At 42.8% G+C, this 115,343-nt stretch carries 103 protein-coding genes and 4 tRNA genes (2 of these 107 cut by a window edge); 63 read left to right on the forward strand and 44 right to left on the reverse strand.

The window, feature by feature from the left end; translation table 11 throughout:
- A protein-coding gene (locus CKK33_RS03860; protein WP_095702843.1) for a glycosyltransferase family 92 protein crosses the window boundary here: on the reverse strand, positions 1–671 show its 5' portion. It extends 172 nt beyond the left edge of the window; only the first 671 of its 843 coding nucleotides appear in the window; it begins with the start codon at positions 669–671; its stop codon lies off the left edge, out of view.
- 172 nt (positions 672–843) lie between these two features.
- Between CKK33_RS03860 and msrA the strand changes: the two genes are divergently transcribed.
- Positions 844–1,332, forward strand: a complete 489-nt coding sequence (msrA, locus tag CKK33_RS03865) for a peptide-methionine (S)-S-oxide reductase MsrA (RefSeq protein ID WP_095702844.1) — start codon at positions 844–846, stop codon at positions 1,330–1,332.
- A gap of 312 nt (positions 1,333–1,644) precedes the next feature.
- Here the strand turns inward: msrA and CKK33_RS19455 are convergent.
- Positions 1,645–1,756: transfer RNA gene (locus CKK33_RS19455), tRNA-Asp, on the reverse strand.
- A 152-nt stretch (positions 1,757–1,908) separates the two neighbouring features.
- Between CKK33_RS19455 and CKK33_RS03870 the strand changes: the two genes are divergently transcribed.
- Positions 1,909–2,385, forward strand: a complete 477-nt coding sequence (locus CKK33_RS03870; RefSeq protein WP_095702845.1) for an Lrp/AsnC ligand binding domain-containing protein — start codon at positions 1,909–1,911, stop codon at positions 2,383–2,385.
- A 71-nt stretch (positions 2,386–2,456) separates the two neighbouring features.
- On the opposite strand, the gene CKK33_RS03875 is transcribed toward CKK33_RS03870, so the two are convergent.
- Positions 2,457–3,113, reverse strand: a complete 657-nt coding sequence (locus tag CKK33_RS03875; RefSeq protein ID WP_095702846.1) for a metal-dependent transcriptional regulator — start codon at positions 3,111–3,113, stop codon at positions 2,457–2,459.
- Positions 3,114–3,231: 118 nt separating this feature from the next.
- On the opposite strand from CKK33_RS03875, the gene CKK33_RS03880 reads away from it, so the two are divergent.
- Positions 3,232–5,694, forward strand: coding sequence for a TonB-dependent receptor (locus CKK33_RS03880; protein WP_095702847.1), 2,463 nt, complete (start codon positions 3,232–3,234; stop codon positions 5,692–5,694).
- Between the two features lie 2 nt (positions 5,695–5,696).
- On the opposite strand, the gene CKK33_RS19880 is transcribed toward CKK33_RS03880, so the two are convergent.
- The 4 genes from CKK33_RS19880 to CKK33_RS03900 form a co-directional block, all read right to left on the reverse strand.
- Positions 5,697–5,858, reverse strand: coding sequence for a PLDc N-terminal domain-containing protein (locus tag CKK33_RS19880; protein WP_095702848.1), 162 nt, complete (start codon positions 5,856–5,858; stop codon positions 5,697–5,699).
- 102 nt (positions 5,859–5,960) lie between these two features.
- Positions 5,961–6,758, reverse strand: coding sequence for an ABC transporter permease (locus CKK33_RS03890; RefSeq protein ID WP_095702849.1), 798 nt, complete (start codon positions 6,756–6,758; stop codon positions 5,961–5,963).
- Between the two features lie 4 nt (positions 6,759–6,762).
- Positions 6,763–7,659 (reverse strand): ABC transporter ATP-binding protein, encoded by an 897-nt coding sequence (locus tag CKK33_RS03895; protein WP_095702850.1) that lies wholly within the window; start codon positions 7,657–7,659, stop codon positions 6,763–6,765.
- Positions 7,653–7,859 (reverse strand): hypothetical protein, encoded by a 207-nt coding sequence (locus CKK33_RS03900; protein WP_095702851.1) that lies wholly within the window; start codon positions 7,857–7,859, stop codon positions 7,653–7,655. Before CKK33_RS03900 ends, CKK33_RS03895 begins: the two co-directional genes overlap by 7 nt.
- A 209-nt stretch (positions 7,860–8,068) precedes the next feature.
- Between CKK33_RS03900 and CKK33_RS03905 the strand changes: the two genes are divergently transcribed.
- From CKK33_RS03905 to CKK33_RS03915, 3 genes are read left to right on the forward strand one after another with little or no spacing between them, the layout of a single operon-like run.
- The gene (locus CKK33_RS03905) at positions 8,069–9,082 is read left to right on the forward strand and encodes a sensor histidine kinase (RefSeq protein WP_233138142.1); all 1,014 of its coding nucleotides are present in this window, start codon (positions 8,069–8,071) and stop codon (positions 9,080–9,082) included.
- 2 nt (positions 9,083–9,084) lie between these two features.
- A complete protein-coding gene (locus tag CKK33_RS03910) occupies positions 9,085–9,810 on the forward strand; it encodes a LytTR family DNA-binding domain-containing protein (RefSeq protein ID WP_095702853.1) in 726 nt (241 codons plus the stop codon).
- Between the two features lie 38 nt (positions 9,811–9,848).
- Entirely contained in the window at positions 9,849–10,691 is an 843-nt protein-coding gene (locus CKK33_RS03915; RefSeq protein WP_095702854.1) for an N-acetylmuramoyl-L-alanine amidase, read from the forward strand.
- Here the strand turns inward: CKK33_RS03915 and hisS are convergent.
- The 17 genes from hisS to CKK33_RS04000 form a co-directional block, all read right to left on the reverse strand.
- Positions 10,688–12,070, reverse strand: a complete 1,383-nt coding sequence (gene hisS, locus CKK33_RS03920) for a histidine--tRNA ligase (RefSeq protein WP_095702855.1) — start codon at positions 12,068–12,070, stop codon at positions 10,688–10,690. The genes CKK33_RS03915 and hisS overlap by 4 nt on opposite strands.
- A gap of 108 nt (positions 12,071–12,178) precedes the next feature.
- Complete coding sequence (locus tag CKK33_RS03925; RefSeq protein ID WP_095702856.1) at positions 12,179–12,862, reverse strand: OmpA family protein; 684 nt, start codon at positions 12,860–12,862, stop codon at positions 12,179–12,181.
- Positions 12,863–13,065: 203 nt separating this feature from the next.
- Complete coding sequence (locus tag CKK33_RS03930) at positions 13,066–14,403, reverse strand: cell wall metabolism sensor histidine kinase WalK (protein WP_095702857.1); 1,338 nt, start codon at positions 14,401–14,403, stop codon at positions 13,066–13,068.
- Between the two features lie 6 nt (positions 14,404–14,409).
- The gene (locus tag CKK33_RS03935) at positions 14,410–15,093 is read right to left on the reverse strand and encodes a response regulator transcription factor (protein ID WP_095702858.1); all 684 of its coding nucleotides are present in this window, start codon (positions 15,091–15,093) and stop codon (positions 14,410–14,412) included.
- Entirely contained in the window at positions 15,094–15,978 is an 885-nt protein-coding gene (locus tag CKK33_RS03940) for a hypothetical protein (protein WP_095702859.1), read from the reverse strand.
- A gap of 13 nt (positions 15,979–15,991) precedes the next feature.
- Positions 15,992–16,330 carry a hypothetical protein gene (locus tag CKK33_RS03945; RefSeq protein WP_095702860.1) on the reverse strand — a complete coding sequence of 113 codons (339 nt, stop codon included), beginning with the start codon at positions 16,328–16,330 and terminating at the stop codon, positions 15,992–15,994.
- A 161-nt stretch (positions 16,331–16,491) separates the two neighbouring features.
- On the reverse strand, positions 16,492–17,415 hold the full coding sequence (locus CKK33_RS03950; RefSeq protein ID WP_095702861.1) for an FAD:protein FMN transferase: 924 nt from the start codon (positions 17,413–17,415) through the stop codon (positions 16,492–16,494).
- 178 nt (positions 17,416–17,593) lie between these two features.
- Positions 17,594–18,667 carry a peptide chain release factor 1 gene (gene prfA / locus CKK33_RS03955; protein WP_095702862.1) on the reverse strand — a complete coding sequence of 358 codons (1,074 nt, stop codon included), beginning with the start codon at positions 18,665–18,667 and terminating at the stop codon, positions 17,594–17,596.
- Between the two features lie 116 nt (positions 18,668–18,783).
- Complete coding sequence (locus CKK33_RS03960) at positions 18,784–19,539, reverse strand: UDP-2,3-diacylglucosamine diphosphatase (RefSeq protein WP_095702863.1); 756 nt, start codon at positions 19,537–19,539, stop codon at positions 18,784–18,786.
- Positions 19,540–19,579: 40 nt separating this feature from the next.
- On the reverse strand, positions 19,580–20,137 hold the full coding sequence (locus tag CKK33_RS03965) for a DUF922 domain-containing protein (RefSeq protein ID WP_095702864.1): 558 nt from the start codon (positions 20,135–20,137) through the stop codon (positions 19,580–19,582).
- A gap of 24 nt (positions 20,138–20,161) precedes the next feature.
- Positions 20,162–21,103, reverse strand: coding sequence for an SPFH domain-containing protein (locus tag CKK33_RS03970; protein WP_095702865.1), 942 nt, complete (start codon positions 21,101–21,103; stop codon positions 20,162–20,164).
- A gap of 157 nt (positions 21,104–21,260) precedes the next feature.
- Positions 21,261–22,250, reverse strand: coding sequence for an L-histidine N(alpha)-methyltransferase (locus CKK33_RS03975; RefSeq protein ID WP_095702866.1), 990 nt, complete (start codon positions 22,248–22,250; stop codon positions 21,261–21,263).
- Positions 22,251–22,275: 25 nt separating this feature from the next.
- Positions 22,276–23,427 carry an ergothioneine biosynthesis protein EgtB gene (egtB, locus tag CKK33_RS03980; protein ID WP_095702867.1) on the reverse strand — a complete coding sequence of 384 codons (1,152 nt, stop codon included), beginning with the start codon at positions 23,425–23,427 and terminating at the stop codon, positions 22,276–22,278.
- A 5-nt stretch (positions 23,428–23,432) separates the two neighbouring features.
- A complete protein-coding gene (locus tag CKK33_RS03985; protein ID WP_095702868.1) occupies positions 23,433–25,004 on the reverse strand; it encodes an ABC transporter permease/substrate-binding protein in 1,572 nt (523 codons plus the stop codon).
- A complete protein-coding gene (locus tag CKK33_RS03990) occupies positions 24,997–25,962 on the reverse strand; it encodes an ABC transporter ATP-binding protein (RefSeq protein WP_095702869.1) in 966 nt (321 codons plus the stop codon). The genes CKK33_RS03985 and CKK33_RS03990 overlap by 8 nt, the downstream gene beginning before the upstream one ends.
- A 9-nt stretch (positions 25,963–25,971) precedes the next feature.
- Positions 25,972–27,360, reverse strand: coding sequence for a dihydrolipoyl dehydrogenase (gene lpdA, locus CKK33_RS03995; protein WP_095702870.1), 1,389 nt, complete (start codon positions 27,358–27,360; stop codon positions 25,972–25,974).
- A 1-nt stretch (position 27,361) separates the two neighbouring features.
- Entirely contained in the window at positions 27,362–27,643 is a 282-nt protein-coding gene (locus CKK33_RS04000; RefSeq protein ID WP_095702871.1) for a DUF427 domain-containing protein, read from the reverse strand.
- Positions 27,644–27,851: 208 nt separating this feature from the next.
- Here CKK33_RS04000 and CKK33_RS04005 point away from each other — a divergent pair.
- The 4 genes from CKK33_RS04005 (at position 27,852) to CKK33_RS04020 (ending at position 30,404) form a co-directional block, all read left to right on the forward strand.
- Positions 27,852–27,923: transfer RNA gene (locus tag CKK33_RS04005), tRNA-Glu, on the forward strand.
- Between the two features lie 250 nt (positions 27,924–28,173).
- Positions 28,174–29,394, forward strand: a complete 1,221-nt coding sequence (locus tag CKK33_RS04010) for a site-specific integrase (RefSeq protein WP_369803530.1) — start codon at positions 28,174–28,176, stop codon at positions 29,392–29,394.
- A 60-nt stretch (positions 29,395–29,454) separates the two neighbouring features.
- Complete coding sequence (locus CKK33_RS04015) at positions 29,455–29,724, forward strand: hypothetical protein (RefSeq protein WP_143822895.1); 270 nt, start codon at positions 29,455–29,457, stop codon at positions 29,722–29,724.
- Between the two features lie 2 nt (positions 29,725–29,726).
- Positions 29,727–30,404, forward strand: coding sequence for a zeta toxin family protein (locus tag CKK33_RS04020; RefSeq protein WP_095702873.1), 678 nt, complete (start codon positions 29,727–29,729; stop codon positions 30,402–30,404).
- Positions 30,405–30,706: 302 nt separating this feature from the next.
- Here CKK33_RS04020 and CKK33_RS04025 read toward each other — a convergent pair whose 3' ends face one another.
- The gene (locus CKK33_RS04025; protein WP_095702874.1) at positions 30,707–31,408 is read right to left on the reverse strand and encodes a hypothetical protein; all 702 of its coding nucleotides are present in this window, start codon (positions 31,406–31,408) and stop codon (positions 30,707–30,709) included.
- A 304-nt stretch (positions 31,409–31,712) separates the two neighbouring features.
- Here CKK33_RS04025 and CKK33_RS04035 point away from each other — a divergent pair, with 304 nt between their 5' ends.
- From CKK33_RS04035 to CKK33_RS04175, 28 genes are all read left to right on the forward strand, one after another.
- Positions 31,713–31,976 carry a helix-turn-helix domain-containing protein gene (locus CKK33_RS04035; RefSeq protein WP_095702876.1) on the forward strand — a complete coding sequence of 88 codons (264 nt, stop codon included), beginning with the start codon at positions 31,713–31,715 and terminating at the stop codon, positions 31,974–31,976.
- Positions 31,976–32,281: a hypothetical protein gene (locus CKK33_RS04040; RefSeq protein WP_095702877.1), complete on the forward strand. Its 306-nt coding sequence runs from the start codon at positions 31,976–31,978 to the stop codon at positions 32,279–32,281. The genes CKK33_RS04035 and CKK33_RS04040 overlap by 1 nt, the downstream gene beginning before the upstream one ends.
- 409 nt (positions 32,282–32,690) lie before the next feature.
- Positions 32,691–33,242 (forward strand): BfmA/BtgA family mobilization protein, encoded by a 552-nt coding sequence (locus CKK33_RS04050; protein ID WP_095702879.1) that lies wholly within the window; start codon positions 32,691–32,693, stop codon positions 33,240–33,242.
- 14 nt (positions 33,243–33,256) lie between these two features.
- On the forward strand, positions 33,257–34,171 hold the full coding sequence (locus CKK33_RS04055) for a DUF5712 family protein (protein ID WP_095702880.1): 915 nt from the start codon (positions 33,257–33,259) through the stop codon (positions 34,169–34,171).
- Between the two features lie 146 nt (positions 34,172–34,317).
- Complete coding sequence (locus CKK33_RS04060) at positions 34,318–35,139, forward strand: DUF2249 domain-containing protein (protein WP_095702881.1); 822 nt, start codon at positions 34,318–34,320, stop codon at positions 35,137–35,139.
- Positions 35,136–36,422 carry a cytochrome C oxidase subunit I gene (locus CKK33_RS04065; protein ID WP_095702882.1) on the forward strand — a complete coding sequence of 429 codons (1,287 nt, stop codon included), beginning with the start codon at positions 35,136–35,138 and terminating at the stop codon, positions 36,420–36,422. Before CKK33_RS04060 ends, CKK33_RS04065 begins: the two co-directional genes overlap by 4 nt.
- 37 nt (positions 36,423–36,459) lie before the next feature.
- Positions 36,460–36,741 (forward strand): metal-sulfur cluster assembly factor, encoded by a 282-nt coding sequence (locus CKK33_RS04070; RefSeq protein WP_158223391.1) that lies wholly within the window; start codon positions 36,460–36,462, stop codon positions 36,739–36,741.
- Complete coding sequence (locus CKK33_RS04075; protein ID WP_095702884.1) at positions 36,741–37,928, forward strand: hypothetical protein; 1,188 nt, start codon at positions 36,741–36,743, stop codon at positions 37,926–37,928. Before CKK33_RS04070 ends, CKK33_RS04075 begins: the two co-directional genes overlap by 1 nt.
- 76 nt (positions 37,929–38,004) lie before the next feature.
- Positions 38,005–38,958, forward strand: a complete 954-nt coding sequence (gene ric, locus CKK33_RS04080) for an iron-sulfur cluster repair di-iron protein (RefSeq protein WP_095702885.1) — start codon at positions 38,005–38,007, stop codon at positions 38,956–38,958.
- A gap of 44 nt (positions 38,959–39,002) precedes the next feature.
- Positions 39,003–39,431: an Rrf2 family transcriptional regulator gene (locus CKK33_RS04085; RefSeq protein WP_095702886.1), complete on the forward strand. Its 429-nt coding sequence runs from the start codon at positions 39,003–39,005 to the stop codon at positions 39,429–39,431.
- A 181-nt stretch (positions 39,432–39,612) separates the two neighbouring features.
- Complete coding sequence (locus CKK33_RS04090; RefSeq protein WP_095702887.1) at positions 39,613–40,113, forward strand: cytochrome c family protein; 501 nt, start codon at positions 39,613–39,615, stop codon at positions 40,111–40,113.
- Positions 40,114–40,133: 20 nt separating this feature from the next.
- Complete coding sequence (gene nosZ, locus CKK33_RS04095; RefSeq protein ID WP_095702888.1) at positions 40,134–42,116, forward strand: Sec-dependent nitrous-oxide reductase; 1,983 nt, start codon at positions 40,134–40,136, stop codon at positions 42,114–42,116.
- A 58-nt stretch (positions 42,117–42,174) separates the two neighbouring features.
- Positions 42,175–42,750 (forward strand): hypothetical protein, encoded by a 576-nt coding sequence (locus tag CKK33_RS04100; protein ID WP_095705741.1) that lies wholly within the window; start codon positions 42,175–42,177, stop codon positions 42,748–42,750.
- Complete coding sequence (locus CKK33_RS04105; protein WP_095702889.1) at positions 42,747–43,187, forward strand: nitrous oxide reductase accessory protein NosL; 441 nt, start codon at positions 42,747–42,749, stop codon at positions 43,185–43,187. The genes CKK33_RS04100 and CKK33_RS04105 overlap by 4 nt, the downstream gene beginning before the upstream one ends.
- A complete protein-coding gene (locus CKK33_RS04110; protein WP_095702890.1) occupies positions 43,187–44,422 on the forward strand; it encodes a nitrous oxide reductase family maturation protein NosD in 1,236 nt (411 codons plus the stop codon). Before CKK33_RS04105 ends, CKK33_RS04110 begins: the two co-directional genes overlap by 1 nt.
- Entirely contained in the window at positions 44,410–45,126 is a 717-nt protein-coding gene (locus tag CKK33_RS04115; RefSeq protein WP_095702891.1) for an ABC transporter ATP-binding protein, read from the forward strand. Before CKK33_RS04110 ends, CKK33_RS04115 begins: the two co-directional genes overlap by 13 nt.
- Complete coding sequence (locus tag CKK33_RS04120; protein ID WP_095702892.1) at positions 45,120–45,887, forward strand: ABC transporter permease subunit; 768 nt, start codon at positions 45,120–45,122, stop codon at positions 45,885–45,887. Before CKK33_RS04115 ends, CKK33_RS04120 begins: the two co-directional genes overlap by 7 nt.
- Complete coding sequence (locus tag CKK33_RS04125; RefSeq protein ID WP_095702893.1) at positions 45,887–46,306, forward strand: hypothetical protein; 420 nt, start codon at positions 45,887–45,889, stop codon at positions 46,304–46,306. The genes CKK33_RS04120 and CKK33_RS04125 overlap by 1 nt, the downstream gene beginning before the upstream one ends.
- 2 nt (positions 46,307–46,308) lie before the next feature.
- Positions 46,309–46,689, forward strand: a complete 381-nt coding sequence (locus tag CKK33_RS04130) for a hypothetical protein (protein WP_095702894.1) — start codon at positions 46,309–46,311, stop codon at positions 46,687–46,689.
- Between the two features lie 162 nt (positions 46,690–46,851).
- Positions 46,852–49,104: a TonB-dependent receptor domain-containing protein gene (locus tag CKK33_RS04135; protein ID WP_095702895.1), complete on the forward strand. Its 2,253-nt coding sequence runs from the start codon at positions 46,852–46,854 to the stop codon at positions 49,102–49,104.
- Positions 49,105–49,205: 101 nt separating this feature from the next.
- Entirely contained in the window at positions 49,206–49,838 is a 633-nt protein-coding gene (locus CKK33_RS04140) for a Crp/Fnr family transcriptional regulator (RefSeq protein WP_233138143.1), read from the forward strand.
- 818 nt (positions 49,839–50,656) lie between these two features.
- Positions 50,657–51,247: an RNA polymerase sigma-70 factor gene (locus CKK33_RS04145; RefSeq protein ID WP_095702897.1), complete on the forward strand. Its 591-nt coding sequence runs from the start codon at positions 50,657–50,659 to the stop codon at positions 51,245–51,247.
- A 119-nt stretch (positions 51,248–51,366) separates the two neighbouring features.
- Entirely contained in the window at positions 51,367–52,539 is a 1,173-nt protein-coding gene (locus CKK33_RS04150) for a FecR family protein (RefSeq protein ID WP_095702898.1), read from the forward strand.
- A 147-nt stretch (positions 52,540–52,686) separates the two neighbouring features.
- The gene (locus tag CKK33_RS04155; RefSeq protein WP_095702899.1) at positions 52,687–56,034 is read left to right on the forward strand and encodes a SusC/RagA family TonB-linked outer membrane protein; all 3,348 of its coding nucleotides are present in this window, start codon (positions 52,687–52,689) and stop codon (positions 56,032–56,034) included.
- Positions 56,035–56,049: 15 nt separating this feature from the next.
- Positions 56,050–57,669, forward strand: a complete 1,620-nt coding sequence (locus CKK33_RS04160; RefSeq protein ID WP_198952437.1) for a RagB/SusD family nutrient uptake outer membrane protein — start codon at positions 56,050–56,052, stop codon at positions 57,667–57,669.
- Between the two features lie 8 nt (positions 57,670–57,677).
- The gene (locus CKK33_RS04165; RefSeq protein WP_158223392.1) at positions 57,678–58,697 is read left to right on the forward strand and encodes a glycoside hydrolase family 18; all 1,020 of its coding nucleotides are present in this window, start codon (positions 57,678–57,680) and stop codon (positions 58,695–58,697) included.
- Positions 58,698–58,726: 29 nt separating this feature from the next.
- Entirely contained in the window at positions 58,727–59,878 is a 1,152-nt protein-coding gene (locus CKK33_RS04170; RefSeq protein WP_095702902.1) for a BT_3987 domain-containing protein, read from the forward strand.
- A gap of 11 nt (positions 59,879–59,889) precedes the next feature.
- Entirely contained in the window at positions 59,890–60,870 is a 981-nt protein-coding gene (locus CKK33_RS04175; RefSeq protein WP_158223393.1) for a BT_3987 domain-containing protein, read from the forward strand.
- Between the two features lie 332 nt (positions 60,871–61,202).
- On the opposite strand, the gene CKK33_RS04185 is transcribed toward CKK33_RS04175, so the two are convergent.
- Complete coding sequence (locus tag CKK33_RS04185; protein ID WP_095702905.1) at positions 61,203–61,772, reverse strand: hypothetical protein; 570 nt, start codon at positions 61,770–61,772, stop codon at positions 61,203–61,205.
- 639 nt (positions 61,773–62,411) lie between these two features.
- On the reverse strand, positions 62,412–62,744 hold the full coding sequence (locus tag CKK33_RS04190; protein ID WP_143822896.1) for a hypothetical protein: 333 nt from the start codon (positions 62,742–62,744) through the stop codon (positions 62,412–62,414).
- Positions 62,745–62,769: 25 nt separating this feature from the next.
- Here CKK33_RS04190 and CKK33_RS04195 point away from each other — a divergent pair, with 25 nt between their 5' ends.
- The 3 genes from CKK33_RS04195 to CKK33_RS04205 are packed head-to-tail and all read left to right on the forward strand — an operon-like array spanning position 62,770 to position 68,204.
- Positions 62,770–63,495: an ImuA family protein gene (locus CKK33_RS04195; RefSeq protein WP_095702907.1), complete on the forward strand. Its 726-nt coding sequence runs from the start codon at positions 62,770–62,772 to the stop codon at positions 63,493–63,495.
- 3 nt (positions 63,496–63,498) lie between these two features.
- Positions 63,499–64,995 (forward strand): DNA polymerase Y family protein, encoded by a 1,497-nt coding sequence (locus CKK33_RS04200; protein ID WP_095702908.1) that lies wholly within the window; start codon positions 63,499–63,501, stop codon positions 64,993–64,995.
- Positions 64,996–64,997: 2 nt separating this feature from the next.
- Entirely contained in the window at positions 64,998–68,204 is a 3,207-nt protein-coding gene (locus CKK33_RS04205) for an error-prone DNA polymerase (RefSeq protein ID WP_095702909.1), read from the forward strand.
- Between the two features lie 415 nt (positions 68,205–68,619).
- On the opposite strand, the gene CKK33_RS04210 is transcribed toward CKK33_RS04205, so the two are convergent.
- Positions 68,620–69,045: a DUF2147 domain-containing protein gene (locus CKK33_RS04210; protein WP_095702910.1), complete on the reverse strand. Its 426-nt coding sequence runs from the start codon at positions 69,043–69,045 to the stop codon at positions 68,620–68,622.
- A gap of 182 nt (positions 69,046–69,227) precedes the next feature.
- Between CKK33_RS04210 and CKK33_RS04215 the strand changes: the two genes are divergently transcribed.
- Entirely contained in the window at positions 69,228–70,589 is a 1,362-nt protein-coding gene (locus CKK33_RS04215; RefSeq protein ID WP_095702911.1) for a DNA recombination protein RmuC, read from the forward strand.
- A gap of 16 nt (positions 70,590–70,605) precedes the next feature.
- On the opposite strand, the gene thiL is transcribed toward CKK33_RS04215, so the two are convergent.
- Positions 70,606–71,649, reverse strand: coding sequence for a thiamine-phosphate kinase (gene thiL / locus CKK33_RS04220; protein ID WP_095702912.1), 1,044 nt, complete (start codon positions 71,647–71,649; stop codon positions 70,606–70,608).
- A gap of 188 nt (positions 71,650–71,837) precedes the next feature.
- On the opposite strand from thiL, the gene CKK33_RS04225 reads away from it, so the two are divergent.
- A complete protein-coding gene (locus CKK33_RS04225) occupies positions 71,838–73,271 on the forward strand; it encodes a DNA/RNA non-specific endonuclease (RefSeq protein ID WP_095702913.1) in 1,434 nt (477 codons plus the stop codon).
- A gap of 65 nt (positions 73,272–73,336) precedes the next feature.
- Here the strand turns inward: CKK33_RS04225 and nadA are convergent, their stop codons facing one another.
- Complete coding sequence (nadA, locus tag CKK33_RS04230) at positions 73,337–74,329, reverse strand: quinolinate synthase NadA (protein ID WP_095702914.1); 993 nt, start codon at positions 74,327–74,329, stop codon at positions 73,337–73,339.
- A gap of 407 nt (positions 74,330–74,736) precedes the next feature.
- Between nadA and nadB the strand changes: the two genes are divergently transcribed.
- Together nadB and CKK33_RS04240 are read left to right on the forward strand one after the other, a co-directional pair.
- The gene (gene nadB / locus CKK33_RS04235) at positions 74,737–76,329 is read left to right on the forward strand and encodes an L-aspartate oxidase (RefSeq protein WP_095702915.1); all 1,593 of its coding nucleotides are present in this window, start codon (positions 74,737–74,739) and stop codon (positions 76,327–76,329) included.
- A gap of 12 nt (positions 76,330–76,341) precedes the next feature.
- The gene (locus CKK33_RS04240; protein WP_095702916.1) at positions 76,342–76,572 is read left to right on the forward strand and encodes a hypothetical protein; all 231 of its coding nucleotides are present in this window, start codon (positions 76,342–76,344) and stop codon (positions 76,570–76,572) included.
- On the opposite strand, the gene CKK33_RS04245 is transcribed toward CKK33_RS04240, so the two are convergent.
- Positions 76,572–76,644 (reverse strand) — tRNA-Gly (locus tag CKK33_RS04245). The genes CKK33_RS04240 and CKK33_RS04245 overlap by 1 nt on opposite strands.
- Positions 76,645–76,727: 83 nt before the next feature.
- On the opposite strand from CKK33_RS04245, the gene CKK33_RS04250 reads away from it, so the two are divergent.
- Positions 76,728–77,240, forward strand: coding sequence for a gamma carbonic anhydrase family protein (locus CKK33_RS04250; RefSeq protein WP_095702917.1), 513 nt, complete (start codon positions 76,728–76,730; stop codon positions 77,238–77,240).
- Here the strand turns inward: CKK33_RS04250 and CKK33_RS04255 are convergent.
- The 4 genes from CKK33_RS04255 to CKK33_RS04275 all read right to left on the reverse strand — a co-directional run bounded on the left by CKK33_RS04255 (position 77,230) and on the right by CKK33_RS04275 (position 83,650).
- The gene (locus CKK33_RS04255) at positions 77,230–78,870 is read right to left on the reverse strand and encodes an Ig-like domain-containing domain (protein ID WP_095702918.1); all 1,641 of its coding nucleotides are present in this window, start codon (positions 78,868–78,870) and stop codon (positions 77,230–77,232) included. The two genes, CKK33_RS04250 and CKK33_RS04255, sit on opposite strands and share 11 nt — an antisense overlap.
- Positions 78,871–78,985: 115 nt before the next feature.
- On the reverse strand, positions 78,986–80,848 hold the full coding sequence (gene mnmG / locus CKK33_RS04260) for a tRNA uridine-5-carboxymethylaminomethyl(34) synthesis enzyme MnmG (RefSeq protein WP_095702919.1): 1,863 nt from the start codon (positions 80,846–80,848) through the stop codon (positions 78,986–78,988).
- Between the two features lie 280 nt (positions 80,849–81,128).
- A complete protein-coding gene (locus tag CKK33_RS04270) occupies positions 81,129–82,997 on the reverse strand; it encodes an ABC-F family ATP-binding cassette domain-containing protein (protein ID WP_095702920.1) in 1,869 nt (622 codons plus the stop codon).
- Positions 82,994–83,650, reverse strand: coding sequence for an NAD(P)H-binding protein (locus CKK33_RS04275; protein ID WP_095702921.1), 657 nt, complete (start codon positions 83,648–83,650; stop codon positions 82,994–82,996). The genes CKK33_RS04270 and CKK33_RS04275 overlap by 4 nt, the downstream gene beginning before the upstream one ends.
- A gap of 92 nt (positions 83,651–83,742) precedes the next feature.
- Here CKK33_RS04275 and CKK33_RS04280 point away from each other — a divergent pair, with 92 nt between their 5' ends.
- From CKK33_RS04280 to CKK33_RS04295, 4 genes are all read left to right on the forward strand, one after another.
- A complete protein-coding gene (locus tag CKK33_RS04280) occupies positions 83,743–84,456 on the forward strand; it encodes a pirin family protein (RefSeq protein ID WP_095702922.1) in 714 nt (237 codons plus the stop codon).
- Between the two features lie 74 nt (positions 84,457–84,530).
- The gene (locus tag CKK33_RS04285) at positions 84,531–85,307 is read left to right on the forward strand and encodes an ABC transporter permease (RefSeq protein WP_095702923.1); all 777 of its coding nucleotides are present in this window, start codon (positions 84,531–84,533) and stop codon (positions 85,305–85,307) included.
- A gap of 1 nt (position 85,308) precedes the next feature.
- Complete coding sequence (locus CKK33_RS04290) at positions 85,309–86,094, forward strand: ABC transporter ATP-binding protein (RefSeq protein WP_095702924.1); 786 nt, start codon at positions 85,309–85,311, stop codon at positions 86,092–86,094.
- Complete coding sequence (locus CKK33_RS04295) at positions 86,091–86,888, forward strand: MlaD family protein (RefSeq protein ID WP_095702925.1); 798 nt, start codon at positions 86,091–86,093, stop codon at positions 86,886–86,888. Before CKK33_RS04290 ends, CKK33_RS04295 begins: the two co-directional genes overlap by 4 nt.
- A 35-nt stretch (positions 86,889–86,923) precedes the next feature.
- Here the strand turns inward: CKK33_RS04295 and CKK33_RS04300 are convergent, their stop codons facing one another.
- From CKK33_RS04300 to CKK33_RS04315, 4 genes are read right to left on the reverse strand one after another with little or no spacing between them, the layout of a single operon-like run.
- The gene (locus CKK33_RS04300; protein ID WP_095702926.1) at positions 86,924–87,436 is read right to left on the reverse strand and encodes a glutathione peroxidase; all 513 of its coding nucleotides are present in this window, start codon (positions 87,434–87,436) and stop codon (positions 86,924–86,926) included.
- Positions 87,437–87,479: 43 nt separating this feature from the next.
- Entirely contained in the window at positions 87,480–87,905 is a 426-nt protein-coding gene (gene ybeY, locus CKK33_RS04305) for an rRNA maturation RNase YbeY (RefSeq protein ID WP_095702927.1), read from the reverse strand.
- Positions 87,905–88,330 carry an ATP-binding protein gene (locus tag CKK33_RS04310; RefSeq protein ID WP_095702928.1) on the reverse strand — a complete coding sequence of 142 codons (426 nt, stop codon included), beginning with the start codon at positions 88,328–88,330 and terminating at the stop codon, positions 87,905–87,907. The genes ybeY and CKK33_RS04310 overlap by 1 nt, the downstream gene beginning before the upstream one ends.
- A 1-nt stretch (position 88,331) precedes the next feature.
- The gene (locus CKK33_RS04315; RefSeq protein WP_095702929.1) at positions 88,332–91,646 is read right to left on the reverse strand and encodes a DUF4175 family protein; all 3,315 of its coding nucleotides are present in this window, start codon (positions 91,644–91,646) and stop codon (positions 88,332–88,334) included.
- A gap of 160 nt (positions 91,647–91,806) precedes the next feature.
- Here CKK33_RS04315 and CKK33_RS04320 point away from each other — a divergent pair, with 160 nt between their 5' ends.
- The 8 genes from CKK33_RS04320 (at position 91,807) to CKK33_RS04355 (ending at position 100,397) form a co-directional block, all read left to right on the forward strand.
- Entirely contained in the window at positions 91,807–93,069 is a 1,263-nt protein-coding gene (locus CKK33_RS04320; protein ID WP_095702930.1) for an MFS transporter, read from the forward strand.
- 11 nt (positions 93,070–93,080) lie between these two features.
- Entirely contained in the window at positions 93,081–93,758 is a 678-nt protein-coding gene (locus CKK33_RS04325) for an MgtC/SapB family protein (protein WP_095702931.1), read from the forward strand.
- A gap of 206 nt (positions 93,759–93,964) precedes the next feature.
- On the forward strand, positions 93,965–96,424 hold the full coding sequence (locus CKK33_RS04330; protein WP_198952438.1) for a TonB-dependent receptor: 2,460 nt from the start codon (positions 93,965–93,967) through the stop codon (positions 96,422–96,424).
- 156 nt (positions 96,425–96,580) lie between these two features.
- Positions 96,581–96,654 (forward strand) — tRNA-Pro (locus CKK33_RS04335).
- A gap of 153 nt (positions 96,655–96,807) precedes the next feature.
- Entirely contained in the window at positions 96,808–97,305 is a 498-nt protein-coding gene (locus CKK33_RS04340; RefSeq protein WP_095702932.1) for a MarR family winged helix-turn-helix transcriptional regulator, read from the forward strand.
- A gap of 4 nt (positions 97,306–97,309) precedes the next feature.
- Positions 97,310–98,431, forward strand: coding sequence for a serine hydrolase (locus tag CKK33_RS04345; protein WP_095702933.1), 1,122 nt, complete (start codon positions 97,310–97,312; stop codon positions 98,429–98,431).
- Positions 98,432–98,457: 26 nt separating this feature from the next.
- Complete coding sequence (locus CKK33_RS04350) at positions 98,458–99,213, forward strand: AraC family transcriptional regulator (protein WP_095702934.1); 756 nt, start codon at positions 98,458–98,460, stop codon at positions 99,211–99,213.
- 26 nt (positions 99,214–99,239) lie between these two features.
- A complete protein-coding gene (locus tag CKK33_RS04355) occupies positions 99,240–100,397 on the forward strand; it encodes an NAD(P)/FAD-dependent oxidoreductase (protein WP_095702935.1) in 1,158 nt (385 codons plus the stop codon).
- A gap of 81 nt (positions 100,398–100,478) precedes the next feature.
- Here the strand turns inward: CKK33_RS04355 and CKK33_RS04360 are convergent, their stop codons facing one another.
- Positions 100,479–102,887: an ABC transporter permease gene (locus CKK33_RS04360; protein WP_095702936.1), complete on the reverse strand. Its 2,409-nt coding sequence runs from the start codon at positions 102,885–102,887 to the stop codon at positions 100,479–100,481.
- Between the two features lie 211 nt (positions 102,888–103,098).
- On the opposite strand from CKK33_RS04360, the gene CKK33_RS04365 reads away from it, so the two are divergent.
- Positions 103,099–104,355 carry an alkaline phosphatase family protein gene (locus tag CKK33_RS04365; protein ID WP_095702937.1) on the forward strand — a complete coding sequence of 419 codons (1,257 nt, stop codon included), beginning with the start codon at positions 103,099–103,101 and terminating at the stop codon, positions 104,353–104,355.
- Between the two features lie 64 nt (positions 104,356–104,419).
- On the opposite strand, the gene CKK33_RS04370 is transcribed toward CKK33_RS04365, so the two are convergent.
- The 3 genes from CKK33_RS04370 to CKK33_RS04380 form a co-directional block, all read right to left on the reverse strand.
- Positions 104,420–105,562 carry a TIGR03364 family FAD-dependent oxidoreductase gene (locus CKK33_RS04370; protein ID WP_095702938.1) on the reverse strand — a complete coding sequence of 381 codons (1,143 nt, stop codon included), beginning with the start codon at positions 105,560–105,562 and terminating at the stop codon, positions 104,420–104,422.
- A complete protein-coding gene (locus tag CKK33_RS04375; protein WP_095702939.1) occupies positions 105,559–106,866 on the reverse strand; it encodes a DUF5690 family protein in 1,308 nt (435 codons plus the stop codon). The genes CKK33_RS04370 and CKK33_RS04375 overlap by 4 nt, the downstream gene beginning before the upstream one ends.
- Positions 106,867–106,963: 97 nt before the next feature.
- Positions 106,964–107,551: a helix-turn-helix domain-containing protein gene (locus tag CKK33_RS04380; RefSeq protein WP_095702940.1), complete on the reverse strand. Its 588-nt coding sequence runs from the start codon at positions 107,549–107,551 to the stop codon at positions 106,964–106,966.
- Positions 107,552–107,699: 148 nt separating this feature from the next.
- On the opposite strand from CKK33_RS04380, the gene CKK33_RS04385 reads away from it, so the two are divergent.
- From CKK33_RS04385 to CKK33_RS04400, 4 genes are all read left to right on the forward strand, one after another.
- Positions 107,700–108,284: an HDIG domain-containing metalloprotein gene (locus CKK33_RS04385; protein WP_095702941.1), complete on the forward strand. Its 585-nt coding sequence runs from the start codon at positions 107,700–107,702 to the stop codon at positions 108,282–108,284.
- Positions 108,285–108,474: 190 nt separating this feature from the next.
- The gene (locus CKK33_RS04390; RefSeq protein WP_095702942.1) at positions 108,475–111,753 is read left to right on the forward strand and encodes a SusC/RagA family TonB-linked outer membrane protein; all 3,279 of its coding nucleotides are present in this window, start codon (positions 108,475–108,477) and stop codon (positions 111,751–111,753) included.
- Positions 111,754–111,773: 20 nt separating this feature from the next.
- Positions 111,774–113,372 (forward strand): SusD/RagB family nutrient-binding outer membrane lipoprotein, encoded by a 1,599-nt coding sequence (locus CKK33_RS04395; protein WP_095702943.1) that lies wholly within the window; start codon positions 111,774–111,776, stop codon positions 113,370–113,372.
- Positions 113,373–113,426: 54 nt separating this feature from the next.
- Positions 113,427–114,518, forward strand: a complete 1,092-nt coding sequence (locus tag CKK33_RS04400; RefSeq protein WP_095702944.1) for an alkaline phosphatase family protein — start codon at positions 113,427–113,429, stop codon at positions 114,516–114,518.
- 62 nt (positions 114,519–114,580) lie between these two features.
- Here CKK33_RS04400 and CKK33_RS04405 read toward each other — a convergent pair whose 3' ends face one another.
- On the reverse strand, positions 114,581–115,343 hold the 3' portion of the coding sequence (locus tag CKK33_RS04405; protein WP_095702945.1) for a flagellar motor protein MotB. It continues 104 nt past the right edge of the window; the window shows 763 of its 867 coding nt (coding positions 105–867); the start codon falls outside the window, past its right edge — the gene reads right to left on this strand; the stop codon is at positions 114,581–114,583.

Below are 115,343 nucleotides of genomic sequence, written 5' to 3' on the forward strand. Positions count from 1 at the left end.
GAGCGGCAGTAATAGTGGTTAACTTGTATCTTATTTACGCTTAATGGAGAAATCTCGTTAGTTAAGCGCTTAAAATTTTCGTTCACACAAAAATAGCCCCTCCGGTAAAAAAAGGCATGCGGGTTCATTGATCGCCTTGCATACTTGGGTTGCACAATGCTTTTTATATGGTTATTTACATCAAAATTTTCTCCGGACCGCCATATGAAAGTTTCTAATTGGGGGCGTTCAGACTTTTCCTTTATTCCACCTGACCCAAATACCAGCCAGTTAATTCCTAAACCACCGTATGCTTCAAAGTCTTTCAGAAATAACGGCAGGTTGCCCTTGGTGACTTTTGGAACTATAAACTCGTCCATATCCACAAAAGCTATCCAACGTGATTTAAAGCCGTAACGCCAAAGGCAATGATCATAAGCATCCTGCTGCCGCGATATGCCTTTAATTACAGTTATTGTTGCATATTTAGCCAAGCCCAGCCTTTTAAGCGCAAGTTGTACCGGCTCCACACTCTCATTATCATATAAAAAGAAATGCTCTACGCCTATTTTTATGTAATACTCCATCCATTCTTTTAAATAACTGTTCTCGTCTTTAATAATACAGCATATAGATAGATAATAAGAAGGCTTAGTGATGAATGGTAATATTCGGCTGACGCGATGATTCATGTGCAATAATCTTTTTTTTGAATATGATAAGTTATGGTTGTAATGAACAGCGGTTTAAGGCTACAAAATTATAAATTATACCATCAATATACTGTCAAAAAGGCCACTACTTAGCAGACACGCTAATTGGTACAGATTTGGTACACCTTTACACAGTAATAAATAATTAAATATGGCAACTGAAAAAGCAATATTGGCAGGCGGATGTTTTTGGGGAGTAGAAGAACTGATACGCCAGCAACCCGGAATTATATCAACAGTAGTGGGTTACACCGGCGGCGACGTGCCTAACGCTACTTACCGCAACCATGGTACGCATGCCGAAGGTATTGAAGTAGTTTTTGATCCTGATGTGCTATCGTACCGTAAACTGCTGGAGTATTTTTTCCAGATACATAACCCCACCACACGCAACCGACAGGGTAACGATGTTGGCACATCATACCGGTCGGCAATATTTTACCTGGACGAGCAGCAGAAAGATACAGCGCTTAAACTGATTGAGGAAATGGAAGCATCAGGTAAATGGCCGGGTAAAATTGTTACCGAGGTGGTACCAGCCGGAGATTTCTGGAACGCCGAAGAAGAGCACCAGGATTACCTGCAAAAACATCCTTATGGCTATACCTGCCACTATGAGCGCCCCGAGTGGACCCTGTAACAACTATAATGGAACTAATTAAAGGCTGCGGATATTCGCGGCCTTTTTTATGAAACCTGCTTACCCGCTATATAAAAAGTAAAGCTCCTGATGGGCAGGAGCTTTTACTAACCAATTATAAACCTAAATTATGAGAAGAGCTGTAGGAGAAGGGGTCGAACCTTCAAGGAGTGGTTATTCTTATTGCTAAGAGTTTCCCATTATTCTCCGCCACCGGGACAAGGAGGTGTGTCTGCCAAAAATTTCACCATCCTACAGGATAATATTAATTCAAAAGTTAAAATCTAAACTTTAATACTTTATCATTAATAGCTGTTGGGGAAGGGTTCGAACCTTCAAGGAGTGGTTAGCCCGCTTCGGGTTTCCCATGCTCTCCGCCACCGGGACAAGGAGGTGTGTCTGCCAAAAATTTCACCACCCAACAGTGTTGTTTTGTTTTAAAGAACAGCCGGCAATGCCAATTGCTTATTACAAAAGTAAGGCCGGCACCTATTTCTTGCAAATATTTCAACAAAATATTTTTATTTTTAGTTTTATTTTAATTAAACTTGTGTTTAAATAAAGATATTTAAAATTATGCCTCACAGGAAACCTCAAAATTTAGAAATTGATAATCTGGATATCCAGATATTGTCTATATTGATGAAGAACGCGACCACCCCCTACACGGAAATCGCGAAAGAATTGATCGTTTCCGGCGGTACCATACACGTGCGCATGAAAAAACTGGAGGAGATGGGTGTTATTAAGGGTGCCAGCCTGGAAGTAAACCCCCAAAAACTGGGATATGATGTGACCGCTTTTCTGGGCATATTTTTAGAAAAAGGGTCTCAATACAATGATGCAGTAGCACAATTAAAAAAGATCCCTGAAATTGTTGAGCTGCATTACACCACCGGCAGCTGGAGCATATTCGCTAAAATTGTATGCCATGATACCAACCACCTGCGTGAAGTGTTAAACGAGCAGATACAAAGTGTAAAAGGCATACAGCGCACAGAAACATTTATTTCACTCGAAGAAAGCATTAAACGCCAGATCTCGCTTGATTAAGAGACCGGGGTTTCCTTTATATTCAACAAATGCCATAATCTAAATGCTTATGGCATTTGTTGTTTGGTTGCCTATAGGTCAATCAACAAGCTTTCGCCAAATTTCTGAGAAACGGTTTTCTGCTCTTCTCCGTTTATGCTGATCACCAATGAATTATCGAAGGCTATTTTTTCTAAGAGTTGTATGCGAGTACCAATGTTAATGCCCAGTTTTTGCAGATATTGTAAAAACTGGCTGGTTGTATCTTTAACGGCTACCACACGGCAATGGCCACCGGCTTTTACATCGGCAAGGGTGGTAGAGTAGCGCTTAGCCATTTTTCCATTGGCTTTGGGGATAGGGTCGCCATGCGGGTCATATTCCGGAAAGCCCAGAAACTTATCCAGCCTGTCGGCCAGCGTCGCGTCCTTAATATGCTCCAGCTCCTCGGCAATATCGTGAATCTCATCCCAGTGGTACCCCAGTTTTTCTAACAGGAACACCTCCCATAAGCGGTGTCGCCTCACAATCAACGTGGCATCCTTTAATCCCGCCGGGGTTAGTTCAACGCCTTTCTTTTTGTCATAAACAATCAGTTGCTTATCGGTAAGCTTACGTATCATATCTACTACCGATGCCGGGTTATTCCCTAACGAATCGGCTATAGCGGTGGGCGTTATTTTTTGGCCCTTATCCTGCCATAGGCGATAAATGCATTTAAGGTAATTCTCTTCTGAAAGGGTATTCATTACTTATTGTTCTTAGGGCTAATGCAAACATAATAAATAAGAAACAGTTATAAATAAAATTAGCCAAGACTAATTTTATTTATTTTACTAATTAAATTTTATTTATACGTTTGTTCAAATGAAAAAACATATTCTCTTTTTTCAATTACTATTATTTGCTACGATAAGCCGTTCCCAAAGCACAACACTATCCGGGCAGGTGCAATCAGCCGGGGCGCCGTTAGCCTATATAAGCGTTAATTTACAGGGCACACGGCACGGAGCCACAACCGATAACAATGGCCGTTACCTTATTACCGGTATAAAACCGGGCACTTATTTAGTCAATTTTATTTGTCTGGGGTACGCGCCTCAACAAATCAGGCTACAGCTATCAGGCGATACAGTTAAACACGATATAGACCTGAAAAGCTCCGGCTCAAAATTAAATGAGGTAACCATTACCGGTGTAACGCGGGCCACACAACTGCGGAGCAACCCTGTGCCTATCGCTGTTTTATCGCGCAAGGATATGGAGCAACATGTTAACAGTAATATTATTGATGCCATTACCAAAGGCGTACCTGGAGTAACCGCTGTAACAACCGGTCCCAACATCTCCAAGCCTTTTATACGCGGTTTGGGTTACAACAGAGTGCTTACCTTATATGATGGCATACGCCAGGAGGGGCAACAATGGGGCGACGAGCACGGGATAGAGATTGACCAATTTGGCATCAACCGCGCCGAAGTCATAAAAGGCCCGGCAAGCCTGGGCTATGGATCAGACGCCCTGGCAGGCGTAATCAACTTAATACCTTATATACCTAACGGTTCTGACAGACATTTAAGCGGAGATGTTACCACAGACTACCATACCAATAATGGCCTTGTGGCTTTATCAACTGGGTTGGCCTACAGGAAAAACGACTGGAAATACGCTTTACGGGCAACAGGCAAAAACGCCCACAATTACTATAACAAAGTTGATGGTTATGTATACAACACTGCTTACCAGGAACGCATTATTACCGCAATAGCAAGAGTGGATAAGCCCTGGGGATATTCGCAAATGGCCGCCTCGATATATGACAACAAGCAGGAAATACCTGATGGTAGCCGCGATTCGCTAACCCGCCGCTTTACCGTACAAATAACCGAAGGCAGTAATGACGATATAAAAAAACGGCCGTTAGTCCCTGATGCATGGCTTACTGCGTATAGCATTACCCCACTGCACCAGCATATACAGCATTACCGTATCTATCAAAAAACAGAAATAAAAACCAGTGCTGGCGGGGCGTTCAATTTTGCTTTAGGCTGGCAGCAGAGCCTAAGACGCGAGTATAACCACCCCACTCAACCCCAGCAGGCCGGCTTAAACGTGGCGCTTAATACCATAAATTATGATCTGAGATACAGCTCTCCGGCTATAAACGGTTGGGAAACTTCTTTTGGCATCAACGGCTTTTACCAAAACAACGCCAGTAAAGATGCTACCGATTTCCCTATACCCAATTATCGATTATTTGATATAGGTGGTTTCGCGTTTGCAAAAAAGACTTTGGGGAAATTTGATATTTCCGGAGGTATGCGTTTTGACATCCGGCATATGAACTGGGCTGATTTTTATATTGGCTCCAACCCGGCTAATGGTTTCGAAAGAAAAGTAAACGCCGCCTATCCTGATGCCCGGCTTCAATTCCCATCATTCACCCATAATTATCAGGGCGTTTCGGGGAGCTTGGGCCTCACCTATAATTTGAGCGAACAACTTCTACTTAAGGCTAACATTGCCCGTGGCTATCGCGCACCAAACATTACCGAAATAGGAAGCAACGGACTGGACCCAGGCGCGCACATTGTTTACCTGGGCAATCGCAACTTCGGCCCCGAATTTAATCTCCAGCAGGATATGGGGTTCATTGCTTATTTGAAAGACGTGGACATCATTATCGAACTGTTTAACAACCAAATCCAAAACTACATTTACCAGTCGCGGCTTGATGACGAAAAAGGAAATCCGGTTGTTATTGTCCCGGGGAATACCACCTATCAGTATCAGCAAGCTAAAGCAAGGCTTTATGGCGCGGAGGCTACTATCAATATTCATCCCAAAGCCCTATCGTGGCTGGAGCTGAATAACAGCCTGGCATATGTGGTGGGCATCAACCGAAACCAGCAACTTGTAAAGCAAAGTGAGGGTGCTGCTAAATATCTTCCCTTTATACCGCCGTTACATTTACAGTCGGGCGTTAAAGTAAAATTCAAAGAAGGCCGGGGTACGTTTTCTAAGATATGGCTGCATGCAGGCATCGACTATTTTGCGGCGCAAAACCGTTATTATGCGCTAAACGATACTGAAACGCCAACACCGGGTTACACGCTTGTAAACGCGGGCTTTGGTACAGACATCAGGCGGCGTTCGGGAAAATTGCTTTGCGAGGTTTATATCCAGGCCGATAACCTGTTTAACGTGGCCTATCAATCCAACCTTAACCGGTTAAAGTATTTTGAATATTATACGCAATCGCCTAACGGGAAGCTGGGTATTTATAACATGGGGCGCAATTTCAGCTTTAAAGTGGTAGTACCGTTTTAAACTTATATCAGTTTGTTTTTTCGTCCAACGGCCAGGTATATGACCGAACCAAAAAACGGGAAAAATAAAATTACCGCCACCCAGATCAATTTAGTAACAGAATCTTTAAAAGTGGCCCTTAGCGCATCTAACAAGCAAAATAATACCAGCCCGAAATAGATGATAAATAATACGAGCGCGGCTTAAAACCAGTTATTGCCGTTACTTTGAGCGATGATAATATTGATTGAAGGCATGCTACAACAACATGCCAGATGATGTAAAGTTTACTTTATACTGCGTTTGCGAACAATAAAATACCCGGCAACAAATACCACGGCGGCAACAATAAGGCTCACGTATACATCTTTGGTAAAGATATCAATATCCAGATGCGAGGCCGGGCCGTGTTGCTCTTTTATCATACTTTTCATGGCGGCCATGGGGTGCGAGTATGGGAACAGGTAGGCGTAAACCCATCCATTAGTGGCTAAAATAACACCAACTACCGTGGCCACAAAACCCAGGCCCATGGGCTTCAGGAAATCGGCCCAAAGCAGGCTGAATAAAAACTGTATTGACAAAATGCCTAAAGCAGAAAGCAGTAGTTTAAAAAACACCTGTGCCAGTTCTTTCTCCATGTGATATTCATTAAACTTAAGTTCGGGCTTTAGCACACCGAGGAGGTTACCGAAACCTATGTTTAATAGCGTAAACAAGGCCATGCAAATAAAAAGCAGGAAAAAAGCGTAAAAATATTTAGCGCCATAAACTGTCCACCTGGATATTGGAAGGCTAAAAAGGGTTTTCCAGGTATCAGCTTTATGCTCTACATTGTTTACCGAATAAGCGACAAAGATGGTGTAAATAGGCAAGAGCAGAGTGCCCATGCTTCCTAGGCTGATCATGCTAAACTGCACCCAAAGCATCATGGGCTGCATGTTAACAAACTTATCACTCTTGTTATAGATAGCTACAAATGCTAAAAGTGTAATGGCCAAAGGCAATATAATGGATCCCCAAAAGCCAAGCGTTTTGCGGGTCTTGTAAAATTCAGACCTGAATGATAGTATAAATCCTTTCATATAGTTAGTTGCTTTTGGTGATATCCAGGAATAACTTTTCCAGATCTTTATGCTGCTTGTTGATACCAAAAACTGTAATACCGTTTTGCACGAGCAGGTTATTGATATCGCCTATTTGTTGTTTTGATGTGAACGGGACCAGCAGGTGATCCTCTTCTATTTCACCTATGGCAATATGGTGTCTCTTAAGAAGATTGGCCGCATCTACGCTACTGCTTGTTTCTATGTATATCTGTGGCTGGTTAATGTTCTGCAACTCGCTTATCGTACCCTGGAACATCATTTTACCATGGTTGATAATACCTACATGTGTAGCCATCTTCTCTACCTCAGAAAGTAGGTGGCTTGATACAAAAACCGTTTTGCCCTCTTTAACTATGCGCATCATCAGCTCACGTATCTCAATAATGCCATTAGGGTCCAGGCCGTTGGTGGGTTCGTCTAGTATTAGCAGCTTGGGGTCATTTAACAAGGCCAATGCAATACCCAGCCGCTGTTTCATCCCTAAAGAATAGTTCCCGGCTTTTTTGCCCGCCGCAGCCGTAAGCTGTACCAGGTTAAGCATCTCATCAACCCGTTGCTCGCTTACCTGCAATAGCATAGCCCTGTTCAATAGGTTTTCTTTGCCGGTAAGGTGGTGGTATATAGCCGGCTGCTCTATAAGCGAGCCTATTTGCTTTAAAATACTGATACGGTTACTTTGCAGATCCATATCAAAAATACGGATGCTGCCCGCGCTTGGGTTAAGCAGGTTGAGCAGCATTTTTATGGTAGTGGTTTTACCCGCGCCGTTTGGCCCAAGAAAACCATAAATACTACCTTCAGGCACTTCAAGAGAAATAGATTTTACTACGGCCTGGCTGCCAAAGCTAAACGACAGGCCTTCGGTACGGATTACCATAATTTATCGCTTGCAACAGAACAAACGGTTTTAAACACGCTCACGCCTTTTATAAACAGCGATGTTGCTTTTGCTGTGTTGCTATGCAAAGCAGCTTGTTTATTTTGTTCAAACTGGTAACTAACGCCCATTACAATGGCAAACACTACAGGTGCCAGTAAAAGAATAAAGGGATTGGAGTTTGAAACTAACTTCTTCATGGTGTTGTTGTGATTGATTTACACAACAAAGGAATAAATATTGATTTACCTGCTAAAATCAATTAGACCAACAGGCAGCAATTGTAGATGAACGCCTGAAATTATCCACCAACCCGTTCATCGGTTTTTTATGCCTGTTCATCGGCAAAATAATAACCTACATATAATAGGTATCTGTAAAATGATCGCTAAACCTTACTTTAGTTGCTGTGAAAAGAAGCTGGCAGATATTTTGGCATATATTCTCGTGGATATGCGTTATTGCATTCTTTGCATCTATTGCGCGCTACAGCGGCAAAATGACAACTAAAGCTGTGGCTGTTATTTTTGGCCTTTATGGCATTATCAACATCAGCGTATTTTATGTAAATTATCTATTGCTTATTCCCAAATTTCTTAACAGAAAACGGTATAAGCTTTTTGTATTATCAATTATTACAACACTTATAGCTTATGGACTGCTTAAATATGGCGTTGGTTTAATCTTTAAGGAAATTATCCTGGATAGGATGAAGGGCCAGTCAATAGCTTTTTGGAAATATTTCATCAATACCCTGTTCGTCACACTTATCTTTCTGTTCTTGAGCACGGTGCTGAAATTTACTATCGACTGGTTTTTGAATGAGCGTGTGCAGCGCGACCTGGAAAACCAGCGGTTAACGGCCGAGCTTTCGTTCCTTAAATCGCAGATCAACCCCCACTTCTTGTTTAACTCGCTGAACAGCATCTATTCGCTGGCCTACCAAAAGTCTGATACTACGCCCGAGGCTATCTTAAAGCTTTCGGAAATTATGCGTTATATGCTTTATGAGTGTAACGACAATAAAGTGGATTTGAGTAAAGAACTACAGTACCTGCAGAATTACATTGATCTGCAAAAAATTCGTTTCGGTAATAAGGCTTTCATCAATTTTGAGGTATTAGGAGAGGTGACCAATCAGCAGATCGTACCGCTGCTGCTTATTTCTTTTATCGAGAACGCTTTTAAACACGGCATCGCTAATGACGCGCAACATCCTATACAAATGAGAATTAATGTAGAAGGTGGGCGCCTATACTTTTTTATACAAAATAAAAAGCACAGCCATAACCGCGATGCCGCCGGCGGGATAGGATTACCTAACGTACGCCGCCGGCTTGATTTATTATATCCGGGTAAATATAACCTTGATATACGCGACGAAACTGATACTTACACTTGTCAATTATCTTTAGCTTTATAACCATGATTAAATGCCTTGTAGTTGATGATGAGCCCCTGGCCCTAAATATACTGGAAGACTATATTTCCAAAGTGCCTTTTTTGCAATTGATTAAAGCGACAACCAATCCGATTGAAGCTTTAACCATAGTGCAGGAAGGAGGCATTGATCTGGTGTTTCTGGATGTGCAGATGCCGGAACTTACCGGTATTCAATTCCTTAAAATAGCCAACGGAAAAGCGAAGGTGATCTTAACTACAGCCTATCCGCAATATGCACTGGAAGGCTATGAACTGGACGTTGTGGACTACCTGCTAAAACCTATTGCGTTTGAGCGTTTCTATAAATCCGTACAAAAAGCGCAGGGCATTATCCAACCTGCCGCCAAAACACAACCTGTTGCCGAACCACAGCAGCAGGACGACTTCATGAGCGATTTTATCTTCGTAAAAACCGAGCATAAAATACAAAAGGTTTATTTGCACGATATTCTGTTTATTGAAGGGTTAAAAGATTACATCTCTATTTTTACCCCAACCGAGCGCATTATCACTTTGCAAAACATGAAAAAGATGGAGGATGCGTTACCCGAGAAACACTTTATCAGGGTACATAAATCCTACATTGTATCTATCAATAAAATAGATAGCATTGAGCGCAGCCGTATCTTTATTGGCGATAAGATCATACCTGTTGGCGACACTTACCGGGAAGACTTCTTTAAGATTGTTGACGGCAAGAACATATAAGCGTTTTTACCGGTAATAAATTGCTTAATTTGCGGCATATGAAAAAAAGTTGCCTGCTGCTGTTGTTTATTCCACTACTTTTTGGTGCCTGTACGAGCAAAAAAAAGATCGTAAAAACCATTAGCGCCTTTGATGCCACCAACCAGGTATACACCAGCCACGCCGATTCGCTGAGCAAGGTATTGCTTACCACTCAAGCCGCCATGCTTACCGACAGTCTTGGCAGGCCGGTGACATCAGAATTTGTAGGTACGGTAAACTTTAACCTGCGGAAACCCAATTATGTAATTATCCATTACACCGCGCAAGACTCGGTACCGCAAACGTTGCGCACGTTTACATTGGCACGAACCCAGGTGAGCGCGCACTATGTAGTTGGCAAGGATGGCCGGGTGATACACATGCTGAATGATTACATGCGCGCTTGGCATGCCGGGATAAGTAAATGGGGAAGCGTGACCGATATGAATAGCTGCTCTATAGGCATAGAATTGGACAATAATGGTTATGAGCCCTTTTCGCAACAGCAGATCAGCAGCTTGCTGCTATTGCTGGCTAAACTTAAGCGGGATTATAACATACCAACAGCCAATTTTATTGGCCATGCCGATATTGCCCCTGGCCGCAAGCCCGACCCGGGCATACGTTTCCCATGGGAACAGTTAGCCAAAAAAGGGTTTGGATATTATTCGGATATGCTGATTGTACCGGCTCCTGTAAACTTTGACAGCGCCACCGCGCTACGCCTCATTGGTTACGATACCAGTAACCTGCCCGCCGCCATCAGCGCCTTTAAACGCCACTTTGTACAGAGGGAAGATTCGCCCGTACTTACCCAGTTTGATCTGGATGTATTGTACAATGTGTATAAAAAATACTAAGGCTTAATTGTATTGAGTTTTTCCAATACCCCGGTGGTTGTTAATTTTTCCTGCTCGCCGGTAACCATATTTTTGAGACTGAGTAAGCCGGTTTGTATTTCCTCGCTTCCGATAATCACCACAAACGGGATCTGCTTATTATTGGCATAGTCCATTTGCTTTTTAATTTTAGCGCCGGCCGGGTAAAGCTCAGCATTGATCTCATGATCGCGAAACGATTGCAGGAGCGGCAAGGCAAATGTTTCCCCATCGGCATCAAAACAGCAGATGAGCACCTGTGTACTTTGGTGAGTTGAGGCCGGGAAAAGATTTAACTCTTCCATCACATCATAAATACGATCGGCGCCGAACGAGATACCCGCGCCGGTAAGTCCTTTTAAACCAAACATACCTGTGAGGTCGTCATAGCGGCCGCCGCCACCAATGCTGCCTATGGCTACGCCATTGGCCTTCACTTCAAAAATGGCCCCGGTGTAATAGTTTAACCCTCTCGCGAGTGTAATATCCAGTTCCAGTTTAGCTTTAAGCGGCTTGCAAGCGGCTATGTAGGCAAATACTTTTTCAATTTCGTCACAGCCTAACAGACCTATTTCTGAACTTTCCAGGGCCTTGCGCAGGCTTTCCAGCTTTTCCTCGTTAGTGCCTTCCAGCAGAATTATGGGTTTTATTTTTTCGATATCGGCCTCCGTAAAGCCCCGCTCGAGCAGTTCTTTAGTCACGCCATCCAGCCCGATCTTGTCCAGCTTATCTATGGCAACGGTAAGGTCGATAATACTATCGTGCTTATCTATCACCTGGGCTATGCCCGACAGTATCTTACGATTGTTGATCTTGATGGTAAAAGCAGTAAGGCCAAGCTTACTTAGGGCTTCGTTATAGATCAGTATAAACTCCGCCTCGTTTAATAATGAGGGCGAGCCTACCACATCAGCATCGCACTGGTAAAACTCACGGTAGCGGCCTTTCTGCGGCCTATCAGCCCGCCACACCGGCTGCACCTGGAAACGCTTAAACGGAAAGGTGATCTCGTTTTGGTGCTGCACCACATAGCGCGCGAAAGGCACAGTTAGGTCATAGCGTAAAGCTTTTTCGGAGATAGAGGAAATAGCCGCGTTAGAATTACGGGCGGCTAAGGCTTGCCCATCGGCTTTGGCTAAATAATCTCCACTATTGAGTATTTTAAAAATCAATTTATCACCCTCATCACCATATTTGCCGGTAAGTGTGCTCAGGTTTTCCATCGACGGTGTTTCTATCTGCTGGTAACCGTATTTTCTGAAAACACTTTTAATGGTATCAAAAATAAAGTTACGTTTTGCCATTTCGGCCGGAGAGAAATCACGCGTGCCCTTAGGTACTGATGGTTTGATGGATGCCATGCGGCAAAGGTAAAAAAAATTGAGTATGCGCAGGGTTGCACAGCTATCAAAAAGCAAAGCCCCGCGATAATCGCGGGGCTAAACTAAAAACTATTAATCAGAATTTTTTTATTGGCCTGATTGCTGACGGGCCTCGTTTTTCATGGCATCATTAGCCACAATAACAATTTCTACGCGGCGGTTCTGCGCGCGACCGGCAGCAGTACTGTTATCAGCAATGGGTTCGCTTTCGCCTTTACCACTGGTGGTTAAACGGGATGAGGCAACATTGTTAGCCATCAGGAATGATTTTACGGATTCGGCACGGCGAACTGACAATGCCTGGTTATAAGTATCGCTACCGGTGTTATCAGTATGTCCCACAATCAGGATGTTGGTTTGCGGGTTGTTTTGCAATGAGGTAGCCAGATTAGCCAAATTAGTACGGGCTGCTGATTTCAAATCTGATTTATCGGTATCAAACAAAATACCCGAATCAAATTTTACCAATATACCTTCGCCCTCACGGGTAACTGTAGCGCCCGGAACAGTTTGTTTAATTTCTGCTGCCTGGCGATCCATGTTACGCCCAATAAAAGCACCTGCTGTACCACCTACAGCGCCACCTATAATAGCACCTAATGCAGTGTTACCTGCTGCTTTACCAATAAAGGCACCAATTGTACCACCTGCACCAGCACCTATGGCAGCACCTTTTTGGGTTTTAGTCATAGAGTCGCAACCTGAAGCTAATACGCCTAATGAAGCCAAAGCAATACTGTAAGTAGCAATTTTTATCTTTAATGTTTTCATTTTAAAATTTGTTGTGTGTATACCGGGTATTTACAAAGCAAATGCCAAACAGCGCCGGTTGCATATTATGATACTTTACCTATGAATATTACGGTTTATTACACTTGTAATAAAGTATTTTAATATTTGCGAAAGAGACGCAACACTACGACTGTCACAACTATCACAATTGTGGATAGAGTTGCCCGCTTTTTAGTACAATATTATTTAACAGTCGAGTTAATTAATCCAGGTGGTAAAAGTAGGATAAATGTACTGCCCTCACCCTGTACAGAAAATACCTGTATTTCTATTTGGTGGAAATCGGCAATTGAGCGCACAATAGGCAGCCCCAGCCCAAAGCTGTCCTGTGAAAGTGATTTTTTAAGTTTTTTGAACCGATTAAATATAAATGGAAGCTCTTCTTCAGCTATACCTATACCGGTATCGGCTATACTTATCGCATACTGGCCGCTTGCCCATTTAGCCGTTACCATAATTTCGCCATTTTCTCTGTTGTATTTGATTGCGTTATTAATGAGGTTAAATAACAGGTTGAACAGTAAAAACTTATTTACGTTGATAAGTTCCACATCATCTGATACCCCGAGTTCAAGATTGATGTTTTTATCCTGCAGGCGTATAGATATTTCTTCATATACGTCCTGCAGCAAGCTACCTGCAGTAACGGTATCTTCTTTTAAGAACTGGTGATTTTCTATCTGCGATATCAGCAATAGCGTTTTGGTGATACTTTTTAGCCGGTTAAGTATTTTTTGCATTTCCAGCAGGCGCAGCTTGGTATCGTCTGCAATATCATCCTGCTCAAATAAATTCTCAATTTTTGATTGCAGGATAGAGATCGGCGTCATGAGCTCATGCGAAGCGTTGGAAATAAACTCCCGCTCTTTCTGAAATGCGCCTTCAATGGTTTCCACCATTTTATGGATACTGATATCCAGATGCTGAAAATCGACCGTGCTGGTTTTAACCTCTTTGTAAGCGGTGAAGCTTGGGAACTTTTTACCCAGTAATTTGGTACGGATAATAATGCGAAGCGGCCTTAAGATATAGTTGGAGTAAGCCTGGTCGGCAAGTATGGTAAGCAATACCATACCCAATAACAGCAGGAAAGCAATACTTTGCAACGGGCCGCTTGTTTCACCAATGGTATCACTGCTTTTACCAATTTCCAGCAAATAGTTCTTCTTCCCGGCAATAAAGGTATGGCTGAGGATCCGGTAGTCAATGGTATCCTGCTCAATAATACGCTTTTCGTCTTTTATGGTATCGAGGTGTAGTCCAGGCTCAGCCTCATCAAGACTGATGTATTCTTCTTTCAGCGGAAGATAGCTGCCATAGCTTTCGCCATTTTCGATATAGTTGCTAATGCCCTTTTTGTGCACAATCTCCAGCAGCTTATCGCGCTGTTTGATCAGCCGGCTATCGGTATAGTTCTTATTAATGCTTTCAATAATGCCCGGCAGCAGCAAAACAAACAAGGTTACAATAACCAGCTTGGATATGGTATTGAACAGTGTGAGTTTAGTTTGGAGCTTCAATGTGCTTTAAGCGTTTGTTTTTATCCGGTAGCCCAGGCCGCGTACGGTTTCGAGCCAGTCGGCAGGAGCAAAGGCATTTAGTTTCTTGCGTATGTTTTTGATATGGGCGTCAATAAAATTAGAGTCGTAATCGTCATTGATTACGCTGCCCCAGATATGTTCGCCCAGTTGCGCCCGTGTAAGCGTACGGTTTTTGTGCAGCAACAGATAAGCCAGCAGGTCAAACTCTTTTTTGGTAATGGCGCTTACCTGGACTGCATTGTAACTAATAGTGCGATCGGTTAGATTTACCATAAAACCATCCAGATCAATAATATTTTGCGGCACCCCAAACTTACGCCTGATAATTGCCTGCATACGGCTTTGCAGTTCCAGTAGTGAGAAAGGCTTGGGCAGGTAATCGTCTGCGCCAAGGTCAAGACCTTTTATGCGATCGCTTACCTCAGCGCGGGCGGTAAGGATGATACAAGCAGCATCCGGGTTAGTACCGCGGGCTTCTTTTAACAGGTCCAGTCCGTCATAATCGGGCAGGCCAAGGTCAAGCAGGATAAAATCGTACAGGTTAACCGCTATCTTCTCTGAGGCGGAAGCACCATCATAACTAATTTCACAAATATAATTATGCTTGGTAAGAAAAAGCTCCAGTTCATGAGCCAGTGCCTTCTCGTCTTCAATGATCAGTACGTTCATTTAATAAAAAACGTAATAAAAGGTGAAATTAAAAAATGATTCGCGGTGGTTACGCAACAAGCCTTCAACGTTAACAGGCATAGAATATCTCCAAGATGCTTCCAAAGTATAATGCGGCGTATTATAAGCCAAAGGCAGCTTAAAGCTGTAATTGAGCGCATTGAAGCGAGAATTCGCCCTGGCCATCCGGGCATTCTCATCAGGCAGGTAGATGTTGGTATACTCCAGCGTTCGTTCGTGGTCAACAGCGTAGCGCTGCACAAAATTCTGGGTACCCAGTATCATACTTACCGAGGGCGTAACCGACAGGTAGTCCTGGTCATTAAAAATACTAAATTTACTTTCAATGTATTTAGACACGCTGAGGGTGGTAAATACGTCATATGATTTCCCGAAAAGATAATCGGCGGTTATACTGGCACGGAAGGATTTAAAATCGAAACTGTTTTTCCAGTTAATATCATTTGACGAAGCCGATTTAATGATGTTAGCCTCCTTGTTAAAGATGAAACGGGTGTAACTTATAGTACCGGTATACTTTTTTGAAAGACGATAGTAATATCCGCCGCCCACGTCAATTTCATCAACCAGGGGTTTATAGCCTAAAACCTTCAGCGCGGAGCCATAGGCGAAAAAGCCGGGTTTGCTGTTAATAACAATATCTGTAGATACGAACGGATACTTAATAGGGCCTGTCCGGCCAAAAAACAACGCATCGCTGCCATAGGTAACCCCAACAGATGCCGAACTTTTTCGGATAGGTTTTACCGTATCGGTATCGGCTACCGCATGGTAGTTCCTGTACGCTTCAAGGCCGGCCAATTTTGCAGATGCCAGTAGCGTGTTAAAAGTAAATATCAGTATGAGGGCGCCAATATATTTCATCAATATACTATGGTTACTCGTTTCTTCTTGGTATTTCCGGAGGTCTTTCCACACCTTCGGGCCTGCGTTTACGCGGCGGTTTAGGCTTATCGGTTTTTACCTCCTCTATTTTCTCGGGTTTAGGTAGCTTTTTAGCTTTAGCTATCTCCTTAATTTTCTTTTTATCCTCATCAGATGGCTTCTGCCGGCCTTTTGTTACAGTGTCTCTTTGCTGGAACGTAATAAATATGTTTAATGGTATATACCTTTTGATTTTGACCACCGACGAATCGGGCCGGTTGCTACCCCTCGGGTACAACGAAAGCGGAGCCAGCAGCAACAAGGTTACAATATACAAAAACCACTTCGTCATTTACAGTAGCAGCGAAAAGCAAATTAAACAAAGATAAAGCACAGGGCTTTCTTTGCACTATATGTTAATATGTAAAAAATGCGCTGAGCATTAAGCAAACTTAATACTCAGCGCAATAATTGATTAATCAGGTTTATATGCGAGCGGCAAAGCCGCTTATGTTACAATTGAATATGCTTTGAAGTGTATACACGCTCGTGATCATCAATCACCACACAAGCTATCTGGTTAAGTTTGTTTGCCATGTACAAACCCGTGTTAATACCCATGCTAAACATTGGGGCAGTCATGGCGCCGGCCATTTCCGCGGTAGGCGCTAAAACGCTTACACTTTTAATAGCACTCACAGGGAAACCGGTTGCATTATTTATCTGCGTTTGGCCGTTAATCGATATTGTATTATAGGACGTGGATAAAGCCATATTACTGATAGCCATTTGCGCATATACTTCTTCTGCCTTGTCCGGATCGGCTGCGCCAACGGTCCATGATGTGTTATCGGGCTGCAGGCCCCAGGTAAGCATATCACTACCAAAAAGAATTACACCACTGCTAACACCCTGCATTTGCAGTACAACCTTTGCCCTGTCGGCAGCATAACCACGGCCAATGGCGCTCAGGCTAATACGCATGGCTTTGTTCTTCAAGAAAACAGTTTGCTTTTTCTCGTTAAGTACAATGTTGGTATAGTTGGTAAGACTAATTTTCTTTTTAAGCGCTTTAGTTTTGGTGGCAACGGCAACACCGCCATCCTCCTCATTCTGAGGGATGCCATAAGCGATATCAAAGGTGCCGTAGGTAAGGGTTGATATTTGCAGCGCCCGGTCAATTAACTTGTATGTTTCCGTATCTACACGTACCGGAGCAACGCCCGCGTTACGGTTGATCTGGCTGATGGAGCTATCTTCGTTAAATGTACTCAACAGTTTTTCTATCCTGGATATCTCCGCTATTGCTTCCTCTATCCGTTCCAATGCCCATGCCGGGTTGTCGGTAACCAGTTTAAAGTCAAAGCCGGTTCCCATTAACCTTGCATTGCGGCTAAAGGTAGTTTTGGTATCTGTTAAGTTTTTTACTGCCAGCATAGATAATCGCGTTTAAATTACATCTGATGTTAACTGCCATACGTAAAGCAAAGGCTAAACGTAACTTTACAAACGCTAAATTATATGGGCATTATGAAAATGGCATGAAAAGCCAGCGGCCATAAACAATAAAAGCACCCTACAGGTGCTTTTATTCTAAATTTTACAAGTTTGTTACTTAAGCAACGGTTCCTTCTTTAAGTTTTTCAGCATTCTCGGCGAATTGCAGCGCTTCCATAATTTCCTGCAGGTCGCCATTCATCACGCCGGGCAGGTTATAAATAGTTAAACCTATACGGTGCTCGGTTAAGCGGCCCTGCGGGTAGTTGTAGGTACGTACCTTAGCGCTCCTGTCTCCTGTTGCTACCATGGTTTTCCGCTTTTTAGAGGTTTCCTCTAAATGCTTTTGCAGCTCCATTTCGTAAACGCGCGAGCGTAAAACCTGCAAAGCTTTATCATAGTTCTTTAACTGCGATTTCTGGTCCTGGCACTGCGCTACCACACCTGTTGGTATGTGCGTTAAACGCACAGCAGAGTAGGTGGTATTAACCGACTGACCGCCAGGGCCTGATGCGCAGAACAGATCCTTACGGATATCAGCGGCGTTTAGTTCAATATCAAACTCATCAACTTCGGGCAATACTACTACAGATGCCGCCGAAGTATGCACGCGGCCCTGAGTTTCTGTATCTGGCACACGCTGTACGCGGTGCACTCCAGATTCGTACTTGAAGTTACCATAAGCATCCTCGGCATTTACGTTGAAAACGATCTCTTTATAACCGCCAGCAGTACCCTCGGTGTAATCTACCAATTCGGTACGCCAGCCGCGCTTTTCGCAGTAACGCATATACATACGGTAAAGATCGCCGGCAAAAAGGGCTGCCTCATCGCCACCAGTACCGCCACGTATCTCCACAATGGCATTTTTAGAGTCTTCAGGGTCTTTGGGGATCAGCATCAGGCGAATAGTCTCTTCCATCTCTTCCTGTTTTTGAAGCAGGTCGTCAAGCTCAGCCTTAGCCATTTCGCGGAACTCCTCGTCCTTTTCAGTAGCCAGTATCTCTTTATTGGCGTCAATGTTGCTCATTACATTTTTGTAAATGTTATACTGCTCAACAATCTTCGCAAGGTCTTTATATTCTTTATTCAACTGGGCAAAACGTTTCATGTCAGCCATTGCTTCGGGGCTGCTCAGTTCGCCTTCAACTGTTTTCCAGCGTTGATATATTAACTCTAATTTCTCTAACATTTTTTCAGAAAGTTATGGCGGTTAAAGCCTTAGGCCATCCGCGCAAAAAACATGCAAAAATACGTATTTGGGGTGATAAAATCATTCAGGCTTTTGTAAGAAGATATGATTAGCGTTTAACGGTCCTTTTCAAACCATCTTAACTCCAGGTTTTTACCATCAAATACCGCGTACGTATAGTGGTTTACCCATTCGCCAAGGTTTACGTATCGGGAGCTATCCGGCAGTTGCACATCAAGCGGCAGATGCCGGTGACCAAAAACAAAATAATCGAAATGGCGGCTTTTAAGTACCTCTATTGAAAAAGCCTCGAGCCATTCCTGCTGATGCTGCTGCTTGTATACATCCTGCTTATTGGATATACGGCTTTGGTGCGACCACGCGTTGGCAATACCTACGCCAAGGTTTGGGTGCAGCCTTGCAAACAACCATTGGCAAAACCTGCTTCTGAATACTTTTTTGAGGAATTTATACATCCTGTCGCCGGGACCCAGTCCATCGCCGTGGTGCAGGTAAAATGTTTTGCCGGCACGCTCAATTTCCAGTTCATCGGCAATAATGGTTGCCCCGAGCTCCTGTACAAAATAATCGAACATCCACATATCATGGTTGCCTTTAAACATGTAAAGTTTTACCCCGGCATCGGTAAGCTGTGCCAGCTTGCCTAAAAAACGGATGTAGCCTTTAGGAACAACTGTTTTATACTCGAACCAAAAATCAAAAACATCGCCCATTAAGAATAATTCGGCAACATCATCCTTGACCATATCCAGCCAGCGGATAATGCGGTCTTCCCGCTCACGCGAGGAGGCATAGCCCATTGCTCCCAAATGAAAATCGGACGCGAAATACAGATTTTTACCCACCGGCATAAGGCGCAAAAGTACACATTATAAGGCAGCTAAAAAATCACTACAGGCTGGCATTCTCGGGCGGCAGATACTGTAACCTTTTTTCAAAATAAATATCCCAGCTGCGTTGTTGCTGCCGATTGGTCATGTTTTGGGTATCCTGCTCATAATCTTGGTTAAGCTGCTTGTAGCGGGCATCTATACGGTTAAATATGTTCATGGCCTCGGCCTGGTAGTTGGCGGTAAAGCGGGTGTTACTCATTACCCTTAAAATGTCCTGCTGCTCCAGGAAAGCGATGTTGTAATGCCCCTGCTCGTGTTTCAAAATTTCGGCAAGCTGGGCGTCTGTAGTTATACGCGAACGGTCAAGCCATGATTTATAATTGTTCATGAACAACCTGACATTGAAATGCAAAATATAGTCGCCGTTTCTGCGGCTGGCCTGGAACTTAAAGTCAAGAGTGCAATTGGTGTAAGCCACCACACCCCTGCCGTTGCGTTTAGGCACGCCCTGAAAATCATCAGGCGTAAGTGTACGAAAGGGTTGCGCCAAAACTGGCTGCGCGGCAAAGTACAGCAGCACAACAGCGCATACCATACAGTGTTTAATCCATCTCATTAAAAGCCGTTAGGGTAAATAAATTTACTTTTTGACGGCGTCTGTATGCAAAAGGTTTAAACTCATCATTTCTTTCATGGTACGCTGCATGGCATCACTTGAGCCATCAAGAAAAATAACGTTACCCTTCGAGTTTTCGGCAAAGTGTTTTATTGATTCCGTCCACATGGTGAACAGGATAACCGAAGTATCCATGTTGGCTTCCTGCATTTCTTTGGCCGCAACGGTCATACCCTTGGCAACCTCTTCTCTGAAAAGCGCGATACCTTGTCCGCGCAGTTGAGCGGCCTGGCGCTCGGCCTCGGCAGAAATTTTAATGGCATTACCTTCTGCTTCGGCAGCTTTTGTTTTAGTGATCAATAAAGCCTGACCTTCGTTTTCAGCAGCGGCTTTCAGGTTATTTGACGCCACCACCTGGCTCATTGATTTCATAATCACATCATCAAAGGTGATATCATTTAACTGAAGATCTTGCAGGTGATAGCCCCAGCCTTCTAATATATTATCCAGTTGTTCTTTTACGTGCTCAACAATATCACGGCGTAGTATCAATACTTCGCTTTGGCGTTTGGTGGCCACAAAGGCACGGATCGAGCCTTCCACCGTGCGGATCAGCGCCTGCATTAGGTTTCGCTCATCAACAAACTTAAACGCTACGTTTTTGATGGTTTCTTCCTCCTGGTTTAGTACCGAATAAAGAAGCATGGCCTTGAAGTACACGTTGGCCTGATCATATGTTACCGCCTGGAACTCCAGTTCAACCGAGCGGTTCTGGATGGATATTTTTGAGTAGATATTCTCAATCAACGGAATCTTGAAGTTTAAACCGGGCGTTAGTATCCTGCGGTATTTGCCAAATACGGTTATTACCACTATGGTACCCTGCTTAACGGTTACAAACGATGAGAAAACAATGATTACGATGAAGAACAGAAAAATGTAGAGCAGAACAGATGAGGCTTCCATTAGGTTGTATTTTTTATAAAGATAGCCTAATTTGGTTTCCCATCAATATAATTTGTTTGGAATAAGGTATAGGGCTGTCTTGTGATAACGAGCTAAAAAACAAAAAAGGCCACCTATAATGAGGGTAGCCGTTTTGCTAATTAGGATGTGCTGGCTATTACACCGCCTGCCAAACCGCATCCAGGAACCAATTTTTACTGTCGCTAAAGTGAACCATTGGCTCAAAGCCTGTCGTTAGAGCCAGTTCATCTGTTTGCTCAACGGTATATTTTTGAGATATCTCCATGTAAATGTATTCGTCTTTAGCAAAAGAGATAACCTCACTGCCTACCACCACTCTCTGCTCTGCCTGATTTACCAGATAGCTTTTACAGGCACCTGTTTCCGGGTCATACATGGCATAATGGTCAAACTGATCCACAATAAAGTCAGCACCCAGCTCACGGTTCATACGCTCCAATAAATTGAGGTTGAAGCGTTTGGTAATGCCTTGTTTATCATTATAAGCAGCTAAAACAGTTGCCGGGTTTTTCTTAAGATCAACACCGATGAACACCATATCCCCTGGCGACAAATGTTTGCGCAGCTCATGGCAAAACAGCTCCGCATCAGCCACGGGCATATTGCCAATGTTTGAGCCTAAAAACATCACTACTTTACGTTTGTCAGAAATAGCTGCGGCTTTCTTCAACATATCAAAATAATCGCCATTGAGGCCGGTGATATCAATGCCCGGCAATGTAACAGGCAGGGTCATGTTGAGGTACGAGATCACATTTTCTGAAATATCGATAGGCAGATAGCTAAAATCCGTTTTATTATCCAGCAGGTATTTTAATAGCTTGGTTGATTTAGTGGCATCCCCGGCACCTAACTCGATCAGATCAAAGGCATCGCCCTGGCCCATCATGGTCTGGCATATTTCGGCTGTTTGCGTAGTAAATATCTCCATTTCGCAATTGGTTGGGTAATATTCCTCGCAGTTCATCAAGTCCTGGAAAAGCTTATCGCCATGCGCGTCATAAAAATATTTTGAATTGAGATGCTTAGGCAAAGCGGTTAAGCCGGCAATGGTATCTTTATAAAATTGAAGATCAGTGAGAGGGTTGTTTTCGCCGGTGGCTTTTGTTAAAACTTGTGGTGCCATAGGTAGTTGGTAGATGGTGTTTTTATTATTTAGCCAAACGTATGCCAGTAAATTGCCAGCGAAGCTCGGGTTGAAAAAAATTGCGATAAGTGATACGGCTATGGTTAGGCGAGGTAACTTCTGATGCCCCGCGTAATACCTTTTGCCCCACCATAAATTTGCCATTGTATTCGCCAATGGCGCCTGGTGCTTTGGCAAAGCCCGGATAAGGCAGGTATGAACTTTCCGTCCATTCCCATCTTAACCCCCAATTAAATTTTGTTGCTGCTACTTCCCACTCAAACTCGGTAGGTATGCGCATGCCTTTCCAGGACGCATAAGCGTAAGCCTCATAATAACTGATGTGATTTAATGACTCGTGCCGGTTCACCGGCTGCAAACCATGAAAAGTATAGTTGTGCCATTTGCCATCTATCTGGTGCCAGTACATTGGCGCCTTAACCTGGTTACTGTTTACCCAATCCCAACCTGCTGCATGCCAATGGCGGAAATCATGATAACCTCCGGCCTCAATAAATTCCAGATACTCGGCATTGGTAACCAGGTTAGGGCTTATCTCATATGCATTAAGATAAACCTTGTGGTGGTTAAGCTCGTTATCAAAACAAAAGCCCTCGCCGTTAAAGCCAACTTCATAAACGCCTTCTTCTATTTTTATTAATTCACTTTCCGATTGGTGAAATTTCGGTATTACCCAATCCCTCGAGTAAGCCGGAAACAATGGGTTATGGCCAAGGATGTATTTAATATCCGTTAGTAGAAGCTCCTGATGCTGTTCCTCATGGTTAAAGCCCAGCACAAGTAATTCTCTAACATCGTCGTTCACATTGCCACAGGCCAAAAAATTATACATGGCGTCATCTACATATTTGCGGTAACGCTTGATGTCGATAACCGTTGGCCTGCTTAAATTACCCCTGTCTGTACGGATAACACGTGTGCCTACGCTTTCATAATAGCTATTGAAAACGAAGTTATAATTAGCGTCAAATTCCTGGTACTCGGCGAAATATGGTTTAAGGATAAAGGTTTCGAAAAACCATGTGGTATGCCCTATGTGCCATTTAGGCGGACTCACATCTACCACGGGTTGTACCACGTAATCTTCGGTTTGCAGCGGTTCGCATATAGCTTCAGTGCGCTGGCGTACTTTTTTGTAACAGTCCGCTAAGTCCATAGGTATTATTTAGTATTCAAAAAGCGATTTAAGTCGGAAATTGTTTTGATGTGCAACTCATTTGCCTGTTGCCTGCGCATCATTAATGCGTAGGCATTGTTAAATCCAATGGGTTTTAGCCATTTAATTTTATATTGAGCAGCAAATGCAGCTTTAACATAAGCATAAGTACTGTCTTTACTGCTTTGTAACCGATTAATTACGTTCCGCGGTGCCTGTAAAATAGCCAGCAATCCCGTACCTGTATATTCAGGGTATACATCTATCTGGTTGTTGGTCATGGCGTCAAAAACGATCTTTGTTCCGCCGAGCCCGGTTTTAGTTTCAACGCCATATTTGGTGTAGCCCTTTATCAGCATACTATACATATTGGTAAGGATGTACTGTTCACCAAATATTTTTGAGCCTAAACGCACTACCTCGCCGTTGCTTTGCTGCGGAGCTTTATACAATCCTTTAGCCTGCAAAAAATCTTTGGCCACGCGCTCGGGTGTTTGGTGAAGATAATCAGTACGGTAGTTTAATTCCGTCATTACCGAATCATTTATTAAGCCGGAAAGTTTATTAAGCGTTGTCTCCAATTGAGGAAATTTCTTCAAAGCATCTTCACGCACCAGCGGTGCAGCATAGTAAGGCGGAAAGATTTTCTTGTCGTCATTTAAAACTACCAGATCATAAGCCTTTAGCCGGCCATCGGTAGAGTAACCGCTGATAACGTCCAGTTCTTTTTCCTGCGCGGCTTTGTACATTACGGCATCGCTGATTACAATCGTATGGATCTTTAACCTGTATTTGCTTACCAAGCCAAGGTTGCCGTCCTGCCGGCCCATAAACTCGGGGGTAAAACCAGCTGTTAGCTTGCTGCCATATGCTGATGGAATAAAGTAAAAGCATGAAAGTATCAACAGCAGCACCGGCGCTATCTTCACCGCTCCTTTCACTTTCCTGAAGTTTAGCTTTTGCAAAAGCGATAGCAGGAAATCAAACAAGATAGCCAACATAGCGGCCGGGATAGCCCCCGCTAATATCATGTTGGTATTGTTGAGCGAGATACCTCCGAAGATAAATTCGCCCAACCCGCCTGCGGCGATGTAAGATGCTAATGTTGCTACGCCAACGTTGATAACGGTAGCAGTACGAATACCTGCCAGTATTACCGGCATAGCCAAAGGTAATTCTACTTTAAATAGTACCTGCCACTTGTTCATACCCATGGCTATGGCAGCTTCTTTAACATTGCTATCGACACCGGTTATGCCCGTGTGAGTATTTCTTACTATGGGTAACAGTGCGTAAAGTAGCAATGCCACAATAGCCGGTTTAGCACCAATACCTAACAGCGGGATCATGAAGCCTAATAAAGCGATGCTGGGTATAGTTTGTAGTATGCCCGCTATACCCAACACCGGCCCGGAGAGTTTGCGCACGCGGGAGATGTAGATACCTAATGGTAACCCGATAAGCACGGCGATAAATAGCGAAATAAACGTTAACCCGATATGCTGCAACGTTTGCACCAGTAGTTTATCGCTTTGCTGCCGCATAAACTCCATAAGGGTTTGTTGATGCTCATTCATGCGGAACATGGTTTTTAAAGCGTGAATAAGCAGACATCAACTGATCAAATGTTACAGAGCGCACTTCCCTGGTTTGCTGGTTGATAATATTAATGTTTTCGCGGGGGTAGAATTTAAACGTATCTAAAGCCTCCCATACACCGGCATTTGCTGCCAATTGAGAAGTATTTATACGACGGCCATCCGCAGGCAGGTATTGCCATATGTCGCCCAACTTTATGGTTTTCAACTCCAGTTGCAGGTGCTGCTCTTTCAGGAAGTCCTTAACAAAATCATTGGCCGGATTGAAGAGTAGCTCAGCTGCTGTTCCTATCTGCACAATTTGCCCTTTATCCATTAAAGCAATACGATCTGCCAGTAAAAATGCTTCCTGCACATCGTGCGTAACCAGGATGATGGTTTTACGCTTAAGCTCATCGAGCAGCTTAAACTCTGCATGTATCTTGGAGCGCGTAACATTGTCTAACGCCCCAAAAGGCTCATCCATTAGTAGTACCGGCGCATCGGCAACCAAAGCTCTTGCCAAACCTACCCGCTGCTGTTGCCCGCCGCTTAACTCTGCCGGGTAGGCATTCAGATATTCTTTAGGCAGATGTAATTTTTCTAATAACTCGTTGGTGCGCGTTTCAATCTTAGCTTTATTCCATTTTAAAAGGTTAGGAACAATGGCAATGTTTTCGGCAACCGTGTAATGTGGAAACAAACCATTGTTTTGTAACACGTAACCTATAGAGCGGCGTAGCAATTCCGGTGCCTGGCTTAAAATGTTTTGTCCATCAATTTCTATTGTACCGCTATCTGGTTCAATAAGGCGATTGAGCATTTTAAGCGTAGTGGTTTTCCCGCATCCGCTTGTGCCCAACAGAGCCAGAGTCTCGCCTTTGGCCACCACAAATGAAATATTGTTTACCGCGTGGGTTTGCCCGAAAGTTTTAACCAGGTTGCTAACTTTTATCATGCGGGCCGCCTAATCTTCTAAGGTCATGAACAGGTTATTGAGCGATTCTGAATAGGTGGGATGCGCGAAAACACAGTAACGGATCCTATCGTAAGTTATGCCGCCTTCCATCGCCATTTGTAAAACGCTCATGATCTCGCCACCTTCGGTACCAACAATGGCTACACCCAATATCTTCTTAGTTTTGGCGTCTACAATTGCTTTCATCATGCCGCGGGTATCGCCGGTTTCAATTGCTCTTGCCACGTGCGACATCTGCAGCTTTGCCACCTTGTAGTTCAATCCTTTTTCTTTCGCCTCGGTTTCCGTTATCCCAATCCGGCCTAACTCCGGATCTGTAAACATGCAGTAGGGTACAGGCCTGTTACGGATACTAAGGTTTTGCTTTTCAATCAGGTTACGATACACAATGGTGTAATCGTTATAGGAAATATGGGTAAAAGCCGGGCCGCCTTTTACATCGCCCAAAGCATAAATGCCCTTTACATTGGTCTCCAGTTTGGTGTTAACCGTGATGTAACCCTTGTCGTCGGTTTTAACGCCGGTTTTATCAAGTCCCAAAGTATCGGTTTGTGGCGCGCGACCGATAGCCACCAAAACATGGCTGCATTTTATTTTGTCTTCGGCATCTCCTGTCTTAATGGTAACCGTGATCTTGCCCTTATCTTTTTGTTTAACCCGGGCGGCTTTGGCATTAGTACGGATAGTAATATCTTCCTTCTCAAGAATGCGGGTTAATTCCAATGAAATGTCTTCATCTTCACGAGACAATATCCTGCCCGATTTTTCTATAATGGTAACTTTGCTGCCAAATCGTGCAAACATCTGCCCAAATTCTAACCCTATATAGTTACCGCCCAGGATCACCAGATGCTCCGGCACCTTTTCCAGATCAAGTATGGTAGTTGAGGTAAGGAAATCAATTTCATTAATGCCCTCAATATCATTCGGGATAACCGGCTTACCACCTGTGTTAATGAATATCTTATCGGCTTTAAACTCTTTTAAGCCATCCTTTTTAGTTCGTACGCGGATGGTTTTCGCCCCGGTAAAAGTAGCTTCGCCAAATAATACATCCAGGTTTTCGGTATTTTCGGCTGCCTTGAGTCCTCCATTACGTGATTTAAGCACTATCTCGTCTTTATGCTTTTTTATTTGCCGCATATCAACCTTGTAGCCCTTGATGGTAACCCCCATATCGTTACACTTGCTGGCAAGGTATGCCACACGTGCACTGGCTACCATGGTTTTAGTTGGAGTACAGCCATAGTTTACGCATGTACCGCCATAAAAGCGTTTTTCAACTATCAGGGTTTTCATGCCCGCCAAAGCCAGCTTTTTGGCCAGTGGCGCCCCTGCCTGACCCGAACCGATTACTATAGCATCGTATTGCTTCATATTACTCGGTTACCTTAACGCCTTTCCAGAATGCTACGTAGCCGGCTATCTGAGCCGCGGCAGCCTTTGGCTCGGGATAGTACCATGCCGCATCTCTGTTTTGCTGACCATCAACATCTAAGGTGTAATAGGAGGCTACGCCTTTCCAGGGGCATGTAGTATGCGTATTGCTTTCGGTCAAATATTCGGACTTAACGCTTTCCTTTGGAAAATAATGGTTATTCTCTACAACAATAGTATCATTACTTTCGGCGATAACCTGGTTGTTCCAGATGGCTTTCATTGGCGGTGATGTATTTAAGATAAATATAACTTATAAGTACGGTTTTATAATCAGCTACATGATTTTTTTGTTTGAGCTCTATATTATTTTATTCTGAAAATCAATTAATTAAAATTTTTTGTAAAAATTATTTTAAAATAAAGTCTAAACGTATATCTTTGCAGTCCCAAAATAAGGGAAACAGTTTAGACTGTTAAACTTAAAAGACGGCCCGTTCGTCTAGGGGTTAGGACAGGAGATTTTCATTCTTCAAACAGGGGTTCGATTCCCCTACGGGCTACGGAAAACAATACCAAAAGATGCTAAAAGGCTGCAAATCAAAAGTTTGCAGCCTTTTTTTATTGCACCAAAGCACCATATTAGGCATCAAAACGCAACAAAAATGAGCGTAATTCGGTGCGTACTCAAATGGAAAATAACTACGCACCGAATTGCTTATAATTAATTGATTGTCAACCTGTTCAGCGAGTGAACATCTTGATAAAAGCAGGCTACAAACTTACTTTTGTTTAACTTTTAAGCTTGTAATTATGAGTAATTTCCATCTGCTTTTCTACATCAGAAAGCAAAAAAACTACAAAGGGGGTGCAATGCCCATCTACATGCGCATCACAGTTAGTGGCAAACGCGCGGATATATCCATAGGACGCGATTGTGATCCAATCAAATGGAACAACCATGCAGGACGTGCAATTGGCACCAAAGAAGAAATTAAGGCACTTAACAATTACCTCGACAGCCTGCAAGCCAAACTTCGGAATGCACACCAAGTATTAATTGATACGAACCAGCAAGTAACAACCGAAAGCTTGCAGAATCAGTTCACAGGGAAGAACCAAAAAAGCCGTTTCCTGATGGCATTATTCAAAGAGCATAATGCTAAAGTTAAAGCATTAATCGGAAACGGTTTTGAGCCTAATACATTGAAAGGGTATAATACTTCTGTAAAACACCTTACTGGCTTTCTGCAAGAAAAATATGGTAAAACAGATATAGAGATCAGCCAATTAAACCATTCTTTTATTACTGACTTTGATTTTTACTTGAAAGCTAATTGTAAAATTACCGGCGTATCTGCTGCTAAATACATTAAACATCTTAAAAAAATAGTTAATCATTGTCTTGCTAATGGCTGGCTAAAGCAAAATCCGTTCATCAATTTTAAATCAACTGCAAAGGCAAAAGAGCGCACTTATTTGACGCAACAAGAATTGGATGCTATAACTAATAAAAAATTTGTTGTTGACCGTTTATCACAGGTGCGCGATGTTTTTGTGTTTTGTTGCTATACCGGATTATCTTATGCCGATGTTAAAAAACTAACGAGAAATGAGATTGGGACAGGCATGGACGGTGATAAATGGATATTCACAAGCAGGCAAAAAACAGATACATCTTCCCGCATACCACTGCTCCCAGTTGCTTTAGAAATGTTAGAGCGTTACCAGGATCATCCCCAATGTGAAAATAAAGGCCTGGTATTGCCTGTATTGAGCAATCAAAAAATGAATGCCTATCTGAAAGAAATAGCAGACCTATCCAATGTATTTAAGCATTTAACATTTCACTTGGCCCGGCATACTTTCGCAACGACCGTAACTTTATCAAATAATGTCCCTATAGAAACAGTTAGTAAGATGCTTGGCCACACGAATATAAAAACCACTCAGCACTACGCTAAGATATTAGACATGAAGGTCAGCAAGGACATGGCATTGCTAAAAGAGAAATATAAAGCAGGGGCTTTTTAATGCAGAAACAAGTAAATCAAAAAGAACAAAACATCAATTTACTAAAATAACTATATTTGTATGAGAACACTATATCAAAGTATGAGCAGCACTACCGCAAGCCATGTACATTCAGTTTCGATCTTCGATCTATCAGAAGAAGAGTTGCGGGAAAGGGTGCGTTCCACCTCTGAAAAGATTAAACAGGAAGCTTTCGCAAAAAATAGCTACCTCACTTATTACGATCCATTAGTTTGCCCGGACACCACTTATACTGTACATGAATATCGTGACAGGAAAGAACTGGTCAAACTGGAAAATGGCAAGGCTCGTTTTATTAAAATATTGTAGTCATGCCAAAAGGAAACCCGCAATTAACAATTGTCGGGGGGCCAAACGGGGCGGGTAAATCTACCTATAGTAGAGATTTATCGCCTAAGGGAGCCGTTGTTTTTGATGCAGACATCATAACAGCGCGTGTTGCTGCCCGTTTACCCCAAGACGTTCCCGTCGAAAGTATTCATTTTGCTGTGCAATCAATATTCCTTGACTTTGTAGAAGAAGCGATCAAGAAAAAACAGAATTTTACCATAGAAACGAATTTCAGGGATAATCAGTTGATGGATACTATATCCCGTTTCAAACAGAACGGCTATGATACCAGCATAATCTACATGACGCTTAATGATGTCGAACTTTCGATCGACCGTGTAAAACTTCGAGTGAGCACAGGCGGCCATTTTGTTGACGAGGCCAGCATTCGGTATAACTATGAGGAAGGATTAAAGAATCTGGAGTACTTTTCTGGCCGGTTTGACAATCTTGAGATTATTGACGTTTCAAAAGGCCCCGGTGAATTAAAGTCCTTACTGAAAATTAAACAGCAACGAATTATTTATCTAAACGACGATTTACCGTCAGCCGTTGAAGAAACAGTACTTAATATTGCCAATCGTTTTAACGATATTTCAAGGCGTGAAGAAAATGATAATGATGAAGAACAAGGCTGGGATTATAGTTTAGGACGGTAAGCCATTCATGAAAAGCTGTTTTTCACATTTGGCAATGCTGCAATTGTAAAAACAGCTTTTCCTTGCCCACAGGCTAACGTTCGCTATGCTCACGACAGCCTTTTTGTCACCCCACCGTTATTACATTCGTTTTTTCACCCTTTCGCGAATTTAGGCCAAACCGGGATGAAAATTCAAGGGCATGTAAATGGGCGAAAGTGTTTTTTTTTCAGCGGCCGCCCACCCTTGAGTTTTCACCCGGTTTAACTCAGTTGTTGCTCAAGTTGAAAAAATGAAATGCTTTGTTCAATCCTATTGCAACTTTAATTTATTTGTAATCGAGCCCAGTCGTTGACCTGGCTATTCAGTTTTTCCGGATCCATTCCGGGAAAGTTTATGCTGGCATATTCCCTAAACGCTGCTTGTGTTTCCGGCTGTTCCCATTCCATCACCGTTAATAACAGCATCGGCCATTGTTTGGTTTCTTTCATAAAACCATAGATGGTCAAATAAGGCGGAGCATAGTAAAATGAATGCTCAATCAGTTTATCATACAAATCTTTATTAAACGAGCTTTTCAAGTCCCGGACAGCATCGAAGGCGATCACATTTTTGCTGCCATGCAGCATAATATCTCCCAGGGCAGGCATACCCTCATCCCAGAAGAAGGTATGCAGGTAATTGATAAATCCGCTTTCCATTTCGTCACACAGGTCTCTACTGAAATTGGCATATTCCTTTTTAAATAGTTCCAATGAAAAGTCGTCGGGGTGCCTGTTAGTAATGAATTTAATGACTTCGGTTTCCTTTTTGATAACATCCAGCAGGTCTGGCCCTTTTCGGATACTGGTTCCTGGAATGGTCAGTAAATACCGCTCTTTGGACAATAACTCGAAATAATAACTTTTAAAAAAGTGCGTCTTTCGCTCATAAGTTACCTGCACATATAGCGGATGCGTTGTTACCCCATGAAAGTAGACCTGCTTGAGCCGGTCATTGAAATAGGTTTTAAAAGAGATCTTCAATTTTTTTACTTTTTTTAAAATTATTTTCAGTGGCTTTTAGCGGTTTTTGATTTGCTGCAAAAATTTATTTGCTCTTCCCGTCGCATAATCATCTCGATCGGTATTAAATCAAATGGAAATAAATGCATTGCAAATATATTATAAGTTTTGATGTATTTTAAATTATCAAAACAAATTTTTACATTTGCTTTGGTTGCAAAACCGGCTGATCTTCTATAATCCCTAATCTGGGAGCTTACCCATGCCTTTTCGTGCATGGAGGAATATCAAACTATAATTTATTCATGTACTAAACAACTATTTTATGAATGTGGACCTGTTATCAAAGGAAGATTTAAAAATCTTCAAAACCGAATTACTGAACGAGATCAAAGAAATAATCAAGCCTGGCACCGGGCAATCCAAACAATGGCTCAAAAGTGCAGAGGTCCGGAAGATGCTGAGCATCTCTCCCGGTACCTTGCAGAACCTGCGGATCAATGGAACATTGCGCTATACGAAGATCGGCGGGATGATGTATTACAAGCTGGAGGATATTACCAAAATACTAGAAGGGAACGAGCGCTAATGCAAACCAAAATAAACCTCGCCTTTGCGGATTACAGCAGGCTGATCAGGCGTATGGGAAAAGACCATCGACTTTCCAGTACGCATATCAGCTTATGCGCTGCCTTGTTCGCTGCCTGGCAAAAAAGCGGCTATGCCAATCCTTTTGGCATTACCCGCAAACAACTGATGGTGTATTCCAAGATTGCTTCGGTGGCAACCTATCACAAGTGCATTCGTGAATTGGATGAACATGGGTATATCCGTTACCAACCAAGTTTCAGCCCTAAACAGGAGAGCCTTGTTTACTGGCCGGAGGCCACCTGATGTACAGCCAGGCAGAATTTACAGTATACCAGCACATTCAAAGTTCGATGCGAATCTATTCAATGCAAACAAGTTCGCATCGAACGCCGGGCGTTGACAATTGCTATACTGAGAGCAATTCCCCGCTCAGGCTCTGTAACACTATATCAAGTAAAGAAACAGATTCTAATTAATTTTTATGACAGGACAGAACAAGTTACCAAAATTCATAAGTCCTTTTTTCGGAGGAAAAAAGGAGCAAGCGGAAGCTGGGCGGAGCCCTGCTTTGCTTGCCCTACGCTATCGCTACGGGGGTTTTTCGTATCCTCCGGGGATACTCACAGCCGTTTTTAACACCAAAACAAAAGGAAAAAGAATACTTTTTGGTATCCTGTGTGTCGGGATATGATGACAACATAATGAAATTGGAATGGAAGATATTAATGTCAAATCAGTACGCTATCCAGAAGTAACGGACCAGAAGTTTGAAAAGATCGCCATTAAACTGGGAAGGACAAAGCGCAAGGTCTTTATACAAATGGTGGATTATTTCTATAAAAGCAAGAAGGATCCGTTGGACCTGAATGATGAACTCCTCAAAAACACGTTGATGAAGAACCACCAGCAGTATGTTGGTTTCATCAAAATGCAGGAACAAATGCTGCTGGTTCCAATTAAGTCTTTGATGGAAAAATTAGGTGAATCCCAGCGCCAGATCATCGACCGATTTAATACAGCGGTACTCCATCATAATGTAGATGTGTTGAATAATCAGCAAGCCCTGGCAGCCATGATGGGAGAAATTGCGCGGCTCATGGAAACGATATTAAGCAGTCAAACGGACAAAGAAACGCTGAAAGTGAAGTTTCTCTCCATACTTGAGGCATATATCAAAGCCCGGGAAGCATTTACGATGATGACAGCAGCAAGGGAGAAAGAAGAACTCATTGCCACCACCAAAAAACAAGTGACTTTATTATAAAAACTCGCCGACTAATGTTCATCAATATAAGTGATAGTAAAGAAGCTGCCAATAAAGGCAGCAGCGGCGTTCTGGTGCAATACCTGGAAAAAGAGAACCGGCTGAATAAGAAAAGCGAACCTGAATATTGGTTCAACGGCCAGCAAATAAAGGTAGACCCCTACGAGGTAATGAAAACACTAGACGGGAATATTGCCAAATTAGGCAAAGCAGATGCTAAATTCTTTCTGGTCAATATCAGCCCCAGCCAGAAAGAAATTGCGTTTCTAAAGGAGCAATATGGTGAAGAAGGCGCGAAAGCGCAGCTCAAAGGATTTGCCGTAAGGGTGATGGATGCATATGCGCAGAACTTTAAGCGCGATGGCATCAAAAGTCACGAGGATCTGGTATGGTTCGCCAAGCTTGAAAACCACCGTTATTACACGCATAAAGAACCCGAAGTTAAACAAGGCATCAAAAAACGTGGTGACCGCAAGGAAGGCGAACAAATGCACGTGCAAGTCATCGTTAGCCGGAAGGACCGAACCAATTCGATTAAGCTCAGTCCGATGAATACTTCGCGCGGCAAAAATGAGGAACATTCCAAAAAGATGGGACAGTTTGACCGGCTGGCATTTAAGCAAAGCGGGGAAAGCTTTTTTGATGAACTATTTGAATTTGACAGAGGGTTAAAAGAAACGATGGCGTATGCCAATACAAAAAAAAATGGCAGCCTGGAAGACAGGATAAAAATGGAAACCCTAGAAACCGAAACGGCTGAGCCGCATGCCTTGAATGAACGGGAAAACACTCTTGGTCATCATCAGTCTACACCTCTGGCTTCGTTGTTTGACTACGCTGGGCCTATTGGAATTAGTATCGCAGATGATGTAGATGACGAAGCGGTTTATGGCAAGAATCGGCACAGGAATAAAAGCCGGGGGCGTTAATTCTTAAAAAAAATCTTGACTCTCGACGGTTTTATCCAGTTGATATTATAAATACATCATATTAAGTTCTATTTAGTGAGATAGAATCACTCTATAATATGATTTAAATCATATAAACATTTAAACCACATACGCATTTTTGCGTGATGGAACTTACAATTAACCCGCAAACAAAGATCAGCCAGTTGCTTGAAATTGACCGTGACCTGGTGATCAAGACGCTGATCGGTTTGAATAAAAAATTTTCAAGACTTAAAAACCCCTTGCTGCGGAATCTATTGGTTAAAAGGGTTAGCATTGCCGATGCCTGCAAAATATCAAATACTGAGATCGCGGATTTTATGTGGAGCATGAAGCAGATCGGGTTCAAAGTAACTGATGACACTTCCGTTGAAAATAATATAGCCGTGCTGACTGCTGCTTTCCAGGAGCCTTTGGATTACCTTGAACTTGATGTACGTCCTGTATTGGCACAGGATAAAGACCCGCTAAAAGAAATATTAGCGGCTATAAAAAAACTCGAAGAAGGTCAGGGACTGAAACTCGTCAATGCCTTCGAGCCCCTGCCATTGATCCATTTGCTGGTAGACAAAGGATTTTCCTTCCGTGTGGAACATCCCGAACCAAACCTGGTCATAGCTTATTTTAGCAAAGCAGGATCTATCGCGGATGAAACGGTTACCATTCCTTTAACAGTCCCGGCAGCTGATAATGACCAATTCGACCGGCTGTTGAAAAGATTTGACGAACACCGAATTATTTTTCTTGATGTTCGACATCTGGAGATGCCAAAACCTATGCTGGCCATCCTGGAGCAAACACCGAGCCTGGTTGCGGGAAGCGCCCTGTTTGTGTATCACAAAAAGATACCGGTATACCTGCTGCCGGAATTGGAGAAACAAGGATTGACCTATGTCTTTAAAACAATCGGGCCTGCCGATATCAACATGCTGATCTATAAAAAATGAGCGGGATCAAGCAGAGCCCTGGCCTTTATAAAATCGTGGTGACTCATTATGTGGCTGCCGCGTTTTGTTTTTTGGTGCTTTCTGTGATGATGCTGTTTTCCGTGAAAGCTTTTACGGGACATTATTTTCACCCGCAGATCCTTGCGATCACCCATATGGCAGCGCTCGGGTGGGGAACTATGATTATCCTCGGGGCATCTTATCAGTTGATACCTGTTGTGCTGGAAACTGAACTGTACAGCGAAAAACTCGCCTGGATAAGTTTCGCGCTCTTTGTGCCGGGGCTGATTACACTTGTCTATTCGTTTTGGGTATTTGTGCCGGGCATTCATATGCAATGCGGCGCTATCTTATTACTTTTGGCCGTCCTCGTATTTACGGTCAATGTATACCTGACCGCTAAAAAGAAAAAGCAGGAGACTATCCAGGAGGATTTTATTTTCAGCGCCTGTATCTGTCTTTGCCTGACCGTCGCATTAGGCGTGGCTTTGGTGTTTAATTTTACCGTGTCTATATTTCCGCAGGATCAGCTGCATTTTCTGAAACTCCACGCGCACATGGGGTTGATCGGATGGTTCCTGCTGATGCTGATAGGCGTGAGTTCCAAACTGGTACCAATGTTCCTGGTATCATCGTATCAAAATACTAAATTGCTCACCTACAGTTATTACCTAATTGTAGGCGCGCTGCTGTACTTCCTGGTAGATTCTTATCTCTACGGGCTTAGTTTGCGGACCTATCTGATATTCGCGATAGGCGCCGCTGGATTAACCTGCTATTTTATCTTTATTTTAAAATGCCTGCGGTCGCGGTTAAGAAAACATATCGACCTGCCGATGATGAACAGTTTTCTGTCTTTTATCCTATTAAAGATCGCAACGCTGACCGTTCCTTTTATCATCTACTTTCACCTTAAAAACAACCCGGTGACCATCCGCTTTTCGATGATCTATGGCGAATTTATGCTAATGGGTTGGATCACCGCGTTAATATTGGGTCAAACGTTCAAGACGCTACCTTTTATTGTTTGGGTTAAACACTACGAACACCTGACGGGCAAATTTAAAACCCCCATGCCCGCAGACCTTTTCGCTGATAACCTCCTGAAGGCACAAACCGTGTCTTATCTGATCTTTTGCCTGACGTTTATGCCGGGCTGTTACCTGCTGTTCCTGCCGCTGATCTATATCGGCATCGCGGCATTGATGGTTACCGCCATGCTGTACCTGTCCAACATCTTTATCGTACTATTTCATAAAACAATAACTTATGGCAAGCTTTGATATTACCGACCCCAATTCGTTTTTAAAAGAACAAATGATGGAGACACTCCGTCTGGTGATGGATCCGGAATTGCACATTAACATCATCGACCTTGGGCTGGTTTATGGCATAGAAATAGAGGCCCCGAAAAAACGGGTCAAGGTTGAAATGACCTTGTCCTCCTCGTATTGTCCGATGGGTGAAAGTATTGTATCCGCTGTAAAAAATTGTATCGAGGGCCATTATGAAGGTTATGAGGCCACGGTCGACCTCGTTTGGGAGCCGGTTTGGTCTTATGATAGTATTACGGATGAAGGTAAACGATTATTAGGCCTGTGATGAAATGGTATAAAAGCCTGAATTATCCCCGGTGGGCGATCATTAATTTTATCGTGCTGAGTATTTTCGGTGTGTTACTGCGTTATATGCAGCTTTACGATGTCCCAAAACTTGACTACCAGTTCATCCTTCATGCGCACTCGCACTTTGCTTTTTCAGGCTGGATGTTTTTCTCCATCGCCTTATTGATCGCCTCGTTATGCAATGAAGGGAAAATAGGTTCCGGTTTCAAAGCTATACTTTTACTAACGCTTATAAGCGCCTACGGTATGCTGGCCAGTTTTTCATGGCAGGGCTATAAACTGGTTTCCATCAGCTTCTCAACTCTTTTTGTATTGGTGACTTTTCGCTTTACCTACCTCGTGTCCCATGGAAACTTGCTTAAAAAACGTGTGAATGAACCAGCATATATCCTGCTCCGGGGAAGCCTGTTCTTATTATGCCTTTCGGCGCTGGGGCCATTCGCCTTAGGCCCGCTGGCTGCATTGGGGCTAAAAAACACACCGTACTACCAGGACGCAATTTACTTTTACCTGCATTTCCAAATGAACGGGTTTATGCTCCTGGCTGTTTTGGGACTATTAGTTGCTGCTTTCCCGATTACGCCATTAAGGCGACGATCGAGGCTATGGCTATATGTTTTTGTGTTTTCTGCGGTACCCCTCTATTTTATTTTCTCCTTGTGGAGCAACCCCGGTAGGGTTATCTGGATTCTGGCTGCTATTAGCGCTGGCTTAAACCTGGCCAGCTGGCTTGTGCTGTGTTTTAGTTTTAGAAGCCAATGGCGCAATTTGTCTTTTATAGAAAGAGCGGCTTTTATAGGCCTGACATTAAAATGTGTTTTTCAGGTGTTTGTCTGTATCCCGGCTATAGGTGATTGGACCTTTCTCAACCGTAACCTGATCATTGGTTATATCCATTTGCTCACCCTGGGAATAATCATGCCGCTGCTGATCGGGCAATTTCTAAGAAAAGGGATGATCAGGTCCTGTAAATTAGTTGCCACCGTAAACATCCTCTATGTCATCCTCGCCGTGACTTACCTCTGCCTGCTCTTTTTACAACCCTTGTTAGCGCTGTTTGCCATCGTGATCCCATCTTATCAGTTCCTGTTGTTTTTACTTTGCCTGTCCTTTCTTCCGGTCGGCATTCTATTGCTTTTTAAGGCTAAAAGGCAACGCTCATAAGTATATGTGACGACGATCACTTTTTTAATAAATAATAAAAGATAACTTTGTCTTTTATTATTTAACAATTTAGAAAATGGAAGTATTAGACATTCTGGACGTAACCGTGATCGAACCGCGGTTTAAGCATCCAAAGATTTTTGACAAGTTCGATTCCCTGTTAGCAGGCGAGGCTTTTATTATTCACAATGACCATGATCCTAAACCTTTGTATTATCAGCTTCTGGCTGAAAGAGGCCAGGTATTCATTTGGGATTATCTGGAAAGTGGCCCGGAAGTATGGCAGGTGAAGATCGCCAAAAAGACCGAGGCAGAAAACACGGAAACCATCGGAGAGATCGTGGCCAAGGATTACCGCAAAGCTCAGGTCTTTAAAAATTTAGGCATTGACTTCTGCTGTGGTGGTAAAAAAACCATCGCTGAAGTTTGCGAGAAAAAAGGGATCAGTCCGGAGGAAGTGGAGCGCCAGCTGGCAGCCGTTAAAGGCGAAGCATCCACCACCAGTGAAAATGATTTTCAAAACTGGGACCTTGGTTTTCTGAGTGACTACATTATCAATACCCACCATCGGTATGTCCGCGAGAATACCCAGTTTATACTGGAGATCGCCCAAAAAGTAGCGCGCGTACACGGTGAAAGACACCCGGAACTAATCAAAGTGGCGGAATTATTTGGACGGATCGGAAATGACCTGACCTTGCATATGGTCAAAGAAGAAAAAATACTGTTCCCCTTTATCAAGGAACTGGCGCAGGTTTATAATTCAGGCGGTATGCTCCCTTCTGCAAACTTTGGAAAAATTTCCGTACCGATACAGATCATGGATTCTGAACATGAGCAGGTAGGCGGTGATTTCGAAACCATTCGCACGATCACCTCGAACTACCAATTGCCGGAAGACGCTTGCAGTTCTTATACTATTCTGTTCAAGAAATTGGAAGAGTATGAAAACGACCTGCACCGTCACGTACACCTGGAAAGCAATATTCTGTTCCCTAAAGCCATTCAGCTCGAAAAGGAATTATCTTAAAGGATAATTATATATTTAGGTTTGTAAAATCAACAGCACAAAAAATGATACTATCCAAATCATGTGAATACGCCATCAGGGCGACGGTTTATGTCGCCCTTAAAAGCAGGAAGAATGAAAAGACGGGGATCATCGAGGTTGCTGAAGCAATTGGTTCACCCATGCATTTTACAGGCAAGATATTGCAAACGCTGGTCCGCAAGAAAATTCTTTCGTCCGCGAAGGGGCCGACCGGGGGGTTTTATGTTGAAAACGGGCAGGACCTTTTCCTGATCGACATCGTCAGGGCGATCGATGGCAACGGCCTGTTCACCTCTTGTGTGCTGGGTTTAGAGAAGTGTTCGGAAACACAGCCCTGCCCGATGCACGATCAGGTTAAACCGATCCGGGATTTGTTAATGGCCGAGTTCAGCAAGAAGCCGATAACCGAATTGGTGGAAGAGTTCCAGCAGCATAAATACTTTTTGAAATAAAAAAATTTGACGCAATAAAAGACATTTGTATCTTTTATTAATACGATACACAGCAATTAAATGAATATAAAAACAATATACTATGTCATATAACATGATTTAAATCATATTATATGGGGTATAGCGTCATATCATTGCTTGGTATTTACTGATAGTTTTATCGAAAATTAAAAACAACAAAATGAAAAATCTAAAAACCTTATTGATTGCGACGCTCGTGTCAGGTTTGACCTTTTTATATGCCTGCGGTCCGTCAAACGGTGGCTCAGATTCTGAGAACACCTCAACGGCTGCACCGGCCGCTGCACCGGCTTCAACAGCAGACATAGACCCGGCCGCAAAAAGCGACAGCAAGGGTGTCGGCAAATTCACGGATGTCAAACTGACTGCCATTGATCCCGCCATGGCGGATAAAGGGCTGGTCGTCTTCAATGCCAAATGCGGTGCTTGCCATAAAATGACCGATCAGAAAGTTGTTGGTCCAGGATTGCTGGGAGTAACCAAAAGGCGCACACCGGAATGGATAATGAACCAGATAACCAACCCGGTTGAAATGGAAGCAAAAGATCCTGTTGGACAAGCTTTACTAGCAAAACACCTGACCCAAATGACGTTCCAGAATGTAACGGATGAAGAAACCCGCCAGATCCTGGAATACTTTAGAAAAAATGACAGCAAATAACATTTAAACTTTTAAAGATTATGAAATTTTCACCTTATAAATTACTGGTACCGGTGCTGGCTTTGTTAGCGGGCAGTACCATTTATGGCTGTAAACCCGGCAAAGCCGGTTCTTCAGTCGACGCCGATGCCGCGCAAAAAGTATACGTGGCGCCAGGTAAATATGATGAAGTATATGCTTTTCTATCAGGGGGGTTTAGCGGGCAGGTAGCTGCCTACGGTATACCTTCTGGCCGCTTGCTAAAAGTAATTCCGGTATTTTCTCAAAACCCGGAGAATGGTTATGGGTATTCTGAAGAAACCAAACCCATGCTGAATACTTCACACGGATTTGTACCCTGGGATGATTCCCACCACCCGGAGCTTTCCAAAACTAATGGCGAAGATGACGGTCGCTGGTTATTTATTAATGGAAATAACACGCCGCGTATCGCCCGTATCGACCTGGCTACTTTTAAAACTGCCGAGATCATCGAGTTGCCAAACATCGGCGGAAATCACGCCTCTCCGTTTTGCACAGAAAACACCGAGTATGTGGTCGGCAATACCCGTTTCAGTGAACCGCTTGACAACAATAAAACAGATAATTCGATCGCCAGCTTTAAGCAAACTTTCAAAGGTGCGGTTTCATTCGTTAAAGTAAACAAAGAAAACGGTGCGATGAACCTGGCTTTTCAGCTGATCGTGCCGGCTTTCAATTATGATTTGGCACACGCCGGTAAAGGCCCGTCACACGATTGGATCTTTTTTACCTGTTATAATACCGAACAGGCGCATACCTTATTAGAGGTGAATGCAAGCCAGCGTGACAAAGACTTTATCATGGCCGTGAACTGGAAAAAAGCGGAAGAACTGATTGCCGCTGGTAAGGGAACTAAGATATCCGCAAAATACGCGCATAATGTCTATAATGACAAGACGCACACCGCCACTTCAGTTATAGAGACGGAAACACAGACCATTGATATCACAAAATTCCCGGGCTTGGTTTATTATATGCCCTGCCCGAAATCTCCGCATGGTGTAGACGTGAGCCCTGACGGATTAAGTATTGTTGCGAGTGGGAAACTGGCTGCTATTATCCCGGTATTCTCTTATCAGAAAATGCTGGACGCTATTGATAAAAAACAATATGACGGCATGGTCGAAGGTAATATTCCGGTATTGAAATATGATGCAGTACTGCGCGGTGAGGTAAAAAAACCAGGCTTGGGTCCGTTGCATACCGAATTTGATGATAAAGGTTATGCGTATACCACCATGTTCGTTTCCTCAGAGGTTGTTAAATGGAAACTGGACAATTTGGAAATTACTGACCGGATACCTTCTTATTATTCACCTGGCCACTTATCTGTTGTAGGCGGTGATTCCAAAAAGCCATTCGGTAAATACCTGCTATCATTAAACAAGATCACCAAAGACAGGTACCTGCCAACAGGCCCGGAACTTGCCCAGGCTTGCCAGCTGATCGATATTACGGGTAATAAAATGAAACTTTTACTGGATTTCCCGACCATCGGTGAGCCACACTATGCGCAAATGATCCCGGCGGAAAAGATCCTAAAAAACCAGGTCAAATTCTTCAAGTTGGAAGACAACAAAAACGCTTATGCCACCAAGTCTGAAAAAGAGACCAAGGTAGTCCGAAACGGCAACCGGGTGGATGTTTATATGACCGCTATCCGTTCGCACCTTGCACCAGACAATATTGAAGGCATTAAGATCGGAGATGAAGTTTATGTCCATGTAACTAACCTGGAACAGGATTGGGACGTACCGCATGGCTTCGCGATCAAGGGTGCGAATAATGCAGAACTGTTGATCATGCCGGGTGAAACCTGTACCTTAAAATGGACTCCCGGATTAGCAGGTATTGTTCCTTTTTATTGTACTGACTTCTGTTCAGCGCTTCACCAGGAAATGCAGGGCTATTTCAGAGTGTCTCCAGCAGGCTCTAATGTGCCTATTAAATTCTCTATCGGTGAAAACCCGGTAACCCAATAATTTAAAATCAAAGTGTATGGTTTTGGAAAACACCATACACTTTGTTAATCCTCTGATCATGAAAACCCATACAAGAGTGTTGATCTTCATCAGCTGCCTGCTGATGCTGAGCGCTTATTTTCTTCCATTATGGCATATTTTACTGGATGCTCCCCAATATCCCGAAGGCCTGGAAATGAAAATCTGGCTGAATGGATTGTCAGGAAGTATCGATCAGATCAACGGTCTGAACCACTACATCGGCATGAAATTTATTTCTGTCGACGATTTTAAAGAATTTAAGATACTTCCCTTTGTATTTGGCGCGCTGACACTCATCGGTATTGCCGCGGGCCTCTCCAAAAGCCGCAAACTCCTATGGGCCTGGTTCATTGGCTTATGCCTTTTCGCCATCGTTGGGTTTAGCGACTTTTATATGTGGGAATATAGCTATGGACACAAACTAAATCCACATGCCGCTATCAAGGTCGAAGGGATGAATTACCAGCCGCCGCTTTTTGGCTATAAGCAACTGCTCAATTTCACTGCCGGATCATTACCCGATACGGGCGGGCTCTTGGTCGGATTAGGCGGGGTATTGGTCGCCGCTGCACTTTTTTATAAACCACAAATTTCTCCAAACAAGATCAAATGAAAAGGTTAAATATCATTACAATGGTGCTGTGCTGTCTTTTGACAGCTTGCAGCCATGAGCCTGAGCCTATCCGTTATGGCAAAGACGCCTGTACGCATTGTAAAATGACGATCATGGATAAGCGTTTCGCTGCTGAGCTGATCACCGGCAAAGGCAAAGTATTCAAATTTGACGCGGCTGAATGTATGACCGGTTTTTTAAAGGAAAACCCTGCCATTGCTGCCGACGCTAAGAGTGTCTTTTTAGTCAATGATTTTACCAATCCAGGAAAATTTACCGATGCCCGAAAATCCTTTTTCCTCCGGGATAGTTCGCTGTCCTCTCCTATGGGGGGTAACCTGGCGGCTTTTCAATCCCGGCCGGCGGCAGAAGCCGCAAAAAAGGACAAGTCGGCGCAGGTCTATGACTGGTCACTGTTATTAAGTAAAAATAAATAATGAGATCGCTCATCGTTAAAATAGGTTTACTGTTTATGCTGCCGGTTCCGGTATGGGCTCACACGATCATCGTGGCTCCCGGAACAAAAGTGGCAACGCTCAAACAGGCGGTAACCCTCGCTAAAAATGGAGATACGATACGCGTCGAAAAAGGAACCTATATCTCCCTGAATACGATAGTGGATAAAGAACTGACCATTTTAGGGCAGAACCAACCTGTCCTGGATGCCCGTTTCCAGGAAGAAGTATTGACGATCACTTCAGGACATGTTAAACTTGACGGTTTTATCATCAAAAATTCAAAAACCGGTTCTATGCGTGATTTTGCAGGAATAAGGCTAAGTAATGTGGAATTTGTGACCATCAGCAACAATATCCTCGTCAACAATTTTTTTGGTATCTACTTGTCCAACTGTAAACATATCCAGGTATTGCATAATCATATTACCGGCTCCAACAACATCGAGAACTCCGGGAACGGTATCCATTTATGGAAATGTAAGGAAATATTGCTCAATGGGAATTACGTGACCCGGCACCGGGATGGAATCTATTTCGAGTTTGCTAAAAAATGCCTGATCGAGAATAATTTCAGTGAAAAGAATATCCGTTACGGGCTGCATTTTATGTTTTCGGATGATGATACCTATCGTCACAATACTTTTAAAAATAACGGTTCAGGTGTTTCCGTGATGTATACCCGGCGCATCGCCATGCTGGATAACACGTTCATCGAAAACTGGGGAAGTTCCATCTATGGCGTATTGCTCAAAGAGATCACCGATGCGCGGATCGAAGGCAATCATTTTATCCGGAACACCACCGGCATTTATATGGAAAACTCCGACCGCATTACGGTGACCCATAACGATTTTATATCCAATGGCTGGGCCATGCGGGTACTGGCCAGCTGTAATAAGGACCATTTCACCCAAAACAACTATAAAGGAAACTCTTTTGACGTCACCACCAACGGTACCCTAAAAGAGATCTATTTCAATGACAACTATTGGGATAAATACGAAGGCTATGACCTGAACAAGGATGGTACCGGTGATATACCGTACCGCCCGATAAGCTTGTACGCGCAGATCATCGAACAGAACCCGCAGAGCGTCATGCTGATGCGGAGTTTCATCGTCAACCTGATCGACAAGGTAGAACGCGCTATTCCATCCATTACGCCCGAATCTGTTAAAGACGAAAAACCAAGAATGAAACCATGGAAAAAATAATAGCGGTCAATGGACTTAAAAAATCATTTGGGCGGCTGGAAGTACTCAAAAATGTCAGCTGCGATTTCGCCAGCGGCGGGGTGGTGTCCATTCTGGGGCCAAATGCTTCAGGAAAAACCACGCTGATCAAATCCATCCTCGGGATGGTTATACCGGATGGCGGAGAGATCTTATTTCAAGGCAGGTCTGTCGTGAACACCTTTGATTATAAAAGGCACATCGGCTATATGCCCCAAATAGGACATTACCCTGATAATATGACGATCGGCCAGCTTTTTAAAATGGTTATGGATATCCGGCAACAGGACGCGGTTGATACAGAACTGCTCAAAGCTTACCAGCTTGAAAGTATGTATCAAAAAACCATGCGCACCTTATCCGGCGGCACATTACAAAAAGTAAGCGCTGCGCTGGCATTTATGTTTAATCCAGATGTACTGATCCTGGATGAACCGTCGGCCGGCCTTGACCCGCTCGCAGCCGAAGCGCTGAAAGAAAAAATACTGGAAGAAAAATCTAAAGGCAAACTGATCTTGGTAACCTCCCATATCCTGAGCGAAGCGGATGAAATATCCGATCATATCCTCTACCTTTTTGAAGGCCAGATCAAATTTTATAAGACCTTAACGGATCTGAAACTGGAGACCGGTGAGCAGAAACTAAGCAAGGCCTTAACACAAATATTAAGTTCACCATCATGCTAAAGATCGCGAAATATATCATCCTCGATATCGTACGCAGCAAGGTATTGCTGGCATATACGCTTTTATTACTGGCGATCAGCCTGACCATTTTCTTATCAGATGCAGACGTAACCAAAGGCCTGGTGAGCATTACAACGGTTATCCTGATCATCGTTCCGCTGGTGAGTATCGTTTACGCGACGACCTATTATTTCAATGCGGCTGAGTTCACTGAAATGCTGGTATCGCAGCCTATCAGCAGGCGAAATATCTTACTGGGCAAATTCATCGGGATCAGCAGTTCCATTTTGCTTGCCTTTTTTATTGGCGTATGCATCCCTGTGTGCCTGTTTGCCTTTTCTGCGACCGGCATCACACTTATGATCTCGGGCTGCCTGCTGACATTAAGCTTTATTTCACTGGCTTTCCTGACATCGACCATTACACGCGATAAAGCCAAGGGCATTGGCCTTGCTTTAATGCTCTGGTTTTATTTCTCGATCATATTCGATGGCCTGGTTTTAATGTTCCTGACCCTTTTTGCCGATTATCCGCTGGAAAAAGCGATGATCGTTTTAACGGCATTAAACCCCATAGACCTGGCCCGAATCCTGATCTTGCTGCAACTCGATATTTCCGCGCTAATGGGCTATACCGGGGCATTATACCAGGAATTTTTTGGAAGTGGTATCGGGATCGTGTTCTCGCTGTTGATGCAAATGATCTGGATCATTGTACCGCTATTTTTTGCACTTAAAATATTTAAAAAGAAAGACCTATAATGAAAAAAATAACAACTGTTATTGTGTTTGTCCTCGCTTTTTCTACACTTCATGCAACGAGCCGCTATCAGCATGAAAAAGCTTCCGAGGAATTAGTGTTAAATAATGGCACCAAATGGAAAATCGACCAGGCTACCGGTAAGAATGTTTCCCGTCTCCAGCAGATCGCCAAAAAAGCCGACGGCCATACGATGGCTGACTATCACATGGCAGGCAACACGTTACAGTCAGGTATCGATCAAATGATCAAAGAATGCCGGATGAAAGGCCCGGATCACCTGGCCCTGCATAAATGGCTGGAACCTTTGATGGAACAGGTTAATCAACTTAGGAAGGCGACTAATGCAGCATCGGCCAAAATCCACTTTAGTGCAATAAAAAAACGCTTAGCGCTATTCAATCAATATTTTAAGGTATAAAGATGTTAAAGCAGTTAACGGCATGGCTTTTGATTTTCTCGGTACTCACCGTTAACTACTCCCGGCTGTTTGTTTACGTCGGTTTCAAGATGAACCAAAGCTATATCGCCGCCAAATTGTGCGAAAACCGCGATAAACCTTTCCTTCATTGCAACGGTAAATGTTACCTGATGAAAAAGATTAAGCAAGCGGAAGACAAACAAAACAATGCCGAAAGCCAGGCGCAGAAAAACCTGTTCCAGGATGTTTATTTTGTCAACAATCTCTTTCACAACAGCACCTTATGGAGCACGGGTATCGAAAACCCGTTTCCGTCCGTAGGAAATTACGGTAAACAGGCAGGTACTTTTCTCTCCATATTCCGCCCGCCCCAATTGAGTTGATCCTTATTGAAGTCAACCATCAAGGAGGAGCCTTTTGGCACCTCCAATGGATAATTTATGTACGGACCGTTTCTTCCGGTCTAATCAACAATTTTTAACGATCAGCAAACCGCAAGTGGTTTACTCAATATATATTTCAATGAATACGCTAAAAAAATAGCGTTGCTTATCATAATCGCCGTTTTAGCGGTGCAATGGGCAAACGCACAATACATTTATAAAGGCCATATCGCCGATAATACCAATAAACAGCCGCTGGAATGCGCCTGTATCCGGGCCAATGGAAAGTTATGTTGCACCAATAAAACAGGGGACTTTCAGCTTTCGCTTTCATCAGATACGGCGACCTTAACGATCACTTATATCGGTTATTCTACAAAAGTTCTCCCGGTACGCAATTCAGCCATGCCGGTGAGCATTGTAATGGATAACGGGCAGGTTGATCTTAAAGAGGTGGTGATCGCCCCCTCGCTGATGTGCAGCCCATTTCACACGCTGAGCACTCTAGATCTGCGGCTTCGCCCGGTCAATTCTTCACAGGACCTGATGCGCCTGGTACCCGGCTTGTTCATCGCCCAGCATATGGGCGGCGGTAAGGCGGAACAGATCTTTGTCCGGGGCTTTGATGCGGATCACGGCACTGACCTGAGTGTTTCGGTCGATGGTATGCCGGTCAATATGGTTTCCCACATCCACGGGCAGGGTTATGCCGACCTGCATTTCCTGATCCCTGAAACGGTAAAGAATTTCGATTTTGGTAAGGGCCCTTATTATTCCGCTTATGGCGATCTGGCTACGGCAGGCTATCTAAGTTATACCACCAAAGACGCCATAGACAGAAGTATGATCAGCCTGGAGGGCGGACAGTTCCATACCTTTCGTATCGCCGGACTGGTCGATTTATTAGGAAAGCAAGCCGCTCAAAACGGACAAACAGCCTATATCGCGGGCGAATACAATTACACCGACGGCGCTTTTAAACTGCCGGAACATTATAAACGTACCAACCTGTTTGGGAAGTACACCCGAAAAATAGGTGCAAATAATAAATTAACCCTAAGCGCTTCTACCTTTAGTACTAGTTGGATCGCTTCCGGGGAAATACCCGAACGGGTAGTTGCGGCTAATACAGTTGCGCTGGATGAACAGGGAAACGCAGTCAGGATCCCGGCTGCTCCTGTAACCATCGACAGGTTTGCAGCCCTCGACAGCGCTCAGGGAGGTAAGTCTAAAAGGATCAATGCGATTGCGCGTTTAACTACTGATCTGAAAAACGACTGGTCTATGGAAAATCAGTTATACTACACGCATTACACTTTTTCATTGCATGTGAACTCCACTTTTTTCGCGTCAGACAGTGTTAACGGCGACGAGCGTCAGCAAGCGGAAACACGGGATATGTTCGGTTATAACGGCAAACTTAGTAAACGCAAATACTGGGGCAATAACCTGCTGACTTCCATCATTGGATTAAGCAGCCGCTTTGACCGTACCTATGGCACCGTTTATGACCACGTTACCAAACAATACCAATTCCTGGATAACATCACCCAGGGCGACATCCGACAAAACAATACGGCCATTTACCTGGATGAAACACTGGAAAACGGTAAATGGCAGTTCAATGCCGGTGCCCGGCTGGATTACTTTAAATTTGGTTACCATGATTCCACTAAAAACAGTTTGGTCTTGAGCCCAAAACTGAACGTCCAGTATACCGCTAACGAACAGGTACAGTTTTATCTGAAAGCAGGCAAAGGATTTCACTCCAATAACGCGATCGCGGTGATCGGTAATAACGGGCTGGAAACTATTCCTTCAGCCTATGGCGCAGATCTTGGGCTGAACTGGAAACCAATGCCTCGCTTATTCATCAACGCAGCGGTCTGGTACTTATACCTGTCGCAGGAATTTGTTTACACCGATGATGGTGACATTGCTCCTGGCGGCAAAACCAAACGTTCGGGTATTGATCTCTCTGCCCGGTACCAGCTGGCTAAATGGCTTTTTGCTGATCTCAACATCAATATGGCTCACCCAAGATACGCTGACAGTACAAAAAAAACCGGCTACCTCGCGCTGGCTCCGACGCTGACCAGCACCGGCGGTCTGGATTTTAAATTAAATAACGGGATCAACGGCGGGTTGAGCTACCGTTATATGCACGACCGCCCCGGAAATAACACGAATACCTTGATTGCAGACGGCTATTTTGTTACCGACCTGAAGATCAATTACAGTCAAAAGCGTTATGAGGTTGGCCTCACGGTAGAAAACCTGTTTAACAAGCAGTGGAACGAATATGCCGTTGAACAGGTGAGCCGCCTGAGAGGAGAAGCCGCACCGGTTGACCAGATGAGTTTTACACCTGGTACCCCGTTCTTTACGAAACTGAGGGTGGCTTTTTTCTTTTGACAAATTATCCTATCATTACCAACCGAATATAAAAACGAAAGTCCATGAACAAGCCCCAAAAAGGATGTAATCTCGAAAAATGTTTTCTGTGCAGCAACACGGTGCCGGAATGGCGCGAGACCATCAACCTCCATAAACAAAACCTGAAATTCAAAAAAGGAGAGGTGATATTCAGCGAAGGGCAACAGGTAACAGGCATCTATTTCGTTTATTCCGGCACGGCAAAAGTTCATAAAAAATGGGGCGATGACAAAGAACTGATCATTAGGTTTGCTGCCGATGGCACAATACTGGGACACCGGGGACTGGGCAGCAAAATGGTTTACGGCGTGTCCGCCACTGCTATAGAACCGCTGGTAGTTTGTTTTGTAGACATCAAGTTTTTTGAAGCCTCCCTGAAAACCAATAGTGATTTGAGCTATAAACTCATGGTGCTGTTCGCAGAAGAGTTGGATGTTTCCGAGCGGAAAATGCGCGACCTGGCGCATATGCCGGTAAAAGGGCGGGTGGCGCAAGCCTTGTTATCACTGGAAGAGCAATTTGGCGAAGACGCCGCTGGCTACATTAACCTTACCCTGTCCCGGCATGATCTTGCTGCTTTCGCCGCTTCGACCTACGAAACAGTTTTCCGCGTGATCATGGACCTGATAAAAGAAAATATCGTCATCGTGACCGGTAAGCAGATCAGGATCAATGACCGCCAAAAACTGGCCGGACTCACGACGGGTGTCTGATATGGACACACGACATGATTAAACGGTTATGTTTTTACTAAAATCCATCCATTAAAATTGTTGGGTAATGCAATATTTCTTATCTTTATATCGTAAGATTTGTAATTAATCTGCATCAAATAATGGTTAGTAATTCGGTGCGTAGTACATCGGCAACCATATAAAGTATTGTAAGTCAATAGGGTTTTAATCGTGTTCGATTCCCCTACGGGCTACTTAAAACGCCGGTTTCTTACAGGAGATCGGCGTTTTTTAGTTGATGGGGCGCGCTATAGGTAAAATTTTGATGGAACTGAATAACGCGGAATGATGCTGAAAAAAGAAGTTAGCCAAGTCCAAAATTCCTTCATCAAATAGTTTCCTGGCACAGCTTTTCATCGTCAAAAGTCAACTTTAAAATAGCGTTTGAACCACATTTACCTGTCATCAAAAAGGGTAAAATTTTATTAATAAGCTCTAAAAGGTTTTGCCTTTTAAAAAATCGCCGTTTTTTTGTCGAGTCTTTATTTATAAATTGCCAGGAATCAAATAATTATAGAAAATACCGTTGATTATATCACCAGCTGTATGCGTGGGTGGTTACTTAATGGTAATTTAAACGTTAGCTAATATATTTCGAAGCGCTTACTCGAAATTTAAACTTTATTACAGTCGTTTAACAATTGTATATTATTTTGCGGTAAATAAAATGTTAGGTATTAACCGGCAGATTATGTAAATAAACAAGTTTAATAAAGACAGTTATTATTTATTATTGTGTAATAAATCTTTTCTGTAACTGTTTCAAATTTTAGAACAACTTACATATACCCCTAACTATGCGTCAGAGCGAAACTGTTATTGCTAAACTGCCTGACAGTGAATTATTTGCATTGGTTAGCAATGGTAATTATCCTGCTTTTAAAGAAGTATACGCCCGTTACAACTCTCTATTGTTATCATACGCCTTTAGGAAGCTGCACGATAAAGACGAAGCTGAAGATGTTGTTCAAGACGTTTTTATACAGCTTTGGAACAAACGTGATAGTTTAAATATAGCCACTTCGCTCTCATCATATCTTTATCGGGCCGTATTAAATAAATTGCTTAATGTACTCAGACACAAGGCAATTAATGACCGCCATGTAGATCAGCTGCAATATTTTATAAGAGCGTCGTCCGATAATACGGATTACCGCATACGGGAAAAGGATTTTAGTAGGCTTATAGAGAACGAGATCGCTAATCTTCCTCCTCGTACAAAAGAAATCTTTGAACTAAGACTGAAGCATTACCTGACCAATAGAGAAATTGCAGAGAAACTCGGCCTTTCAGAGCACACTGTGGCTACGCAGATAAAAAACGCGTTGCGGGTTCTCCGCAATAAATTTGGCACTTATGCCATTCTTTTCTATTTAATCTCCCGTTAAAAAGCTGATTTTCAGAAATCCTTGTCCTTTTAAAAAAATATTTAATCCTAATACCCAATGTTGATTTTCTAAGTGTCTTTACCATAGATTCTGAGAATCAGCCATTTTAAAACCAATTCATGAAAAAAGATTACGAGGCACATTCGTTATTAAAGAAACTTCGCGAAGGTAACTGTTCCGAGGAAGAGTTGGCATTTTTACGTGCGTGGCTAAATCAGTACAATCAGAGTGGGCCAGCCGGCTTAGGCGATGAAGAATTCTTAAGTTCATCAGTCAAAATGTGGGCGACTATTGATCGTTCCGTTCTGAACAAAAGCCGGATGGTTTACATCAGGCGTGTGGCGGCAATTGCGGCCTCTATTATTATTGTTATTGCCGTTGGTTTAATTTTTTGGTTTAACCGGGCAGGAAATGACGCCTCTGTAAAAACCTATGCGGTCAATCATATTAAAGCAGGATCCAACAAGGCAACGCTTACATTAGCAAACGGCGAGACCATAGACCTGGAACATGCCGCGAAAGGCGCCCTGTTGAGTAATGACGGATATAGAGCTGTAAAAAATGCGGACGGCCAATTAGTTTACCAAAACACCGGCGGGAAAGCCGCTGATAAAGTTTCTACTGCATATAACGTACTGACGGTTCCTTTCGGCGGTCAGTATCAATTGACCTTGTCTGATGGCACACGGGTTTGGATAAATGCGGGGTCGACCTTGCATTTCCCTTCTCGGTTTGGCGATGGTGACCGCTCGGTGGTTCTAAGCGGTGAAGCCTATTTTGAAGTAGCGCATGTTTACAATTCTGAGGGCAGCCGTGTCAGGTTTACTGTAAAAAGCGGTGGTAAACATCCGCAATCGGTGGAAGTACTGGGTACCCACTTTAACATCAGTGCTTATGATAACGATGACGCCACAAAAACGACTTTACTTGAAGGCAAAGTTAACATTCATGCCGGATCGGGGCCGGGATCTGATAAACAACGGATATTAACACCAGGCCAGCAATCCATTGTAGATAATGCAGACATCAAGGTTGTACCGGCTGATATCGAAGGCGCTGTCGCCTGGAAAAACGGGTATTTCCGTTTTAACGATGAGCCGCTTGAAAGTATTATGAGAAAGGTAGAAAGATGGTACAAAGTGCAGGTCATCTTTGAGAATGAGCGGGCAAAAACTAAAAAGTTTGCAGGTGTTATCAATCGGTTTGCCAACGTAACTGAGTTATTAAAAACGCTGGAATTGACAGGAGAAGTACACTTTAACATCGATCGGGACAGGATCGTAGTGAAGTAAAAATCACCATATAATATAACCTAAAAATTAAATTTATGACTGACAGCTCATAACGGCTTTCGAAGCCGTATAGGTAAGTTATTGCCTTATTACACGCACGATTACCGTGCTCAACTAATTGATTTAAAAATAATTATAACTTAATTAATGCTAAAACTCTTTACCCAAAACTTATTTGACCACACCAGCCCATCCAAATGGCTTGGTGTGGTATCAAAGGTCATAGCGCTTACCATGATATTATTTATCATGCAGCTAAATTTACGATGTTATGCACAACAGATTACGTTAAGTAAACAAAGCACAACTTTAAAATCTGTACTAAACGAGATCAATAAGCAAACTGGCTATAACATCCTCTGGGCAACTTCGCCTCTGTTTGATGAGCACCAGTTGAACGTATCATTTAACAATACCGATCTGGACAAAGCTTTAAAAGATTGTTTGAAAGGCTTGCCGCTTACTTATTCTATATCCAATAAAACTATTGTGATACGTGCGCAGTCAAATCCCGCGCCTAAAGTACAACGCGCCATACAAGACAAAAAGATCTCGGGCACGGTGAAAGACGATAAAGGCGCACCGCTTCCTGGCGCAACCGTAAAGGTTAAGGGAACACAAAAAGCGGTCACTACAGACGTTTCCGGAAAGTTTACGCTGGAGGCATCAGCGGGTGACATCCTGGTAGTCACATTTATCGGCTTTCAGGCAACAGAAATCAATGTAACGGAACAAACTGTTTACAGTATCACATTGCTTGACGTACAAAACCAGTTAGGTGGCGTGGTCGTTACCGCCCTGGGTATTAAAAAGGAAAAACGTACGCTTTCCTACAACGTGCAGGAGGTAAGTAGTGATGAGCTAACCACTGTTAAAGACCCCAACTTTATTAATTCATTGGCAGGTAAAGTTGCAGGTGCCACCATCAACGCCAGCTCAACAGGCCCCGGCGGAAGCACAAGGGTAATCCTGCGCGGTACCAAGTCAATCTCCGGAAATAACAATGCGCTTTATGTGGTAGACGGCATACCTTTGCCAGCTTTGGGGTCAGAGCAACCTAACGATGTGTTCTCCGGAGCAGGCCAAACCGGTGACGGTATATCAAACATCAATCCGGAGGATATTGAGTCATTAACCATCCTTACAGGGCCATCGGCGGCGGCACTTTACGGTAACCGCGGTGCCAACGGCGTGGTGGTCATTACCACTAAACGCGGATCTAAGGATGGATTTTCGGCAACGGTATCGCATAGCACGACATTTTCGAGCCCTTTTGTATTGCCAAAATTCCAGAACACCTATGGCTCAGAAGAGGGAACGTTTACCAGTTGGGGCGATAAACTGAAGACACCTTCCACGTACAACCCACGTGATTTTTTCCAAACCGGGGTGAATAATACCACCGCGTTAAACCTGTCAACAGGTACGGAAAGGAACCAAACTTATTTTTCTGCGGCGGTAACAGATGCAAATGGTATCATCCAGAACAATGATCTTAAGCGTTATAATTTTAACCTACGCAATACCAGTAAATTTTTAAAAGATAAGTTAACGCTTGATCTGAGTGCCATGTATGTTAGTCTTCAGGAACAGAACATGCTTGCACAGGGGCAGTATTTTAACCCGCTGGTGCCTATTTATTTATTTCCGAGGGGAGATGATATCCGCAAGTACCAGGCGTTTGAACGTTACAACCCCGAGCGTAACTTTAAAACCCAGTACTGGCCGTTTGGCGATCAGGGCTTCCAGATGCAAAACCCTTACTGGATAACTCAGCGTGATCTGTTCCAGAACAACAAAGATCGCTATATGCTAACTGCCAACTTACAGTATACTATTAATAGTTGGTTAAACGTAACCGCACGTGTGAAAAACGACCAGTCAACAGCGTTGAATGAGCGTAAATATTATGCATCTACCGCGGGTTTGTTTGCAAGTGCAAGCGGGGCATACCATCGGTATAACATCACAACAAACCAAACATACGCTGATGTTTTATTCAACTTCAATAAAAAAATAAGGGAATTTTCTATTAGTGCTAACGTAGGCGCAAGTTTGCTTGACGAGAAATACGGTGATGCTTCCATTGCCGGTAACCTGGGTGCGGTTCCCAATTTATTCAGCTATACCAATATTGATTTTACCCAGATCAAAGTATTACAGAATAATACACATGTACAAACGCCATCCATATTCGCTACCGCGCAGGTCGGCTACAAAAGCCTCGTTTATTTAGATGCAACTTTCAGGAGAGACCAGCCATCTTCATTGGTAAATACGCCAAATAAGGCCATTTACTATCCTTCTTTAGGCTTGTCCAGCGTCCTGACCGATGCTTTAAATATCAAGTCTAATTTTCTTTCGTTCATGAAAGTCAGGTTTTCATATGGTTTGGTGGGAAATCCCCCTCCACCAAACCTCACTATACCAACCTATCCTGTGTTGATACCGGGCAGTACGCCTAACCTGCTCACGTCAGCAGCAATAGACCTGAGACCGGAGCGTACACGCTCTTATGAGGCTGGTTTAAATATGATGTTCTGGAACGGGAAATTGAAGGTGGATGGCACGGTATATAGTTCCTCTACATTTAACCAGCTCTTTAACGTAAAAGTTTCAGAATTAACCGGCTACAGCGATATTTTCATAAACGGTGGCCGGATAGATAACAAGGGAATTGAAGTTTCAGTTGCGTTAAAGCAAGACCTGGGCGCAGTACGCTGGACATCGAATGTGGTTTATTCATTAAATCGTAACAAGGTCAATCAACTGTTGCCACAGACCAACGTAAACCAGTTAGGGGTAAAGGTTTCTCAGGATACCCTTGACCTTGGCGGTACAACCAGCTATAAAATGCTGCTTACCAAAGGCGGCTCAATGGGTGATATTTACGTAAATACCTTGCAAACTGATGAGCATGGTAATATTTACGTCAACCCGACCAACTACACTGTTGCTGCAGACCAGAACCGTTTTGTAAAAGCAGGTAACGCTAATCCATCATTCAACCTTGGCTGGCGAAACAGCTTTTCATACAAAGGCATTGATGTAGGCTTTTTAATTTCGGCAAGAGTTGGTGGTGTTGGCGTTTCGGTAACGCAGGCTATTATGGATGGTTTTGGTGTTTCGCAAAACAGCGCTGCTGCCAGGGATAATGGAGGCGCCATTGTTAATGGCTTTAAGGTACCTGCGCAGGCTTACTACCAGGTTGTTGGCGGCGGTTCATCAGGCGTAGGCTCTATGTATGTTTACAGCGCAACTAACGTTAGGCTCGGCGAAGCTTCTATAGGTTATGATATACCGCTCAACAAATACTACAAATGGATCAAAGGATTCAACGTATCGTTGATTGGCCGTAACTTATTTATGTTCTACAACAAAGCGCCGTATGATCCGGAATCAACCGCGAATACCGGAACATATTACCAGGGTATCGATTATTTTATGCAGCCAAGCCTGCGCAGCATCGGTTTTTCTGCCCGTTTAAAATTTTAACCATAAACACATATAATGATGACAAAGATATTGAATGCTGTTAGTGGTCAATTAAGGTACTTAGGCTTTTTCATACTGCTTACGTTAGCCTTCTCTTGCACTAAAAACTTTGAAAAATTTAATACGAACCCGAATCAGGCTACACAGGATATGCTGGAAACTGATAACCTGGGGACAGGCTCACTGGTTGCCCAAATGGAAAAAAACGTTTTTCCGATTGCGCAGCAGCCGCTATTCGGCGATGAGGTTTACCAGGTAATGCTCAATTTAGCCGGCGATGCCTATTCGGGCTATTTGGGTACCACCAATAACTTTTTATCGGGGGCAAACAATACAACCTATGCATTAGTACCCGGATGGTATGGCCAGGCATTTTCACGCTCATACATTGGTGTTATGCCAGCCTGGCTACGCGTTGTTGCGGCTGCCAAAACGCAAACACCAGAAGTGTACGCAATTGCAACCATTATAAAAGTAGAGGCTTTACACCGTACCACGGATATGTACGGCCCCATCCCTTACCTTAATTTCGGCAATGGCGACCCGGCTTCACAAAGTAAATACGATAGCCAAAAGGATGTTTATTACCGGTTTTTTGACGAGCTTGACCAGGCCATTCAGCTGCTTACCGATTTTAACACGCGCTTTCCATCTGCGAAGGTATTGGCCAATTATGATTTTATTTATGGCGGCAATACGGCTAACTGGATAAAATTTGCCAACTCTTTAAAATTAAGATTAGCTATGCGCCTGGCTTACGCTGATCCGGGAAAAGCAAAAGCTGAAGCAGAGTCTGCTGTATCACAGAAATTTGGGGTCATGACCGCCTCAACAGATATTGCTGCATTACAGCATACCTCTCTTTTAACCTATAACCATCCGCTTTACATTATCTCAAATAATTTTGATGACACTAGGATGGGGGCGGTAATGGATTCATACCTAAACGGCTACAACGATCCCCGGTTGTCTAAATATTTCATGCCTGCAAATGATGGGCAGTACAGAGGTATACGCAGTGGTATAAACATCGGCAATAAAGCTACTTACACCAGCGGCTCATTCTCCGGGCTCAATATCCAGGCGTCAACTAATATCACCTGGTTTAACCCGGCCGAAGCTTACTTTCTGCGTGCAGAAGGTGCATTACGTGGTTGGAGCATGGGCGGCACAGCACAAAGCCTGTATGAACAAGGCGTACGCACTTCTTTCGACATTAATGGCGTGGCCGGCAGTGCAGATAATTATTTAGCAGATAATACCAGTACACCTGCCGGGTATGCTGATCCAAAAAATGGCGCTAACAGTAGTTCTGCTCGTAGTAATATCACCATTAAATGGGATAATGCGGCTTCAACTGAAAATAACCTTGAACGCATTATTACTCAGAAATGGATAGCTATATATCCTGATGGGCAGGAAGCATGGTCTGAATTCAGAAGGACGGGCTACCCGAAAGTGTTCCCGGTGGTGGTGAATAACAGCCAGGGTACTATCAATACCGATATCCAGATTCGCCGCTTGCCATTCCCTGCCAATGAATACCAGAATAACCGGGCGGGTGTAAACCAGGGCATATCGCTACTTGGAGGAGCAGACAACGGCGGCACTAAATTATGGTGGGACAAAAAATAATAATGGTAATGAAAAACAGATTTTTTTATGTCCTTATCATAGCGATAATGGCAATACATACGGGTTGTAAGAAACAAAATGATCCATCGGCTTTAACTATACAAAAACCTTATACCTACGATGAGCAATACTTTACCAACCTGAGGGCGTACAAAGCTTCGCCGCACCAGGTCTTCTATGGCTGGTTTGCCGGATATAGCAATAAAGAGGGTGTGGAGGCCGACTACAAGCAGTCCGCCTCCTGGGGCGAGCACTTTGCCGGTTTACCCGACAGCCTTGATTTCTGCAGTTTATGGGGTGGCATACCTTCGCTAAAAAAGAACGATTCGGTTACTACCTACAATCCGATTGCTTATACAGAAATGCGTAAGTCTATGGAGGTACGAGGCATTAAAATGCTGGCAGTGGAGATCACCCGGATACAAAAACCACAGTTTAAAGGAAGGTATCCTTTGAACGACCTCGGTATTCAACAATATGCGCAGTGGTTGATCAATCAGGTGAAAGACAATGACCTGGATGGCCTTGATCTGGATTATGAGCCGGAGGGTGACTGGCTGCAAAATGAAAACTTTAACAAGTTTATAACCATCTTAGGCAAAGAGTTTGGCCCTAAATCTTCGAACCCGAAGAAATACCTGGTCATCGATTATTACAGCCAACCACCATTAAAAGATGTTGAGCCTTATATTAACTTACTGGTTAATCAGGCATACGGCGCAGGCTCTGCAAATGCCCTGCAATCGATTTATAATCGAGTAACATGGTGCCCAACCAATAAATTTATTGTTACCGAAACCTTTGGCGACTATTGGGCAACCGGTGGTGTGCCATTTACCGAAGCCGATGGGAATACCCTTTCACCGGATGGCAAACGAATGATGTCTTTAGAAGGTATGGCGCGTTGGAACCCCACACAGGGCCCAAAGGCGGGATGGGGGGCTTTTTACTTCGAAAGAGATTATAACAACGGGCCATTCCCTTATGTAAGACGTAGCATACAGGCTGCCAACCCGGCTGTTAAATAAATGGGTAAACTTAATTTTAAAAAAATAAGATGAAAAAGATATACAATGTTTTGCCGGCTGTGCTGTTGGTTGCAGCCCTGCTTACCATTATAGTTGGTTGTAAAAAGGCAATGGAATACCATGATGTTATATTGATCACCGGGACAGAAAGCGGAAAGTTAGTGCCTTTTACGGTTGAAAAAGCACCTGCAGCATACGCAGTTACGGCAACAGCCACCGGTAAAGTAAGCCAGGACGTAGTAATCAGTTTTGCAGTAGATACCAATTTGGTTAGCGCTTATAATGCCGAGGTTTCAGGCAAGTATTTTGCAGCACCGGCAGGCAGCTACCAATTGCTGGCCAATACAGCCACTATTAAGGCCGGTACCAATGTTTCAGACCCGGTGATGGTTAAGGTGCTATCTTTAGACAATTTTGTGACTGGGCGAACCTATATCATTCCGGTAACCATAAAAAACACGACCGGATCTGACGGCGTTTTGGAGGCGTCGCGTACGGTATATTTAAAAATATCGAGGGTGCTTGATTTTAATTCGATCAATATCTCCAATCCTTCGTTCTACGCGCAATATAATTTCCCTAAACCTTATAGCAATCTCAATCAATTCACTTACGAAATTAAATGTTACATCAACTCTTTTCACGACGGCATTAATCGCCTGTGCAATTGGGGCCCGGCAGACCAGGCTTATCCTAACCTTTTACGCTTTGGTGAGTTTGGCAGCGATACCAACCAACTGCAGTGGGTGGCCGCCGGTGGCAGCGTTTTTTCCCAAACACGGTTCGCCACTAAAACCTGGTATACGGTTTCATGCGTGTTTGACGGCTCAAAATATCAGATGTACGTAAACGGTAAACTGGATTCTCAGTTCGACGGTTCTCCTAAGGCTTTCGAACTGGGTGCTTTAGAATTAGGTATGTCTTATGCCGGCTATCAGTACAGCCAAAGCATTGATGCGCGTATTTCAGAGATCAAAGTATGGAACAAGGCCCTGTCCAGAACCGATATATCCAACGGTTTGTGCGGCGTAGATCCAAAATCTGACGGGTTGATCGCTTACTGGAAAATGAATGAGGGATCCGGAAACGTGTTCTATGACCGTACCGGTAATGGCCGCGACATGACATGGCCGTCTCAGGCCGTGTGGATAAAGGATGCCGATAATAAATGTGCACAATAATACTTAAGCAAATGAGAAACGACATAAAATTAACCATCAGTTTGCTGCTGATGATGGTAGTCTTCGGTACTGCCTGTAAAAAAGACGCTCAATATGATGTGATGGGCGACAAAGTAAACCGGGTATATATCACCACCAGTAACAAAAGTGTAAATAGCATTAATACATTAAAATTCACCATAGTTAACACACCAGCCGGCAGTGTAGGGAGCGTTAACGGAGCTTTGCCTGTTAATTCGACCATGGCTGCAAAACAAGCTATTACTGTAGCATTTACGGTAGATAATAGCCTGATAGATCAATACAATCAAAAATACGGTACTTCTTATAAGGCCGTTCCTCAGGGTTTCGTAACCATAAATCAAAACGTTACAATACCTGCCGGAAGTGCGATTAGTAAAGATTCCCTAAAAGTATCCATAGCCCCTGATAAACTGGTACAACTAACCGATAAGGCTTACGTTATCCCTGTGAAGATAAGTTCAATATCAGGTGACAACAACGCGCAGGTAAGCAGTAACGAGAATGTGGTATTTATAGCCGTCAATATCTCGGTGACCCAGCTTTACAATGCTCCTGTTGGATCTGATATGACAGGAAACCTGATCGCTGATCGTTCTGCATGGACAGGCACAATCGATCAGCCAATCTATGCAGGGTCCGTTTCAGCACTATTTGATGGTGATGATAACTCTTATTGTTATTCAGGCGTTGGCACATTAACCGTAGACCTTGGCAGCACTGTAAGCGGTATAAATGGCATGCGCTTTAAATCTTATTTTGATGCGTATGGCATTAATACAGCAAATGTTTCATCAAGTACCGACGGGCAAACCTGGACAGATTATGGTACTGCAACCTTCGCTACCGGCATCGGGGCTCAGTATGTAAAATTCTATAAAAATATTAACGCACGATATTTAAGATTTCAAATTACACAATCTCAGCAATCTGGCTTCATTGCTTTGACAGAGTTTGATGTGTATAAATAAGATTCTGCTCCTTGAGAAAGAGCATTGTACTGTGGCAGTTTTAGTTGATACCCCGGATTTAAAAGTCCGGGGTTTTTTATTAACTATTCTTAAAATACTGGCCATGTGGATAATAAAGAGTATGAGCATTTTTCGTCAGGCTGGAATGAATTTAATTGAGAGGAGATAGCTTTAACATCGGGTTACTTCTAAGTCAAGATTTGCGATTTTACTCAGCAAATTTGTTGAGAGCGCAACGAAGGGAGGTCGGGATGAGTAAATACCCATCGAAAGGTTAATTCAAGGCGAAGCGTGAGAAAAATGCTTAATCGGATGAGGTACACGCTTTACCATCAGTTATCATTTATGATATGGCACTTATACAAGCTCATTTCATAAGAGCTTGATAAGAAACCTGAGTATATGCCTCGTATGTGAACATCCTGACCAACTGCAGTCTTCGCCACTTCATCTGACCAATGATCTGTTCCACCACCACAATTTAAGAATGTAATCTCATTAAATGGTTCATCAGCGATGCCCTTCATCACTATCCTTGAACAATCGTCATCATTTGTGATTTGGTAAATAGTCCCATGTATATCTATGGTCTTTTCATCATTGGCTTTATCAAAAGCAACTTTATTCATCGCAAACTCGGCGTACCACTTTTCTGCTGAATAATTCGATTGAAATTCTGATGCCGGTACTTTTTGGCTATGAGCAAGCTTCACCGAATCTTGCTCGGGTTTATTAGCTGTTGTGATATTGTTATTGTCAGGACTTGAAACAAGAAAGTTCCATCGTGGATGTTCTGTCACAATCCGTGATAGCGTAACTATGGCTACAATCACTGCTAATGGAATAAATATAATCCTGTTGCGCAAGGCTTTTTGCTCATAATTTAGGTTTTTGTTGCTCATGTGTTTAAAGATTTAAGTGGGTTGACCCTGAGAGTTCTCCCGGGGGAAGACTTGCGATTTAACTGTCGAAATTTCACGCGAGGGCAACGATCTTATCCACTCGTGGGTTACGACCCAATCGAGGTTGCTTCAAAGTCGAGGCGTGAGAAAAACTGACAAAAATTAGATCGTAGAGTGTTTGGTGTCTTAGAGTTAAATAATATATGATTTGGTTTGAATGGTGTTGCAAAGTGACAAGAGCTGGTTGACGACAGGTCAAGCAACCAATAAATCCTGCATCATTTAGGGTTGAACCTTTCAAGGGATCAGTAGAAGGCTGATCTGACATAAGCTGTACGCGAGTCAATTGCTACTCTATTTCAAAAGGCATTACTTGAAGAGTGCAACAAGCTTTTGCTATTTACAGGTCACCAATGGGTAAAGTTCAAATGATGCTAAATCGACCTTAAACATAACATTTGGAAGTTGAATGACGCTGGTCTGTTACAAAACATCATCAAACTTATTCCCCTACGGGCTACTTCAAACGCCGGTTTCTAATAAGAGACCGGCGTTTTTCGTTAATGGGATGCGCTACAGGTAAATTAGGGTGATACTGAATGACGCTGAAATAAAATTTAAATAAATCTCAAAGATAGCTCAAACGGCTTCAACATAATTCATAATAAATTTTGCTACTTGTTCCTGCTCTGCTATAGTTAAGATATCTCCATCATATATCCAGTAGCCTTGCAAATCAAATAATATCCTTCCAAAGTACTCGGGGGCTTTTTCATATGCTGTATATAATAGGTAGCATAATGCGGCATCCGTGCTATGTAAATCCAATATAATACGCAACACCTCATCAGGCCGGTTCATGCGTTTGATCCAAACCCGGGCATCGTTAATCAAATATGCATTATTCGTCATCAAGACAAAAGTGAAAAATATTTTGTAAAAATCTATGTAAATTGCTAAAAATATTAGCATAAATTTGTGTCAGTAATTGATTGTTATGGCCGATACCAAAAGAGCGTTGATTGACAGCTTGCAGAAAAATATTTTGCAATGGGAGGGATACAAGCCCCCCGAGCTTGGAGAAAGAAAATCATTCGGTTTAAATACCATTGAAGCAAATTTTCCTAACAGTGTATTCCCTATGCGCGCTGTACATGAAATAGTTTGCGATAATACGGAACAGGCTACCGCCTCAAGTGGTTTTATAAGTGGACTGCTGTCAGTATTAATGCAAAATGGAGGGGCTTGTATGTGGATCAGCTTATCCGGTAATATGTACCCGGTAGCGCTAAAATCGTTTGAAGTAGAGCCTGACAGGATAATCTTTATTCATCTTAAAAAAGACAAAGATGTGTTATGGGTTATGGAAGAAGCACTGAAATGCGCCGGATTAACTGCTGTGGTAGGAGAATTGTCTGAGTTTGATTTTAAACAATCAAGGCGGCTACAGTTGGCTGTAGAACAAAGCGGTGTAACCGGTTTTATACTTCGTAACCGATCAAATAAAATGGTATCAACTGCTTGTGCTGCGAGGTGGCATGTAAAACCTTTAGCAAGCGAAGCAATAGATGGCTTGCCGGGATTAGGGTTTCCCCGCTGGCAAGTTGAGTTATTACGTGTACGCAATGGTAAGCCGGGTAACTGGATTATTGAATGGTCTGATAGCGGGTTTACACCAATTGTAAAGGAACAATCAAACCATCAAATACAAAAGGCCGGATGAGCTATGCAAAAACGCTACATGGTAATATGGTTTCGTCATTTGACAACGGACTGGCTAACGCTTCATAAGCCGGAATTAAAAGACGCGCCTTTTGCTTTTATAGCTCCAGAACGTAACCGCATTATCATTACCGCTGCTAACACAATAGCAGAAACGCAAGGCATATATAGTGGAATGACTGCGGCTGATGCCAAAGCCATCACAAATAACCTAAAGGTTATGAATCACTTACCTGGTAAAGAAGCAAAACTGTTAAAACAATTAGGCTTATGGTGTATCAGGTATACGCCAACAGTAGCTGTTGATTTGCCTGATAGCTTAATTTTAGATATATCCGGCTGTGCACACTTATGGGGTGGCGAACGCGGCTATTTAAAGGAGGTAGTAAATAAAATACGGTCATCGGGATATGATGCAAGGGCTGCTATTGCCGATACTATCGGTGCTGCCTGGGCTATCAGCCATTATGGAAAAACAACCCCTATTGTAGGATGTGGCGAACAGGCACAGGCATTACTTAACTTACCTCCAATAGCATTACGTTTAGAAAATTCTGTACTTCAAAAACAGCAAAAATTAGGTTTTTCTACCATCAAAAGCTTTATACAAATTCCACGTACTGTACTGCGCAGGCGATTTGGTGATAGCTTTCTGTTAAGGCTGGCCCAAGCTTTTGGAACTGAAGATGAACACTTTGTTCCACTTACTCCGCCAGTGCCTTATACTGAAAGATTACCTTGCCTTGAACCCATAAGAACCGCTAAGGCTATTGAGGTCGCTATCACAAAATTATTAGAAAGCTTGTGTATGCGCCTACAGCAAGAGGGTAAAGGTATTCGCAAAGCAATATTAAAATGCTACCGTGTTGATGGTAAAATGGTGCATGCAACTATCAGCACCAATCGCGGCTCGCATAGCGTATCGCATTTGTTTAAACTTTTTGAATTACAGATCAATAAAATAGAGCCTGCTTTGGGAATTGAGTTGTTTCTTTTGGAAGCATCAAAAGTAGAAGATATTGATCCTATACAAGAGAAGTTTTGGGTTGGTAAACCAGGACTGCATGATACCGCTTTGGCAGAACTGTTAGATAAGTTGGCGGGTAAAATTGGCGATAAAGCTATATACCGATATTTGCCATCAGAAAATTATTGGCCTGAGCGCGCTATTAAAAAAACATCATCTTTAACCGAAACACCGACAACAAAATGGCGAAATGACAGGCCGAGGCCTATACGCCTATTACAGCGCCCCGAACCCATTGAGGTAATGGCGCTCCTACCCGATTATCCACCAAAATTTTTTACTTATAAAGGCAAGCGGCACATAGTTGAAAAAGCGGATGGCCCTGAACGTATTGAGCGTGAATGGTGGCATGATAAGGGTGCGCACCGGGATTATTATGCCATTGAAGATACTGAAGGGCAAAGGTACTGGCTATTCAGATCAGGCCATTACGACGCTGCCCCACAGTGGTACTTACACGGTTTTTTTGCATAGCTATGAAGTACGCTGAACTACAAGCCACATCAAATTTTAGCTTCCTGCGCGGAGGGTCGCATCCTGAAGAGCTGGTTGAGCAAGCCGCTTTATATGGCTATGAAGCCATAGCTATAGTTGATCGTAATAGCCTTGCAGGAATTGTTCGTGCACATATTGCAGCGAAAAAGTTAAAGCTCAAATTTATTCCTGCTTGCAGGCTTGATCTGGTGGATGGGACGAGTTTGCTTGCTTACCCTACTGATCGTGATGCTTATGGCCGGCTTTCGGCTTTATTAACGGTTGGTAACTTACGTGCTGAAAAGGGAGAGTGCCATTTATACAAAGCCGATGTTTATACACACAAGGAAGGGATTAAGTTCATCGTCGTCCCTCCTGATGCATTGAACGCACGATTTGATTATGATGATGGATTTAAGAAAGACATAAAAGAGTACAAGGACGAATTCGGCGAGTCTTTATACATAGCAGCCGCACGCTCCTATAGCGGCGATGATGCTAAAAGATTAGCGCGTTTATCTACATTAGGCATACCCATGGTAGCCGTAGGCGATGTATATTACCATGAGTTAGCCCGGCGCGAATTACAAGATATTTTAACTTGTATCCGCGAAAAATGTACCATACATACAGCCGGCTTTAAACTGCATGCCAATGCCGAGCGGTTTATTAAGCCTGTAGATGAAATACATCGCTTGTTTCGGCAATATCCTGAGGCTATTGAAAATGCATTGTTAATTGCAAATGCCTGTCAATTCTCATTAGACACCTTAAAATATATTGAGCCTGAAGAAAAAATAGTTGATGGCCTTACACCTCAGGAACGATTAACTAAATATACGTGGGCTGGCGCACGGGAACGTTATGGTAACATACCAAAGAAAGTTTCCGATCAGATAGATTTTGAGTTAGCCTTTATCGAAAAGCGAAATTTGGCACCCTACTTTTTGCGGGTATATAAATACACCCAAAGGGCCGAAGAATTAGGTATTCTGCACCAGGGGCGTGGTTCGGCAGCTAACTCAACTGTTTGTTATTGTTTATCTATAACAGCGGTAGACCCCATGAAATCCCGCTTGTTGTTCTCTCGTTTTATGTCTGATGCCCGCGAAGAATGGCCGGATATCGACGTGGATTTTGAGCACGAACGGCGCGAGGAGATTATCCAGCATATTTACGAATATTATGGCCGGGAACATGCTGCCATTGTTGCTACTGTAACGCAAGAACGCCATCGAGGTGCTATTCGTGATGCCGGTAAAGCGATGGGCTTATCTGACGACACGATCAAACGAGTGGGTGCTACTATTTGGGATTTTAGTAAAGAAGGTTTTGATGAAAAGCGCTTACGAGAACAAGGATTAAACCCACATGATCCTCTTGTTAAAAAAGTTCTGCAATTAACTACCCAACTAATGGGTTTTCCCCGGCAATTGGGGCAGCATACGGGTGGGTTTGTTATAACGGATAATAAACTATCAGACCTGTGCCCGGTAATGAATGCGCGGATGGAAAACCGAACGCAATTGGAGTGGAATAAAGATGACCTGGAAGCATTAGGAATTTTAAAAGTGGATGTTTTAGGTCTGGGCATGCTAACCATGATCCGCAAAGCGTTTGATTTAGTACTAAATCACTACGGCAAAAAACTAACCTTAGCTAATGTACCACAAGATGATCCAAAGGTCTACGAAATGATTTGCCATGCCGATACCATCGGTGTTTTTCAAATTGAAAGCCGCGCACAAATGTCTATGCTGCCACGGCTTAAGCCCAATTGTTTTTATGATTTGGTTATTGAAGTAGCAATTGTTCGTCCCGGACCAATTCAGGGTGATATGGTGCATCCCTATTTAAGAAGGCGTAATGGCGAAGAATTTCCGGAATACCCCAAGCCTGAATTAGAGGAAATATTAAGCCGAACACTGGGTGTACCCTTGTTTCAGGAACAAGCGATGGAAATAGCCATTGTGGCAGGGGGCTTTACACCTGCGGAGGCTGACGAGTTAAGGCGTAGCATGGCTAGTTTCAAAGCAAATGGCAAATTAGGCCTTTACGAAAAAAAATTAGTTGGCGGTATGATAGAAAGAGGCTATGAAAAAGAGTTTGCACAGCGAATATTTAAACAACTACAGGGTTTTGAAGGTTATGGTTTTCCAGAAAGCCATGCGGCATCATTCGCCTTATTAGTTTATATATCATCGTGGCTAAAATTCTATTATCCCGATGTTTTTTGCGCGGCTTTGCTCAACAGCCAACCTATGGGCTTTTATCAACCGGCACAAATAGTGCGTGATGCAATAGACCATAATGTTAAGGTTTTGCCCGTTGACGTAAACTACTCTTTTTGGGATAATACTTTGGAAGAAAAAAATGGCGAATACTATGTAGTTAGGTTAGGTTTCCGGCAAATAAAGGGATTGCGTGAAGATGACATGCGATTACTTATATCTGCACGTAAAACACCATATAGCCATGTTGATCAATTATGCAGCGCTGGTATTTCTGAAGCGGCGTTGGAAATATTGGCAGATGCAGATGCTTTTCGTTCATTAGGTTTAGATCGGCGCAAAGCGTTATGGGAAGTGTCGGCTTTAGGAGATAGGCCACTGGCTTTATTTAAAGATACGCTATCAGAAAGCGTAAAAGAAATACAGGTACAACTACCATTGATGACAGAAGGAGAACACGTAGTGCAGGATTATTCTTCAACAGGATTATCCTTAAAAAATCACCCAGTTGCTTTGGTACGCGAAAAACTGGCTTTGCTACATAATACTAAAATTGCTGACTTAAAAAAGATGAAAGATGGTGATCTTGTAAGTGTAACAGGTTTAATAACCGTTCGTCAAAGGCCAGGCACAGCCAAAGGCGTATTGTTTATGACTGTTGAGGATGAAACAGGGGCGGCCAATGTGGTAGTTTGGCAAAACCTGTTTGATAAATACCGAAAAGAAATTATCCAGTCGCGGTTGTTTATGGTACAAGGCAAATTACAGATCGAAGGCGAAGTGATCCATGTGGTAGCTAACAAATGCTTTAATTTAAATAGCGTGCTTCGTGGCTTAACACAAACTACTGAAGATAAACTACCGTTCTTAATGGCAAGAGCGGATGAAACTACCAAGCCATATCATGGTGGCAATAAAGGCGAAAAACATACTGGCAAACAAGAAGAGATTTTTTATAAAGGACGGAATTTTAGGTAAGCACATGTAGATACTTGCTATGTGTTGGCTATTAATAGGGTTTTTGAACAGACTTATCTTGCGAAGCATTTAATGTTAATTTTAGGTGCACACTCATTAACTTTTTTATTGTTTGCTTATTAGATGAAATTTCCGGCTATATTGCGGCGAAAACTGCCTGATTAAGTTATCGGTGGACATTTACTCATCACTTGTTGAGATCGTTGCGCTCGGTTGATAAAAAAGCTATTAATGGCTTTATTAGAATTCGAGATGACCTTAATTATTCATTGATCTGGCTATAAAAAGCTTTGCATTGCAAGTAGTTTTAGGATGAAAATCTTCAACGAATACCATTATTCCTCATACACCTGAATAGCTGCAAGTTGTTTGCCTTTTTTTATGCCTGATATGCGTTTTAGTAGTACCTACTCTATCACCGCACCCGCGTCCAATATTGTGATTTTCCGAACAGGAGTATTCCCTTATAGCCTCTTACCTTCATGGTACCATCATCCTTGAGTTTCAGGTAGCATTTATACGTTTTTTTACTTTTAGGGTCAAATATCATCCCATCCCAGCGGTTGCCACCAGAGTATTTAAAATCCTGAAGAATATATATACCTAAAAATCTTGTAGGCAAACGCAAGTTTATCTTCTTATCAATACTTAAGGTAGCGTTGCTTAATTTTCCGTAATACAAGCTGTCCTTTCGGGTTATGGTTATCCGGGCTTTTTGGTCGGCAGTTTGCCAGGTACCTAAAATGCTATCGGCAGCGGGGCCATTATTTAATTGAACATCCTGCCCATAGATCGGTATATAGGAAAGTGCTATGAGGAGGATTAAAAGACTTTTCTTCATGGGGTATAATATTATTACAATAGCAAGCCTTTAAGCTTTAAATGGTTTTGAACTACCTTAAAGCGCCTGGTTGTAAATAAGTTCATCAAAAAATGCTTAAGCTATACAAGCCTTACCAACACTTACTTTTTTAGCAAATATTATTTAATTACCTTCGTTTTTACTAAAATTTTTGTCAAATCATGAATGAGGCTTTATTTGGTATATGTGGGTTACTAACCGGTATAATTTTAGCTTTCTTATTTAAAAAATCCGGTAATCAGGCTTCATTAAACGAATTAGGTAACCTTCGGTCTGAAAATCAAGACCTAAAAATATCACTTGCCAGGTCAGACGAAAAGGTAAGTCATCTAATCAGCGAAAATGAAAATATCAGCCGGTATTTTAAAGATGAGCAAATTCGATTGCTTGATGAACTTTCCTATGAACGTTCTCAATTAGCGCAGGCTAATCAAAATTTAGAATCCGCACGCTCGTATTATAAAGCACAGCAGGAAAAAATTGCTGAGCAGAAAGAGGAAATGGAAAATACCCGGAGACATTTCCAACTCGAATTTGAAAATATAGCCGAGAAATTACTAAAGGAAAAATCGCGTGAGTTCACAGACATCAACAGGCTAAATATTGATGCAATTATTAAGCCACTTAAAGAAAATATAAAGCAATTTGAGGAAAAGGTGGATAAGGTTTACAACATGGAAGCTGCCGAGCGGAATACCCTGAAAGGGGTAATTACGCAACTCATGGAATTGAACCAAACCATCAGCGCCGAAGCATCAAACTTAACCAGGGCATTAAAAGGCGATAATAAAAAACAGGGTAACTGGGGCGAGGTGATATTAGAAAAAGTACTGGAAAGGAGCGGTTTAGTACGTGACCGTGAATACCGCATACAGGCCGGTTTAAATCAAATGGATGGCACACGTTTACAACCTGATGTAATTATTGACCTTCCGGATAACAAACATTTAATTATTGATGCGAAGGTATCGCTCATTGCTTACGAGCGCCTGGTAAACGCTGAAACGGAAGAAGAACGTAAGCTTTATTCAAAAGGACATATCGAATCCGTACGCGGGCATGTACACAATCTGGCATCAAAAAATTATCATGACCTACACCAGGTTAACTCGCCGGATTTTGTATTACTGTTTGTTCCGATAGAATCCTCTTTCAGCTTCGCGGTGCAGCTGGATGCCGAGCTATTTAGCGATGCATGGGAAAAACGGGTGGTAATTGTCAGCCCGAGCACTTTGCTGGCCACTTTGCGTACCATAGCCAGCATTTGGAAACAGGAGCGGCAAAACCGTAATGTATTGGAAATAGCCCGCCTTAGCGGTACCATGTATGATAAATTTGTGGGCTTTGTAAATGATATGGAAAGCATTGGCAAAAACATTAGCCAAACACAAACCGCATATGCCAATGCCTTTAACAAACTAACTGATGGCGCAGGTAACCTCACCATCACCGCCGAAAAAATTAAGAAATTAGGCGCTAAAGCTAATAAGCAGATAGACAATAAATATATTGGCGATGAATAATTAGAACTATAAAATTTTATTCAGCTTTAAATGCGTTCCATCCCTGTGCTTTCAGTTCATGCACATTGCCTGATTTGGTGATGAGCGAGCATCCTTCATTAGGCTCAGTAACATAGCCAATGATAGATATATCCATCTTATGCTTTATCTTATCATAATCGGCCTGTTTAACGGTAAACAGTAGTTCATAATCTTCGCCGCCACTTAAAGCACAAACAGTAGGATCAAGGCCAAATTCACGGGCAGTTTCGTAGGTCATTGGATCAATAGGTATTTTTTCCTCATATAACTTACAACCTTTATTGCTCTGCTTACAAATGTGTAATATTTCCGATGCCAAACCATCAGATACATCTATCATGGCGGTAGGTTTAACACCTATTTCTTGTAAAAGGTCAATAATATCCTTACGTGCCTCGGGTTTAAGCTGCCTTTCAACAATATAATCCTTGCCTTCAAGGTCGGGCTGTATGTTCGGATTCTCGAGATAGACCAGTTTCTCCCGCTCCAGAAGTTGCAAACCCACATAGGCGCCACCCAAATCGCCTGAAACACATATCAGGTCGCCTTCTTCGGCTGTGTTACGATAAACCACCTCTTTTTCATCAGCATATCCCAAAGAAGTAATACTGATCACCAGGCCCTGCTTCGAGGCTGAAGTATCGCCCCCAACAATATCCACGTTATAATGGCCACAAGCCAGGTATATACCTTCGTATAGCTCCTCTATAGCCTCCAAAGGAAATTTGCTGCTCATGCCGATAGATACAGTTATTTGAGTAGCTATACCGTTCATAGCATAAATATCACTTAGGTTAACCTGCACTGCTTTGTAGCCTAAATGCTTTAAAGGAGTATAGGCCAAATCAAAATGAATACCTTCCAGCAACAGATCAGTAGATACCAGCGCCCTTTTATTTTGATAATCCAGCACAGCGGCATCGTCGCCAACGCCCTTCACTGTACTTTTTTGAACCAATTTTATATTTTTTGTAAGATGGCTGATCAAGCCAAACTCTCCTAATGCTTCCAGGTTAGTTTTCTCTCCGTTTTCAAACATAATGTTCCGAACTACTGACGCTTTTAAAAATCAACATCTGATAGATGCTGTAATAGCCAGTGTTCAAAAATACGAAAGATGCTTCACAAATGCGTTTCGAATGAAATTACGTAAATTTTATCTTACATAAAGTTAATTAACAATAGATTAATAACAACCGAGTATTTTTACGCAGAAAATATATTTATATGAAGTTTAGAAAATTACTCCTCGTTTATTTGTCTGTTGTATTGGTAGTTGCCGGTTGTAGAAAAGATCCTGTACAGGTACAAAATACCGACAATGGTGGTAACCAAACTCCCGTTGCCAAGCCATATACCATAGTTGAAGATTTTGAAACCGGATCTAAAACCGCTTATGCGGCTGCAGATGTACAACTAACAACCGGCTTATGGAATTTCAACGATGCCCTTTTAGGCAACCTGGCAGCTGATGTTAAAAACGGAAATAAATCAGTTAGGTTAAGAACAGGAGATATCACGATGAAATTTGATATTTCCAACCTGCAGCAGATCAGTATTAAACACGCCAAATATGGTACAGATGCTAATTCTACCTGGCAACTGATGATGTCTGTTGATGGTGGTACCACCTACACACAATTAGGTAGCGATATTACAGAAACCAGTACAACATTTGTTACCGATTCATTTAAGATAACTGTTAACAAACCGGTTAGATTCCGTATACAAAAAACAGGTACTACGCGTATTAATATTGATGATATTACCTTTAAAGGTACAGGTGATGCCGGTTTAACAGTAGGCCCGCCAGATACCGGCAGTGATGATAACGGTGGAAATACCGGTACAGGTACCGCGGCACCAGAAAGAGGCATTACCGCAGGTGCTGATGCACAACCCGTTAACGGTGATAACAGTAACTTATTAATGGGTAACCCTTCAAATGCCCAGCCTGCCGTTGTAATGGCTAATAACTACCTTATAGACCAAAGCTATTATGTAGAATCATACAGCAGCGATAGGGGTACACCTAACTGGGTAAGCTGGCACTTGGACGCTACCAACATTACCAACGCAAGCTCAAGACTTAATAACTTTGCTGGCTTTGCCGGCTTACCTGCTGCTTTTTATCATGTGGAGAGTAACAGCTATTCAGGTTCTGGTTTTGACAGGGGACATAACTGTCCGTCTGCAGATCGTACAAGTTCAGCAAACGCCAATTCGGCAACTTTCTTAATGACCAATATGATTCCGCAGGCGCCCCAAAATAATCAGCAAACCTGGGCTAATATGGAAAATTACCTGCGCGAACAAGTGGTTGCAGGTAACGAGGTTTATATTGTAATGGGCAGTTATGGAATGGGCGGTACCGGCTCAAACGGAACCTTTAATAAAATAAACAACGACCATGTTACTGTGCCCAGCAATGTTTGGAAAGTTGCCGTTATTATACCTACCGGTAATAACGATATTAACCGCGTAAGCACAGATACGAGGGTTATAGCGGTAAACACACCAAATATCAATACCATTAACAGCGATTGGAAACAATACCGTGTTACCGTACGCGATATTGAAAAAGCAACCGGCTATAACTTATTTTCAAGTTTACCACAAAACATACAGGATGTTATTGAAACCAGAAAGGATAATCTGTAATCAAATCAACCCAATAAAAAATCCCTTCATATTGATAATGAAGGATTTTTTAATTGTATAAATTTTTATAATCCCAATTTAGCTGATATCTCCAGCATACGTTCAATAGGTTTAACCGCGTCTTTAATGATATGCGCAGGAACTTCAACCTCGGGCATTTCATTTTTAAGGCACAGGTAAAGTTTCTCAAGCGTATTACGTTTCATGTGTGGGCAATCGTTACAAGCACACTGATTGTTAGGAGGAGCGGGGATAAAAGTTTTATCCGGATTATCCTTTTCCATCTGGTGCATAATTCCGGATTCTGTGGCTACAATAAACTCCATTTCAGAGCTATTGGTAGCATACTTAAGAATACCGGTGGTAGAACCTATATAATCCGCCATTTGTAGTATTACTTCCTCGCACTCGGGGTGAGCAAGTATTTTAGCGTTAGGATGGCGTTCTTTAAGCCTGGTGATCTTTTCACGACTGAATATCTCATGTACCATGCAGGCACCATTCCACAGTACAAGGTCTCGGCCTGTTTTTTTAGCTACCCAGGCACCAAGGTTCCTGTCAGGCCCAAAGATGATCTTCTGATCTTTAGGCAAGCTCTCTACAATTTGTACTGCGTTGCTTGATGTACAAACAATATCGCTTAGCGCTTTCAGTTCCGCAGTACAGTTTACGTAGGTGATCACCAGGTGATCAGGGTATTGTTCCTTAAACTTTTTGAACAAATGCGGCGGGCAGCTATCAGCCAGGGAGCACCCTGCTTTCAGATCCGGTAGCAGAACTTTCTTGTTGGGAGATAATATTTTGGCTGTTTCGGCCATGAAATGTACGCCGGCAAAAACAATAATGTCGGCATTTGTTTTAGCAGCCTGTTGCGAAAGGCCCAAACTATCGCCAATATAATCGGCAATATCCTGTATATCTCCTTCCTGGTAATAATGGGCCAGTATAACTGCATTTTTTTCTTTTTTGAGCCTATCTATTTCGGCGAAAAGATCAAGCGACGGGTCAATGTATTCGTCGGCAAATCCTTTCACTTTTATTTCTTCGAAGATATCCATTCCACAAATCAATTAATAATAGCTTCTTTTTATATTAAAATAAAACTATTGTTTGTTAAGGTGTTAGTTATGTTAAAAAGTTGAGATACGAATTAGCTAAAAAGTTGTTTTTCCATTGTTATTAACAATTTTAAACGCTTTTGTATTTTTCATTTACTTGATTTTTAAAACTATATGACAAACAACTTTTACTTTAAATACTTATTTGTTAATAATTGTTGATGTGTAAAAATGTTGATTTCGTTGTGAAACTGTCTTATAAATTGCTTAAAAAATCTGGTAAAAAGTTCCAAAACCGGGTTTATTAACAACTATGCTTTTTTCTGATTTTTTTCCTACACAAATTTAACACCTTTTACCCCGCTTATTAACATAAAACCTAATTTTACACAATACATATACAAAACATGACCAGAAATGTTGATTTCCTTGTTGTAGGATCGGGAATAGCCGGATTGAGTTTTGCACTAAAAGCTGCAAAGCATGGTAAGGTTCTGATAGTTACAAAAGCTAATGAGGACGAAAGCAACACTAAGTATGCCCAGGGCGGCGTGGCAGTAGTTGTGGATAAAAAGGAAGATTCGTTTGAAAAACATATAAATGACACCTTAATTGCCGGCGATGGGCTCTGCGACCCTGAAGTTGTTAAGGCCGTTGTTACTGAAGGGCCGGAAAGGATTAACGAGATAATCGATTACGGAACCAACTTTGATAAGACCAACGACGGTATTTATGATCTTGCAAAAGAGGGTGGGCACTCGGAGTTTCGTGTACTTCATTACAAGGATATTACAGGTTTTGAAATAGAGCGTGCATTATTAGAACAAATACATGCTGAACCAAATATTGAGATATTAACCCATTACTTCGCGGTAGATCTGATAACGCAGCACCATTTAGGTGAATTTGTGGATAAGTCTACTGCAGATATTAAGTGCTATGGCATTTATGCCTTCAATACAGAAACCAACCATGTTGAAAAAATACTTTCTAAGATAACTGTAATAGCATCGGGTGGTGCCGGGCATATTTACTCTGTAACTACAAATCCTATTATTGCCACCGGTGATGGCGTGGCTATGGTGTACCGTGCAAAAGGTAAGGTAAGGAATATGGAGTTTATACAATTCCATCCTACAGCGTTATATAATCCGGGTGAGTATCCATCATTCCTGATATCAGAAGCGGTACGTGGTTTCGGTGGCATATTAAAACGTACTAATGGTGAAGAATTTATGCAGGAATATGATCCCCGTAAGTCATTGGCACCAAGGGATATTGTTGCGAGAGCGATTGACGCCGAGATAAAAAAATCAGGTGAGGATTACGTTTACCTGGATGTACGGCACAAAAGCAAACAAGATATCCTGCAACATTTCCCTAACATTTATGCCAAGTGTTTGGATATGGGTATAGATATGACCCGCGACATGATACCGGTTGCGCCTGCCTGCCACTACATGTGCGGCGGTATTATGGTGGACCATAGCGGCCGTTCATCTATTAACAGGTTATATGCATGCGGTGAATGTTCTTCTACCGGCTTGCATGGCGCTAATCGACTGGCTTCAAATTCGTTGTTGGAGGCGCTGGTTTTTGCACATCGTATATATAAGGATGCCATTGTAGATTTCTCTAACATTGTGGTGCCTGATAACATACCCGATTGGGATGAAAAAGGCGTGCAGCTTTTGAATGAAGACATCCTGGTAACGCATAACATCCGTGAGATGCAGAAACTGATGAACGATTATGTAGGGATCGTTCGTTCTGATTTTAGATTAGAACGTGCCATGCGCCGTTTACGATTGTTGTATGAAGAAACTGAAGAATTTTATAAGCGTACAAAACTATCTGTGAAACTTTGTGAGCTCCGTAATTTGATACAAGTGTCTTACATTGTTGTTAAATCGGCCATGTTGCGTAAAGAGAGCAGGGGTTTACATTACACCACCGATTACCCACAGCATCAGGAAGTTCTGGAGGACACGGTATTTTAGAATATTCGATTGATGGAAAAAAATCCTAATAGAATTGAGATTGCAAGTGATGTGTGTACGAGGGATGGTATCGGAATTGAGGTTTATAAGGATCATAAACTGATATTAGAAATTTTTAGAGATGATACTAATAAAAGCAGGGTAATAACTTTATGGGATAAAGAAATTGGCCTCGCCGATATGGAGTATTATATAAAAATATTCAAAGAAGAAATTCCCTGGGACTTTATAGAGATTAATTGAGCGAAAAACGGGGTTCGAACCCGCGACCTTCAGTTTGGGAAACTGATGCTCTACCAGCTGAGCTATTTTCGCTTATTTCACCAAACATAAAAAAATTTAAGATAAGTTTTAAAAGCTTTTACCTTTATACTTTCACCTTTTGCCTCAAAAAAGCTATGCCCGTAATCCTGCCTGTTAAAGATAAATCACCTGTTATTGGTAAAGATGCTTTTATTGCCCCTAATGCTACCATTGTTGGCGACGTGGAGATGGGTGATAATTGTTCTGTATGGTTCAACGCAGTAATTCGTGGTGATGTGCATTACATCAAAATAGGGAATAATACCAATATCCAGGATAATGCCTGCATACATGCTACTTACCTAAAGTCGCCTACCAATATTGGTAATAATGTATCTATTGGCCATAACGCTATTGTACACGGTTGTACGCTTAAAGACAACGTTCTGATAGGCATGGGCGCCATTGTAATGGACGATGCTGTGGTAGAAGAATATGTTATCATCGGCGCGGGATCTGTGGTGTTAGAGCGCACAGTATGCGAATCAGGTTATTTGTATGCAGGTTCTCCTGCAAAAAAAATAAAGCCTCTTACTGATGAGCAAAGGGCTTTATTAGATCGTTTACCAAATAACTATATTATGTACTCCGGTTGGTTTAAGGAGTAATTTGCTCTTTAGGGATTGTTAGCTGTTCTTCTGACTCCCAGTTAGGACGTAATGTTAATTCCTTATCATATAGCCAAATATTTTCGGGCTGCAGTCGTTGTTTTACATTCCCGCTATCCCAGCGTCCGTTTTTGTTGGCATCATAAATAACCCTTATGCGATACTTACCTGTAAGATAGTTTTTGTATACGATAGAAGTATTGCCGGTTACTACATCACTGCGCAGTCTATTCTTTTGGTTATCCAGTAATTCAACAATGTAACTTTTACCAGGTTCAGGCACCGTGACTTTTAGCGTTAGCTGACTGTAGTTTTCTGGTTTATCCGCTTCAAAATTTGTACCGTTGCGTTTATTTTTATCTCCGTAGATATCTGTAAACGCATCCTGTTCTATAATTAACTGGTACTTCCTTCCCGGCCTGAACCGGTATTTAAGTACTACGGTTCTTGTTGAGGTAGTATCTTTGGTAATGGTGTAGTTCTGTAAAGTTGTAGAATCTTCTTTAAGGACAATTAGGCCCGATTCAAAAGTAGCGATAGGTAAATTAGCAGTTATACGGAGATCGGCACCAGGCTTTAAACGGTTATCCCTGCTCAGGTTATATTTAAAGCCCAGATTACGTACAAATGATTCCTTTTTTCCCTTTCGTTGGTATAGCGTATCTACAGGTTTGTTGTTATCCAATACAGCAACACTTAATGAATCCCATTCCATATTGCGCATGAATACGGTAGCGGTATCGCGGGTCTTGCTTAATTCAACTATTTTTTGGTCGTTTATATTAGGCGGATATAATATTTTTAATACAGGGTTAGGCAGAGGTTTATTAAATATCAATTCTAATACGCCATCTGCACCAAATTTTTTCTCTACTTTAAATTTATCCGGTATCTGTTGAAATAAGGCAAGCCTGATATTAGATGTGTCCTTGGTTAATATGATAGGTTTTTTTGAGAAGGCAATCAATTCTTTATCATTATCAAATATCTTATTGGCGCTTTGCTCTTTTAAAGCATATATGCGATAGGTTCCCTCATGCAGGTTATTCAATGAAAAATTACCAGATGAATCGGTAGTAGTAAAAATGGTAGGCTTTTTTTTACCAAACAGGAGCGAGTCCTGCTTAATAGGGAATATCATTACTGTAGCATCTTTCTCTTTTTCCTGCGTAGTGCTGTTAATCACAGATCCTGACATGCTCAACGAATCAATATGTTCGCCGGTTGAAAAAACATAGGTAAAATTTTTAAGTACGTTGCTCTCGTTTACATCCTGTATGGCTTTACCGAAATTGATAACGTACGTGGTGTTTTTCTGAAGTGAGTCTTTAAATTTTATTTGCAGCGCTTTTCCGCTGATGCTATACTCCGGTTGTTTTTCCTGGGCCGGGCTTATAGTTATTTCCTGGTATTGATTAGTCAATTTGAAAAATTCATCAAATTCCAGGCGTATCTCTTTCGCGTTAAAATTCCTGGTCATGTTTGACGGAGTTGCTTTCAAAAGTTTCGGAGGAGTAAGGTCACGAGGCCCTCCCTGGGGTCTTTGAATAGCGGCGCAGCCAAAAGCAAATAAGATCACCAAAATTAAGGTGACATTTTTAGCAAAAAAGGCAGATTTTCGATTTAACATATATTTTAAGCCCTATAAACGATTTTTCTGTTTCAATGATTGCCAATATTAAAAATTGAAAATAATGGCTTAAAATTGATATTTTATAAATTATTGATTTACAGTATTTTATGCTTTATCTTGACACATGCACCATTAAAACGGATACATCTGATGGTGAAACACCCGAAATTCGAGATGCCTGGCCCAGTGTGCGTGGTTTTATTCTTGCTAATTTTTCTCGAGCTTCTTTTGACAATGAACCTAATTGACTGTAATCAAAATTTGGATTGATCTCACGATCTTCCATTTTCTTCATCTTGTCAACTATTTCCATTTCTTTGATAAAGTAACTCTCATATTTGATTTTTATTTCAGCTTGCTCAACTGTTTCTTTATCATATTTGGCTAACAGCTCTTGTAGTGAACTATCTACCGAGTTTAGTTCATTAAAGCCTACCTGTGGCCTGCTTAATAAATTGAAAAGCTTTGTGTTTTGGTTGATAGCTGAAGTCCCATTCTTTTCTAAAATTGCGTTTACCTTTGATGGTTCAATGCTTTTGGCTTTAGCAAAGGCAACTATCTCATCAGAATTTTTCACCTTAGCATTCACTTTGGCAATACGCTCATCACTTATTAAACCGAGTTCGTGGCCAATTGGGCTTAACCTGATATCTGCATTGTCCTGGCGTAGTAATAAGCGGTGTTCCGCCCGCGATGTAAACATGCGGTAAGGTTCTTCTGTTCCTTTAGTAACCAAATCATCAATTAATACACCTATGTATGACTCTGATCTTTTAAGAATCAGTTCATGTTTATCATTGATCTTTTGGTGCGCATTAATACCTGCAATAAAACCTTGTGACGCCGCTTCTTCATAACCGGTGGTTCCGTTGATCTGTCCGGCGAAGTATAGGTTGCTTATGTGTTTTGTTTCAAGCGTTAATGTCAGCTGCGTAGGAGGGAAGAAATCGTACTCTATGGCATAACCAGGCCTAAACATTTTGGCATTTTCAAAGCCTGGGATTTGCGTTAATGCACGATACTGAACATCTTCGGGTAACGAAGTTGAGAAGCCATTTACATAAATTTCAACCGTATTTAAGCCTTCTGGTTCTACAAATATCTGGTGCCTGTCGCGTTCTGCAAAGCGATTGATCTTATCTTCAATTGATGGGCAATACCTCGGGCCTAAGCCTTTAATACGGCCAGTAAACATAGGAGATTTCTCAAAACCTTCTTTCAATGTTTCATGTACGTTGCTGTTTGTATAGGTTATCCAGCAGCAACGTTGTTCTTCTATACCTTTGACATCAGTGTAAGAAAATTTGCCACGAACTTCATCTCCCCATTGTTCTTCCATCAGTGAGTAGTTTAAGCTACGGCCATCTACTCGCGGTGGGGTGCCCGTCTTCATTCTGCCTGCTTCGAAACCTAATGTTACCAGTTGTTCGGTTAAACCCGTTGCCGATTTTTCTCCTGTACGGCCGCCACCAAATTTCTTTTCACCGATATGTATAATGCCATTCAAAAATGTGCCGTTAGTGAGTACTACGGCGTCAGCTTCTATCTCTAAACCTATAGACGTTTTAACGCCAGCGACAGTGTTATTTTTTACCAAAAGTGATGTAACAGTATCCTGCCACATATCAACGTTTGGCGTACGCTCTAACGCTAATCGCCATTCCTCAGCAAATCTCATACGGTCGCTTTGTGCACGGGGACTCCACATGGCAGGGCCTTTAGACTGGTTGAGCATCCTAAATTGGATAGACGTTTTATCCGTTATAATACCCGAATAGCCACCTAAAGCATCAACCTCACGCACTATCTGCCCTTTAGCTACGCCACCCATAGCAGGGTTGCAACTCATCTGTGCTATGGTACCCATATTCATGGTGATTAATAACACAGAAGAACCTAAGTTCGCAGCCGCTGCAGCTGCTTCACACCCTGCATGGCCCGCACCTACAACTATAACATTATACTTTTTAAACATGATAATATGAATGTTCCACGTGGAACATTGAAAAATTCCTAATTAGATGTTCCACGTGGAACACTGAAAAATGAATATAACCCAAAAGCCGCCCAAATGCTCTCTAATACAACAAAAGGATAAAATTCTATTAAATAGGAGGAGTAGCCACATATGGCCGCTCCGATAAAATTTAAAGCAGAATAAAGTCTGCTTTGAGAATTGATCACCTTAAATAGGTTTAGAACGAAAGCTATAAGTAATATGATAACACCTATAGATGCAATGATATCCGAGTTCTTCATGCTTCTTTAAGTTCTGAAAGTTCCATCCATCGCATCGTTTTTTCCTCCAATTGATCAGTTAATTTACTTAATAGAGCAGTTGTATTATTTAACGTTTGCTGGTCTATATTCGTTGTGTTTAACGAATCATTCCCCACCTGTATTTTATTTTCAAGTTCAGCTATTTCTTTTTCTAAGCTCTCCAATTCCTTTTCTTCTTTGAAAGATAGCTTGCTCTTTTTGGTCTGTGTTGGAGCTGCTGGTACCTCCACAGGCACAGGTTTTTTTGCCTGCTGCTTGCTTTCTTCCAATTCGGTACGATAAGAAGAATAGTTGCCATTAAAGACCCTTACATGGCCGCCAGGTTCCATAATAAAAAGCTGATCGGCCATTTTATCTAATAAGTACCTGTCGTGAGATACCAGCATCAGAATGCCTGGGTATGTGATCAAGAACTCTTCCAATACATTTAAAGTATCAATATCCAAATCATTAGTTGGCTCATCCAGTATCAGGAAGTTGGGGTTCTTCATCAATATCTTCATCAGGTGGAGGCGTTTTTTTTCGCCACCGCTTAATTTGGCCACCATGCCATATTGTTTGGCAGGAGGGAAGAGGAACAAAGTAAGTAACGCCGAAGCAGAAATCGTTTTCCCATCAGCCATGGTAATAAACTCGGCTACATTCTTCACAATATCTATTACACGATCGTCATCTTTAAATACTAAACCCGCCTGGTTAAAGTAACCCATAACCGTGGTTTCGCCAGTATCAATCTTCCCATTGTCTGGTGTTAAGTTGCCGGTTATCAAATTAAGTAGGGTGGATTTACCACTTCCATTTTTACCGGCTAAACCAATCCTATCTCCCTTTTTAAAGGTGTAGCTAAAATCGTTTACAAAAGTATTTTCGCCGAACGCTTTTGTAACGTTATGCAGCTCCATGATCTTATTACCCTGGCGTGCTGTTTTTACGCTGAGCTCAACATTTTGTTTAGGGCCGCCATTTTTGGTTTTGGCCTCTAAATCGTAATAAGCATCAATTCTTGATTTGGATTTAGTGCCCCTTGCTTTTGGCTGGCGACGCATCCACTCCAATTCTTTCCGCAATAGATTGCTGTTCTTTTGGAAAGATGCTTCATCTGCTGCTTCGCGCTCTGCTTTCTTTTCAAGGTAATAGGCGTAGTTGCCGGCATAGGGGATAATCTTACCTTTATCAATCTCCAAGATCTCGTTACAAACGTTATCCAGGAAATACCTGTCGTGGGTAACCATTAAAATGGTTTTGTTACCCTCGGTAAGTAGTTTTTCCAGCCACTCAATGGTATCAATATCAAGGTGGTTGGTAGGCTCATCTAAAACGTACAGTTCGGGATCCTCTATCAACAATTTAGCTAAAGCCAAGCGCTTTTTCTGACCACCCGACAGCGTATTGATATGCTGGTTTAGGTGATGTATATCAAGTCGTCCTAAAATAGTTTTGATCTTGTATTCATATTCCCAGGCATCTATTTCGGTCAATTCCTCCATCACTTTGTTGAGTGCGTCCATATTATCAGGATCATTTTCTAACAACTCCTCATATTTACGGATAGCCTGTTGCTGTTTATTATCAGCATGAAATATATAGTCGCTGATGGTAAGAGCTCCTTTAAAATCAGGGTCCTGCTCAAGGTAACCCACATTAAGCTCTTTGGCCTGTGCTACTTTACCCTCTGTTGGCTTAAGCGATCCTGAAAGTATTTTTAATAAGGTGCTCTTCCCTGCGCCGTTAACGCCAACAAGTGCAACCCTGCGACCACGGTTAATGCCTACGGTTATATTTTTAAATAACCAGTTATCATGAAAAGAATGACCTAAATTTTCTGCCGATATAAACGTGCTCACTTTATCTGTTTAATTTTATCTGTTGTATGTATAAATGTACCTTCAGTATCATCTAACGACTTTTTGTACATAGCCCAGGCAAGTACTGGTGCTTTAATGCTTTGATATTTCTTTAAGCCACCGATTAAAAGCGGATTAACGATATCGAATATGAAGTTAAATATTTTCTCTGCCGGTCGGGAGGTATTACGTTCGCCGTTCAGTATAGCGGGGCGGTAAATATGTAGAACCGGGATTCCTATCATTTCTATATCGTGCTCTACTTCTCCCTTAAGTTTGAGGTAACTATTAGCCGATGACCTGTCGGCACCGATAGCGCTAATAAAATGAAAGTGTTTTACACCTCCATTCTTTGCCAGTTGTGCAAGCTTAACGGGATAATCATGATCTATCTTTCGATATTCATCAGTATCGGGTGTTTGCGATCGAGTTGTGCCCAAACAACTGAATAACGCATGGCCATTAATGGCGTTGGCATACTTATCCAAGTCGTCAAAATTGATAATTAATTGCACCAATTTGGGATGCCTTATGGGTAGCGCTTTACGTACCAGAACTACCACTTCGCTATATTGCTGTTGTTGTAGCAATATAGTCAGTAAATTACTGCCAATAAGGCCGCTTGCCCCTGCAATTATTGCCTTGTATGCCATAACGGTTACTTTAACAGGCAAAATTACACATAATTAAATTGTGGAATGGCTATTGTGTGTTTAAACATATATTTATTTACATCAGATTTATTATGAAAACGATTTATCATCCGGCTAACGAAAGAGGCTATAACGATATAGGTTGGCTAAAGGCAAATTTCTCCTTTAGTTTTGGTCCGTACTATAATCCTGAAAGGGTACACTTTGGCGCATTGCGCGTGCTTAACGACGACTTTATTGCGCGAGGCAATGGGTTCGGTCGCCACCCGCATGACAATATGGAAATTACCACGATTGTATTAAAAGGCGCCTTAGAACACCAGGATAGCATGGGCAATAAAGGAATTATCAGAGCGGGCGACGTTCAGGTAATGTCTGCCGGAACGGGGGTATTCCATTCTGAGTATAACCCTTCGTCAGAAGAAGATACAGAATCGTTACAGATATGGATATTTCCCAAGGTTCCAAACATTGCTCCGCGGTACGATCAGAAACACTTTTCCGATAAACTGAAAAATAATGCTTTTACACGGCTGATATCGCCTGTAAAAAGTGAAGATACACTTTGGCTTAACCAGGATACTACCTTTTCACAGGGCTATTTTGACGCAGGCATTAGTGTACTTTATAATATCCATACAAAAGGAAATGGCGCTTATGTATTTATCCTTGATGGAAGTGTTACAATAGCTGGTAACCTGTTAAACAAAAGGGACGCATTAGGGGTTTATGATACAGACTCCTTTGAGATAACAACCAATTCAGACAGCCAGATACTTATTATAGAAGTACCGATGAACTATTAATAACCAAAATAATATTCGGTGCTGCAAACAATTAGCGAATATTTTGTTTAATACCTTCAAGTATTTCAACACTTATGGCAGAGCAGGCAATACCCGGATATAAAAAATGGCTGGAAGCTGTTGGCGACCAGGGTGTATTTTTTTCCAGCTTTTTTCGTAACCTGTTCAGGGGGGGCTTTGAATGGTCTGAGTTTGTACGCCAATGCTATGAGATAGGCTACCGGTCGTTAATGCTGGTGGGCATTACATCATTTATAATGGGCCTGGTGCTCATTCTGCAGCTTCGACCATCGCTACTGGAGCTCGGTGCCGAAAGCATGTTGCCACGCACTCTTGCCGTATCATTTATACGAGAGATAGGGCCGGTGATCATAGCTATTATATGCGCCGGTAAAGTAGCTTCAGGCATTGGCGCGGAGCTTGGCAGTATGAAGGTTACCGAGCAGATAGACGCGATGGAAGTATCGGGAGCAAATCCATTACAATATCTTGTAGTTACACGTGTACTGGCCACCGCGTTTATGGTGCCCCTGCTTACGCTTATTGGAGATGCCATCGGCTTGTTCGGCGGTTACCTCGCACTAAACTTTACAGATGATATATCCTTTTCACTGTATTTTACCAAGTGCATTTCTTCGCTTGAGTTTATGGATCTGTTACCCGCGGTAGTAAAAACCATATTTTTTGGTTTTGCCATAGGCTTTGTGGGTTGCTATAAAGGCTATAACTCTAATAAAGGTACTGAGAGTGTGGGGCTTGCGGCCAACTCTGCCGTAGTAACCGCCTCCTTATGGATTTTTGTGATTGACGCCCTTGCTGTACAGATCACCAGTATATTATTCTACAGATAATATGGAAGCGGCAGAAACAGATATCAAACTAAAAAAGCCTGAAGAAAAGGGCGAGGTTGTGGTTAATATAGCACACGTTGCTAAATCATTCGGCAATAAGGATGTTTTAAAAGACATAAATCTGCAGCTAAAGAGAGGGGAAAATGTTGTTGTACTGGGTAAATCCGGCCAGGGTAAATCGGTTACCATACAATGCATTGTAGGTATGCTTACGCCGGATAAAGGCACGGTAAAGGTTTTTGGGAATGATGTAGCTCAAATGGGTGAGGAACAGCTCAAAGAGCTGCGTATTAAAATAGGGTTTCTTTTCCAGAGTGGCGCCTTGTACGATTCTATGACGGTGCGTGAGAACATGGAATTCCCGCTTACGAGGATTAAAAAGATGACCGACCAGGCCGAAATTGATAAACTGGTGGAGGAAGCGCTTGATGGAGTAGGCTTAAAGGAAGCTATAGACAAAATGCCCTCAGACCTGTCGGGCGGGATGCGTAAGCGCGCGGGCCTTGCACGTACGCTGATCATGCAGCCTGAAATTATGCTGTATGATGAGCCTACCACTGGGCTGGACCCGATTACATCACGTGAGATAAGCGAATTGATACTGCGTATGCAGGAGAAGTACAAAACATCATCCATCATTATTACGCATGATATGGAATGCGCGCGCATTACTGCCGACCGAATAGTGATAATGAATGATGGAGAATATATAGCAGAAGGCTCTTATGAAGAGTTAGAAAACTCTGAAGACGAGTTTATCAGATCATTTTTTAACCAAACCAAATGAAAACCACATCATCACAAAAAATAAAGATAGGGATATTTACCATTGCCGGTATACTGGTACTTTTCCTGGCCGTATTCTACATAGGTAACCAAAAAGGTATGTTTAGCTCTACGTTTAAGGTGTACGGCATGTTTAAAAATGTTAGCGGCCTTACGGTAGGTAACAACGTACGCTTCGCCGGGATAAACGTGGGCGTGGTTGATGCTATTAATATTGTTAACGACAGCTCGGTAAGAGTTGATCTTACATTGAACAACAGCGTTAAAAAATTCATTAAAAAGGACTCTAAGCTGAGTATTGGCAGTGATGGGTTAATGGGCGATAAACTGGTAGTGATAGCTCCCGGCGGCGTATCAAGCAATACGGAAGTAAACGATGGAAACATGCTTACTGCTGTTAACCCGGTTGATGTAGACAAGGTAATTAATAAACTCACCAAGATAGCCGATAACGCCGAAAAGATAACCGATGGCCTTGCCGGAATAGTTAATAAGGTAAATAGTGGCAAAGGCAGTATTGGCAGGTTGCTGAACAGCGACCAAATTGCTAAGGAGCTTGAGGGTACGGTTAAGCAGGCTAAAACCACTATGAAAGGTGTGCATGCAACTACGGCAACACTTAACGAGGACTTAAAGGCAGCTCAGCATAACTTCCTGCTCCGGGGCTTTTTTAAGAAGAAGGAAAAGGCTAAAAAAGATTCACTGGAAAAGATACAGAAAGCTAAAGAAAAGGCTAAGGAGGAGAAGGAAAAGGCTGCTAAAGAGGCAAAGGATAAAGCAACAAGTAAAAACTAATAATAAAGGGGGCTAAACAGCCCCCCCTTTATTATTTATAACGCTTTAGTAATTTCTTCTGAAAGCGGCTTAACGTTTGAGCGATAGCGGTGGATGAGCTTTCCGTTCTCATCTATCAGGAACTTCTCGAAATTCCATTTGATTTCGCCGGTAAAATCAGGATTAGGTGCCGAAGTAAGGTATTTGAACAATGGCGCTATATCATCACCTTTTACGCTTACTTTTTCGCTAAGCGGGAAGGTTACGCCATAGTTTTTCTGGCAAAATTCTTTTACCTCAGTATTGGTACCAGGCTCCTGACCACCAAAATTGTTTGCAGGGAAACCAACTACAACAACCTTATCAGCATATTGGTCGGCCAGTTTTTGTAGTTCGGCATATTGCGGCGTAAAACCGCATTTTGATGCTGTGTTAACAACCAGTAATTTTTTGCCTTTGTATTTGGCAAGCGAAAAATCTTTTCCGTCGATAGTTTTAAGCTTAAAACTGTAAACAGAAGGAGCCGATGTTACAAACATCAGGGCAAGTATCAGCGCAAATGCTTTCATATTTTTGTTATTAGAAGATGAATAATTTTAAGTAAAAATAGGATTAAAAACTTCTTTTAGCCAGATAGAAATCTTCTTTTCCTGTCATTTTTTTCTTGTCGGCAGCAGTTTTATCTTTATAGCCAAGTAAATGAAGCGCGCCATGTATAAGCACCCGGTGAAGCTCCTGCGTTTCGGTTACACTAAACTTTTCAGCATTATCACGTATCCGTTCTATCGATATAAAAATGTCACTTACAATAAATCCCGGCTTTTCAGAATTATCAAAGGTCACGATATCGGTATAAGTATCATGGTCGAGATACTGGCGGTTTATTTGAAGCAAATATTCATCTGAGCAAAATATGTAATTAAGTTCGCTAAGCTGGTAGCCCTCTTCTTTAATGGTATCCGTTATCCATTTTCGAACGGCTGTTTTATTCTTGAGCTTATAGGCTATGTCTTCTTCAAAAAAGTTAATGGCCGGCATTATATTTTAAAATGTAGTTCAACCTCATTGCCGGCGGCATTAAAAATACACTGGTCTGCAAGATGCTTGAGAATAAAAACTCCGCGACCGGTTAACTCTTCAAGCCTGTCGGGCTCGGTTGGGTCGGGCAGGTTATTATAGTTAAAACCGGGGCCCTCATCTGCTACGGTCCATACAATGCGTCGGCTATCAGCTTCAACGTTCACATAAACGGTCTTCTTCTCGTCGAGTTTGTTGCCATGCAAAATAGCGTTCATTGCCGCCTCGTTAAGGCAGGTCATCATGTTGGCAAAGGTATCTTCACTTACCTGATATTTATCTGCCACCTCCTCTACCAGGGCTTCAAGCGCCGAAATGCTTTCCACTTTTGAGGGGAGTTGCAGGGTATATAGTTCGCCTGTTGCCTTAGCATTGGCCTCTTCCATATCATTTAGAATTAAGTTGATCAAAGTAGTGTTTTATTTTTTGTTTATAGTATAAATTAAGAGCCGGGGGGGCGGTTCTTATTTGTTCTGTTTGTTTAGCTTTAACCTGTTCATAGTCTCGTAAAGCTTTTATATAACCGGGGGGTATATCCTGTGCGGCTTTGCTTTCTATCTTATTGTCCTGCTCGCGCTGCTGTTCGGCTTTTTCAGCTTCCAGCAACCTGGTTTGTATTTGCTGCTGCCGCCTTAAGGCTTCATCGGTTATTTTCCTGTTTACGAGATCATTCTCGGTTTGTTCCATTTCTTTTGAAATTTTATCTAAATTTCCTAACCCGTTTTTACCGTCTTTATTGTCCTGTCTGTTAAGCTGCTGTAACGATTGCCGTATAAGTTGTTGCTGGCGAGCCATTTTGGCAAACTGTTCGCTCATGCCGCCATGCCCGCTTTTGCCCTGGGGCTGATTGCCCTGTTTCTGCATCTGTTCACGTGCTTGCTGCATATTCTGGTTAAGCTGTTGCTGCATTTTGCTGAGCTGCGAAAGCGATTGCTGGTTACCCTTGCCTTTACCACTTTTACTTTTTTGTTTCTGTAGCTGGTCAAGCGCCTCGGTTAGCATGAGCGCAAGGTTATTCATGGCGGCCATAGCAAATTGCTGGCCTCGCAAGGCTTCAGGCGTTTTGCGTTCGCCCAGGTCATCAAGCGCCTGGGTGATATGATCGTTAATCGTAGCAATTTCTTTATTCACAGAAGTTTGTATCTGTGGCACACGCCTGCTTAAAGCGTATAAGCTATCCTCTGTTGTTTTTAAGTTATCTTTAATGTCCTTTTGTTTTTGAGCGAGAGTCGTATAGCCCGGGTCGGTACCACCCATGCCACGTAATGATTGCATAATTTTTTCCTGCGCGAAGGAGCTGTTTACCAGCGCCTTCAGCAATTCGCGCAACTCGCGCGTGTTTATGCTATTACCGCTTTGCTGGCCTTCGGCATCTTCTTGCTGCATTTGTTGCGCCATTTGCTGTATTTTCTGGGCGGCTTGCTGCTGTGCATCTGATGCCTGCTTACGGTTGTTATTTTTCAGTCCGTCAGCGCCTTGTTGCATATCCTTACTTATTTCCTGCTGTTGCTTTTGTGTGTCGTTAAAGTTTTGCTTGTTCCCGTTAAGCTCGCTTGTTTTCTTTAACTCGCCCAAGGCTTGTTTTATCGCTTCGAATTGCCGGTTGAGCGATTGCTGCTGCCGCAGGTCAATTGCGCTGCTCCCGTTTTGTTTACTTTGGTCCGCCAGTTTTTGCTGTTCGGCCGATAGCTGATGCAGGCGGTTAACAGTCTCATTTACTTTTTGCTCAAAATCAAGCTGCTTGTATAGCTCCAGTATCCGGTCTAATTCCTTTTTCAGCGATTTGTTATCCATCTGCATTTTCGAAAGGCCTTCACGGGTATCATCTTTTTGATTCTGCTGCAGCATTTGTTGTAATTTTTCCAGCATGCCGCGCGTTTTGTCGTCAAGCACATTGTTAAACAGGTTTTCAATCTGTTTTTGCATATCCAAAAGCTCCTGTGTTTGCTGCTGATTTTCCTGCCGGTTGTACAGGTTCTTTTTATTATCGTCCTGTATTTCTTTTATTAAGGCATCCAGGTCCTTTCTTTTTTGCAGCAGATCCTCTACTTGTTTTTTTTCATCAAATGATAAAGTGTTTTTATCTACCAATGATTCGCTGAGCTTTTGCGCAGCTTTTTCTACCTGCCCGGCAAGTTTCACCGCCGATGCCATTTTTTGCTTAACAGCAGCAGTGCCTGCGTTTAACTGGTTAGCCAGCGCTGCGGCATCGGGTATATTCAGTGTTTTTTCGGCCGTACGAGCTGTTTTAGGACCGGCAACCGCATCGTTATCGGCCACTTCAAAATAATAGCTTAAACTCTGGCCGGGATTAAGGCCGACTGAGCGCAGGTCCCAGTAATAAAAGAACGCGCTTTGATTACCACTTAGGTCGGCTTTGACCGGTTTGCGGACCTCGCGGATGTTTTTCCCGGTACCTATGCGGTATACTAATCTTAAAGCAGAAAAGCCATGGTCATCCTGTATATGGCCATTAAAATATAAAGCCTTCATACTTACCGAATCGGGCCGTTCGTCGGCTTGTATGGTTGGCGGCTCATCCGCGATTATATTTATACGATAAACAGCAGAATCATTATTGCTTACCTCTTTATTTGCTGCCATGATGGCATAAGTTCCCAGTTTGAGGATGCGCTCGGTATGCGTGAAAATGCCGTTTTTTGTTGGGGATAACCGTTGAGTAACCCGGTTCAGGCTAAATAATAGGTCGCTCGCGTTTTGTGTATGAAGCGCCCAGTCTACCACGGTTCCGGCAGGTACAGTGATGTCTCCTGCATTGTTGATCTCTTCAGGCCTCTTTTTCAGGTAAGCCGGATAAGTAAAGCGCGCGTTGATATGGAGTAATACGGGCTTAGGGTGTACCCTGATATCATAAATAGGCGAGAGGTACCTATTGCCGGATAAGCGGAAGCGGGTGTTTTGCTGCAGATTGTTAAAAAGGAAACTAAAATGGCCAACACTTTTTTTATCGAGTTTAAAAGTAGCGCCTGCCGTTTCTATGTACACGTTATCCGGAAAATTATTGCCTGTCAATATCACATCAAGCTTTAGATCCTGTCCCTGTACCGCCTCAAGCTCTTTGTTGCTAATCTGAAATTGAAAAGGCGATTTCGGTGCATAAAATGTATTATGGTGAATAAGCCGGGCAGTACTCTCCGTAAGTACAGACGGGGCCGTAAAAGCGATAATAATGATCACCGCCGCCGGTGGTATGGCCCATTTGAGGTAACGGTTATTCTCGCGCAGGTCAATAGCCGATGGGAAGCTGATAGGCCTGAGCTTTTCCGTTCGCTGTTTAATACTTGCTTCCAGTAATTCGCGGTGCTGCGGGTTAAGGCTTAACTGCTGTTTTAGCTGAAGGGTGTTCAGTAGGGCATCATTAATGCTTGAAAAATGCTTGCCTATAATTTCAGCAGCAGCAAAATGGTCAATAGGTTTACTTACGCTTAGCGTAGCCAGCATAGGCGGTAAAACCAGCCACACAAATAGCGCGACGTTAAGCAGTATAAAGAAGTAAAACAATAAGGTACGTACAGAGGTATTAAAGTTTCCGTAGTATTCTGTAATAGCGATAATCAGGTAAGCGGAAAGGATACCGGCACCTAAAAAAATAAGGCCCCGCAGCAGGTTGTTGTAATGATATTTACGAATGAAAATATTGACCTTCTCAATCAGCAGATCATCGTTGTTGGGTGCGGTCATATATTATCTCAGTAATATTAACAGAAACATAACGAAAATAGCACAATAATTAATATGCCACCAGCATGACGTTAATTTTGACATAGTAGGGTAATTTTGCGCCAGTTGGTAAAATAAAAAAACAATAGCGGCTTTCGCTTCGCCGTTAAGATACTAACAAATGGATATTAATACTTTCAAGGCCTTCGGCAGTCGCAATTATCGGTTATATTTCGCAGGGCAATCCGTATCGCTCATCGGTACATGGATGCAAAAGACAGCGGTAAGCTGGGTTATTTATACGTTAACGCATTCTACTTTTATGCTGGGGCTTACTATGTTCGCCAGCCAGTTCCCATCATTTGTATTATCGTTATTTGGCGGGGTGGTATCAGACCGTTACAACCGTTTTCGGGTGCTGCTAACCACGCAGGTTGCCTCTATGATACAGGCTACCATACTGGCCGTACTGGTGCTGCTTAAACATTACGCGGTTTGGGAAATACTTACGCTAAGCGTGATACTGGGCGTTATTAACGCTTTTGATGTGCCTGCGCGGCAGTCATTAGTTTACGAGATGATTGAGGATAAGCAAGACCTGCCCAACGCACTTGCGCTAAACTCATCAATGGTTAACCTGTCGCGGCTCATTGGGCCGGCTATAGCGGGCTTTGTACTGGAAATGTGGGGCGATGGCTTTTGCTTTTTGCTGAATGCCGTTAGCTTTATAGCCGTATTGGGATCATTGCTGCTGATGAAGCTGCCGCCATACATCGGCCAAAAGCATACTAAAAATGTTGTTGGCGAGTTAAAGGAAGGTTTTGCCTACCTGAAAGCCTCTCCAGCGCTCACCTTTGTGATCATGATGCTGGGCCTCATCAGCCTGCTGGTACTACCGTTTAGCACACTTATACCATATTATGCCCGCGAGGTGTTTAAGGGAAATGCAACCACCTTTGGGGTTATTGATAGTGTGATAGGACTTGGCGCGTTTAGCGGTGCTATTTTCCTGGCTTCGTTAAAAGGTGGCAGTAACCTCAAAAAAATATTGAGCATTAATACACTTATATTTGGAATAGGGTTGGTGCTGTTTTCGCATGAAAGTACTTACTGGCTCGCGCTGGTGTTTGCTACAATTGCCGGTTTTGGCATGATGTCGCAGATCACCATTAGCAATACGCTTATACAAACAAGTGTTGAACCCGGCATGCGCGGCCGTGTGATCAGCTTTTATGCTATGGCCTACTTTGGGTTACAGCCAATAGGCGGCCTGCTTGTTGGGTTGGTTTCCAAATGGATAGGCGCGCCGGATACGATTTTATTTGAGGGAATTGCGGCGCTGTTAATAGGCTTATTGCATATCCGCTTTTTAAGAAAGGAAAAACTAAAGCAGCAGGATAACGTAATGGCTGTTGATGAACATCATTTACAGGCTGCTGTTTAATACATAAATTAATGATACCTATATATGCCATCCTGTTAAGACTGTTACTTGCCGCGCTGCTTGGCGGTGTAATTGGTTATGAGCGGCAACGCCATGACTGGGCAGCCGGCCTGCGAACACACATGCTTGTTTGTGTGGGCGCCGCGCTAACCATGATGGTGTCTATGGATGGTTTTGGAGATGTGCTCAACAAGCCGGGCGTTTCGCTGGATCCTTCACGTGTAGCCGCTCAGGTAATTAGCGGGATTGGTTTTTTAGGAGCGGGGACTATCCTGTTCATGAAGAACAAAGTAATTAAAGGACTTACAACCGCCGCGGGTTTATGGACAACCGCTGCTATCGGCCTTTCTGCCGGAGGTGGAATGTACATTACTTCAATAGCCACGGCAGTAATAGTACTCATTATTCTGGCGGCCATTAAACCGATTGAAAAGAAACTGTTTGACAAAAACAAATTCACTTCGTTGCGCATCAACATACAAAGCCATCATACTGATATCAGTGCCATACAACAGGTTTTGCATAACCATCATGTAAAGATGGATGAGCTAAGGATATCGGCAGGCGAGCATGATAGCAGCACAATAACCATTTTGATGGCGAAGGCTACCTCAGGAACGCCATCTCTGGCGCTTTTACATGATATGCGCAACCTTCCGGGCGTAAAAGAAGCGGAACTCGGTCGTTAATTGAAGCGGATTAGCTATAAACACTATTTATAGCTTTAGGTAAGTCGTATTTCCCAGATATCTGAAGGTAGAACAACATTTCTCTTCCACATTACCCTTTCCTACGCGCAGCATCTTTTCTTATTTAAACTAATTATAAATAATATTAGGAAGGAAAATTTCTTTTTATATTTTTGCGCTTAATTAGACTTAATCTAAATAAGAAAATGAAAAACTCTTATACTTACCTGCGCATTATCCTACTTTTAATTTTATCCCTGTTTTTAAATATCTTGATTGTTAAGGCCGATGACGAAGGGAATAACGGCAAGATTACCGGTGTTGTTAAAACCAGCGATGATAAACCGGCTTCGTTGGTAACGGTTACCATTAAAGAATTAAATAAAAGTACTAATACGTCTGATGACGGCTCCTTTATATTCTATAGTGTTAAGCCGGGTACATATACCCTTATTGCTTCGTGTGTTGGCTGTAAACCCGAAGAGCAAACCGTAACCGTTACAGCAAATAAAAAAAGCATAGTAAGCTTTAAAATTAACGAAAGCTCGGCCCAATTGAACGAGGTTATTGTTTCATCAACCAAAACCATTAACCGTAAAAAGTTAAGTATTGGTAAAATGAACGTTTCGCCAATGGAGCTGCCCCAAAGTGTTACCGTAATAGGCCGAGATGTGCTTGACGAGCAACAGTCGCTCCGTTTAAGCGATGTAATTAAGAATGTAAACGGCGTGTATTTATACAGCAGCCGTGGCAATACACAGGAAACCTTTGGTGCCCGTGGCTATAATTTTGGAAGTAATAATATGTTTAAAAACGGGTTCAGGGTTAACTCCGGCGCTGTTCCTGAGATCAGCTCGCTCGAGCGTGTAGAAGTATTGAAAGGCAGCGCTGCATTATTGTACGGTAATGTGGCCCCCGGCGGTATCTTGAATATGGTAACCAAAAAACCTTTATTTACCCAAGGCGGCTCTGTATCTATGACCTATGGTAGTTATGATCTTTATCGTCCATCATTTGATGTTTATGGCCCAATATCTTCCAAATTAGCTTACCGCGTAAATGGTACCTATGAAAACGCCAAAAGCTACCGCGATAATGTAAAATCAGAGCGGGAATACGTTAACCCTTCATTTCTGTACAAAATAAGCGATAAAACAACCATTGTTGTTGAAGGCGATTATCTGAACTACGATTTTACACCAGATTTTGGAACAGGGCAAATCAATAACGTTATTGCCAACGTTCCGCGTAACCGGTATTTGGGGGCATCATGGTCAACCGGGAATACAAAGCAAACTACGGCCACGGCAACCATTAATCACCAGCTTAATAACCTTTGGCAGTTAAGTGGCGGGTTCTCCTATCAGCATTTCAACCGTTCGTACCAAACCACAGAACGCGTGTTACCGGATGCCAATGGCGACTGGGGACGCACCCTAAACAGGGCCAGAACACTTGAAGATTATTACACCGGGCAGCTTAATATTACCGGTCAATTTAATACAGGCGCTGTAAAGCATAATATTTTGGCCGGTGCCGATGCAGACTGGTACCGCAATAATGCCTATACCTACGTTGCAACGGTAAACAAAGTATCTAGCTATCTCGATCAGAATAATACACCGCAAAATGCTATTTATGATAAGATCAATATTTTTGATTTGGATAAATACCCTCTTCGTACGGATAAACCACAAATGAACCCCTTTTATGACATTGTAACCCCTACTAACCGCTTCGGTATATATGCTAACGATCTCATCAGTTTATCTGAAAAAGTTAAAGTGCTTGCAGGTATTCGCTGGTCATATCAATATGTGTCGCCAACTACAGTTACCAATTACACCACGTATGCTACCGCGGCGCAAGCTGTAGGTAAAGAGGACAAAGCGTTTTCGCCCCGCGTAGGTGTGGTTTATAAACCTTTATCCAATACCGCGCTGTTTGCCAGTTACTCCAATTCTTTTGTAACCAATACCGGGACGGATATCAATAACAAACCGCTTGCACCTTCATTGATAGATCAGTATGAAATTGGTGTTAAAAACGACTTCCTGAATGATAAACTGTCTGTAAACGTAACGGCATATCGTATCAAAAACAATAACCTGGCCCAAACAGCGCCATTCGCTGCCGATGGGGTTACACCTAATATTAATACCAATATTAAAGTACTCAGCGGCGAAACAAGGAGCGACGGTGTAGAGCTTGATATAGCAGGCCACCCGGTTAAAGGGCTTGATGTGCTGGCAGGCTACAGCTACATTAATGCTAAATATACTAAAACGGGAACAGCGGTTGGCAGTAACATAGCCGGACAGCCCTTGTTAAATACACCAAAGCATGCCGCCAACACCAGTGTGTTTTATACGTTTTATGACGGCGATTTGAAAGGTTTTAGAATAGGCGCATCGGTTTATTATTTGGGTAACCGTACCGCAGGTAACGCTAATACAGTAGGGCAAACCCAAACCATATCAAGGCTGGTTAATGTACCAAGCTTTACTACCGTTGATGCATCAATAGGTTATATCTGTAAAAGAATTTCCATTATGGGTAAGCTTTCCAATATTGGTAATGTACTTAACTATAATGTACACGAGAACTACAGTATTAACCCTATACCGCCAAGGCAATTCTTAACCACTGTAAGTTATAAATTTTAATGAACTGAATATGGCTGCCTTATCAGAACTGGTAAGGTGGCCCATTCTTAAATATGGACCAATGCTGGTTTTACTTACAATTTGCGGTTTTAACGCAATAAATTATATTTGCAAGCGCTGTTTTATAACAGTACATAAAATTATATAGATTACAAACGGGATGTAGCGTAGCCCGGTATCGCGCCAGCATGGGGTGCTGGAGGTCGTAGGTTCAAATCCTGCCATCCCGACGGAAAGAGCATATCAAACATTTTGATATGCTCTTTTTCATTTATTCTTACCATGTTAAAATTCCGTTCAGTACTAAGAAAATAATACCAATTCTCATTTCAAAGAATTAAATATAAATATATAGTCAACTATATATTTATATTTGCAACGAGATGAATGATGATTTCCTTAAAAAACTGGGCTATAAAGCACTTGATAGTCGGTTAAAAAGAATTAGCGACCGGATGTCGCACGATATACGTAAACTATATAAAGAGATAGAAATCGACATAGAGCCTCACTGGTATTTGGTTTTTATGCTGCTGGAAAATCAGCACAGTGTTTCTATTTCGTACATAGCCGAAAAACTGGGTTATGCACATCCTTCCGCGGTGATGATCGTAAAAAGAATGTCTGACAAAGAATATTTAACGATCACCGATGATGAAAGCGACCGACGCCGGCAAATGGTGTCATTGTCAGCCAAAGCACGCCGGTCAATGCCATTATTTAAAAATATCTGGGACAGTTGTGAAGCTGCGATCCTGCAAACAATGGGGACGGACCTCGGCATATTTATTTATCTCGATAAAATAGATGCCTCGATAAAAAAAATGCCATTTTATGACCGGTTCAAAGAGGAATATTTAAAAAACGTGAAACCAATATAACGCTATGTTTAAAAACGTATCAATCATCCTTTTCCTTTGCATGAGTTATGTTTGCTACCCCAAATCAACGGGCAACAAAGCACATAAAGTAAACATTGGTAATAGTGTGACAGAAATTCTTAAAGAAGAACTTGCTGCGCTTCTGGCGGATCCGCATTTTTCTGCTGTGTCAGGCGCGGTATGCATTAATGGAAAGATCATACAGGTGCACAAAGGAATGTTGGCAAGGGGCAAGAAACCTGATAATAAAACACTTTACGAAATTGGATCTATCACCAAAACCTACACAGGGCTACTACTCTCTCAAGCGGTTTATAGTCACAAGCTCAACCTTGATACGGATATAAGAATTTATCTACGTGGTAGCTGGCCTAACCTTGTTTTAAACAACAACCAACCAGTTACTCTTCGGCACTTAATTACGCATACAGCCGGCTTGCCAATGAACATTAATTGCAATGATAACGGCATATCGGTTCAAGACCAGCTAAAGTGTTTTGACTCTTTTACCAAAAAAGATTTTTTTGAAAATCTCTCTAAGCTAAGTTTGCAAGGCGCCTCTGGAAATACTTATCAATACTCCAATGCTGGTGTACAGTTAGTGGGATATATTCTTGAAGATACCTACCGTATGCCATTTAGTACGCTTTTAAAAAAGTATATATTTTCACGATCCGGAGAACGGGAGACTATTGCTGCCATGAATGATGTTGTAACCACGGAAGTTGCCAACGGCAAAGATAGCCTGGGAAAAACTATGCCACTAGAGAGTAAAGGATATCTGTTTGCGGGTGGGTTAAAGGCATCAGCAACGTCTATGGGATTGTATATGAAAATGTACTTGGAATCCCGGGACCCTGTTATTCTGCAGGCGGAAAAGCTACTTGCGGGCAATCAGCAATATGGCAGAGCCTATGCTTGGAACACCTATAACTTTAATACGGTTAATAGAATGTTATATCATAATGGAGGAACATTTGGAACATCATCATGGATCGCTGTTTATCCACAAAAACGCATCGGCATATTTTTAGTGACTAATGTGATGACAGGCGAATCACAACGACGGCTAAACGAAGTGTCCAACAGGATATTTGATAGGATCACAAACGTTCAAGTAAAGTAACCCGAATTGTAGCATTTAAGTGTGCAATGAAAACAGATTTTATCTTTAACTTTCTTGAACCGGAGCCGGGCATCTCAGCATTTGTCGAGAACATCGGCATGTTCCATAATCAATCGGATACCGCTAAAGAGGTGGTGGTGCTGCCTGACGGCCGTATCGATCTGTTTTTTTGGCAGGCTGGTACACAAGCCTATCAAGTGCTGCTGATTGGTTTAGAAACGGCACCGGAGCAACGCTTTGTACCGCCGCAAACGAAGGCTTTTGTAGTGAGTTTTAAGCCCCTTGCTGTTGAATATATTCTTAAGACACAGGTAGCGGATATAATAGATCTTGCCAAAAGCTTTCCAGAGAACTACTGGGGTTTTGATAAGAATATTTTAAGCGATTTTGGCTTGTTTTATCATAGTGTTTCCGCTAAGATCAAGACAATCATGCCTTTAGCCGTTGACCGAAGGAAAGTAAAGCTCTTTGATTTAATTTACCAAACAAACGGGGAAATGCCAGTTGCGGAATTGGCAGAGCAGGTAGGATGGAGCAGCAGACAAATTAATCGCTACTTTAATCAGCAATATGGACTGTCGTTAAAAGCCTACTGTAACATTTTACGATTCAGGGCCTCTTTAAAGCATATTGCGCAAGGCAAGCTATTCCCTGAGTTAAATTTTACAGACCAAGCTTACTTCATAAAAGAGGTGAAGAAATTCTCCGGTGTTTTGCCTAAAGAACTATCCCGCAATAAAAACGACCGATTTATACTATTATCAGTTTTAAAGGGACAATAGCTTTGTACCTATAAAATTGATATAATATGTTATTAAAGGATAAAAAGATAGCTATTGTTGGCGGAGGGCCGGGAGGACTCACTTTAGCAAGGCTTTTGCAATTAAAAAAAGTTGAGGTAAAAGTCTACGAGCGCGATAAAGACCAGCATGCACGTGTGCAGGGTTCGCCGTTGGATATGCATGAGAAGTCGGGCATCGCTGCGCTTACAAAAGCGGGGCTAATAGAAGCCTTTCAACAAAATTTTATGCCCGGGGCTGATCGAAAACTGATTGTTAATGAACATGCCGAAGTATTTCTGAGCGATCATGATAAACCTGAAGAGAATTTTGGGCACGCGCATTTTAGGCCGGAGATACACCGCGGCACGCTAAGGAAAATATTACTGGAATCTTTGCACCCAAATACGGTAGTGTGGGATAGCCAGTTTCAACGAATGGAAAAGCAAGGCGAGGGTTGGCATCTGTTTTTCAAAGATGGCAGGTCTGCTTACGCCGATCTGGTAATAGCCGCAGATGGAGCAAACTCTAAGATCAGGCCGTATATAACAGACATAAAACCGTTCTATACCGGCATTACCATGTTGGAAGGTAATGTTCCTGATTCGACGGTTAATGCCCCTAATGTACATAAAGTCATAAAAGGCGGTAAAATTATGGCTTTCGGAAAAGGAAAAGATTTGTTAATGGGCCAGAAAGGCAATGGCGATTTAGGCTTTTATGCCAGCATGAAAGTACCTGAGAACTGGGCTGCAACGAATGGGACAGATTACAATAATCATTTACAGGTTTTAAACTGGTTTAAACAAGAATATGCTGATTGGAGCAGGATCTGGCATCCACTATTTGAAAATGCCGAAAAGCCTTTTATCCCCCGGCTAATTTACTGCATGCCTGTAGATCAAACCTGGAAAGCACAGCCAAACCTAACCATGTTAGGTGATGCTGCACATGTAATGCCGCCATTTGCGGGAGAGGGCGCCAACATGGCTATGCTTGACGCGCTGGAACTAAGTGAGTGCCTTACTGATGATAGATACCAAACTCAAATTGAGGCAATAGCCGCATACGAAACAAATATGCGTCAGCGTGCCGCAGCTGCGGCTCTTGAGTCATTAGAAAACGGTGAACGCATGCATTCAGAAAATGCTTTAGAGGAGATGCTGGCCCTATTTAGTGGGCATTGATATCTCTTATCTAATCTAAGATAGGTTTTCATACACCAGCGAAACTTCAACAAAAAGGGCCTTAACATAAGGCCCTTTTTGTTATTCTGCTCTCAGGCTGTCAGCCGGGTTAGCCATAGCTGCTTTTCCGGCCCTTATACTTACTATAATCAAGGCGACAGCTATAATAAATGTGCCGCCAGCGGCAAACACCCACCAGCTTAATGCAGTATGGTAGGCAAAATTTTGCAGCCATTTATTGGTTTGCCACCAGGCAATAGGAACGGCTACAATAAAAGCGAGTACCAGTAGTTTAGCAAACTCGGCCAGTAACAAACCAACTATTTGCGCTACAGAGGCGCCTAATACTTTACGCACACCAATCTCCTTTACACGTCTGTTGGTCATAAAAATCACTAACCCCAGCATACCCAGGCAACTGATAAGTATGGCTACACCTGCAGACCACGACAATAAAAGCGATAACTGCTGGTCCTCTTTATAAAATTTTTCTATGTTTTTATCCAAAAAGGTATAGTCAAAATCCATATCCGGGTAGGTGTTTTTCCAGGCGGTGGTCATTTTGGCTATAGCCCGGTTCCATGTAGCCGGGTCTTGCTGTAGCGCCACATGCATTACATACCCAAATTTAGGCGCCGCGAAATAAATAAGCGGCGTTACAACCGAGCGTACGGATGCCTGGTTAAAATCTTTCATTACACCTACTATGGGCAGCTGATTGCCATTAAATTGCAAAAACTGCCCTACTGCTTCGGCCGGTTGGTTAAAACCGATCTGTTTGGCCAGAGTTTCATTGATCAACAGTTCGCTGGCTGTATCTGATACTGTAATATTACGCCCGGCCAGTAATTTAATTTTATATACGTTGAGGTAGGCCGTATCGCCGCTGCGCGAAGCCACATCCAGTTTAATGTTCTTGCCTTTTTGTTTATAATCTACTTCCGTGGTCATGGTGCCGTTAAAGGCAGGCGACTGGTTGCCAAGACTCACGGCCTGTATTTCAGGAATTGCTGCCAGTTCCTGCTTGAGTACCTGTTTTTTTGCGTTGGGTTTATCCAGATCAAAAGGCACATAAAAGTTAATGATAGCATCTTTACGGAAACCCATGTTTTTTTCTTTAGCAAAGTGGAGCTGTTTGTTTACAACCAAAACTCCTATCACAAATACCTGGGCAATTACAAACTGCGATACAATTAGCGATTTACGTAACCAAGCACTTCCTGAAGCGCTCACCTGTTTATCCTTTAATACCTTAACTGGCTTAAATGCTGACAGCACGAATGCCGGATAAAGACCCGCTATAAGGCTTAGGGTGGTAATTAATGCCAGTAAGAACAGCCATACAGCAGGATTGCCAAACAAATACGAGGCACTTAAACCATCCGGAATAAAGCCGCTAAAAACTTTTAATAATAACGGAATAAGTGCGCAGGAGAAAAGAGCAGTGACGAAGGTTAGTACAAATGTTTCTGTCAGGAATTGGAAAATAAGCTGCTTCCTATCGCTTCCGAGTGTTTTACGAATCCCTATTTCTTTAGCCCGTTCAGACGCGTGCGCAGTAGATAAGTTAACAAAGTTGATAGCGCCAAGCAGTATCAGGAAAACAGCCAGTATAGTAAGGTTACGTATAACCGAAGGGTCAACACTTCCACCAAGATCGGGGTTAAAGTGCACATCGGCTAGCGGCTGCAAAAGGTGTTTAGCTTTTTCGTTTTTTGCATTAAGTTTAAATATAGCGGCTATCTGGCGCTCTACCGTCCCTTTTGAAACATTTGGTAATAGTTTAACCAATAACTGATTGGCGGAGTTGATACTGCCCCACTGTTCTGTTTGATAAGCCTTTTTTAACCCAGTTTGGTAAACAGTATTTAAGGATATATAGCTGTTTTCCTTAAAGTCGCTCTTGGCCTCGGGGTCAGCAACCACGCCCGTAACAGTCGTACGCAAAGTATCACTAAAAACTACCACTTTACCTACTACCTGTCCCGGTGTTAGGTCTGGGAAATAGGTTTTGGCGGTTGATTGGGTAAGTACCAGGTTATATAGGCCATTAAAAGCTGTCGCCGGTTTCCCGGCAAGCCATTTATGCGGGATAATCGCGAAATAGCCCTCGTCGGCGAAAGCGATATTAGATTGTTTCTTAAATACCTTATCCGGGCTGCTGCTTCCCTGGGGAATGGTAACCTTGGTATTCCATCCGTTAAGGTCAAAAAGTGGGGCAATGGTTTCAATACCGCTGCTATTCTGCTTAAGCGCCTGCGCGAACGGTACGGGTATACCGGGAGTTTTCCATCCGTCACCATCGGTAACTACCCGGTAAATACGCTCGCGCGCAGGTTCAAAGCGGTCAAAACTTCGGTCAAAATGGATCATCATAAAAATGATGAGTGCCGCACTGATCCCTACAGACAGCCCAAGCATATTAATTAATGTGGTTACCTTGTTATTCCGGAAATAGCGCAAGGCGGTGAGGATGTAGTTTTTTAGCATGACAGGCTTACATTAATGATATCAGTAGAGTCATTTCAACACATGTGCCAGTATATAAGTATTTATTAATCAATTATTTATATTGGTAAATAAATATAAACTGTACGATTCCGAACAGTAGGTGTGCGGAAACAATCGCGTCCGATCATTTAATAATTATTTAATCAGCATGAATAATTTGTTTATGTATGTTTGCCAAAAACTACTTGTTATGTTACGTTTTATAAAGTCTGCAATTGCGGCATCTGCGGTTGTGGTTTTAAGCTATTCAGCGGTGAATGCGCAAGGCAGAATACATAAAGCCGTATTTATTATAGCGGATGGCATCCCTGCCGATGTAATTGAGCGGCTCAACACCCCCAATCTTAACCGCATAGCTAAAGAAGGTAAATACCTGCGCGCGCATGTTGGCGGCGAGAAAGATGCCTATAGCCAAACACCAACCATATCGGCAGTGGGGTACAACAGCCTGCTCACCGGTACATGGGTAAATAAACATAATGTTTGGGATAACGATATTAAGGCGCCTAATTATAACTATCCCACTATCTTTAGGTTGTTTAAAGATCAGTACCCGCAAAAGAAGATAGCCGTATTTTCGAGCTGGCAGGATAACCGCACCAAGCTGGTGGGCGATGGTTTGCCGCAAACGCATAACCTGCATGTGGACTATAGCGCCGATGGGTTTGAGCTGGATACCGTTAACTTTAAGCACGATAAAGAAAGCGCCTACATGCACCGGATAGACGAAACGGTGATAGCCCGGGCTACAGCTTCAATTAAAACCCAGGCGCCCGACCTATCGTGGATATACCTGGAATATACTGATGATATGGGGCACCGCTACGGCGATAGCCCGCAGTATTACACTGCGGTTGAGATGATGGATAAGCAGGTGGGCAAAGTTTGGGAAGCCATTAAATACCGGGAGAAAAACTTTAAAGAAGACTGGGTAATTTATATTACAACCGACCACGGCCGCGGCGAAAAGGACGGAAAAGGGCATGGCGGCCAAACACCGAGACAGCGCTCTACCTGGATGGTGACCAACGCGCATGACATGAACAGTTATGCGAATTATTATTACCCGGGTATTGTGGATATTATGCCATCGATAGCCAGGTTTATGAATATTCAGATCCCTGAGAAGTACAAACGGGAAATTGACGGAACACCACTGGTTGGTCCGGTATCTATTGCTAATGTACAAGCCAACTATGTGCAGGGAAATATTGACTTGAGCTGGACGGCGCTGAATAAAGCGGAAAAAGTTAAAGTATATGTTACTGCAACCAACAACGTAAAGCAGGGTGGGGAAGATAACTATAAGCTGGTTGGCGAGTTTGATGCCAGCACACAGCATGCGTTTATCCCGGTAAAGGATATGCCATCTGATATATATAAAGTGGTATTAGAAGGTAAATACAATACTGCCAACAGGTGGGTTGTTGTTGAACAGAAAAAGTAAAGAGGAGATCGAAATAAAAACGCCCGGAATCACCGGGCGTTTTTTGTTGGGTAATTCTAATGCGTTAAGCAGGAACACCATCAAACTTTGAGGCGATGTATTGCTCGCATAACCCGAAAGAGAGTGTCATACCGTTGCCTCCGAGACCGTTAATAATAGTTACACCGGTTTCTGGCTCTAAAATTAGTTCGGTTTGGCCATTAGTGAGTTTGGGATAAAGGCCATTCCAGGTTTGTATAACTCGGGTGTCTTTAAGGCAGGTGAATGTTTGCAGGTAATCGGTGATCATAGTATTAATGAACGCTTTGTCAAAAGGATCATGCACCAATCCGTACTCATGCGAGTCGCCAACGGTAAGTTCTCCTGTATGATTTTGTGATACCATCACATGTATGCCCCATTTTAAATATTCGGCATATTCGGTCTCATAACGTTTGCGCAGCGCTGGTAATGACGATGCTGCCTGGAAGCCCGGGTAATGCACCATGGAAAGGCTCCCACAAAGCGATGGGCCAATGCGCCAGTTGTTTGGCTGCGATGCCATGCGCATCATTTGTAATTTACATTTGGTGATATTGGCGTTTGCGAAAAGTTCGGGATAAAGCGTTTCAAACTCTATACCGCTGCATATAAACAGTTCATCGGCGTGATAAACATGGCCGCCAGCCTTCACATAATTGGTTTTAGCTTCGCTAACAGCAGTGTTCCAATAAAATTGCACCTGGTACTTTTCGGCCAGATATTGTGCTACCTTACCAATAGCCTCACGGGCTTCAATGATCATTTCTGTACCGCTCCACAAAGCACCTTTAAGTCCATTGGGATTAACCGCTTCAGATTTTTGTAGGGTTTCACGGGGACTAAGTACAGTACAGTCGCGCAGGCCATTGTTGGCTTCGGCATACTGCTCCATTACGGCTAACTCGTCATGCTGGTAGGCCATGTGCAGCGATCCCACTTCGTCATGCCAGATGCCGGCCTCTTCACATATCTGCTTCCATATACTGCGGGAGAGCATGGCGCGGTCAAATAACGGCCCTGTTGGTTGCCCAATAGGCCATATCATGCCAAAATTCCGTATCGAGGCGCCTACCGCGCGTTCATTGCGTTCAAAAACAGTTACTCGGTAACCCCTTGCAACCAGGGCCCTTGCTGTAGCCAGGCCAACAATACCGGCACCAACAACAATGGCTGATTTCTTACTCATGCTGTAAATAAATTTAAATTTTTGTTCGTGTTTGTTTTGCGTGCGCTTTGCAGGAAGTAAAGCAGGGATAACAGTCCGCTTATAGTACCTACTACCGCAAGTATCAGCAACGCCTCTTTAAAAAAGCTGCTCCAGCTGATGGCCGGGTTGCCCAACTCTTTAACCAGCAACACGCTGATGCTGCCCAGATAGCCAATGGCGTCAGCAACGTACATGATAAACCCTACATTACTTTTATAATGAAAAGACGCGATCATGCGCTCAAAAAATATGGCATTATAGGGTACGTAGCCGGCATATAGCCCAAGGCCCGCAAGGGTCATCCAAATGATGGGACTGATTACACCAGCATTGAATAATAATGTTGATACACCCGCGAGCAGGCATCCCCCAATAATAAACAGGTGGATAATGGCAAAAGCCTTTAAATTTTTTTTTACGATGATGAGCAACCCCATTCCGGTTAATACAAGTAGAGATATCACCGAATCTATACTGGTGTAAATACTATTGCTGGTAATGCCCAGACCATGCCATATCTCTACCTCAAAATTATCACGTACATCGCGTATCACGGTAAGCAAAACATAAACAATTACCGTTAGGATAATACCCGGTAAAAAACGTGAAAGAAAAGCTTTACGCTCGCCAAGTGTCATAGGCGTACGCTCGGTGCGAAGCAATTTGTCCTCCTCTGTAGGCGGCGGTACCGCCTCGAGAATAAGCACAAAAAGCAATAATGGCCCTGCAAACAAAGCACCGGTAGCGAAGGGCATCAGGTATTCGCTAATATGGAAATTATGCATGAGCAAGCGTGCGGTAGTTTTTACAAACCCCGACGCGAATATGAGGCTGATGGAGAGTACCGCTGCCATAAACTCGGTGGCTTTGCGGCCTTCCAGGTAGCTGAATACCAACCCCCAGATCATCCCCAACGGTAAACCATTAATAAACAGGAGTACAATATTATATGGTGCCGGAACAAAAGCGAAGGCGAGTAAGGCCAACCAGGCTATACCAACCAGTATGAGGATACTTTTACCGCGATTTGAGTGTTTAACCTCAGCAATAAAGCGGATACCATAGAACTTGCTGAGCATATACCCAAGCACCTGGGCAATTACCAGCCATGCTTTATAATCAACATGCAGGTATTGGTGGCCGGTAAATGTGCCTGCGGTAAACGCTTTTCGAAATGCATACATAGACGTATACGCTCCAAACGCTGATAAGCCGGCTAAAACCGAAACCACCCCATATGGCAGTTTGCTTACCTGTTTCCTTAACTGTAATTGCAGGCTCATCTGGAGATTAAAATACTAAGATAACTAACACCATGAATTGTTTAGCAATTATAAACTTAGTTTATTAATTATAAACCAACATGGTGTTAAGCTTATTTTAAGCGTTGGCCTTGGCTTCAAAAAAATAAATCACCAGCATGGTTGCCTTGGTACTTCCCGTATTTGACGGTGTGTGCGCCATACGCCCGTCAAAAAGCATACTGTCGCCTTGACTTAAATGATAACGGCTATTATCGCCAAAAACATATTCTATCTGGCCGCTAATAATATACTTGTATTCATAGGCTTCGGTTTCTACCAGTGGGCGATTGGCGTTGGGCTCAAGCTCAAGCAATACAATGTCTACAGTAGAATCTTTTACATGCTGGGTAAATATCCTGTAGTAGTGGAAGCCATCGGCATGCTCCTTTTCAAAGTACTCGTATTCTTTTTTCCTTTTTATAATTAGCGGGAAGCTATTGTTTTTATGCCTGATGTCTTTAAAAAAAACATTTAGGTCTATATCAAGTGCTTTAACAATGTCTATGAGTACAATTAGCGAGGGAATGGTACGGCTATTTTCAATTTGTGAGATAAGGCCTTTGCTCACATTAGCGCGGGTGGCAAGTTCCTGTACGGTGATATTCTTCTCGCGTCGTTTTTCTTTTATACGGTTGCTTATTTGTATCAGCAGGTCGTCTTCCATCAGTAATTCAGGTTGGTTGTTAGGGCAAAGTATATAATATATAAACGTGCATCAAGTAATATTTTGCATATTTTTCAATTAAAAAAAGTATGATGCATACTTAACATAAAACTAATATGCAGTGCTTTTTTTTGTGAATACACAAGCCATGACTATTCACCAGCTATACAGCCCCGAAGAAATTGTAGATAAAGTGTTTGCCCTTTATGAGCAGCACGGTGACGAGGATTATATAGGCGAGCCTGTATCTCAGCTTGAACATATGGCACAGGCCGCGGCGCTGGCCGAGGCCGAGGGCTACGATGATGAAGTAGTGCTGGCCGCTTTTTTTCATGACATTGGCCATTTGTGCGCAGTTGAAGGCGAAGCCGAAAGCATGGAAGGCATGGGAAATGTAGACCACGAAAAGCTTGGTGCCGATTATTTGTTAAGCATGGGTTTCTCTAAACGCATGGCTGATCTGGTGCAGGCGCATGTGATAGCTAAAAGATACCTGACGTTTAAATACCCCGATTATTACGAAAAACTAACGCCGGCAAGCCGTGCCACACTTAATTTTCAGGGAGGGGTAATGTCTGCTGAGGAGGCCGCCGTTTTTGAGGCTAACCCGGATAAAGATCTTATTATCCGTTTCCGCTACTGGGACGACGAGGCCAAAGAACAACACGTACCGGTAACCAACATCGCCCGGTTAAAGCAAATGGCGCTTGATCATTTAAAGCGTAATAATTAAGCCCTCTAATGCTTGTATTAAGTTATTTTTAACATAGCGTAGTATAAATATTACTTCTTTTAGGCCTGCTTAACTTTCCGAACACACATCTTTAAAGTTTACTTAATTTAAACTTAGTTTATAAATAATACACATAGTTTAGTATTGCTGCTGATAAAATCAAACTCACATTAACAGATTTTAAAAGCAGATGAAACAAATTTACCTTAACTTAAACAGGCTGGTATTACTCATTGCCGCCTGCCTGTTTCCGGTGATGTTATTTGCACAAAGCAAAATAACAGGTACCGTAACAGATGAAACGAAGCAGCCTTTGCCTGGAGTAAGCGTAATGCTTAAAGGCTCAAGCCAGGGTACTACCACAGATGTTTACGGGCGGTTTATTATTAACGCCAGCCCCGGCCAAACATTAATATTCAAGTACCTGGGCTTTGCAGAACAGGAAGCTACCGTAGGCACCGCTAAAAATATGATCATTACCCTTAAAGGTGATAACAAAGCGCTTAACGAAGTAGTGGTTACCGCCCTGGGTGTAAAAAAAGAAACACGCCGCGTAGGTTACTCGGTACAAACCGTTAATGGCGAGGATATTACACTTGCCCGCGACCCTAACCCGATTACCGGCTTAACCGGTAAAGTAGCGGGCTTATCAGTTGGCCCATCGGCAGAGCTGTTGGGCGCGCCAAGCGTTAGGCTGCGTGGTAATGCCATATCACTATACGTGGTTGATGGTTTCCCTATCAATACGGATACGTACAACATTAGCCCTGATGATATTGAGAGTTATACCGTATTAAAAGGCCCTGCGGCGGCAGCCCTTTATGGTAACCGTGCATCATACGGTGCTATTCTTATCACCACTAAAAAAGGTAATAAGAATAAAAAAGGCCTTACCGTTGATGTAAACAGCAGTACAGTGATCAATGATGGCTTTTTGGCTTTCCCTCGCGTGCAGCACTCATTTGGTGCCGGTGAAAATACCTATTACAAATTTGTTGATGGTAAAGGTGGTGCACCAGGAGGTGTTGATGGTGACTATGACGTTTGGGGCCCTTACTTTGCCGGCCAGCTTATAGAGCAATATGATAGCCCGGTAATTAATGGTGTTCGCCAGGCAACACCTTACACCGCGCGTGGTGCTAATAACCTTAAAAACTTCTTGCGTACAGGTTATCAAACCAATAATAACGTTGCTTTGAGCGCTAATGGCGATAATTACAACATTCGCTTATCGGCATCACAGCAACACCAGAGCAGCTATATTCCTGAGCAATATCTGGATATTGCCAACGCGAATATTTACGCTTCTTTCAGCCCAAGCTCTCGCTGGAAATTTGAGGGTAACATTAACTTTAACCGCCAAACAACCGATAACTTCCCGGATGTACAATATGGCCCTAACAGTTTAATATACAACATTGCCGTTTGGACCGGTGCCGACTGGGACGTGAACGCACCGGATATTAAAGCCATTTGGCAGCCTGGTAAGGTAGGCGTGCAGTCGCAGTTCGCGGAGTACACCCGTTACCACAACCCTTGGTTAATGGTAAAAGAGTGGACCCGCGGCCATTACAAAAACAATACTACCGGCTACTTATCAGGCAACTACAAGATCAATAACAACCTGAACGTAACCCTGCGTTCGCAAATTGATACCTACGACCTCTTACGCACCGAAAAAATGCCTTATTCGGCTCACCCTTACGGCCGTGAAGGTAACATGGGCGATTATCGCGAAGACCGCCGCAACCTGTTTGACAACAACACAGAGCTGATGGTGAACTATGATTATACAGTTGCCAAATTCCTTAACCTTTCGGGTTTAATAGGGGGTAACATGCGTAACCTGAGCTACAACTCTAACTGGACGTCTACAGATTACCTGAACGTGCCGGGCGTATACTCTTTCAGCAACTCCATGAACCCGGTACAATCAACCAGTTTCAGGTCTGATATGCGGGTGTTGAGCGCTTATTATTCGTTAGATGCCAGCCTGGGTAAATATGCTACCATATCAAGTACAGGCCGTATTGATAAATCGTCAGCGTTCCAAACGCCTACTACCTATTACTATCCAAGCGTGTCAGTATCAACCGTACTGTCTGATTACATACAGCTGCCCGAAGTGATCAGCTTCCTGAAAGGCCGCGCTTCGTTCTCAAACATTCGTTCTGATGCTACCGCAACTACCATTGGCCCTGCGCCGTTTAACTCCATTACCGTATTTGATGGCAGCACAGGCGCGTCGTTGTACACCAACCCGCTGGGTTACGGTACTACCTATAACTCGCCATACAACGGCCCTTCTTATGCTTTAAACACTTCTTTCTCAACAAGCAAGCCTTACAATAGCCAAACGGCAGGTTTTGCAACAGATTACCTGTTTCAACAAGGTATCAAAACATCAACCCGTGTAAACTACGAGGAAGGTTTTGATATTAAATTTTTCCAGAATCGTTTGGGATTAAGCGCGACAGCATTCCAGTATATTGATGGTCCGCAGATCTTAGCCAACCCGATATCTACAGCAACAGGTTACACGGTTGAATATGTAAACGCGCTAAAAACCAAAAAAACAGGTTATGAGGGGTCATTGCAGGGTACACCTATCAAAAACCTGGGTGGTTTCTCATGGAATATCTTAGCCAACATCTCTACTTTTAAAGATGTTTATAAAGAGCTGCCTGCCGGCCAGGGTACTTATAACACCTTCTTTAAGGTAGGTGACCGTACCGATAAATTATACGGCTCTGCTTTCGTAAGAACGCCAGACGGACAGATCATCAATGATGCTGCAGGTAAACCTTTAGCTAAACCGGTTGCACAATATTTGGGTAATATGAATGCCAAATACGCATGGAGCGTTTACAACAAATTGCAGTACAAAAACTTTAGCCTGGGTTTCCAGTTTGATGGTTCTGTTGGTGGTGTTATTGTTGACTATATGCACAACAAAACCATGCGTGGTGGTGCCAACATAGAAACAGCCGAAGGCGCTCTGGGCGCTGCCCGTTACCAGGACTGGGCTAATTATGGCAAGGCCGGATATACAGGTAGCTACGTTGGCGAGGGTGTACAAATATCTAACGGAGGTGTAATTAACTACAATTCAAGCACAGGTGCAGTAATTAACTACGCCGACCTGAAATACGCACCTAACGCAACCAAAACCTTTGTACAGGATTATGTAAGTAAGTACTACGGTGTTGATGAAGCCAACCTGATGAGCAAAACCTTCTCTAAGCTGCGCGAAGTAACACTGGGCTTTGAAATTCCTAAGCAAATGCTGCAAAAAACCTTTATACAAAAAGCATCAGTTACCGTTTACGGCCGCAACCTGCTTTATTTCTATAAAGACAAACGCTTTAAAGATGTTGACCTTGACCAGTATAACTACGCGGCTGGTTTAACCGGCCTGCAATCGCCAACTGTGCGTAGCTATGGTTTAAACTTAAATGTATCATTCTAATCAACAGATAAGCAGTAAAAATGAAAACGATATTAAAAAAATATATACTGCCTGCAGCGCTGCTGCTTTCAGTAAGCAGCTGTAAAAAGAGCTTTAACGAGCTTACCCAAAATACCAACGTGCCTAATAGTGTACCTGCAGCGCTGCTATTTAATGGTATACTTACCAGCACCGCAGAATTGCCTGATGGCCAAAAAGAAGTATACGATCAGTACTACTTGTATAACTATGATTATTATGGTAATAATCGTTATGATTTTGGAAGTGGTGATAACTATTACTCTACACTGAAAAACGTAACGGTGATGGAACAACAGGCAGCGGCAACCGGCGGCGCGGCCATTAACCCTTACGAGGCTTTGGGTAAATTCTTCCGGGCTTACCTGTTTAGCAAAATGAGCCTGGAGATGGGCGATATCCCGATGACCGAGGCCTTGAAAGGATTAGGAAACCTGGAGCCCGCTTATGATCCGCAAAAAACGGTGATGCAGCAATCTTTAGATTGGCTGGAAAGCGCCAACAGCGATTTAGGCCAGCTAATTGCTAACCCCAGTGGCTTTGGTACCGGCGAAGGTGCTACGTTAAAGAACGACATTTATTTTGGCAACGATCTTAAGAAATGGCAGAAAACAGTAAACGCGTTATACATTCGTTTACTGGTGCAGTTAAGCAATAAAGCCTCCGATGCCGATTTAAAAGTACCTGCACGTTTCGCGGCTATCATGAGCAACCCTGCCAAATATCCTTTGATGGAAAGCGCTGCCGATAACATGCAGTATACTTTCGTGATACCTAATAACTACTATCCGATGAACCCGAATAATTTCGGCCAGAGCGGATCGCGTAAGAATATGTCATCAACCTACGTTGGCTTACTTACCTCGTTAAAAGACCCCCGGGTTTTTGTGACCGCAGAACCGGCCCGCGACCTGGTAGATAAGCAAAAGCAAAGCCCTACAGATTTTGCCTCATTTGTAGGCGCTGATCCGGGTTTGGACCAAGGTACCATGTACAACAATGCAGGTTTGCAAAAATATTCTTTCATTAACCGTAAGCGTTATTACTCTACCTATACCGGTGAGCCAAGCATACAAATAGGTTATCCTGAACTGATGTTTAACATTGCCGAAGGAATTACCCGTGGCTGGGCAGTTGGTAGCGCCGAAACTTTTTATCAAAACGGTATAAAGGCGTCAATGGCATCATACGGTATCCCTGAAAATGGCACATTCATCGCCTATTTCTATCGCCCGGGGTCAGATGATATACAGGCTTCAAAAAATTATGATGCGTATACCATAAATGTAGCCTTCAATGAATACTATAACCAGGCGGCAGTTAAGTATGAAACAGGTAATGCCGGTATCACCAAGATATTACAGCAAAAGTATATCGCGCTGTTCCGCCACTCAGGGTTGGAGTCATACTTCACCTATCGCCGTACTGGTGTGCCTAACTTTACCACAGGCCCGGGTACCGGTAACAGCTCCCGTATAGCTAAGCGCTTCCTCTATCCAAATTCTGAGCGTACAGCTAATACCAAGAACTACCAGAGCGCCCTGCAAAATCAGTTTGGTGGCAATGATGACATCAACGGAGTAATGTGGATTCTTAAATAATTGCTCATTTAATATAACGGCCATTCATATGAATGGCCGTTTTTTGTATATGTTATGAAAAAACTTGCACTATCATTATTATTATCAACGGCTATCTTCGGAGCGATTGCGCAAACGCATAAAACCCAAAACATAATTATTGTTACGCTGGATGGTATGCGCTGGCAGGAGGTGTTCCGCGGAGCCGACTCGACCTTGATAAACTCCAAGTACACGGATGATAAAAAAGCAGTTCAGCAAAAGTTTTGGGCTCCATCTGCTGATGAGCGGCGTAAAAAGCTGTTCCCCTTCCTGTGGTCGGTGGTGAGCAGCAAGGGCCAGATCTATGGCAACAGGGACAAGGGCAGCAAAGATGAAGTAGCCAACCCGTACCATTTTTCGTACCCGGGTTATAATGAGATATTCACCGGATTCCCGGATAAGCGTATGAATACCAATGACGCGGTTGCTAACCCAAATATGAACGTGCTTGAATTTATAAACAGGCAGAAGGGATTTGAAGGGAAAGTAGCCATTTTTTCATCATGGGAGCGTTTCCCCCAGATACTGAGTGTTGGCCGCTCGGGCCTCCCGGTATATTCTGGTTATGCCGATGTAAAAGCGCCAGGCAAGAACACCCGCCTGGAGTTCCTGAACGAAATGCAGCATGAGGTACCTAAATACCTGGGCGACTCAACCCGGTCTGATTTTATTACCTACGAGTTTACCAAAGAGTACCTGAAACAGAACAAGCCACGTGTGCTGTACATGGCTTTTGATGAGACGGATGATATGGCTCACGATGGTAATTACAAAGCTTACCTGGAGCGTGCGCAACAGGAGGATGGTTACATTAAAACGCTATGGGATATGGTACAGCGCGACCCGATGTACAAGGATAAGACCACCCTGCTGATCACCTGCGACCATGGCCGGGGAGATACTTCACTTGATGCTTGGCGTGGACATGGTGCCGATGTGCAGCATTCCGAGCAAACCTGGTTCGCGGTAATTGGCCCGGATACGGCGCCCAAAGGAGAGATTGCAGATCAAAGCACTACCTATCACAAGCAACTTGCGCAAACCATAGCGCAGCTGCTTGGCGTCAATTTCCAGAAAAATGCCGGGCATGAAGTTGGCGAGGCCATTACTACCGTTATCAAATAAGATAAACAGTTAACTAAATAAGAAAGGCGGCAATTAGCCGCCTTTCTTATTTAAGTCTAACACTATTGTTTTGGCTGATTCTCCGGCGCTTTGCCTATCAAATCCATAAACTGGTCGAGTTTAGGGGTGATGATGATCTGGGTGCGCCTGTTTTGCGCACGACCGCTTGGGGTGCTGTTATCAGCAATCGGGTTGTACTCACCACGGCCTCCAGCGGTTAAGCGCTTAGGGTCAACCTGGTAATTGTTTTGAAGGGCTTGTACCACAGAAGATGCCCGCAACGTACTCAAATCCCAGTTATTGCGGATGTTTTTCTGCACAATAGGCACGTTATCGGTATTACCTTCAACCAGCACATCATAGTTGCTGTAGTCTGTAATGATCTTGGCAATTTTAGCCAGGGTTGCGCCAGCCTTGTCAGATATTTCATAACTGCCTGATTTGTATAGCATATTGTCGGCAAGTGATATATAAACCACCCCCTTAAGCACCTGTATATCCACACCCTGTGCTTCCTGTGCGCTTAAGGAGCGGGTTAGGTTATTGGTAAGCACCATATTGAGCGAGTCGCTTTTATTTTTGGCGTTCACCAGTTCCTGTATGTAGCGGTTGGACCGGTTGATCTCGTCGACCAGTTTTGAAATATTGATATTGCCCTGCCCGTTAGAGGATAAACACTTGTCAAGCGCGCTTTGCAACTGCTTATTGTTGGCCCGCTCGGAAGCCAACTGGTCGTCGAGGCTTTTTATTCTATCGCTGGCGACTGCGTAATTTCGCTCGGTAAGCAGGTATTTGCCTCGCAACTCGCGGGTATTGCTGTCAAGG

It is taken from the genome of Mucilaginibacter sp. MD40, from assembly GCF_002288635.1.
Classification (GTDB): Bacteria; Bacteroidota; Bacteroidia; order Sphingobacteriales; family Sphingobacteriaceae; genus Mucilaginibacter.

Bases quoted from the DNA above. Each gene is read 5' to 3' on its own strand.
- CKK33_RS04275 (WP_095702921.1), bottom strand. From the start codon at position 83,650: ATGGCATACAAGGCAATAATTGCAGGGGCAAGCGGCCTTATTGGCAGT.
- CKK33_RS04185 (WP_095702905.1), bottom strand. From the start codon at position 61,772: ATGAGCAACAAAAACCTAAATTATGAGCAAAAAGCCTTGCGCAACAGG.
- CKK33_RS03935 (WP_095702858.1), bottom strand. From the start codon at position 15,093: ATGAACGTACTGATCATTGAAGACGAGAAGGCACTGGCTCATGAACTG.
- CKK33_RS04155 (WP_095702899.1), top strand. From the start codon at position 52,687: ATGCTAAAACTCTTTACCCAAAACTTATTTGACCACACCAGCCCATCC.
- CKK33_RS03900 (WP_095702851.1), bottom strand. From the start codon at position 7,859: ATGAAGAAGTTAGTTTCAAACTCCAATCCCTTTATTCTTTTACTGGCA.
- CKK33_RS04400 (WP_095702944.1), top strand. From the start codon at position 113,427: ATGAAAAAACTTGCACTATCATTATTATTATCAACGGCTATCTTCGGA.
- nadA (WP_095702914.1), bottom strand. From the start codon at position 74,329: ATGGATATCTTCGAAGAAATAAAAGTGAAAGGATTTGCCGACGAATAC.
- CKK33_RS04075 (WP_095702884.1), top strand. From the start codon at position 36,741: ATGAAATGGTATAAAAGCCTGAATTATCCCCGGTGGGCGATCATTAAT.
- CKK33_RS04255 (WP_095702918.1), bottom strand. From the start codon at position 78,870: ATGTTAAATCGAAAATCTGCCTTTTTTGCTAAAAATGTCACCTTAATT.
- CKK33_RS04000 (WP_095702871.1), bottom strand. From the start codon at position 27,643: ATGAAAGCCATCTGGAACAACCAGGTTATCGCCGAAAGTAATGATACT.
- CKK33_RS04020 (WP_095702873.1), top strand. From the start codon at position 29,727: ATGCCAAAAGGAAACCCGCAATTAACAATTGTCGGGGGGCCAAACGGG.
- CKK33_RS04300 (WP_095702926.1), bottom strand. From the start codon at position 87,436: ATGAAAGCATTTGCGCTGATACTTGCCCTGATGTTTGTAACATCGGCT.
- egtB (WP_095702867.1), bottom strand. From the start codon at position 23,427: ATGGACTTAGCGGACTGTTACAAAAAAGTACGCCAGCGCACTGAAGCT.
- CKK33_RS04010 (WP_369803530.1), top strand. From the start codon at position 28,174: ATGAGTAATTTCCATCTGCTTTTCTACATCAGAAAGCAAAAAAACTAC.
- CKK33_RS04150 (WP_095702898.1), top strand. From the start codon at position 51,367: ATGAAAAAAGATTACGAGGCACATTCGTTATTAAAGAAACTTCGCGAA.
- CKK33_RS04070 (WP_158223391.1), top strand. From the start codon at position 36,460: ATGGAGACACTCCGTCTGGTGATGGATCCGGAATTGCACATTAACATC.
- CKK33_RS04250 (WP_095702917.1), top strand. From the start codon at position 76,728: ATGCCCGTAATCCTGCCTGTTAAAGATAAATCACCTGTTATTGGTAAA.
- CKK33_RS04190 (WP_143822896.1), bottom strand. From the start codon at position 62,744: ATGCTAATATTTTTAGCAATTTACATAGATTTTTACAAAATATTTTTC.
- CKK33_RS04310 (WP_095702928.1), bottom strand. From the start codon at position 88,330: ATGGAAGAGGCCAATGCTAAGGCAACAGGCGAACTATATACCCTGCAA.
- CKK33_RS04195 (WP_095702907.1), top strand. From the start codon at position 62,770: ATGGCCGATACCAAAAGAGCGTTGATTGACAGCTTGCAGAAAAATATT.
- CKK33_RS04035 (WP_095702876.1), top strand. From the start codon at position 31,713: ATGAATGTGGACCTGTTATCAAAGGAAGATTTAAAAATCTTCAAAACC.
- CKK33_RS04295 (WP_095702925.1), top strand. From the start codon at position 86,091: ATGAAAACCACATCATCACAAAAAATAAAGATAGGGATATTTACCATT.
- CKK33_RS04175 (WP_158223393.1), top strand. From the start codon at position 59,890: ATGAGAAACGACATAAAATTAACCATCAGTTTGCTGCTGATGATGGTA.
- CKK33_RS04215 (WP_095702911.1), top strand. From the start codon at position 69,228: ATGAATGAGGCTTTATTTGGTATATGTGGGTTACTAACCGGTATAATT.
- CKK33_RS04100 (WP_095705741.1), top strand. From the start codon at position 42,175: ATGAAAACCCATACAAGAGTGTTGATCTTCATCAGCTGCCTGCTGATG.
- CKK33_RS03945 (WP_095702860.1), bottom strand. From the start codon at position 16,330: ATGACGAAGTGGTTTTTGTATATTGTAACCTTGTTGCTGCTGGCTCCG.
- CKK33_RS04110 (WP_095702890.1), top strand. From the start codon at position 43,187: ATGAGATCGCTCATCGTTAAAATAGGTTTACTGTTTATGCTGCCGGTT.
- thiL (WP_095702912.1), bottom strand. From the start codon at position 71,649: ATGTTTGAAAACGGAGAGAAAACTAACCTGGAAGCATTAGGAGAGTTT.
- CKK33_RS03970 (WP_095702865.1), bottom strand. From the start codon at position 21,103: ATGGAAGCCTCATCTGTTCTGCTCTACATTTTTCTGTTCTTCATCGTA.
- CKK33_RS04315 (WP_095702929.1), bottom strand. From the start codon at position 91,646: ATGACCGCACCCAACAACGATGATCTGCTGATTGAGAAGGTCAATATT.
- CKK33_RS04125 (WP_095702893.1), top strand. From the start codon at position 45,887: ATGAAAAAAATAACAACTGTTATTGTGTTTGTCCTCGCTTTTTCTACA.
- CKK33_RS04205 (WP_095702909.1), top strand. From the start codon at position 64,998: ATGAAGTACGCTGAACTACAAGCCACATCAAATTTTAGCTTCCTGCGC.
- CKK33_RS04085 (WP_095702886.1), top strand. From the start codon at position 39,003: ATGATACTATCCAAATCATGTGAATACGCCATCAGGGCGACGGTTTAT.
- CKK33_RS04320 (WP_095702930.1), top strand. From the start codon at position 91,807: ATGGATATTAATACTTTCAAGGCCTTCGGCAGTCGCAATTATCGGTTA.
- CKK33_RS03880 (WP_095702847.1), top strand. From the start codon at position 3,232: ATGAAAAAACATATTCTCTTTTTTCAATTACTATTATTTGCTACGATA.
- CKK33_RS03940 (WP_095702859.1), bottom strand. From the start codon at position 15,978: ATGAAATATATTGGCGCCCTCATACTGATATTTACTTTTAACACGCTA.
- CKK33_RS04290 (WP_095702924.1), top strand. From the start codon at position 85,309: ATGGAAGCGGCAGAAACAGATATCAAACTAAAAAAGCCTGAAGAAAAG.
- CKK33_RS04130 (WP_095702894.1), top strand. From the start codon at position 46,309: ATGTTAAAGCAGTTAACGGCATGGCTTTTGATTTTCTCGGTACTCACC.
- nadB (WP_095702915.1), top strand. From the start codon at position 74,737: ATGACCAGAAATGTTGATTTCCTTGTTGTAGGATCGGGAATAGCCGGA.
- CKK33_RS04350 (WP_095702934.1), top strand. From the start codon at position 98,458: ATGAAAACAGATTTTATCTTTAACTTTCTTGAACCGGAGCCGGGCATC.
- CKK33_RS04355 (WP_095702935.1), top strand. From the start codon at position 99,240: ATGTTATTAAAGGATAAAAAGATAGCTATTGTTGGCGGAGGGCCGGGA.
- CKK33_RS04285 (WP_095702923.1), top strand. From the start codon at position 84,531: ATGGCAGAGCAGGCAATACCCGGATATAAAAAATGGCTGGAAGCTGTT.
- CKK33_RS03985 (WP_095702868.1), bottom strand. From the start codon at position 25,004: ATGAATGAGCATCAACAAACCCTTATGGAGTTTATGCGGCAGCAAAGC.
- CKK33_RS04060 (WP_095702881.1), top strand. From the start codon at position 34,318: ATGGAACTTACAATTAACCCGCAAACAAAGATCAGCCAGTTGCTTGAA.
- CKK33_RS04225 (WP_095702913.1), top strand. From the start codon at position 71,838: ATGAAGTTTAGAAAATTACTCCTCGTTTATTTGTCTGTTGTATTGGTA.
- ric (WP_095702885.1), top strand. From the start codon at position 38,005: ATGGAAGTATTAGACATTCTGGACGTAACCGTGATCGAACCGCGGTTT.
- CKK33_RS04145 (WP_095702897.1), top strand. From the start codon at position 50,657: ATGCGTCAGAGCGAAACTGTTATTGCTAAACTGCCTGACAGTGAATTA.
- CKK33_RS04200 (WP_095702908.1), top strand. From the start codon at position 63,499: ATGCAAAAACGCTACATGGTAATATGGTTTCGTCATTTGACAACGGAC.
- CKK33_RS04170 (WP_095702902.1), top strand. From the start codon at position 58,727: ATGAAAAAGATATACAATGTTTTGCCGGCTGTGCTGTTGGTTGCAGCC.
- CKK33_RS03890 (WP_095702849.1), bottom strand. From the start codon at position 6,758: ATGAAAGGATTTATACTATCATTCAGGTCTGAATTTTACAAGACCCGC.
- CKK33_RS04120 (WP_095702892.1), top strand. From the start codon at position 45,120: ATGCTAAAGATCGCGAAATATATCATCCTCGATATCGTACGCAGCAAG.
- CKK33_RS03950 (WP_095702861.1), bottom strand. From the start codon at position 17,415: ATGCTGGCAGTAAAAAACTTAACAGATACCAAAACTACCTTTAGCCGC.
- CKK33_RS03895 (WP_095702850.1), bottom strand. From the start codon at position 7,659: ATGGTAATCCGTACCGAAGGCCTGTCGTTTAGCTTTGGCAGCCAGGCC.
- CKK33_RS04015 (WP_143822895.1), top strand. From the start codon at position 29,455: ATGAGAACACTATATCAAAGTATGAGCAGCACTACCGCAAGCCATGTA.
- CKK33_RS04210 (WP_095702910.1), bottom strand. From the start codon at position 69,045: ATGAAGAAAAGTCTTTTAATCCTCCTCATAGCACTTTCCTATATACCG.
- CKK33_RS04055 (WP_095702880.1), top strand. From the start codon at position 33,257: ATGTTCATCAATATAAGTGATAGTAAAGAAGCTGCCAATAAAGGCAGC.
- nosZ (WP_095702888.1), top strand. From the start codon at position 40,134: ATGAAATTTTCACCTTATAAATTACTGGTACCGGTGCTGGCTTTGTTA.
- CKK33_RS04330 (WP_198952438.1), top strand. From the start codon at position 93,965: ATGAAAAACTCTTATACTTACCTGCGCATTATCCTACTTTTAATTTTA.
- CKK33_RS04105 (WP_095702889.1), top strand. From the start codon at position 42,747: ATGAAAAGGTTAAATATCATTACAATGGTGCTGTGCTGTCTTTTGACA.
- CKK33_RS04375 (WP_095702939.1), bottom strand. From the start codon at position 106,866: ATGAGCCTGCAATTACAGTTAAGGAAACAGGTAAGCAAACTGCCATAT.
- CKK33_RS03915 (WP_095702854.1), top strand. From the start codon at position 9,849: ATGAAAAAAAGTTGCCTGCTGCTGTTGTTTATTCCACTACTTTTTGGT.
- msrA (WP_095702844.1), top strand. From the start codon at position 844: ATGGCAACTGAAAAAGCAATATTGGCAGGCGGATGTTTTTGGGGAGTA.
- CKK33_RS03910 (WP_095702853.1), top strand. From the start codon at position 9,085: ATGATTAAATGCCTTGTAGTTGATGATGAGCCCCTGGCCCTAAATATA.
- CKK33_RS04280 (WP_095702922.1), top strand. From the start codon at position 83,743: ATGAAAACGATTTATCATCCGGCTAACGAAAGAGGCTATAACGATATA.
- prfA (WP_095702862.1), bottom strand. From the start codon at position 18,667: ATGTTAGAGAAATTAGAGTTAATATATCAACGCTGGAAAACAGTTGAA.
- CKK33_RS04395 (WP_095702943.1), top strand. From the start codon at position 111,774: ATGAAAACGATATTAAAAAAATATATACTGCCTGCAGCGCTGCTGCTT.
- CKK33_RS03960 (WP_095702863.1), bottom strand. From the start codon at position 19,539: ATGCCGGTGGGTAAAAATCTGTATTTCGCGTCCGATTTTCATTTGGGA.
- CKK33_RS04240 (WP_095702916.1), top strand. From the start codon at position 76,342: ATGGAAAAAAATCCTAATAGAATTGAGATTGCAAGTGATGTGTGTACG.
- CKK33_RS04040 (WP_095702877.1), top strand. From the start codon at position 31,976: ATGCAAACCAAAATAAACCTCGCCTTTGCGGATTACAGCAGGCTGATC.
- CKK33_RS04090 (WP_095702887.1), top strand. From the start codon at position 39,613: ATGAAAAATCTAAAAACCTTATTGATTGCGACGCTCGTGTCAGGTTTG.
- CKK33_RS04345 (WP_095702933.1), top strand. From the start codon at position 97,310: ATGTTTAAAAACGTATCAATCATCCTTTTCCTTTGCATGAGTTATGTT.
- mnmG (WP_095702919.1), bottom strand. From the start codon at position 80,848: ATGTTTAAAAAGTATAATGTTATAGTTGTAGGTGCGGGCCATGCAGGG.
- CKK33_RS04050 (WP_095702879.1), top strand. From the start codon at position 32,691: ATGGAAGATATTAATGTCAAATCAGTACGCTATCCAGAAGTAACGGAC.
- CKK33_RS04065 (WP_095702882.1), top strand. From the start codon at position 35,136: ATGAGCGGGATCAAGCAGAGCCCTGGCCTTTATAAAATCGTGGTGACT.
- CKK33_RS04165 (WP_158223392.1), top strand. From the start codon at position 57,678: ATGAAAAACAGATTTTTTTATGTCCTTATCATAGCGATAATGGCAATA.
- hisS (WP_095702855.1), bottom strand. From the start codon at position 12,070: ATGGCATCCATCAAACCATCAGTACCTAAGGGCACGCGTGATTTCTCT.
- CKK33_RS03870 (WP_095702845.1), top strand. From the start codon at position 1,909: ATGCCTCACAGGAAACCTCAAAATTTAGAAATTGATAATCTGGATATC.
- lpdA (WP_095702870.1), bottom strand. From the start codon at position 27,360: ATGAAGCAATACGATGCTATAGTAATCGGTTCGGGTCAGGCAGGGGCG.
- CKK33_RS04370 (WP_095702938.1), bottom strand. From the start codon at position 105,562: ATGAGTAAGAAATCAGCCATTGTTGTTGGTGCCGGTATTGTTGGCCTG.
- CKK33_RS04380 (WP_095702940.1), bottom strand. From the start codon at position 107,551: ATGGAAGACGACCTGCTGATACAAATAAGCAACCGTATAAAAGAAAAA.
- CKK33_RS04325 (WP_095702931.1), top strand. From the start codon at position 93,081: ATGATACCTATATATGCCATCCTGTTAAGACTGTTACTTGCCGCGCTG.
- CKK33_RS04360 (WP_095702936.1), bottom strand. From the start codon at position 102,887: ATGCTAAAAAACTACATCCTCACCGCCTTGCGCTATTTCCGGAATAAC.
- CKK33_RS04160 (WP_198952437.1), top strand. From the start codon at position 56,050: ATGATGACAAAGATATTGAATGCTGTTAGTGGTCAATTAAGGTACTTA.
- CKK33_RS03975 (WP_095702866.1), bottom strand. From the start codon at position 22,250: ATGGCACCACAAGTTTTAACAAAAGCCACCGGCGAAAACAACCCTCTC.
- CKK33_RS03875 (WP_095702846.1), bottom strand. From the start codon at position 3,113: ATGAATACCCTTTCAGAAGAGAATTACCTTAAATGCATTTATCGCCTA.
- CKK33_RS04385 (WP_095702941.1), top strand. From the start codon at position 107,700: ATGACTATTCACCAGCTATACAGCCCCGAAGAAATTGTAGATAAAGTG.
- ybeY (WP_095702927.1), bottom strand. From the start codon at position 87,905: ATGCCGGCCATTAACTTTTTTGAAGAAGACATAGCCTATAAGCTCAAG.
- CKK33_RS04365 (WP_095702937.1), top strand. From the start codon at position 103,099: ATGTTACGTTTTATAAAGTCTGCAATTGCGGCATCTGCGGTTGTGGTT.
- CKK33_RS04115 (WP_095702891.1), top strand. From the start codon at position 44,410: ATGGAAAAAATAATAGCGGTCAATGGACTTAAAAAATCATTTGGGCGG.
- CKK33_RS04340 (WP_095702932.1), top strand. From the start codon at position 96,808: ATGAATGATGATTTCCTTAAAAAACTGGGCTATAAAGCACTTGATAGT.
- CKK33_RS04390 (WP_095702942.1), top strand. From the start codon at position 108,475: ATGAAACAAATTTACCTTAACTTAAACAGGCTGGTATTACTCATTGCC.
- CKK33_RS03925 (WP_095702856.1), bottom strand. From the start codon at position 12,862: ATGAAAACATTAAAGATAAAAATTGCTACTTACAGTATTGCTTTGGCT.
- CKK33_RS03965 (WP_095702864.1), bottom strand. From the start codon at position 20,137: ATGAGATGGATTAAACACTGTATGGTATGCGCTGTTGTGCTGCTGTAC.
- CKK33_RS03990 (WP_095702869.1), bottom strand. From the start codon at position 25,962: ATGATAAAAGTTAGCAACCTGGTTAAAACTTTCGGGCAAACCCACGCG.